The 112,451-nt window shown below is 71.0% G+C and carries 98 protein-coding genes, 1 tRNA gene, 1 other RNA gene and 2 pseudogenes (1 of these 102 cut by a window edge); 64 read left to right on the top strand and 38 right to left on the bottom strand.

Features of this window, described 5'->3' with window-relative positions:
* Positions 1–305, bottom strand: the 5' portion of a protein-coding gene (gene cofD / locus AB0B66_RS03360; RefSeq protein ID WP_360522184.1) for a 2-phospho-L-lactate transferase. It extends 658 nt beyond the left edge of the window; 305 of the gene's 963 nt are visible here — the first part of the coding sequence; the start codon lies at positions 303–305; the stop codon falls past the left edge of the window.
* Positions 306–363: 58 nt separating this feature from the next.
* On the opposite strand from cofD, the gene AB0B66_RS03365 reads away from it, so the two are divergent.
* Both AB0B66_RS03365 and AB0B66_RS03370 read left to right on the top strand, forming a co-directional pair.
* Positions 364–2,871 carry a bifunctional FO biosynthesis protein CofGH gene (locus AB0B66_RS03365; protein ID WP_360522187.1) on the top strand — a complete coding sequence of 836 codons (2,508 nt, stop codon included), beginning with the start codon at positions 364–366 and terminating at the stop codon, positions 2,869–2,871.
* 320 nt (positions 2,872–3,191) lie between these two features.
* The gene (locus tag AB0B66_RS03370) at positions 3,192–3,449 is read left to right on the top strand and encodes a WhiB family transcriptional regulator (RefSeq protein WP_120316911.1); all 258 of its coding nucleotides are present in this window, start codon (positions 3,192–3,194) and stop codon (positions 3,447–3,449) included.
* A 91-nt stretch (positions 3,450–3,540) separates the two neighbouring features.
* Here the strand turns inward: AB0B66_RS03370 and AB0B66_RS03375 are convergent, their stop codons facing one another.
* Positions 3,541–3,921 (bottom strand): metallopeptidase family protein, encoded by a 381-nt coding sequence (locus AB0B66_RS03375; protein ID WP_230686544.1) that lies wholly within the window; start codon positions 3,919–3,921, stop codon positions 3,541–3,543.
* Positions 3,922–4,107: 186 nt separating this feature from the next.
* On the opposite strand from AB0B66_RS03375, the gene AB0B66_RS03380 reads away from it, so the two are divergent.
* Positions 4,108–4,470: a DUF3499 domain-containing protein gene (locus AB0B66_RS03380; protein WP_360522190.1), complete on the top strand. Its 363-nt coding sequence runs from the start codon at positions 4,108–4,110 to the stop codon at positions 4,468–4,470.
* 301 nt (positions 4,471–4,771) lie between these two features.
* Here the strand turns inward: AB0B66_RS03380 and AB0B66_RS03385 are convergent, their stop codons facing one another.
* Positions 4,772–6,115, bottom strand: a complete 1,344-nt coding sequence (locus AB0B66_RS03385; RefSeq protein ID WP_360522193.1) for an FAD-dependent oxidoreductase — start codon at positions 6,113–6,115, stop codon at positions 4,772–4,774.
* The gene (locus AB0B66_RS03390; RefSeq protein ID WP_360522196.1) at positions 6,112–7,458 is read right to left on the bottom strand and encodes an aspartate aminotransferase family protein; all 1,347 of its coding nucleotides are present in this window, start codon (positions 7,456–7,458) and stop codon (positions 6,112–6,114) included. Before AB0B66_RS03390 ends, AB0B66_RS03385 begins: the two co-directional genes overlap by 4 nt.
* 268 nt (positions 7,459–7,726) lie before the next feature.
* On the opposite strand from AB0B66_RS03390, the gene AB0B66_RS03395 reads away from it, so the two are divergent.
* Positions 7,727–8,965 (top strand): spermidine/putrescine ABC transporter substrate-binding protein, encoded by a 1,239-nt coding sequence (locus AB0B66_RS03395; RefSeq protein WP_360522199.1) that lies wholly within the window; start codon positions 7,727–7,729, stop codon positions 8,963–8,965.
* A gap of 91 nt (positions 8,966–9,056) precedes the next feature.
* Here AB0B66_RS03395 and AB0B66_RS03400 read toward each other — a convergent pair whose 3' ends face one another.
* Positions 9,057–9,536 (bottom strand): Lrp/AsnC family transcriptional regulator, encoded by a 480-nt coding sequence (locus AB0B66_RS03400; RefSeq protein WP_360522928.1) that lies wholly within the window; start codon positions 9,534–9,536, stop codon positions 9,057–9,059.
* A 293-nt stretch (positions 9,537–9,829) separates the two neighbouring features.
* Here AB0B66_RS03400 and AB0B66_RS03405 point away from each other — a divergent pair, with 293 nt between their 5' ends.
* From AB0B66_RS03405 to AB0B66_RS03445, 9 genes are all read left to right on the top strand, one after another.
* The gene (locus tag AB0B66_RS03405; protein WP_360522202.1) at positions 9,830–11,314 is read left to right on the top strand and encodes a gamma-aminobutyraldehyde dehydrogenase; all 1,485 of its coding nucleotides are present in this window, start codon (positions 9,830–9,832) and stop codon (positions 11,312–11,314) included.
* 46 nt (positions 11,315–11,360) lie between these two features.
* Positions 11,361–12,596, top strand: coding sequence for a spermidine/putrescine ABC transporter substrate-binding protein (locus AB0B66_RS03410; RefSeq protein ID WP_360522205.1), 1,236 nt, complete (start codon positions 11,361–11,363; stop codon positions 12,594–12,596).
* 4 nt (positions 12,597–12,600) lie between these two features.
* On the top strand, positions 12,601–13,686 hold the full coding sequence (locus AB0B66_RS03415) for an ABC transporter ATP-binding protein (RefSeq protein WP_360522208.1): 1,086 nt from the start codon (positions 12,601–12,603) through the stop codon (positions 13,684–13,686).
* 1 nt (position 13,687) lies between these two features.
* Positions 13,688–14,611, top strand: a complete 924-nt coding sequence (locus AB0B66_RS03420) for an ABC transporter permease (protein ID WP_360522211.1) — start codon at positions 13,688–13,690, stop codon at positions 14,609–14,611.
* Positions 14,611–15,444, top strand: coding sequence for an ABC transporter permease (locus AB0B66_RS03425; protein WP_360522214.1), 834 nt, complete (start codon positions 14,611–14,613; stop codon positions 15,442–15,444). The genes AB0B66_RS03420 and AB0B66_RS03425 overlap by 1 nt, the downstream gene beginning before the upstream one ends.
* 152 nt (positions 15,445–15,596) lie before the next feature.
* Positions 15,597–17,009: an FAD-dependent oxidoreductase gene (locus tag AB0B66_RS03430; protein ID WP_360522217.1), complete on the top strand. Its 1,413-nt coding sequence runs from the start codon at positions 15,597–15,599 to the stop codon at positions 17,007–17,009.
* Positions 17,010–17,098: 89 nt separating this feature from the next.
* Entirely contained in the window at positions 17,099–18,361 is a 1,263-nt protein-coding gene (locus AB0B66_RS03435; RefSeq protein WP_360522220.1) for a saccharopine dehydrogenase C-terminal domain-containing protein, read from the top strand.
* Positions 18,362–18,445: 84 nt separating this feature from the next.
* A complete protein-coding gene (locus tag AB0B66_RS03440; protein WP_360522223.1) occupies positions 18,446–18,655 on the top strand; it encodes a type II toxin-antitoxin system VapB family antitoxin in 210 nt (69 codons plus the stop codon).
* A complete protein-coding gene (locus AB0B66_RS03445) occupies positions 18,652–19,104 on the top strand; it encodes a PIN domain nuclease (RefSeq protein WP_360522226.1) in 453 nt (150 codons plus the stop codon). The genes AB0B66_RS03440 and AB0B66_RS03445 overlap by 4 nt, the downstream gene beginning before the upstream one ends.
* Before the next feature lie 530 nt (positions 19,105–19,634).
* Here the strand turns inward: AB0B66_RS03445 and AB0B66_RS03450 are convergent.
* Positions 19,635–20,225 carry a 4'-phosphopantetheinyl transferase superfamily protein gene (locus AB0B66_RS03450; RefSeq protein WP_360522229.1) on the bottom strand — a complete coding sequence of 197 codons (591 nt, stop codon included), beginning with the start codon at positions 20,223–20,225 and terminating at the stop codon, positions 19,635–19,637.
* 236 nt (positions 20,226–20,461) lie between these two features.
* Between AB0B66_RS03450 and AB0B66_RS03455 the strand changes: the two genes are divergently transcribed.
* Positions 20,462–21,991 carry a TROVE domain-containing protein gene (locus AB0B66_RS03455; RefSeq protein ID WP_360522232.1) on the top strand — a complete coding sequence of 510 codons (1,530 nt, stop codon included), beginning with the start codon at positions 20,462–20,464 and terminating at the stop codon, positions 21,989–21,991.
* A gap of 156 nt (positions 21,992–22,147) precedes the next feature.
* On the opposite strand, the gene gabT is transcribed toward AB0B66_RS03455, so the two are convergent.
* A complete protein-coding gene (gene gabT, locus AB0B66_RS03460) occupies positions 22,148–23,425 on the bottom strand; it encodes a 4-aminobutyrate--2-oxoglutarate transaminase (protein ID WP_360522235.1) in 1,278 nt (425 codons plus the stop codon).
* Between the two features lie 2 nt (positions 23,426–23,427).
* Positions 23,428–24,858: a gamma-aminobutyraldehyde dehydrogenase gene (locus AB0B66_RS03465; protein WP_360522238.1), complete on the bottom strand. Its 1,431-nt coding sequence runs from the start codon at positions 24,856–24,858 to the stop codon at positions 23,428–23,430.
* An 83-nt stretch (positions 24,859–24,941) separates the two neighbouring features.
* Here AB0B66_RS03465 and AB0B66_RS03470 point away from each other — a divergent pair, with 83 nt between their 5' ends.
* The 10 genes from AB0B66_RS03470 to efeB all read left to right on the top strand — a co-directional run bounded on the left by AB0B66_RS03470 (position 24,942) and on the right by efeB (position 37,059).
* The gene (locus tag AB0B66_RS03470; RefSeq protein WP_360522241.1) at positions 24,942–26,375 is read left to right on the top strand and encodes an aldehyde dehydrogenase family protein; all 1,434 of its coding nucleotides are present in this window, start codon (positions 24,942–24,944) and stop codon (positions 26,373–26,375) included.
* A 258-nt stretch (positions 26,376–26,633) separates the two neighbouring features.
* Entirely contained in the window at positions 26,634–28,013 is a 1,380-nt protein-coding gene (locus AB0B66_RS03475; protein WP_360522244.1) for a phosphomannomutase/phosphoglucomutase, read from the top strand.
* Positions 28,014–28,108: 95 nt separating this feature from the next.
* Entirely contained in the window at positions 28,109–28,291 is a 183-nt protein-coding gene (locus AB0B66_RS03480; RefSeq protein ID WP_360522247.1) for a Trm112 family protein, read from the top strand.
* Positions 28,291–29,493, top strand: coding sequence for an SIS domain-containing protein (locus tag AB0B66_RS03485; protein WP_203689341.1), 1,203 nt, complete (start codon positions 28,291–28,293; stop codon positions 29,491–29,493). Before AB0B66_RS03480 ends, AB0B66_RS03485 begins: the two co-directional genes overlap by 1 nt.
* 102 nt (positions 29,494–29,595) lie before the next feature.
* The gene (locus tag AB0B66_RS03490) at positions 29,596–30,534 is read left to right on the top strand and encodes a cation diffusion facilitator family transporter (RefSeq protein ID WP_360522251.1); all 939 of its coding nucleotides are present in this window, start codon (positions 29,596–29,598) and stop codon (positions 30,532–30,534) included.
* Between the two features lie 2 nt (positions 30,535–30,536).
* Positions 30,537–31,700, top strand: a complete 1,164-nt coding sequence (manA, locus tag AB0B66_RS03495) for a mannose-6-phosphate isomerase, class I (RefSeq protein ID WP_360522254.1) — start codon at positions 30,537–30,539, stop codon at positions 31,698–31,700.
* A gap of 384 nt (positions 31,701–32,084) precedes the next feature.
* The gene (gene ahcY, locus AB0B66_RS03500) at positions 32,085–33,536 is read left to right on the top strand and encodes an adenosylhomocysteinase (protein ID WP_360522257.1); all 1,452 of its coding nucleotides are present in this window, start codon (positions 32,085–32,087) and stop codon (positions 33,534–33,536) included.
* A gap of 162 nt (positions 33,537–33,698) precedes the next feature.
* Positions 33,699–34,571, top strand: a complete 873-nt coding sequence (efeU, locus tag AB0B66_RS03505; protein ID WP_360522260.1) for an iron uptake transporter permease EfeU — start codon at positions 33,699–33,701, stop codon at positions 34,569–34,571.
* A 29-nt stretch (positions 34,572–34,600) separates the two neighbouring features.
* Positions 34,601–35,728, top strand: coding sequence for an iron uptake system protein EfeO (gene efeO, locus AB0B66_RS03510; protein ID WP_360522263.1), 1,128 nt, complete (start codon positions 34,601–34,603; stop codon positions 35,726–35,728).
* 71 nt (positions 35,729–35,799) lie between these two features.
* Entirely contained in the window at positions 35,800–37,059 is a 1,260-nt protein-coding gene (gene efeB / locus AB0B66_RS03515; protein WP_360522267.1) for an iron uptake transporter deferrochelatase/peroxidase subunit, read from the top strand.
* A gap of 206 nt (positions 37,060–37,265) precedes the next feature.
* On the opposite strand, the gene AB0B66_RS03520 is transcribed toward efeB, so the two are convergent.
* Positions 37,266–38,234 (bottom strand): RDD family protein, encoded by a 969-nt coding sequence (locus AB0B66_RS03520; protein WP_360522270.1) that lies wholly within the window; start codon positions 38,232–38,234, stop codon positions 37,266–37,268.
* Between the two features lie 81 nt (positions 38,235–38,315).
* Between AB0B66_RS03520 and AB0B66_RS03525 the strand changes: the two genes are divergently transcribed.
* Positions 38,316–39,335, top strand: a complete 1,020-nt coding sequence (locus AB0B66_RS03525; protein WP_360522273.1) for a stage II sporulation protein M — start codon at positions 38,316–38,318, stop codon at positions 39,333–39,335.
* Here AB0B66_RS03525 and AB0B66_RS03530 read toward each other — a convergent pair.
* Genes AB0B66_RS03530 through AB0B66_RS03550 form a run of 5 tightly spaced genes read right to left on the bottom strand, consistent with a single transcriptional unit; the run spans position 39,302 to position 44,236 of the window.
* Positions 39,302–40,615 (bottom strand): DUF58 domain-containing protein, encoded by a 1,314-nt coding sequence (locus AB0B66_RS03530; RefSeq protein ID WP_360522276.1) that lies wholly within the window; start codon positions 40,613–40,615, stop codon positions 39,302–39,304. The genes AB0B66_RS03525 and AB0B66_RS03530 overlap by 34 nt on opposite strands.
* A gap of 6 nt (positions 40,616–40,621) precedes the next feature.
* Complete coding sequence (locus tag AB0B66_RS03535; RefSeq protein WP_360522279.1) at positions 40,622–41,599, bottom strand: MoxR family ATPase; 978 nt, start codon at positions 41,597–41,599, stop codon at positions 40,622–40,624.
* A complete protein-coding gene (locus tag AB0B66_RS03540) occupies positions 41,596–42,819 on the bottom strand; it encodes a DUF4350 domain-containing protein (protein ID WP_360522282.1) in 1,224 nt (407 codons plus the stop codon). Before AB0B66_RS03540 ends, AB0B66_RS03535 begins: the two co-directional genes overlap by 4 nt.
* Positions 42,816–43,382: a DUF4129 domain-containing protein gene (locus AB0B66_RS03545; protein ID WP_360522285.1), complete on the bottom strand. Its 567-nt coding sequence runs from the start codon at positions 43,380–43,382 to the stop codon at positions 42,816–42,818. Before AB0B66_RS03545 ends, AB0B66_RS03540 begins: the two co-directional genes overlap by 4 nt.
* Entirely contained in the window at positions 43,382–44,236 is an 855-nt protein-coding gene (locus AB0B66_RS03550; RefSeq protein WP_360522288.1) for a hypothetical protein, read from the bottom strand. The genes AB0B66_RS03545 and AB0B66_RS03550 overlap by 1 nt, the downstream gene beginning before the upstream one ends.
* A gap of 239 nt (positions 44,237–44,475) precedes the next feature.
* Here AB0B66_RS03550 and mtrA point away from each other — a divergent pair, with 239 nt between their 5' ends.
* From mtrA to raiA, 5 genes and pseudogenes are all read left to right on the top strand, one after another.
* Positions 44,476–45,165, top strand: coding sequence for an MtrAB system response regulator MtrA (gene mtrA, locus AB0B66_RS03555; RefSeq protein WP_120316862.1), 690 nt, complete (start codon positions 44,476–44,478; stop codon positions 45,163–45,165).
* Between the two features lie 159 nt (positions 45,166–45,324).
* A pseudogene (gene mtrB / locus AB0B66_RS03560) lies at positions 45,325–46,926 on the top strand (MtrAB system histidine kinase MtrB); the annotation flags it as partial.
* Between the two features lie 106 nt (positions 46,927–47,032).
* Positions 47,033–48,925 (top strand): LpqB family beta-propeller domain-containing protein, encoded by a 1,893-nt coding sequence (locus AB0B66_RS03565; protein WP_360522291.1) that lies wholly within the window; start codon positions 47,033–47,035, stop codon positions 48,923–48,925.
* Between the two features lie 3 nt (positions 48,926–48,928).
* On the top strand, positions 48,929–49,657 hold the full coding sequence (locus AB0B66_RS03570) for a phosphoribosyltransferase family protein (RefSeq protein ID WP_360522294.1): 729 nt from the start codon (positions 48,929–48,931) through the stop codon (positions 49,655–49,657).
* 254 nt (positions 49,658–49,911) lie between these two features.
* The gene (raiA, locus tag AB0B66_RS03575) at positions 49,912–50,547 is read left to right on the top strand and encodes a ribosome-associated translation inhibitor RaiA (protein ID WP_120316859.1); all 636 of its coding nucleotides are present in this window, start codon (positions 49,912–49,914) and stop codon (positions 50,545–50,547) included.
* Between the two features lie 61 nt (positions 50,548–50,608).
* Here raiA and AB0B66_RS03580 read toward each other — a convergent pair whose 3' ends face one another.
* Genes AB0B66_RS03580 through AB0B66_RS03590 form a run of 3 tightly spaced genes read right to left on the bottom strand, consistent with a single transcriptional unit; the run spans position 50,609 to position 53,972 of the window.
* Complete coding sequence (locus tag AB0B66_RS03580) at positions 50,609–51,730, bottom strand: GNAT family N-acetyltransferase (protein ID WP_360522298.1); 1,122 nt, start codon at positions 51,728–51,730, stop codon at positions 50,609–50,611.
* Positions 51,727–52,308: a GNAT family N-acetyltransferase gene (locus AB0B66_RS03585; protein WP_360522301.1), complete on the bottom strand. Its 582-nt coding sequence runs from the start codon at positions 52,306–52,308 to the stop codon at positions 51,727–51,729. The genes AB0B66_RS03580 and AB0B66_RS03585 overlap by 4 nt, the downstream gene beginning before the upstream one ends.
* A gap of 50 nt (positions 52,309–52,358) precedes the next feature.
* The gene (locus AB0B66_RS03590) at positions 52,359–53,972 is read right to left on the bottom strand and encodes a BTAD domain-containing putative transcriptional regulator (RefSeq protein WP_360522304.1); all 1,614 of its coding nucleotides are present in this window, start codon (positions 53,970–53,972) and stop codon (positions 52,359–52,361) included.
* Between the two features lie 388 nt (positions 53,973–54,360).
* On the opposite strand from AB0B66_RS03590, the gene secA reads away from it, so the two are divergent.
* Positions 54,361–57,198 carry a preprotein translocase subunit SecA gene (gene secA, locus AB0B66_RS03595; protein WP_360522307.1) on the top strand — a complete coding sequence of 946 codons (2,838 nt, stop codon included), beginning with the start codon at positions 54,361–54,363 and terminating at the stop codon, positions 57,196–57,198.
* A gap of 111 nt (positions 57,199–57,309) precedes the next feature.
* Here secA and AB0B66_RS03600 read toward each other — a convergent pair whose 3' ends face one another.
* Positions 57,310–57,816: an Rv3235 family protein gene (locus AB0B66_RS03600; protein WP_360522310.1), complete on the bottom strand. Its 507-nt coding sequence runs from the start codon at positions 57,814–57,816 to the stop codon at positions 57,310–57,312.
* Positions 57,817–57,941: 125 nt separating this feature from the next.
* Positions 57,942–58,175 carry a helix-turn-helix domain-containing protein gene (locus AB0B66_RS03605; RefSeq protein ID WP_360522313.1) on the bottom strand — a complete coding sequence of 78 codons (234 nt, stop codon included), beginning with the start codon at positions 58,173–58,175 and terminating at the stop codon, positions 57,942–57,944.
* A 129-nt stretch (positions 58,176–58,304) separates the two neighbouring features.
* On the opposite strand from AB0B66_RS03605, the gene AB0B66_RS03610 reads away from it, so the two are divergent.
* Positions 58,305–58,808: a hypothetical protein gene (locus AB0B66_RS03610; protein WP_360522316.1), complete on the top strand. Its 504-nt coding sequence runs from the start codon at positions 58,305–58,307 to the stop codon at positions 58,806–58,808.
* Between the two features lie 7 nt (positions 58,809–58,815).
* Here AB0B66_RS03610 and AB0B66_RS03615 read toward each other — a convergent pair whose 3' ends face one another.
* The gene (locus AB0B66_RS03615) at positions 58,816–59,769 is read right to left on the bottom strand and encodes a hypothetical protein (protein ID WP_360522319.1); all 954 of its coding nucleotides are present in this window, start codon (positions 59,767–59,769) and stop codon (positions 58,816–58,818) included.
* Between the two features lie 380 nt (positions 59,770–60,149).
* Here AB0B66_RS03615 and pruA point away from each other — a divergent pair, with 380 nt between their 5' ends.
* The 3 genes from pruA (at position 60,150) to AB0B66_RS03630 (ending at position 63,656) form a co-directional block, all read left to right on the top strand.
* Complete coding sequence (pruA, locus tag AB0B66_RS03620) at positions 60,150–61,796, top strand: L-glutamate gamma-semialdehyde dehydrogenase (protein ID WP_360522322.1); 1,647 nt, start codon at positions 60,150–60,152, stop codon at positions 61,794–61,796.
* Between the two features lie 54 nt (positions 61,797–61,850).
* Entirely contained in the window at positions 61,851–62,651 is an 801-nt protein-coding gene (locus AB0B66_RS03625; RefSeq protein WP_360522325.1) for a tryptophan 2,3-dioxygenase family protein, read from the top strand.
* 489 nt (positions 62,652–63,140) lie between these two features.
* A complete protein-coding gene (locus AB0B66_RS03630; RefSeq protein WP_120316849.1) occupies positions 63,141–63,656 on the top strand; it encodes a PadR family transcriptional regulator in 516 nt (171 codons plus the stop codon).
* A 4-nt stretch (positions 63,657–63,660) separates the two neighbouring features.
* Here the strand turns inward: AB0B66_RS03630 and AB0B66_RS03635 are convergent, their stop codons facing one another.
* The 3 genes from AB0B66_RS03635 to AB0B66_RS03645 all read right to left on the bottom strand — a co-directional run bounded on the left by AB0B66_RS03635 (position 63,661) and on the right by AB0B66_RS03645 (position 67,316).
* On the bottom strand, positions 63,661–64,665 hold the full coding sequence (locus tag AB0B66_RS03635) for a BadF/BadG/BcrA/BcrD ATPase family protein (RefSeq protein WP_360522328.1): 1,005 nt from the start codon (positions 64,663–64,665) through the stop codon (positions 63,661–63,663).
* Between the two features lie 37 nt (positions 64,666–64,702).
* Positions 64,703–65,962 carry a 6-phospho-beta-glucosidase gene (locus tag AB0B66_RS03640; protein ID WP_360522331.1) on the bottom strand — a complete coding sequence of 420 codons (1,260 nt, stop codon included), beginning with the start codon at positions 65,960–65,962 and terminating at the stop codon, positions 64,703–64,705.
* 166 nt (positions 65,963–66,128) lie between these two features.
* The gene (locus AB0B66_RS03645) at positions 66,129–67,316 is read right to left on the bottom strand and encodes an ROK family protein (protein WP_360522334.1); all 1,188 of its coding nucleotides are present in this window, start codon (positions 67,314–67,316) and stop codon (positions 66,129–66,131) included.
* A 113-nt stretch (positions 67,317–67,429) separates the two neighbouring features.
* Between AB0B66_RS03645 and prfB the strand changes: the two genes are divergently transcribed.
* The 10 genes from prfB (at position 67,430) to AB0B66_RS03695 (ending at position 76,859) form a co-directional block, all read left to right on the top strand.
* Positions 67,430–68,545, top strand: a complete 1,116-nt coding sequence (gene prfB, locus AB0B66_RS03650; RefSeq protein ID WP_360522337.1) for a peptide chain release factor 2 — start codon at positions 67,430–67,432, stop codon at positions 68,543–68,545.
* Between the two features lie 222 nt (positions 68,546–68,767).
* On the top strand, positions 68,768–69,448 hold the full coding sequence (gene ftsE / locus AB0B66_RS03655) for a cell division ATP-binding protein FtsE (protein ID WP_203689272.1): 681 nt from the start codon (positions 68,768–68,770) through the stop codon (positions 69,446–69,448).
* A 63-nt stretch (positions 69,449–69,511) separates the two neighbouring features.
* Positions 69,512–70,387, top strand: coding sequence for a permease-like cell division protein FtsX (gene ftsX / locus AB0B66_RS03660; RefSeq protein ID WP_360522340.1), 876 nt, complete (start codon positions 69,512–69,514; stop codon positions 70,385–70,387).
* Between the two features lie 144 nt (positions 70,388–70,531).
* The gene (locus AB0B66_RS03665) at positions 70,532–71,776 is read left to right on the top strand and encodes a M23 family metallopeptidase (protein ID WP_360522343.1); all 1,245 of its coding nucleotides are present in this window, start codon (positions 70,532–70,534) and stop codon (positions 71,774–71,776) included.
* 85 nt (positions 71,777–71,861) lie between these two features.
* On the top strand, positions 71,862–72,338 hold the full coding sequence (smpB, locus tag AB0B66_RS03670) for an SsrA-binding protein SmpB (RefSeq protein ID WP_203689265.1): 477 nt from the start codon (positions 71,862–71,864) through the stop codon (positions 72,336–72,338).
* Positions 72,339–72,439: 101 nt separating this feature from the next.
* A complete protein-coding gene (locus tag AB0B66_RS03675; protein WP_360522347.1) occupies positions 72,440–73,252 on the top strand; it encodes a cellulose binding domain-containing protein in 813 nt (270 codons plus the stop codon).
* Between the two features lie 65 nt (positions 73,253–73,317).
* Positions 73,318–74,724 (top strand): SRPBCC domain-containing protein, encoded by a 1,407-nt coding sequence (locus AB0B66_RS03680; protein ID WP_360522350.1) that lies wholly within the window; start codon positions 73,318–73,320, stop codon positions 74,722–74,724.
* A gap of 89 nt (positions 74,725–74,813) precedes the next feature.
* On the top strand, positions 74,814–75,959 hold the full coding sequence (locus AB0B66_RS03685) for an SRPBCC domain-containing protein (RefSeq protein WP_360522353.1): 1,146 nt from the start codon (positions 74,814–74,816) through the stop codon (positions 75,957–75,959).
* Positions 75,960–76,045: 86 nt separating this feature from the next.
* Positions 76,046–76,421, top strand: a transfer-messenger RNA (tmRNA) gene (gene ssrA, locus AB0B66_RS03690).
* Between the two features lie 171 nt (positions 76,422–76,592).
* On the top strand, positions 76,593–76,859 hold the full coding sequence (locus AB0B66_RS03695) for a hypothetical protein (RefSeq protein WP_360522356.1): 267 nt from the start codon (positions 76,593–76,595) through the stop codon (positions 76,857–76,859).
* 25 nt (positions 76,860–76,884) lie between these two features.
* On the opposite strand, the gene AB0B66_RS03700 is transcribed toward AB0B66_RS03695, so the two are convergent.
* Positions 76,885–77,472: a nucleosidase gene (locus AB0B66_RS03700; protein WP_360522360.1), complete on the bottom strand. Its 588-nt coding sequence runs from the start codon at positions 77,470–77,472 to the stop codon at positions 76,885–76,887.
* 216 nt (positions 77,473–77,688) lie between these two features.
* Between AB0B66_RS03700 and AB0B66_RS03705 the strand changes: the two genes are divergently transcribed.
* From AB0B66_RS03705 to AB0B66_RS03715, 3 genes are all read left to right on the top strand, one after another.
* On the top strand, positions 77,689–78,243 hold the full coding sequence (locus tag AB0B66_RS03705; protein ID WP_360522363.1) for a YqgE/AlgH family protein: 555 nt from the start codon (positions 77,689–77,691) through the stop codon (positions 78,241–78,243).
* 176 nt (positions 78,244–78,419) lie between these two features.
* A tRNA-Ala gene (locus AB0B66_RS03710) sits at positions 78,420–78,495 on the top strand.
* Positions 78,496–78,641: 146 nt separating this feature from the next.
* The gene (locus AB0B66_RS03715) at positions 78,642–79,373 is read left to right on the top strand and encodes a DUF6193 family natural product biosynthesis protein (RefSeq protein ID WP_360522366.1); all 732 of its coding nucleotides are present in this window, start codon (positions 78,642–78,644) and stop codon (positions 79,371–79,373) included.
* An 86-nt stretch (positions 79,374–79,459) separates the two neighbouring features.
* Here AB0B66_RS03715 and AB0B66_RS03720 read toward each other — a convergent pair whose 3' ends face one another.
* The gene (locus AB0B66_RS03720; RefSeq protein WP_360522369.1) at positions 79,460–79,717 is read right to left on the bottom strand and encodes a Txe/YoeB family addiction module toxin; all 258 of its coding nucleotides are present in this window, start codon (positions 79,715–79,717) and stop codon (positions 79,460–79,462) included.
* Positions 79,714–79,965 carry a type II toxin-antitoxin system prevent-host-death family antitoxin gene (locus tag AB0B66_RS03725; protein ID WP_360522372.1) on the bottom strand — a complete coding sequence of 84 codons (252 nt, stop codon included), beginning with the start codon at positions 79,963–79,965 and terminating at the stop codon, positions 79,714–79,716. The genes AB0B66_RS03720 and AB0B66_RS03725 overlap by 4 nt, the downstream gene beginning before the upstream one ends.
* A gap of 121 nt (positions 79,966–80,086) precedes the next feature.
* On the opposite strand from AB0B66_RS03725, the gene AB0B66_RS03730 reads away from it, so the two are divergent.
* Entirely contained in the window at positions 80,087–83,212 is a 3,126-nt protein-coding gene (locus AB0B66_RS03730; protein WP_360522375.1) for a BTAD domain-containing putative transcriptional regulator, read from the top strand.
* 55 nt (positions 83,213–83,267) lie between these two features.
* Here the strand turns inward: AB0B66_RS03730 and AB0B66_RS03735 are convergent, their stop codons facing one another.
* The 3 genes from AB0B66_RS03735 to AB0B66_RS03745 form a co-directional block, all read right to left on the bottom strand.
* Positions 83,268–84,041, bottom strand: coding sequence for a hypothetical protein (locus tag AB0B66_RS03735; RefSeq protein ID WP_360522378.1), 774 nt, complete (start codon positions 84,039–84,041; stop codon positions 83,268–83,270).
* Positions 84,042–84,190: 149 nt separating this feature from the next.
* Positions 84,191–84,727 carry a hypothetical protein gene (locus AB0B66_RS03740; RefSeq protein ID WP_360522381.1) on the bottom strand — a complete coding sequence of 179 codons (537 nt, stop codon included), beginning with the start codon at positions 84,725–84,727 and terminating at the stop codon, positions 84,191–84,193.
* Positions 84,728–84,982: 255 nt separating this feature from the next.
* A complete protein-coding gene (locus AB0B66_RS03745) occupies positions 84,983–87,190 on the bottom strand; it encodes a germacradienol/geosmin synthase (protein ID WP_360522384.1) in 2,208 nt (735 codons plus the stop codon).
* Between the two features lie 157 nt (positions 87,191–87,347).
* Between AB0B66_RS03745 and AB0B66_RS03750 the strand changes: the two genes are divergently transcribed.
* Positions 87,348–88,076 carry a tyrosine-protein phosphatase gene (locus AB0B66_RS03750; protein WP_360522387.1) on the top strand — a complete coding sequence of 243 codons (729 nt, stop codon included), beginning with the start codon at positions 87,348–87,350 and terminating at the stop codon, positions 88,074–88,076.
* A gap of 135 nt (positions 88,077–88,211) precedes the next feature.
* Here the strand turns inward: AB0B66_RS03750 and lysS are convergent, their stop codons facing one another.
* Together lysS and AB0B66_RS03760 are read right to left on the bottom strand one after the other, a co-directional pair.
* On the bottom strand, positions 88,212–89,936 hold the full coding sequence (lysS, locus tag AB0B66_RS03755) for a lysine--tRNA ligase (RefSeq protein ID WP_360522390.1): 1,725 nt from the start codon (positions 89,934–89,936) through the stop codon (positions 88,212–88,214).
* A gap of 342 nt (positions 89,937–90,278) precedes the next feature.
* Positions 90,279–90,914: pseudogene (locus AB0B66_RS03760) on the bottom strand (ATP-binding protein); the annotation flags it as partial.
* A gap of 241 nt (positions 90,915–91,155) precedes the next feature.
* On the opposite strand from AB0B66_RS03760, the gene AB0B66_RS03765 reads away from it, so the two are divergent.
* Positions 91,156–91,953, top strand: coding sequence for an NUDIX hydrolase (locus tag AB0B66_RS03765; RefSeq protein WP_360522393.1), 798 nt, complete (start codon positions 91,156–91,158; stop codon positions 91,951–91,953).
* 110 nt (positions 91,954–92,063) lie between these two features.
* On the opposite strand, the gene fdhD is transcribed toward AB0B66_RS03765, so the two are convergent.
* Entirely contained in the window at positions 92,064–93,131 is a 1,068-nt protein-coding gene (gene fdhD, locus AB0B66_RS03770) for a formate dehydrogenase accessory sulfurtransferase FdhD (protein WP_360522396.1), read from the bottom strand.
* Positions 93,131–95,401, bottom strand: a complete 2,271-nt coding sequence (locus tag AB0B66_RS03775; protein ID WP_360522399.1) for an FdhF/YdeP family oxidoreductase — start codon at positions 95,399–95,401, stop codon at positions 93,131–93,133. Before AB0B66_RS03775 ends, fdhD begins: the two co-directional genes overlap by 1 nt.
* A 108-nt stretch (positions 95,402–95,509) precedes the next feature.
* On the opposite strand from AB0B66_RS03775, the gene AB0B66_RS03780 reads away from it, so the two are divergent.
* The 3 genes from AB0B66_RS03780 to AB0B66_RS03790 all read left to right on the top strand — a co-directional run bounded on the left by AB0B66_RS03780 (position 95,510) and on the right by AB0B66_RS03790 (position 98,760).
* Complete coding sequence (locus AB0B66_RS03780; protein WP_360522402.1) at positions 95,510–95,800, top strand: hypothetical protein; 291 nt, start codon at positions 95,510–95,512, stop codon at positions 95,798–95,800.
* 200 nt (positions 95,801–96,000) lie between these two features.
* Entirely contained in the window at positions 96,001–97,725 is a 1,725-nt protein-coding gene (ctaD, locus tag AB0B66_RS03785; protein ID WP_203689164.1) for a cytochrome c oxidase subunit I, read from the top strand.
* A 207-nt stretch (positions 97,726–97,932) separates the two neighbouring features.
* Positions 97,933–98,760: a DNA-formamidopyrimidine glycosylase family protein gene (locus tag AB0B66_RS03790; protein ID WP_360522405.1), complete on the top strand. Its 828-nt coding sequence runs from the start codon at positions 97,933–97,935 to the stop codon at positions 98,758–98,760.
* A 64-nt stretch (positions 98,761–98,824) separates the two neighbouring features.
* On the opposite strand, the gene AB0B66_RS03795 is transcribed toward AB0B66_RS03790, so the two are convergent.
* The 4 genes from AB0B66_RS03795 to AB0B66_RS03810 all read right to left on the bottom strand — a co-directional run bounded on the left by AB0B66_RS03795 (position 98,825) and on the right by AB0B66_RS03810 (position 104,029).
* A complete protein-coding gene (locus tag AB0B66_RS03795) occupies positions 98,825–100,141 on the bottom strand; it encodes an MFS transporter (RefSeq protein ID WP_360522408.1) in 1,317 nt (438 codons plus the stop codon).
* A gap of 155 nt (positions 100,142–100,296) precedes the next feature.
* The gene (locus tag AB0B66_RS03800) at positions 100,297–101,940 is read right to left on the bottom strand and encodes a glycosyl hydrolase family 18 protein (protein WP_360522411.1); all 1,644 of its coding nucleotides are present in this window, start codon (positions 101,938–101,940) and stop codon (positions 100,297–100,299) included.
* A 118-nt stretch (positions 101,941–102,058) separates the two neighbouring features.
* Entirely contained in the window at positions 102,059–102,634 is a 576-nt protein-coding gene (locus tag AB0B66_RS03805; RefSeq protein ID WP_360522414.1) for an isochorismatase family protein, read from the bottom strand.
* A gap of 93 nt (positions 102,635–102,727) precedes the next feature.
* Positions 102,728–104,029, bottom strand: coding sequence for a nicotinate phosphoribosyltransferase (locus tag AB0B66_RS03810; protein WP_360522417.1), 1,302 nt, complete (start codon positions 104,027–104,029; stop codon positions 102,728–102,730).
* A 153-nt stretch (positions 104,030–104,182) separates the two neighbouring features.
* Between AB0B66_RS03810 and clpS the strand changes: the two genes are divergently transcribed.
* The 5 genes from clpS (at position 104,183) to AB0B66_RS03835 (ending at position 107,223) form a co-directional block, all read left to right on the top strand.
* Positions 104,183–104,485 carry an ATP-dependent Clp protease adapter ClpS gene (gene clpS, locus AB0B66_RS03815; RefSeq protein WP_120316753.1) on the top strand — a complete coding sequence of 101 codons (303 nt, stop codon included), beginning with the start codon at positions 104,183–104,185 and terminating at the stop codon, positions 104,483–104,485.
* Between the two features lie 10 nt (positions 104,486–104,495).
* Complete coding sequence (locus AB0B66_RS03820) at positions 104,496–105,011, top strand: DUF2017 domain-containing protein (RefSeq protein WP_360522420.1); 516 nt, start codon at positions 104,496–104,498, stop codon at positions 105,009–105,011.
* Between the two features lie 184 nt (positions 105,012–105,195).
* On the top strand, positions 105,196–105,711 hold the full coding sequence (locus AB0B66_RS03825) for a M67 family metallopeptidase (protein WP_360522423.1): 516 nt from the start codon (positions 105,196–105,198) through the stop codon (positions 105,709–105,711).
* Between the two features lie 66 nt (positions 105,712–105,777).
* A complete protein-coding gene (locus AB0B66_RS03830) occupies positions 105,778–106,092 on the top strand; it encodes a MoaD/ThiS family protein (RefSeq protein WP_360522426.1) in 315 nt (104 codons plus the stop codon).
* Between the two features lie 165 nt (positions 106,093–106,257).
* Positions 106,258–107,223, top strand: a complete 966-nt coding sequence (locus AB0B66_RS03835) for a cysteine synthase (protein ID WP_360522429.1) — start codon at positions 106,258–106,260, stop codon at positions 107,221–107,223.
* A 120-nt stretch (positions 107,224–107,343) separates the two neighbouring features.
* Here the strand turns inward: AB0B66_RS03835 and AB0B66_RS03840 are convergent, their stop codons facing one another.
* Complete coding sequence (locus tag AB0B66_RS03840; protein ID WP_360522432.1) at positions 107,344–107,844, bottom strand: hypothetical protein; 501 nt, start codon at positions 107,842–107,844, stop codon at positions 107,344–107,346.
* 167 nt (positions 107,845–108,011) lie between these two features.
* On the opposite strand from AB0B66_RS03840, the gene murI reads away from it, so the two are divergent.
* From murI to AB0B66_RS03865, 5 genes are all read left to right on the top strand, one after another.
* A complete protein-coding gene (gene murI, locus AB0B66_RS03845) occupies positions 108,012–108,806 on the top strand; it encodes a glutamate racemase (protein ID WP_360522435.1) in 795 nt (264 codons plus the stop codon).
* Complete coding sequence (locus AB0B66_RS03850; RefSeq protein ID WP_203695014.1) at positions 108,803–109,549, top strand: MBL fold metallo-hydrolase; 747 nt, start codon at positions 108,803–108,805, stop codon at positions 109,547–109,549. The genes murI and AB0B66_RS03850 overlap by 4 nt, the downstream gene beginning before the upstream one ends.
* A gap of 17 nt (positions 109,550–109,566) precedes the next feature.
* Positions 109,567–110,343, top strand: a complete 777-nt coding sequence (rph, locus tag AB0B66_RS03855; RefSeq protein WP_360522438.1) for a ribonuclease PH — start codon at positions 109,567–109,569, stop codon at positions 110,341–110,343.
* The gene (rdgB, locus tag AB0B66_RS03860; protein ID WP_360522441.1) at positions 110,340–110,963 is read left to right on the top strand and encodes an RdgB/HAM1 family non-canonical purine NTP pyrophosphatase; all 624 of its coding nucleotides are present in this window, start codon (positions 110,340–110,342) and stop codon (positions 110,961–110,963) included. Before rph ends, rdgB begins: the two co-directional genes overlap by 4 nt.
* Positions 110,964–111,070: 107 nt before the next feature.
* Positions 111,071–112,285 carry an FAD-dependent oxidoreductase gene (locus AB0B66_RS03865; protein WP_360522444.1) on the top strand — a complete coding sequence of 405 codons (1,215 nt, stop codon included), beginning with the start codon at positions 111,071–111,073 and terminating at the stop codon, positions 112,283–112,285.
* The last annotated feature ends 166 nt before the right edge of the window (positions 112,286–112,451 follow it).

The following is a 112,451-nucleotide window of genomic DNA, read 5'->3' on the forward strand; positions in this document are numbered from 1 at the left end:
AGATGGGTGGCGATGTCGCGGTCGCCGAGGCCGAACCAGGTGGGCTCCGCGCCGTACTTGGCCAGCTCTTCCTTGACGGTCCAGGTCTCGCCGGCGCGGCCCCAGCCGCGTTCGGGGTCGATGCCGCCGCCGAGGGTGTACATGACGGAGTCGAGGTCGGGGGTGATGCGCAGCCCGTGCATCCACACGTCGTCGCCCACGTTGACGACGGCGGTCACCTCGTCGCCGGTGGTGCGGGCGTGGGCCCGCACTCCGGCGAGGAAACGCGCGCCGCCGATGCCACCTGCCAGCACCACGATCCGCATGGCGACATCCTCCCGCACCGCGGGAGGCCGACGGGGCCAGGGTCGTAGGCTGGCCTCCATGTCCAGCGAGGTCGTTGCCCAGCCGGTGGTCGGTTCCGCGGAGATCGGCCGTGCGCTCAAGCGTGCGGCGGCGGGGAGGGCATTGGACGCCGCGGAGGCTACTGCGCTGCTCAGCGCCTCGGGGGCGGCGTTCGACGAGCTGCTGGCGCTGGCTTCGGGGGTACGCGACGCGGGGTTGCGCGACGCCGGGCGGCCGGGCGTGATCACGTACTCGAAGAAGGTGTTCATCCCGCTGACCCGGCTGTGCCGTGACCGGTGCCACTACTGCACGTTCGCGACGGTGCCGCACCGGCTGCCCGCGGCCTACCTGGACCGGGACGAGGTGCTGGCGATCGCCCGGCAGGGCGCGGCGCTGGGCTGCAAGGAGGCGCTGTTCACGCTGGGTGACCGGCCGGAGGAGCGGTGGCCGGCGGCGCAGCAGTGGCTGACCGAGCGAGGGTACGCGTCCACGATCGACTACCTGCGGTCGGTGGCGATCGCGGTGCTGGAGGAGACCGGCCTGCTGCCGCACCTGAACCCGGGCGTCATGAGCTGGCCGGATCTGCAGCGGCTGCGGCCGGTGGCGCCGAGCATGGGCATGATGCTGGAGACGACCGCGACGCGGCTGTGGTCGGAGCCGGGCGGCCCGCACTACGGCTCGCCGGACAAGGAGCCCGCGGTGCGGCTGCGGGTGCTGGCCGACGCGGGCCGCGTGGGGGTGCCGTTCACCACGGGCATCCTGATCGGCATCGGGGAGACGCACGCCGAGCGGGTCGACGCGATCTTCGAGCTGCGCCGCAGCGCCCGGGAGTACGGGCACCTGCAGGAGATCATCGTGCAGAACTTCCGGGCCAAGCCGGACACGGCGATGCGCTCCACTCCCGACGCGTCGGTGCTCGACCTGGCTGCCACGGTCGCGGTGACGCGGCTGCTGATGGGGCCGGGCATGCGCATCCAGGCCCCGCCGAATCTCATCGACGCCTCGTTCGAGCTGCTGGTCAAGGCCGGGATCGACGACTGGGGCGGGGTGTCGCCGCTGACGCCCGACCACGTGAACCCGGAGCGGCCGTGGCCGCACCTGGACGAGCTGGCGGCGCTGACCGCCGCCGCAGGGTTCGAGCTGCGCGAGCGGCTCACGGTGTATCCGAACTATGTGCGCGGCGCCGAGCGGTGGCTCGACCCGCGGCTGCACCCGCACGTGCGGGCCCTGGCCGACGAGCACGGCATGGCCGTCGCGGACGCGCCGGTGACCGGCCGCCCGTGGCAGGAGCCCGAGGTCGAGGGCGGGGTCGGCCGCGTCGACCTGCACCGCGAGATCGACGCCGAGGGGCGCACCGGCGACCGGCGCGGCGACTTCGACACGGTGTACGGCGACTGGAACGCGGTCGGTGAGGCGGCGGCCGCTGGCGCGGGCCCCGCGGTCAGCGTGGGGGCGCTCGCGGCGGGGCTGCGGATCGCCCGGGAGAACCCGGCGGCGCTGCTGGAGCCCGTGCACGAGGAGGCGGCGCTGGCCCTGCTGCACGCCGACGGGGCGGCGCTGGACGAGCTGTGCGGCATCGCCGACGACGTACGCCGGGACACGGTCGGCGACGACGTCACCTATGTGGTCAACCGGAACATCAACTTCTCGAACGTGTGTTACGTGGGCTGCCGGTTCTGCGCGTTCGCGCAGCGTGAACGCGACGCCGACGCGTACCGGCTGAGTGTCGAGCAGGTCGCCGACCGGGCCGAGGAGGCCTGGCGCGACGGCGCGACCGAGATCTGCGTGCAGGGCGGCATCGACCCGCAGCTGCCCGTCTCGGTGTACCCGGACCTGGTCCGCGCCGTGAAGGAGCGGGTGCCGGGAATGCACGTGCACGCCTTCTCGCCGATGGAGATCGTCACCGCGGCCGCCAAAGCGGGCGTGTCCGTGGCGGACTGGCTGACCCGCCTGCGGGACGCGGGCCTGGACACCATTCCGGGCACCGCCGCGGAGATCCTCGACGACGAGGTGCGCTGGGTGCTGACCAAGGGCAAGCTGCCCACCTCGGCCTGGGTGGAGACCGTCGAGACGGCGCACCGGCTGGGCATCCGGTCCAGCTCCACGATGATGTACGGCCACGTCGACCATCCGAAACACTGGCTGGGCCACTTCCGGGTGCTGGCCGGGCTGCAGGACCGCACCGGTGGCTTCACCGAGTTCGTGGCGCTGCCGTTCGTGCATACCAACGCCCCGATCTACCTGGCCGGCATCTCGCGCGCGGGGGCGACCTGGCGCGAGAACCGGGTGGTGCACGCGATGGCCCGGTTGCTGCTGCACGGGCGTATCCCCAACATCCAGTGCTCCTGGGTGAAGCTGGGCGACGAGGGCACCGTGGCCATGCTCAACGGGGGCTGCAACGACCTCGGGGGCACTCTTATGGAAGAGACGATTTCCCGGATGGCCGGATCGGCGCACGGCTCGGCCCGTACGGTGGAACAGCTGCACGCCATCGCCGCGGCCGCCGGTCGGCCCGCCCGCCAGCGCACCACGAGTTACGTGCGCTAGCGGCTCACTCCTGTCCGAAGGTCGTCAGCACCCTGCCGTCAAGTTCGACACGCCAGCAGAATTTCGCCACGACACGCCCGACATGCCGTCACCGGTTTCGGGTCTGAATCGATAGGGCAGTGGCGGGACGGTGAAATACCGAACCGAACGGCCCTGCCGGGCGTGTACCAGAGTGAGCTTGACGGTGCACGTAGGACACGCGTGTAATTTTGCGTGGGGCTGGAGGTAGCGGCATCCACAAAACCGCCTATGTGGACAAACGCTCTCCAGGTGGGGGGTTGCGCCGGTCGTGACCGGCGCGCAATAAGGAGGCAGCGGAGATGGACGGTCGCCCCGTCGTGGCGGATCTGCTGGGCAACGCGCCCGAGTGGCAGGAGCACGCGCTGTGCTCCCAGACTGACCCGGAGGCGTTCTTCCCCGAGAAGGGTGGTTCTACCCGCGAGGCCAAGCGCATCTGCTCGCGCTGCGAGGTCAAGTCCGAGTGCCTGGAGTACGCGCTGTCGCATGACGAGCGCTTCGGCATCTGGGGCGGACTGTCCGAGCGCGAGCGGCGCAAGCTCAAGCGCCGCGCGATCTGAGACTTTCGAGCGCTGCCGGCCCGTGGGGGCGGTCCGGCAGCGCTCCGACAAGCAACACCGCCGCTCCGGCGAGCGCGTCCGGCCTGGTCGGCTACGCGAGATCGTCGGGGTTCAGGCCCAGCAGGTTGGCGACCTGCTCGACGATCACGTCACGCACCAACTCGCCCAGGTCGTCGCGATCTGAGGCCCGGAACTCCAGCGGACGCCGGTAGACCACGATCCGCGGCGGCACCCCGTGCCTGCCCGGCCGTCCCGGCAGCAGCCGCGCCAGCGGCACCCGCCCGTCCTCCAGCACGTCCGAGTCGTAGACGTTGAGGTCCGGGGGCACGTCTTCGACCGCGAACTCCACCCCGGCCAGCTCGGTCGCGAACCGCGCCTCGAGCGACTCCACCGTGTCCAGCACCAGCTCGTCGAAGACCTCGGCCTTCGTCCGGGCCAGGGGCACGCTGGCCGGCACCAGCCGACCGCGCATACCCCGGCCGTGGCGGTCGCGTCGGCGGCGGGCGGCGGTCGGGCGGCGGCGGGCGGGACTGGTCACCCGGCAAATGTATCCCCGAGCGCCAGTGCCGGTACCCGGTACGGGGCCGTGATCCTTCCCTCGGCGTGTCGCGGCGCAACCGGCGTGCCGGTGCGCGGCGGGGCGCTAACGTCACACGCCGTGAGGTCTCCACGGCGTTGCTCTCGTAACGGCTGCCCCCGGCAGGCGGTTGCAACGCTGACCTATGTCTATGCGGAGTCCACGGCGGTGGTCGGCCCACTCGCCGCGTACCAGGAGCCGCACACGTACGACCTGTGCGAACCCCACGCCCTGAGCCTGACCGCTCCCCGTGGCTGGGACCTCGTCCGCCACGACGGCGAGTTCGAGCCCCCACCGCCCACCACCGACGACCTGGTGGCCCTGGCCGAAGCGGTCCGCGAGGCAGCCCGCCCCGCCCCCCGCCAGCCCGCCCCGGAGCCGCCCCACAACGGCCCGCCCACCCCCGGCCGCCGCGGCCACCTCCGCGTCATCCCCCCGTCCTGAGCGGCGAAGGAAGGGCACCTTCCCATCGCTATTCGTAGAGGAAGGGCACCTTCTTAACGTCGGAAGGGGTGCTGGCAGGGCGTTCGTCGGGCGCGACTGCGGGTAGACGTCCACGGCGCGACCGACGTCCACGGCTCGGACGTGCCGGATGCCGAAGGCAGTGGGTCCGGCTTTGCCGCCATGATCGCTGCTTTGGGTCAAAAGGTGAGATCAGACCGTAGATCCTGACCCGAAACAGCGATCATGCGTAGCGCGGCGACGAGCGGAGCGTTAGGAAGGGCACCTTCTATTACGCGGAGCGTTAAGAAGGTGCCCTTCCTTCGAAGCGGTCGAGGGCGACGACGGCGCGGAGGGCGGCGTTGATGCCGAGCCAGCGCAGGGGTTCGGGTTCCCAGCGCGGGGAGCGGTGATTGACCCAGGGCAGGACGGTCAGCGAGGACTCGACGCCCGTGATCAGGTCGGCGAGGGTGCGGCCGGCCAGGTTGGTGGCGGCGACGCCGTCGCCGACGTAGCCGCCCGCCCAGGCCAGGCCGGTGGACCGGTCGAGGCCGACCGAGGGGTGCCAGTCCCGGGTGATGCCCAGCGGCCCGCCCCAGGCGTGGGTGATCTTCGCGTCGCCCAGGGCCGGGAACAGCTCGACCAGGGTGTTCCGGAGTGCGAGGTGTACGGACGGCTCGTTGTCGAAGGACGGGCGTATCGCCGAGCCGTAGTGGTATGGCGCGCCGCGCCCGCCGAAGGCGAGCCGGTCGTCGGCGGTGCGCTGGCCGTAGATGACCAGGCGGCGGTGGTCGGTGAAGGTCTCCCGCCGGTCGAGTCCCGCCTCGTCCCAGAAGGACTTCGGCAGCGGCTCGGTGGCGATCATCAGCGAGTAGATCGGCACCACGGCACGCCGTTGACCGGGCAGGCTCGCCGTGTAGCCCTCAGTGGCCCGGACGACCGTGTCGGCCCGCACCGTGCCGTGCTCGGTGCGCAGCGCGGCACGGTGCCCGCCGACCGCGTTGTGCGGCGCGCCCGCCATGATCTCCAGCACCCGGGTCCGCTCGTAGATCGCGACGCCGAGCCGCTCGACGGTCGCTGCCAGCCCGCGAACCAGCCGCAGTGGTTGCACCGCCGCGCAGTGCGGGGACCAGGTCGCCCCGTGCACCGCGGTCGCGCCGCACCGGTCGAGCGCCTCGGCCTGGTCGAGCAGCCGCAGCTCGAACCCATACGACGCGGCCAGCTCCGCCTCCGCCCGAGCCCCGCGCCACTGCGCCGCGGATCGGGCCAGCCCCAGCGTGCCGCCCTTGTCCCAGTGGCAGTCGATGCCTTCGGCGGCGGCGGCCCGGCCGACCTCGTCCACGGTGTCGATCATTGCCTGCTGGAACGCGATCGCCACGCCCCGCCCGTGCAGCTTCTCCAGCTTCGGCAGGGGTGTGGGCAGCAGCCCGGAGCACCAGCCGCCGTTGCGCCCGGATGCGCCGAACCCGGCCTGCTCGGCCTCCACGATCGCGATCCGCAGCCCGGGATCTGCCCGGCGCAGGTAGTACGCCGTCCACAGGCCGGTGTAGCCCGCGCCCACGATCGCCACGTCGACATCCAGATCGCCGGGCAGGCGCGGGCGGGGCGTGACGGCCCCGCCCGCGGTGTCGAACCACAGGGAGGTCACAGCAGGGACGAGGCCCGGGTCAGCACGTCGCGCAGGATCTGCTCGATCTCGTCGAACTGCTGCTGGGTCGCGGTCAGTGCCGGGGAGAGCTGGATAACCGGGTCGCCCCGGTCGTCGGCGCGGCAGTACAGGCCCGCGTCGAACAGCGCCGTGGACAGGAAACCGCGGATCAGCCGCTCGGACTCCTCGGCGTTGAACGTCTCCCGGGTGGCCTTGTCCTTGACCAGCTCGATGCCGTAGAAGTAGCCCTCGCCGCGCACGTCGCCGACGATCGGCAGGTCGTACAGCTTCTCCAGGGTGGCCCGGAACGCGGGCGCGTTCTGGCGGACGTGCCCGACCAGGTCTTCACGCTCGAACACGTCCAGGTTGGCCAGTGCGACCGCGCAGCTGACCGGGTGCCCGCCGAAGGTGATGCCGTGGGCGAACATCTGCCCGTCGGCCAGGAACGGCTCGATCAGCCGGTCACTGGCGATCATCGCGCCGAGTGGGGAGTATCCCGAGGTCATGCCCTTGGCGGTGGTGATGATGTCGGGCTGGTAGCCGTAGTACTGGGCGCCGAAGTACTCGCCGAGCCGGCCCCAGGAGCAGATGACCTCGTCGGACACGAGCAGCACGCCATAGCGGTCGCAGATCTCGCGTACCCGCTGGAAGTAGCCGGGCGGGGCGGGGAAGCAGCCGCCCGCGTTCTGCACCGGCTCCAGGAACACCGCGGCGACGGTCTCCGGGCCTTCGCGCTCGATCGCGCGGGCGATCTCCTCGGCCGCCCACACGCCGAACGCCTCGTAGTCGTCGCCGTGCTCGGGGGCGCGGTAGAAGTTCGTGTTCGGCACCTTGATGCCGCCGGGGACCAGCGGCTCGAACTCGGCCCGGAACGCGGGCACGCCGGTGATGGACAGCGCGCCCATCGAGGTGCCGTGGTAGGCGAGGTAGCGGCTGACGACCTTGTGGCGCAGCGGCTGGCCGACCTTCTTGAAGTAGGAGCGGGCGAGCTTCCACGCGCTCTCCACGGCCTCGGAGCCGCCGGTGGTGAAGAAGACGCGGTTCAGATCGCCGGGGGTCAGCTCGGCGATGCGGTCGGCGAGCTCGATGGCCTTCGGGTGGGCGTACGACCAGAGCGGGAAGTAGGCCAGCTCGTGCGCCTGCTTGGCGGCGGCGTCGGCGAGCTCGGCGCGGCCGTGGCCGGCGTTGACCGTGAACAGGCCGGCGAGGCCGTCGAGGTAGCGCTTGCCGTTGCTGTCCCAGACGTACGTGCCCTCGCCGCGGACGATCGTCGGCACGCTGCCCTCGCGGTAGGCGGCCATGCGGGTGAAGTGCATCCAGAGGTGGTCGGTTTCCTTGCCCATCGTGAGGCCTCACTCATCGGTACGTTGCGGCGTTGCCTACGGTTATCGCACACGTAGTCGAGATACAGCAACCCTCTCCGTAGTATTTTCGCGCGACGGCTACGGATTTCGTAGTACGTCGGCAACCGGGCCGACATCGTTGGGCGGTAACGGGCGGTTTGTGAGCTGCCGCACCTCAGCGGGCGGACGCCGGGTCGATTTAGGCACAATTGCGGGTCACCCCTTTACCCCTCCAGGCTCTCAGCCTGCCCAGCGAGAGGTGCCTAGATTGCGCGCTCGTCCTCTGTCGGCTCCGGCCCGCGCCCTGCTCGCGGCCACCACCGCGACCCCCTCGCGCCGGCGCGTGCTGCGCGGCGCCCTGGCCGGCGGCGCGCTCGCCGCGACCGGCGGGGTCATGGCCGCGTGCAGCCCCAGCGGCATGGCCCCCCAGGCGGGGGCGTCGACCCGGCCCGCGTGCAAGGCCACCGACGTCTCGGCGAGCGAGCGCAAGGTGTCGTTCGGCAACTGGGTGCAGTATCTGGACGTCGATGAGAACGACGAGAAGCGCCACCCGACGCTGGCCGCCTTCAAGGCGCGCACCGGCGTCGACGTGTCCTACACCGAGGACATCAACGACAACAACGAGTACTACGGCAAGATCCGCGCGCAGCTCGCGGCCTGCCAGACCATCGACCGGGACATCGTGGTGTTCTCCGACTGGATGGTCAACAAGTTCATCCGCAACGGCTTCGCGCAGGAGCTGGACCCGGCCAAGACGCCCAACTACCGGCGCAACCTGCTGCCCTCGCTCAAGGCCCGCCCGTACGACCAGGAGCTGCGCTTCGCGGTGCCGTGGCAGTCCGGGCTGACCGGCTTCGCGGTCAACACCCGCGTCGCCAAGGAGGTGCGCACCATCGACGAGCTGCTCACGCGCCCCGACCTCAAGGGCAAGGTGAGCGTGCCGATGGAGATGCCGGACACGATGGGCCTGCTCATCGCGTCGCTGGGCAAGAACCCGGCGGCGTTCACGCCCGAGGACTTCGACGCCGCGCTGGACAAGCTGCGCAAGGCCGTCGAGTCCGGGCAGATCCGCCGCTTCACCGGCAACGAGTACGTCCAGGACCTGGCCAAGGGCGACGTCGCCGCGGCCATCGCCTGGTCCGGCGACGCCCTGCAGCTGGGCCTCAACGACGAGAAGATCAAGTTTGTATCGCCGGACGAAGGCCTGCTGATCTGGTCCGACGCTGCCGTGATCCCGGTGACCGCGACGCACGCGAGCAACGCGATGGCGCTGCTCGACCACTACTACGACCCGAAGGTCGCCGCGGAGCTGGCCGCGTGGGTCAACTACGTCTGCCCCGTCGCCGGCGCGCAGGACGAGATGGTCAAGATCGACCCCGAACTGGCCGAGAACAAGCTGATCTTCCCCGACGACGCCATGCTCGCCGACGTGAAGGCGTTCGCCCCGCTCGGCGAGGCCGAGGAGAAGGAGTACCAGGCGAAGTTCTCCGCCGTCATGGGCGTCTGACGCACCCGGTTTGTCATAGACGATGGCCTATTACATCGAGTATTTGTAGATCAAACTCGATGTAATAGGCCATCGTCCATGTAAAGCGGGGCTAGGCGGTGCCCCAGGAGTAGGTCTGCTTGCGGAGTTTGAGGTAGACGAAGACCTCGGCGCCGATCACGCCGTCCACGGCGCGCACCTCGTGCAGGATCTCCAGCAGGTGGTCGTCGTTGCGGCAGACCGCCTCCAGCAGCAGGTCGTACGACCCGGCGGTGATCACCACGTAGTCGACCTCCTCGATCTCGGAGATCCGGTCGGCGATGCCGTCCAGGTCGCCCGTGGTCTTCACGCCGATCATCGCCTGCCGGCCCAGCCCCAGCTGGAGCGGGTCGGTGACCGCCACGATCTGCATGACGCCCGCGTCGATGAGCCGCTGTACCCGTTGTCTCACGGCCGCCTCGCTCAAGCCGACCGCGCGGCCGATGGTCGCGTACGGTCTGCGGCCGTCCTCCTGCAACTGCTCGATGATCTGCTTCGCGATGTCGTCGAGGAGCGCGTGGTTGGCGTGGTTGAGTTGAGGGTGTCGGCGGATGACAGCGCGTGGTGCGGCGGAGTCGGCGGGCGTCGGCAATGAGGCCTCCTGGGGCGTACGCAGAGGGGGATCGCGAGGGAGATGATCCGGCCCGAGCATCGTATCGCTACGAGGCAGACGATTCCGGCACTTGGTGGGCAGGCTTGTAACGGAAACGTCATCAACTCGCGATGTTGGCTGCCGGAATTCGTAGTCGCACCCCAGATTCGCCACGGAATCCCTTGTCATGTGGCGCACGTCATGTCACGATCGTCGCGCCACGGGTTGTTAACCATCTGACAGCGGGAGGCGATATGAACGGCTTTTCGCCGAATGTCATCGGTGAGCGTTTCGCCGATGGGACGTCGGGTGAGCGGTTCACCGTGGTCAACCCCGCCGACGGTAGCACCGTCGCCGAGTACGGACTCGCTGGTCAGGAAGATGTGGACGCCGCCGTCGCGGCTGCGCGGGCTGCTTTCCCGGGCTGGTCGGGCGCGACGCCCGGCGAACGCTCGGGCGCGCTGCACCGCCTGGCCGGGCTGCTGAGCGAGCGGGCCGCGGATTTCGTGGCCGCGGAGGTGGCGCAGACCGGCAAACCGGTGCGCCTGGCGACAGAGTTCGACGTGCCGGGGACCATCGACAACACCGCCTTCTTCGCCGGGGCAGCCCGTGACCTGCAGGGCAAGGCGGCGGGGGAGTACTCCGCCGACCACACCAGCTACGTGCGGCGCGAGGCGATCGGCGTGGTCGGCTCGATCTCGCCGTGGAACTACCCGCTGCAGATGGCGGCCTGGAAGATCCTGCCGGCCATCGCGGCGGGCAACACCATCGTGCTCAAGCCCGCTGAGCTGACCCCGCTGACCAGCGTGATGTTCGCGCGGGCCTGCCTGGACGCGGGCATCCCGGCCGGGGTCGTCAACGTGGTCACCGGGCGCGGCCCGGTGGCCGGGGCGGCGCTGGTCGCCCACCCCGAGGTGGACATGGTCAGCTTCACCGGCTCGACCGCGGTGGGCCGGGGCATCGGCGCGACGGCCGCGGGCGCGGTGAAGCGGGTGCACCTGGAGCTGGGCGGCAAGGCTCCGTTCCTGGTGTTCGACGACGCGGACGTGGAGGCCGCGGCGCAGGGCGCGGTGGCCGGTTCGCTGATCAACTCAGGGCAGGACTGCACCGCGGCGACCCGCGCGTACGTGCAGCGCCCGTTGTACGACCGGTTCGTGGCCCGGGTCGCGGAGCTGTTCGAGGGTGTGCGCGCCGGGGACCCGCTGGACCCGGCGACCGACATCGGCCCGCTGATCAGCCTTGCCCAGCGCGACCGGGTGGCGGGGTTCGTCGACCGTGCCCGCGCGGCGGGTGCCAAGATCGTGGCGGGTGGCCGGGTGCCCGAGGGTCTGGCGCACGGTGCCTACTACGCGCCCACCCTGGTCGTCGACGCCGCGCAGGACAGCGAGATCGTCCAGCAGGAGGTCTTCGGCCCGGTGCTGGTCGTGCTGCCGTTCGACGCCGATGATGAGGGTGTGGCGCTGGCCAACGACACGCCGTACGGCCTGGCGGCGAGCGTGTGGACGCGCGACGTGCACCGGTCGCTGCGGGGCACGCGTGAGTTGCGCGCCGGATGTGTGTGGGTCAACGACCACATCCCGATCATCAGCGAGATGCCACACGGGGGTTACCGTCGCTCCGGCTTCGGAAAGGACATGTCCACGTACTCGTTCGACGAGTACACCCAGATCAAGCACGTCATGTACGACACCACCGCGGTCGCCGCGAAGCCGTGGCACCGCACCGTCTTCAGTCAGTAAGTGATATCTGCGCCTGTACACCCCTCTGGCAGTGAAGGAACCTTCGATGGCTCGTCGCATACCACTCTCCCCGCAGGCTCAGGCAGTGCTGGCGGCCATGCCGTCGCGCCGGACCGTGTTGCGCGGGGCTCTCGCCGGAGGGGCGTTCGCGGTGGCCGGCGGTGCGCTGGCCGCCTGCGGCACCAAGGGCACCGGCAACGGCAACGCCGGCCCGTCGGCCGGCCCGCTGTGCACCGTCGCCGACGTGTCGGCCACCGAGCGCAAGATCGCCTTCTCGAACTGGCCCGCCTACATGGACGAGGACGAGAAGAACCCCGAGGTCCACCCGACGCTGGTCGCCTTCAAAGCCAAGACCGGCATCGACGTCACCTACACCGCCGACATCAACGACAACAACGAGTTCTACGGCAAGATCCGCACGCAGCTCGCCGCCTGCCAGCCGATCGACCGGGACCTCGTGGTGTTCACCGACTGGATGGCGGCGACGTTCATCCGCAACGGCTTCGCCGCCAAGTTCAACGCCGACAAGGTCGCCACGTTCAGCAAGAACCTGGCCCCGTCCCTGCGCAGCCGCCAGTTCGACCCGAACATGGAGTACGCCGCGCCGTGGCAGTCGGGCCTGACCGGCATCGGCGTGAACACCGCGGTGACCAAGGAGGTGCGCACGGTCGACGAGCTGCTGACCCGCCCCGACCTGAAGGGCAAGGTCACCTGCCTCACCGAGATGCACGACACGATGGGCTTCATGCTCCTGTCGATCGGCAAGGACCCGGGCAACTTCACCACCGCCGACTTCGACGCGGCGCTGGAGAAGCTGAAGGCCGCCGTGGCGTCGGGCCAGATCCGCCGCTTCACCGGCAACGACTACGTGCAGGACCTGGCCAAGGGCGACATCGCCGCCTGTATCGCGTGGTCCGGCGACGTGATCCAGCTCGGCTTCGAGAACGACAAGATCAAGCTGGTGACGCCGGACGAGGGCATGATGCTCTGGTCGGACAACATGCTGATCCCGATCACCTCGCCGCACGCGGCGAACGCGATGGCGTTGATCGACTACTACTACGATCCGAAGGTGGCCGCCGAGCTGGCCGCGTTCGTGAACTACGTCTGCCCGGTGGCGGGCGCGCAGGAGGAGATGGTCAAGATCGACCCGGACCTCGCGCAGAACCCGCTCATCTTCCCCGACGCCGCGATGCAGTCGAAGATCAAGATCTTCAAGCCGCTGACCGAGGCTGAGGAGAAGGAGTACCAGGGCAAGTTCCAGGCAGCGATCGGGGCGTGACAGGTTGACCGACCAGGACCTCTGCATCGAGAACGTCACCAAGACGTTCGGCGGCTTCACCGCCGTCGACGACCTCACCCTGACCATTCCGGACGGCTCGTTCTTCGCGCTGCTCGGGGCGTCGGGCTGCGGCAAGACCACCACGCTGCGCATGGTCGCCGGCCTGGAGGAGCCGAACGCCGGGCGGATCACGCTCGGCGGGCTGGACATCACCCGGATGCGCCCGTACAAACGGCCGGTCAACACGGTGTTCCAGAGCTACGCGCTGTTCCCGCACATGAGCGTCGAGGACAACGTGGCGTTCGGCCTGCGCCGCAAGGGCGAGAACCGGGCGGAGACCCGCCGCAAGGTCGCCGAGATGCTCGACCTGGTCCAGCTGGGCCAGTACGGGTCGCGCCGCCCGGCGCAGCTGTCCGGCGGGCAGCAGCAGCGGGTGGCGCTGGCCCGGGCCCTGGTCAACCAGCCCGAGGTGCTGCTGCTCGACGAGCCGCTCGGCGCGCTCGACCTCAAGTTGCGCCGCCAGATGCAGATCGAGCTCAAGCGCATCCAGACCGAGGTCGGCATCACCTTCGTGCACGTCACGCACGACCAGGAGGAGGCCATGACCATGGCCGACACGGTCGCGGTGATGCAGGCGGGGCGGATCGAGCAGCTGGGCGCGCCGGCCGAGATGTACGAGTTCCCGGCCTCGGCGTTCGTGGCCAACTTCCTCGGCCAGTCCAACCTGATCAAGGCGGAGGTCACCGGCCAGGCCGACGGCCACGTCACGGTCGACGCGCACGGCAACCGGCTGGCGGTGCCGGCGGGCCGGTGCCGGGTCACGTCGGGCACGGCTCTGCTGGGCGTACGCCCGGAGAAGCTGCACCTGGCCGACGGCCTGGACACGGTGCCCTCGGGCCACGCGGCGGTGCGGGGCGTCGTCACCGACGCGTCCTTCACCGGCGTCTCCACGCAGTACCTGGTCCGCGCCCCGTGGGGCAGCGAGCTGACGGTGTTCGTGCCCAACTCCGGCATCGCGAACCCGGCGCTGCCCGGGACCGAGGTGGCGGTGCACTGGTCGCCCGCCCACTCGTTCCTCGTGGGGAGCTGACGTGGCCGCCCTGCTGCCCACGGCGTCGGGCACCCCCGCCGCCGCCACCGAGATCCCGGTCGAACCCCCGGCCGGGATGCGGCGGCGCAAGTGGATCCCGTACGCCCTGCTGGCCCCCGGTCTGCTCTGGCTCGCGGTGTTCTTCGTCTACCCGGTGTTCCAGCTGGTCATGGCGAGCCTGTGGGACCCGAGCGGCTCGGTGGAGACCGGCTACACGTTCGCCTGGGCCTTCTCGAACTATGCCGACGCGTGGGAGATGTTCCACGTCCAGTTCCTGCGCTCACTCTGGTACGCGCTGATCACCACGGTGGTCTGCGTGCTGCTCGGCTACCCGCTGGCGTACGCCATCGCGATCAAGGGCGGGCGCTGGAAGAGCCTGATGCTGGTCGGCGTGATCGCGCCGTTCTTCACCAGCTACCTGGTGCGCACGTACTCGTGGAAGGCGATCCTGTCCGACAGCGGGCCGGTGGTCGACTTCCTGAAGTGGGCGCACCTGCTCGGACCGGACGGGCGGCTGCTGGCGACCGAGTTCGCGGTGATCGCGGGCTTGGTCTACAACTTCCTGCCGTTCATGGTGCTGCCGCTGTACGCCAGCCTCGACAAGCTGGACGTACGGCTGCTGGAGGCCGCGCGCGACCTCTACCACGGGCCGGTGCGCAGCTTCTTCCGCGTGACACTGCCGCTGTCCATGCCGGGCGTCATCGCGGGCACCCTGCTCACCTTCATCCCGGCCGCCGGTGACTACGTGAACGCGCAGCTGCTGGGCGGGCCGAACACGCAGATGATCGGCAGCGTGATCCAGTCGCGCTTCCTGATCGTCAACGACTACCCGATCGCGTCCGCGCTGTCGGTGATGCTCATGGCGACGATCCTGGTGCTGGTGACGATCTACGTCAGCACCGCGGGCACGGAGGAGGTGGTCTGATGCACGGGTTCTGGCGCCGGCTCGCCGAGAAGTGGGTGCTGCTGCTCGGGTTCGTGCTGCTGGCCTACCTGTTCGTGCCGATCGCCGTGGTCATGCTGCTGTCGTTCAACCAGCCCGCCAGCCGCAACACGACGTACGTGCTGGACCTGGAGACGTTCCAGTTCACCTGGAACAACTGGACCGACATCTGCGGTGCGGCCGGCATCTGCGACTCGCTGATGCGCAGCATCTACGTGGGCCTGTCGGCGACCGTGATCGCGACCATCCTGGGTACTTTGATCTCGTTTGCCCTGGTTCGCTACCGGTTCATCGGCCGGGGCAGCACCAACACGCTGATCTTCCTGCCGATGGCCACCCCGGAAATCGTCATGGGAACGTCGTTGTTGACCCTGTTCATAGGGCTGCAGATTCCGATGGGCTTCTTGACGATCCTCATCGCGCATGTCATGTTCTGCATATCGTTCGTGGTGGTCACCGTGAAGGCACGGCTGGCCGGGCTTGATCCGAGGCTGCAGGAGGCGGCGATGGACCTGTACGCGACGCCGTGGCAGGCGTTCCGTCTGGTCATCCTGCCGCTCGTGCTACCCGGCATCGTGGCCGCCGCCCTGCTGGCGTTCTCGCTGAGCTTCGACGACTTCATCATCACCAACTTCGTCACCGGCACCAGCGACTACACCACCTTCCCCATGTTCATCTGGGGCTCGAACCTGCGCGGCATCCCGCCGCAGGTCAACGCCATCGCCACCGCGATGTTCCTGATCTCGTTCGCGTTCGTCATCGCGGGCCAGCTGCGCACCCGTCGCCGCTCCGCCCGCCGCGCCGCGACGTCCTAGATCTCCTGACGGCCGCCGACCGGCCCCACGCCTGATTCGTGGGAGCCGCTCGGCGGTCGTTTGGCATTCCTGGACATTTCGTTTGTCTAGGGATTTATAGGGAAATGAAGCCGCAAACCGGCTTCCCGGTAGTAGAAGGAGGAGATCGGCTCATGCGGGCCAAAGGATCAAAACTGTGGGCGTCGGCGCTGTCAGACACGTCGCCGACGCCGTACTGGACGGACCGGCCCTCCCGGCCGGCACCCGTGCCCCCGCTGACCAGCGCGACCACCGCGCAGCTGGCAGTCATCGGGGGCGGCTACAGCGGCCTGTGGACGGCGCTGCTGGCCAAGGAGCGCGACCCGTCGACCGACGTGGTGGTGCTCGAATCGGGGGTGTGCGGCCACGCCGCCTCCGGACGCAACGGCGGATTCTGCTCCGCGAGCCTCACGCACGGGCTCGCCAACGGGGTGGACCGCTTCCCGGACGAGATCACCGAGCTGGAACGGCTCGGCCGGGAGAACCTCGACCAGATCGAGGACACGCTGGCCAGGTACGGCATCGACTGCGACTTCGAGCGCACCGGTGAGCTGGAGGTCGCCACCTCCGCGTACCAGCTGGACTGGCTGCACGAGTCGGCGGAGCTGACCCGGTCGATGGGTTACCGCGCCGAGGTGTTCGACGCCGAGCAGGTACGGGCCGAGGTCGACTCGCCCACGTACCTGGGCGGCTGGTGGGACCGCGACCGGGTGGCCATGGTCGACCCGGCGAAGCTGGCCTGGGGCCTGCGGCAGGCGTGCCTGACCCTGGGCGTGCGCATCTACGAGGGCACCCCGGTGCTCGGGGTGAGCAGCGGGCGCGACGGCCTGCTGCTGCGCACCCCGCACGGCGAGGTGCGCTCGGCCCGGGTCGCGCTGGCGACCAGCGCCTTCGGACCGCTCGTGCGCAAGCTCAAGCGCTACCTGATCCCGGTGTACGACTACGCCCTGATGACCGAGCCGCTGACCGCAGCCCAGCTCGGTGACCTGGGCTGGCGTAACCGGCAGGGGCTGGGCGATTCGGCGAACCAGTTCCACTACTACCGGCTCACCGCGGACAACCGGATCCTGTTCGGCGGCTACGACGCGATCTACCACTTCGGCAACCGGATCGCGCCGACCCTCGAACAGCGCCAGGACACCTTCACCCGGCTGGCCGAGCACTTCTTCACCACGTTCCCGCAGCTGGAGGGACTTCGGTTCACCCACAGCTGGGGCGGGGTGATCGACACCTGCACCCGCTTCTGCGCCTTCTTCGGCACCGCCTTCGGCGGCAGGCTGGCCTACGCGGCCGGCTACACCGGACTGGGCGTCGGCGCGACGCGTTTCGGCGCGCAGGTGATGCTCGACCACCTCGAAGGGGCGTCCACGGAGCGCACCAGGCTGGACTTCGTACGGTCCAAGCCCTGGCCGCTGCCGCCGGAGCCGCTGCGCTCGCTCGGCATCCAGCTGACCCGCTGGTCACTGGCGCGCGCCGACGAGCACCAGGGCCGCCGCAATCTGTGGTTGCGCACGCTGGACCACGCCGGGCTGGGCTTCGACTCCTGACGCTCCTGTCCCGCCGTCCCACCGGTGGGAAACACACCTGAATCAAGTCGTTTCGTGGCATTCGTCGCCACGATGTTGAAGGGATTTTTATGCGTATCCTGCTGGTCGGCGCTGGTGGCGTCGGCAGTGCAGCAGCCGCCATCGCCGCTCGCCGTGACTTCTTCCAGCTCATGGTGGTCGCCGACTACTCCCTGGAGCGCGCCCGGCGGGCCGTCTCCGGACTGGACGACCGGTTCGTCGCGGCGCGCCTGGACGCCTCCCGCGCCGTCGACGTCGCCGAACTGTGCCGCGAACACGAGATCACGCACGTGCTCAACGCGGTGGACCCCCGCTTCGTCATGCCGATCTTCGACGGGGCGTACGCGGCCGGGGCGGACTACCTCGACATGGCCATGTCGCTGTCCCACCCGCACCCCACCGATCCGTACGCCAAGACCGGCGTGATGCTCGGCGAGGAGCAGTTCGGCAAGGCCGTCGCCTGGGAGGCGGCCGACCGGCTCGCGCTCGTCGGCATCGGCGTCGAGCCCGGCCTGTCCGACATCTTCGCCCGGTACGCCGCCGACCACCTGTTCTCCGAGATCGACGAGATCGGCGTGCGGGACGGCTCCAACATCACCGTCGAGGGCTTCGACTTCGCCCCGTCGTTCTCCATCTGGACCACCATCGAGGAGTGCCTCAACCCGCCGATCATCTGGGAACGCGAGCGCGGCTGGTTCACCACGGCTCCGTTCAGCGAACCCGAGGTGTTCGACTTCCCCGAGGGCATCGGCCCGGTCGAGTGCGTCAACGTGGAGCACGAGGAGGTGCTGCTCATCCCGCGCTGGGTCGACGCGAAGCGGGTCACCTTCAAGTACGGCCTCGGCACCGAGTTCATCGAGATCCTGAAGACCGTGCACAAGCTCGGCCTCGACTCCACCAGGCCGGTCGCCATCGGCGGCGGCAAGTCGACGGTCATGGTCTCGCCGCGCGACGTGCTCGCCGCGCAGCTGCCCGACCCCGCCACGCTGGGCTCCCGGATGAAGGGCAAGACCTGCGCCGGCACCTGGGTCAAGGGCAAGGGCCTCGACGGCCGGGCCAAGGAGATGTACCTGTACCACGTCGTCGACAACGAATGGTCCATGCGCGAGTACGGCCACCAGGCGGTGGTGTGGCAGACCGCGGTGAACCCCGTCGTCGCGCTGGAGCTGCTGGCGCAGGGCGTGTGGAAGGGCGCCGGGGTGCTCGGCCCGGAGGCGCTCGACCCGGTGCCGTTCCTGGACCTGCTGACCGCGTACGGCTCGCCCTGGGGCATGCGTGACCAGCAGCCCTTTCGGGCGGTGACCCAGGCGGCCCGCGAACAGATCGCCGCCTGACGCGTTGTCCCCGCGTCCGCTCGGGTATATCTCCGAGATGAGTCGGGATATACCCGAGCGGGCGCGACGCTGCGGGAGCGTGTCATGGCGAAGACGCTGGTGGACATCGACGAGGAGGCGCTCGCACTCGTCATGGCGGAGCTGGGCACCTCGACCAAGGTGGAGACCGTCAACCGGGCGTTGCGGGAGATCGCCCAGCGCCGTCAGGCACGGGTGGCCCAGTTCGTGAAGGTCGCTTTGCTCACCGCGGATCGTCTCGCCGAGACCGACGTCGACCAGGCAGCCTGGCGGTGATCTACCTCGTCGACAAGTCGGCGTGGGAGCAGCTGCGTTACAGCGACGCCGCCCGTCAGACGATGATGACCCGGTTCCTGGAGGGCCAGATCGCCCTGTGCCCGGTGATCGTCGCGGAGATGTGCTTCTCCGCCCGCAACCACGCGGAACTCACCACCATGCGCGGGGAGTACGAGTCTGTCGTCTGGTTGGAGACCACCGATGCGGCCCAGCGGCGAATGATCGACGTGATGCGGCTGCTGGCGCAACGCGGGCACCACCGCAGCGTCGGCATTCCGGACCTGCTGGTCGCCGCCACCGCGGAAGCCCACGGGGCGACTGTCCTGCACTGCGACAGCGACTTCGAGCGGATCGCCGCCATCACCGGGCAGCCCCATGAATGGATCGTGACACGGGACAGCGGACACGGTGAGGCCAACCCTGTTGCAGGCAAGCCCGCGGGATCCTAAGGTGATCTTCGCGGCGCGCCCGGTGCGCTGGTGACGGATACACCATGGAGGCCTCGCGGCCTGTGAAGTGCTCCCGGAGACGGGACTCCGCCGCCACCTCGATCTCGGGCCGCGCCGGCACCACTGTCTGTGTGGGTTCACATCATCTTTGATGTGGGGCACATCAAAGATGATGTGAAATGCCGAGGGGATGCGTCCTCCGGTCGGAAATCCGTTGCCGCGGCGCACGGCTGGATCTAGGTTGGACCTACGTCTCCCGGTGCGCAGGCAGCGGATACTTCTTCCTCCATGGGTCGCGGGTTCGAGCCCCGCCCAGGCCTTCGGGTCCGGTAGCTCAGATGGCAGAGCAATGGCTACGCCGCCGCCGACCTTGATCTCGGGAGACGAACACGGCACGCCCGGTGCGCAGGTAACGGCTACTCCACTGCAAATGGGGAGGTCGCGGGTTCGAATCCCGCTCGCCGTCCGTCAGGACGGTGGTAGCTCAGCGGCCCAGAGCGCCAGGTCCCGGCGACGGGACCACCACGCCGTCACCGACTCGATCTCGGGCGTGCCGCGTTTTCTTCCTCGTTCCAGCAGGCGACCGAAATAGAAGCACCGAGCGCCGTTGCCGCGTCGCAGGCCAGGCCGAGCACCGTTCCCTGGTGACGCCAAGCCGCAACAGTCATGGTGGGCAGGCCGGGCAGTGTCGCCGTCAGCCTCGCGGTGAGGGGCAACGGCATGGGCCGGAGTAGGCCGCCGCCGCGCAGCCCGACGCCGAGAGCCTTGCCCACGGCTTCCTTCGCGGTCCACAGCAGCAGAAAGTCGTCAGGGTGGCGGGCGACCCAGTCTGCTTCCGGCGCGGAGAACCAGCGCCGGGCCAGTTCGGCTGCGGGCAGGTGGCGGATCGGCTCCACGTCCACGCCCAGTGGGCCGAGATCGGTGACGGCGACGGCCGCCAAGTTCGGGGTGTGGCTGATGGCCAGGTGCAGGCGGGGAGCGCCGATCACATAGGGCCGGCCCGCCGGCTCGCGGCCGATCTCGATCTGCGCGGGGTCGATGCCGAGCACCTGGCCGGTGGCGTGCCGGGCCAGGGCGGTGGCGTCCACGGCGGAGGCCAGCCAGATCCGGATGCCCGACATGAGGAACACGATGGCACGTGTGGGGCCCTCGACAAACCCTTTGCCCGCCAGGGGATCGCGCACCTACATTGATCTCCGCACCTCCCGGTGCGCAGGCCCACGGCTACTTCACTGGTATTGAAGACGGCGCAAGCCGATCTCTGTCCGTGGCCGCTTCGACCTCGGGAGGCGCGACTCCCCTCCCGTACTCCCGGATGGGTTTCGCGCGCCCGAAAACCCCTGGTGGAGGGGACATCATGGCCAAGTTCAACCTGTCGACGCTGGTGAAGCGTCCGGCCGGGGTGACCGCCGAGGGCGCGCCCGGGTTCGCCCGCGAGCCGAAGTTGGAGCTGTTCCTGCTGGCCGTGTCGAACATGGTCGGCGAGCAGACCTTCTACGAGAGCGCGGGCGACCGTGACACCCGGTTCCGTGAGCTGGTGGCGAAGGTCGCCGTGGCGGACCCGGAGTGGTTCGCGCGGTTCGTGCCGTGGCTGCGGCTCGGGGCCAACCTGCGCAGCGCCTCGGTGGTGGCCGCACTGGAGGGCGCGAAGGCCCAGGTCGCGGCCGGCATCCCCGGTTCGCGTGCGGTGGTGGACGCGGCGCTGCAGCGGGCCGACGAGCCCGGTGAGGCGCTGGCGTACTGGCTGTCGGTGCACGGCCGGGCGCTGCCCAAGCCGGTCAAGCGCGGCATCGCCGACGCGGCGGTGCGCCTCTACCACGAGCGCAGCCTGCTCAAGTACGACTCGGACGGCCGTGCGCTGCGCTTCGCTGACGTGCTGGAACTGACCCACCCGAGCCCGCGCGACGCGGCTCAGGGCGAGCTGTTCCAGCACGCGCTGGACCGCCGCCACCAGCGGGGCAACCCGATCCCGGAGGCGCTGCCGGTGCTGCGCGCCCGCGCGGAGCTGATGGCGCTGCCGGTCGAGCAGCGGGCTGCCGTGCTGGATGCTCAGACGCTGGCCGCGGCGGGGATGACGTGGGAGGCGCTCGCGGGCTGGCGGCAGGGGGCGCTGGACGCCGCGGCGTGGTCCGCGATGATCCCGTCGATGGGCTACCTGGCGCTGCTGCGCAACCTGCGCAACTTCGACCAAGCCGGGGTCGGCGACGAGGTCGCGGCCGTGGTGGCGGCGAAGCTGTCCGACCCGGACGAGGTGGACCGGTCGCGGGTGCTGCCGATGCGTTTCCTGTCGGCGTACAACGCGGCGCCGAGCCTGCGCTGGGCGTACCCGCTGGAGAAGGCGCTGCAGTTCGCGCTGGGCAACGTGCCCCGGCTCGGTGGCCGCACGCTGATCCTGATCGACACCTCGGGCTCGATGGACAGCCCGTTCAGCCGCGACGGCTCGCTGCGCTGCTGGGACGCGGCGACCATGTTCGGCCTGGCGGTGGCGGCACGGGCGGCCGACGCGACGGTGGTGTCGTTCTCGAACGACACCAAGCTGTTCGACCTGCGCCCGGGCGAGTCGGTGCTCAAGGCCGTACAGCGGTTCAAGGAAGGCGGCTGGTTCTTCGGCGGCGGCACCGCGACCGAGCACGCGGTCCGCAAGCACCACGCGGGCCACGACCGGGTGCTGATCCTCACCGACGAGCAGGCCCATTGGCACGGCAGCGCCGACGTGGCAGCCGCGGTACCGGCGCAGACCCCGGTCTACACCTGGAACCTCGCGGGCTACCGCCTTGGCCACACCCCGTCGGTCGCCAAGCGCCACACCTTCGGCGGCCTCACCGACGCCGCCTTCTCGATGATCGGCCTGATCGAGTCCGGCGAGTCCGCCACCTGGCCTTTCTGAAAGGAAGGGCACCTTCACATCGCTATGCGTTGTGCAAGGTGCCCTTCTTAACGCCGGCCGGGCTGGTGGTCAGGTTTGGCCTGGTCAGCTGCGTGTGGCGTTAATAAGGGCACCTTCTATAACGCGGAGCGTTAAGAAGGTGCCCTTCCTTTGTTCTCAGGTGGTGGTGGCGAAGGCCTGGTCGAGGATGGTGAGGCCGCGGTCGAGGTCTTCGTCGGAGATGACCAGGGGCGGGAGGAAACGGAAGACGTTTCCCCAGGTGCCGCAGGTCAGGGTGAGCAGGCCGGCGGCGTGGCAGGCCTTGTTGATCGCTCCGGTGAGGATCGGGTCGGGGTCCAGAGTGCCGGGTTTGACGAGTTCGATGGCGATCATCGCGCCCCGGCCGCGGACCTCGGCGATCTGCGGGTACTTGTCGGCCAGGGTGGACAGGCGGTCGGTGAGCACGGTGCCGATGCGGCGGGCCGCCGTGGTGAGGTCCAGGTCGCGCATGGTCTGGATGGAGGCCAGGGCGGCGGCGCAGGCGAGCGGGTTGCCGCCGTACGTGCCGCCGAGGCCGCCGACGTGCACCGCGTCCATGATCTCCGCCCGGCCGGTGACCGCCGCGAGGGGCAGGCCGCCCGCGATGCCCTTGGCCGTGGTGATCAGATCCGGGACGACCTGCTCGTGCGTGGAGGCGAACCAGTCGCCGGTACGGCAGAAGCCGGTCTGGATCTCGTCGGCGACGTACAGCGCCCCGTTCGCCGACGCCCAGGACGCCAGCGCGGGCAGGAACCCGGACGCGGGCACCACGAACCCGCCCTCGCCCTGGATCGGCTCGATCACGATCGCGGCCACGTTCTGCGCCCCGACCTGCGTCGTGATCATGTCGATGGCGCGGGCGGCGGCCTGCTCACCGGTGAGGCCGTCGCGCAGCGGGTACGACATCGGGGCTCGGTAGACCTCCGGCGCGAACGGCCCGAACCCGTGCTTGTACGGCATGTTCTTCGCGGTCAGCGCCATCGTCAGGTTCGTCCGGCCGTGGTAGCCGTGCTCGAACACGATCACCGCGGACCGCCCGGTGGCGTACCGGGCGATCTTCACGGCGTTCTCGACGGCCTCGGCGCCGGAGTTGAACAGCGCCGAGCGCTTCTCGAAGTCACCGGGCGTCAGCTCGTTGAGCTGCTCGCACACCGACACGTACGACTCGTACGGCGTCACCATGAAGCAGGTGTGGGTGAAGCGTTCGACCTGCTCGCGCACCGCGGCGACGACCGCGGGGGCGCTGTTGCCGACGTTGGTGACGGCGATGCCGGCCGCGAAGTCGATCCACTCCCGCCCGTCGACGTCGGTCAGCGTGCCGCCGCTCGCGTGGTCCACGTAGGAGGGCAGCACCGAGCCGACGCCGCGGGCCACCGCGCCCACGCGGCGGGCGTGGATCTCAGAGGACGTGCTCAAGGTCATTCTCCGATGTTGTGCATGACGTGCTTGACCCGGGTGTAGTCCTCCAGGCCGTACGCGGACAGGTCCTTGCCGTAGCCGGACTGCTTGAAGCCGCCGTGCGGCATCTCGGCGACCAGCGGGATGTGGGTGTTGATCCACACGCAGCCGAAGTCGAGGCGCTTGCTCAGCCGCATCGCCCGCCCGTGGTCGGCGGTCCACACGCTGGAGGCCAGCCCGTACCGGCAGTCGTTGGCGTAACGCAGCGCCTCCGCCTCGTCGGCGACCTTCTGCACCGTGATGACCGGCCCGAACACCTCGTCGGTGACGATCTCGTCGCCCTGGATCAAATCCGCGACCACGGTCGGCGCGAAGAAGTAGCCGCGCTCGCCGACGCGCTCGCCGCCGGTGGTGACCCGGGCGTGCGCGGGCAGCCGCTCGATGAAGCCGGCGACCTTGGCGAGCTGGTTGGCGTTGTTGAGCGGGCCGTAGAGCACGTCCTCGTCGTCGGCCGCGCCGGTCTTGAGGCTGCGGGCCTGCTCGGTGAGGGCCTCGACGAACGCGTCGTACGCCCCCTCGGTGACCAGCACCCGGGTGGCCGCGGTGCAGTCCTGGCCCGCGTTGAAGAACCCGGCGATCGCGATGCCCTCGGCGGCCGCGGCGATGTCGGCGTCGTCGAACACCATCACCGGGGCCTTGCCGCCCAGCTCCAGGTGGGTGCGCTTGAGCGCGGGCGCGGCCGACGCGGCGACCTCGGACCCGGCCCGGGTGGAGCCGGTGATGGAGACCATGGCCGGGGTCGGGTGCGCGACCAGGGCGCGGCCGGTGTCGCGGTCGCCGCAGACCACGTTGAGCACGCCCGGCGGCAGGAACTCGGCCGCGATCTCGGCCAGCAGCAGGGTCGACATCGGAGTGGTGTCCGACGGCTTGAGGACCACGGTGTTGCCCGCGGCGATCGCCGGCGCGAACTTCCACACCGCCATCATCAGCGGGTAGTTCCACGGCGTGACCTGCGCGCAGACGCCGATCGGCTCGCGGCGCACGTAGCTGGTCATGTTCGCCATGTACTCGCCGGCCGAGCGGCCCTCCAGCAGCCGGGCGGCACCGGCGAAGAAGCGGATCTGGTCGATCGCGGGCGGCAGCTCCTCGCTCGCGGTCAGGTGCAGCGGCTTGCCGGTGTTGCGGCTCTCCAGGGCGACCAGCTCGTCGGCCCGGGCCTCGACCGCGTCGGCGATCTTCAGCAAAGCCTTCTGGCGCTCGCTGGGCGTGGTGTCGCGCCAGGTCTCGAAGGCGGCGGCCGCCGCGGCCATGGCGTCCTCGACGTCCTGCTTGCCGGAGACCGGCGTCTGGGCGAGAACTTCCCCGGTGCACGGGTCGATGAGGTCGGCGTAGCCGCCGTCGACGGGAGCTACGTACTTTCCGTTGATGAAGTTGGCAAGTTTCTCTGTCATCGGTGGCATAGAGCTATCCTCGCGACGAAATCCGTGTCGAGCAAGGGTCTTGAGCAACTGTTTCCGTGCGTTAGGGTGGGCGTATGGCCGATCGGACCCCGTACTGGATCGCCGGTTCCCCGGAGACCAGTGATGATCTCGTTGATGTACGCCATCCCTACGACGGGCGCGTGGTCGGTCAGACCGCCAACGCTACGCCTGAGCAGGTCGAAAACGCGGTAGCGGCCGCAGCGGCGGTCGCGCCGGACGCGGCCCGGCTGCCGGCCGCGGCCCGTGCCGCCGCGCTCGACCACGTGAGCCGCCGGCTGGCCGAACGGGGCGACGAGGTCGCCGCGCTCATCAGCGCCGAAAACGGCAAGCCGCTCATGTGGGCCAAGGCCGAACTCGGCCGCGCGGTCTCCACGTTCCGCTGGGCCGCCGAGGAGGCGCGCCGCTTCTCCGGCGAGCTGATGCGGCTGGACACCGACCCCGCCGCGGCCGGGCGCATGGCTGTCGTGCGGCGTTTCCCCAAGGGCCCGGTGCTGGGCATCAGCCCGTTCAACTTTCCGCTGAACCTGGTCGCGCACAAGGTCGCTCCGGCGATCGCGGTCGGCGCGCCGATCATCGTCAAGCCCGCCCCGGCCACTCCGCTGTCCGCGCTGCTGCTCGGCGAACTGCTGGCCGAGACGGACCTGCCGGCGGGCATGTTCTCGGTGGTGCCGGTGCCCAACGAGCGCGCCGCCGCCCTGGTCGCCGACCCACGGCTGCCCGTGGTCTCGTTCACCGGGTCCGGGCCGGTCGGCGCGCAGATCCAGGCCGCGGTGCCGCACAAGCACGTGACGCTGGAACTGGGTGGCAACGCCGCCGCGGTGGTCTGCGGCGACTACGCCGACCTGGCCTGGGCGGCCCAGCGCATCGCCCTGTTCAGCAACTACCAGGCGGGGCAGAGCTGCATCGCGGTGCAGCGGGTGATCGTGCACCGCGACCAGGCCGCGGCGTTCGTGCCGAAGCTGGTCTCGGCGGTGCAGGCGCTGAAGACCGGCGACCCGGCCGCCGCCGACACGCAGGTCGGGCCGATGATCAGCGAGGCGGCCGCGGAGCGGGTGCAGAGCTGGGTGGACGAGGCCGTCGCGGCCGGTGCTCGTGTGCTCGTCGGCGGCACGCGCGATGGCGCCACCTACGCGCCCACCGTGCTGGCCGACGTGCCCGCCGACGCCAAGGTCGCCTGCGACGAGGTGTTCGGGCCGGTGCTCGTGGTCTCCACGGTGGACTCCGACGAGGCCGCGTTCGCCGCGGTCAACGACTCGGCGTTCGGCCTGCAGGCGGGTGTTTTCACGAGCAACCTGCAGACGGCGTTCGCGGCGCACGCGACGTTGCAGGTCGGGGGCGTGATCGTCGGTGACGTGCCGTCGTTCCGCGCCGACCAGATGCCGTACGGCGGCGTGAAGGGCTCCGGCACCGGCCGCGAGGGCCTGCGCAGCGCCATGGACGACTACACCGACCCCCGCGTCCTCGTCCTCACCGGGCTGCAACTCTGACGATCGCGCCACAACCGACAGTGATCGTGAAACGCGCCCCGGCGGCCTCGGCCCCGGGGCGCGTTTCGCGCCGTTGATCGTTCGACTTGCCAGGCACCTGGTCGAATCGTTGTTCAAGATACGCACGGCTGCCAGGCAAGTCCGTCGATCTTGGGTGGGCGGGGCGCAGTGTTCACGCGGTGTACGCGCGCGCCCGGACGGGGTACGTAACGTGCGGTGGTTAGGGTGAAGCAGATAGCTGAGGCTTAAGGAGATGTTGTGTCTGACCTGTCCCAGATCGTCAAGGCGTACGACGTTCGCGGCACCGTGCCGGACCAGCTGAACGAGCCGGTGGCCGGTGCGCTGGGCCGGGCGTTCGCGCAGACGCTGCGGGCGCTGGGGGAAGACCGCGGGACCGTCGTGGTCGCGCACGACATGCGCGACTCCGGTCCGTCGCTGGTCAAGGCCTTCACCGACGGCGTACGCGCCGAGGGGATCAACGTGATCAACGCGGGTCTCGGCTCGACCGACCTGCTGTACTACGCGTCCGGCATCCTCGACCTGCCCGGGGCGATGTTCACGGCGAGCCACAACCCGGCCCAGTACAACGGCATCAAGCTGTGCTTCGCCGGGGCCAAGCCGGTCGGGCAGGCCAGCGGCCTGGCCGCGATCCGCGAGCGGGCGCAGGAGCTGCTGGACACGCGGGCCGAGATGCCCGCTCCCGCGGGCGAGATCGAGACGCGCGAGATGCTGGCCGACTACGCGGCGCACCTGCGCCTGCTGGTTGACCTGCGCGGGATCCGGCCGCTGAAGGTGGTCGTCGACGCGGGCAACGGCATGGGCGGGTACACCGTGCCCGCGGTGCTGGGCGACGCGGTGCTCGACCCGCTGCCGCTGGAGATCGTGCCGCTGTACTTCGAGCTGGACGGCTCGTTCCCGAACCACGAGGCCAACCCGCTGGAGCCGGCCAACCTGGTGGACCTGCAGGCCGCGGTGCGCGAGCACGGGGCCGACCTGGGCCTGGCCTTCGACGGCGACGCCGACCGCTGCTTCGTGGTCGACGCCGACGGCGCGCCGGTCTCCCCGTCGGCGGTGACGGCGCTGGTCGCGACGCGGGAGCTGGCCAAGCACCCCGGGTCCACGATCATCCACAACCTGATCACCTCGGCGGCGGTGCCGGAGATCGTGCGTGAGCACGGCGGCACCCCGGTCCGTACGCGGGTGGGCCACTCCTTCATCAAGGCGGAGATGGCGACCACCGGCGCGGTCTTCGGTGGCGAGCACTCGGCGCACTACTACTTCCGCGACTTCTGGGGCGCCGACACCGGCATGCTGGCCGCGATGCACGTGCTGGCCGCGCTGGGCGAGCAGTCCGGACCGCTGTCGGAGCTGGGCGCGCAGTTCGAGCGGTACACCGCCTCGGGTGAGATCAACTCGGTGGTGGCGGACCAGGACGCGAAGCTGGCGCAGGTGCGCGCGCACTTCGCCGGCGAGAAACAGGACGAGCTGGACGGCCTGACCGTGACCTTCGCCGACGGCAGCTGGGTCAACCTGCGCGCCTCCAACACCGAACCGCTGCTGCGGCTCAACGTCGAGGCGGCGACGCCGGAGCGGATGTCGGAGCTGCGCGACGAGGTGCTGAAGCTGGTCCGTGGGTAGGCTGCTTCGCGGAACGTGGTGAGCACGCGACGCGCCCCCGGCGCGTCGCGGCGCGCCGCGTTCGGAGCTCAGCCGGCGATCTGAAGGAGCCTTACGTGTCGCTCGCCCCGCAACTGCTCGAAGTCCTCGCCTGCCCGGCGGAGGATCATGCGCCGCTGACCCACGACGCCGAGGCGCAGACGCTCACCTGCACCTCCTGCAGCCGGGTCTACCCGGTGCGGGACGGGCTGCCGGTGCTGCTGCTCGACGAGGTGCTCACCGCCCCGGCGGGTGAGTGATGGGCGGCCCGATCGACGGCGCCGCGGGTGTGCGCGGCAACCGCTTCTTCGACGAGGCCCTGCTGGACAACGCACCGGCGCTGGCCGCGCGCGACCCGGGCGGCATGCTCCGGGCGATCGCGTCGGCCGGCGCGCAGGTGCGCGAGGCCACCACGCTGACGGCCGAGACCGACCTGAGCCACCTGGCCGACGAGGGCCGGCCGCGGGCGGTCGTGGTGGTCGGCGCGGGCACTGCCGCGCGCACCGGTGACATCCTGACGACGATCGCGGGGCCGCGCTGCCTCGTGCCCGTGCTGACCCACCGCAGCGTGGAGGTGCCGGGCTGGATCGGCGCGGCCGACGTGGTGATCGCCGTGTCGGCGTCGGGCCGCTCGCCCGAGGCGCTGGCCGTGGCCGAGGTGGCGGGCCGCCGTGGCGCGCGGCTGGTCGCCATCGGCGCGCCGGGTTCGCCGCTGCAGTCGGTGGCCGAGCGCTACCGCGCCCCGTTCATCCCGGTGCCGCGGCGCGGCGCGGCGCGGGCCAACCTGTGGGGCCTGACCGTGCCGGTGCTGCTCACCGCACGTGCGCTGGGCCTGGTCAAGGTCAACGAGGCGGACCTCGCCGAGACGGCGGTGCGCCTGGACCAGGACGCCGACCGCTGTCGGCCGACCGCCGAGACGTTCGTCAACCTCTCCAAGACGCTGGCCCTGAACATGGCCGGTTCGGTGCCGGTCATCTGGGGCGACTCGCCGCTGGCGGCGGTGGCCGCGGTGCGGTACGGCGACATGCTCTCCGCCAACGCCCGCTACCCGGTCGTCACCGACGCGCTCGGCGAGGCCGGCCGGGGCCGGGTGGGTCTGCTCGACGGCGTGTTCGGCGCGCTCGCCGCGCTGGAACGGGACATCTTCGCTGATCCCGAGCTCGACGACGTGACGGCCGACCCCCCTCGTCTGCGGGTGGTGCTGCTGTGCGACGGTGGGCTCGCCGACGAGAACAGTGCGGCGCAGACGACGGACCGGCGAGCCGAGGTGGTGCAGGACATCGCGGCGAGGCGCGGGATCGAGGTGGACGTGCTCACCGCCGAAGGCGGATCGGCGCTGGAGCGGTTCGCCTCACTGGTCGCGGCGACGGACTTCGCCTCGGTCTACCTCGGCCTCGGGCATGGCCTGGATCCGATGGCGGTGCCGGCCGTCACGGAGCTGAAGGAGCAGTTGCGCAAGTGAGCGAGCGAAGGCTCAACAACAACGAGGTTTCGGCATGAGCGACCGTAGGGAGCGAATCAGCGGGCACATGGCCGCCGCGGACGAGCGTAGCGAGGTAGCGGCGTGAGTGCGGGAGGCGGCACCAAGGCGATCGTCGCCGCGCTGCTGGCGAACGTGGGTATCGCGATCACGAAGTTCATCGCGTGGGCCCTGTCCGGGTCGTCGTCGATGCTGGCGGAGGCGATCCACTCGGTCGCCGACTCGGGCAACCAGGTGCTGCTGCTGTTCGGCGGACGCCGCGCCCAGCGCCAGGCGACCCCGCTGCACCCGTTCGGCTTCGGCCGGGAGCGGTACATCTACGCGTTCATCGTGTCGATCGTCCTGTTCAGCGTGGGTGGCCTGTTCGCCCTGTATGAGGGGTACCACAAATACCACGAGGCCACGACCTCGCCGGACCGCGGCGCCATCACGAGCTGGCAATGGCTGCCGGTCACGGTGCTGATCGTCGCGATCATCCTGGAGTCGTTCTCTTTCCGCACCGCGATCGTCGAGTCCAACGCGGTGCGCGGCAACGCCACCTGGAAGGACTTCATCCGGCGGGCCAAGGCGCCGGAGCTGCCGGTGATCCTGCTGGAGGACCTTGGCGCGCTGGTGGGCCTGATCCTTGCCCTGTTCGGCGTCTCCATGACGCTGATCACCGGCAATGGTGTCTGGGATGCCGCCGGCACTACGATGATCGGTCTCCTGCTCGTCGTCATCGCCGTGGTGCTGGCGGTCGAGACCAAGAGCCTGCTGCTCGGCGAGTCGGCCACCGACGAGCACGTCAAGGCGATCGCCTCGGCGATCGAGAGCGGGCCCGAGGTGGAGCGCCTGATCCACATGCGCACCATGCACCTCGGCCCGGAGGAGCTGCTGGTCGCCGCGAAGATCGCCGTCAAGCACGACGAGACGGCCGACGACGTGGCCAGGGGTATCGACGCCACCGAGCGGCGGATTCGCGAGGCGGTGCCGATCGCCAAGCTGATCTACATCGAACCGGACATCTACCACCAGAAGGGCTGAGCGTGCGCCGACTCCACAACCGCATCCGGCCCTACGCGTGGGGCTCGCGTGACGTGATCGCGCGGGTGCAGGGCCGGCCCGTGCCCAGTGAGGGCCCCGAGGCCGAGCTGTGGGTCGGCGCACATCCCGACTGCTCCTCTCTGGTGGACGACGTTCCGCTGGTCGACGTGATCGCGTCGGCGCCGGGCGACCTGCTCGGTGCCGACGCGCTCGACCGCTTCGGGGTACGGCTGCCGTACCTGCTCAAGCTGCTGGCGGCGGAGCGCTCGCTGTCGTTGCAGGCGCACCCCGACGCACGGCAGGCGGCCGACGGCTACGCGGCCGAGGACGCGGCCGGCGTGCCGCGTGGGGCCGCCCACCGCAGCTACGTCGACGGCAACCACAAGCCCGAACTGCTCGTGGCGTACACCGAGTTCGAGGCGCTCTGCGGGTTCCGGCCCGCGGCCGAGTCGGCGGAGCTGGTCGACGCGCTCGGCGTCATGGCGCTCAAGCCGGTGGTCGGCGCGCTGGCCGTGGGCGACCTGCGGGAGGCGGTGCGGGCGCTGCTGAGCTGGCCTGCGGCCGCTCGCGCGGACCTGGTCGACCAGGCCGTGGCGGCGTCCGGCAACCTGCCCGACGGGCCGGCCGGCGGCGGTCCACGCGGCCTGGTGCGGCTGCTGGCCCACGACTACCCCGGCGACGTCGGGGTGCTGGTCGCGCTGCTGCTCAACCACGTGGTGCTGGCCCCGGGCCAGGGCATCTGGATGCCCGCGGGCAACCTGCACGGCTACCTGCGCGGGGCCGGGGTCGAGATCATGGCGGCCAGCGACAACGTGCTGCGCGGCGGGCTGACTCCCAAGCACGTGAACGTGCCGGAGCTGCTGCGCGTGCTGCGCTTCGAGCCGCTGCACTCACCGGTGCGCGATCCGGAGCCGGTCGCGCCGGGCGTGGACACCTGGTCGGTGCCGGTGGACGACTTCCGGCTGCACCGCATCCGGCTGGACGGCGGCGAGGCGGCGCTGGACCCGGCGGGCCCGCGTACCACGCTGTGTTTGGCGGGGGCGGTGACCGTCGCCGACGGCGCGGGATCGGCCCGGCTGACCGGCGGCGAGGCCGCGTTCGGGGCCGCGGGCGGCGGCAAGATGATCTTCTCGGGCACTGGAGAGGTGTTCCTGGGCTCGCTCTGAGCGGCGCCCCGTTCCACAACAGACGCAAGGCCTGGCCGGTTGAAAATGAACCCCATTTCTCAGCCGGGCAGGCCTTTTCGCGTACCCGGGGACCGGCGCGACACGGCGACGCGCGCGACTTGAGGGTTCTGCTTGACAGCCGAAGTGCGGAGTGTAGCCTTTTACTCACGCAGCGTTATCGGGATCATTTCAGTCCGAGCCACGCGCGGGGGAACCAAACCGGGGGGAGTGTGGCCCGGTCTTCGAGGCGGAGGGTCCGTCCGGAGACCGGGCCACACGTATGGCCCGGGGCCGACCCTCCGGCGGAGCCGGTTCCCGAACCCCGGGACGCGGAGAAGTAGGCTGTACCTCGCACTGGTCAGCCGACCGATTGGGAGTTCATCTATGGCCCGCACCCTTGCCCCCGGCGACTTCAAGGTCGCCGATCTGTCCCTCGCGGCGTTCGGCCGCAAGGAGATCCAGCTCGCCGAGCACGAGATGCCCGGCCTGATGGCGGTCCGCCGTGAGTACGCCGCCGCCCAGCCGCTGGCGGGGGCACGCATCGCCGGTTCGCTGCACATGACCGTGCAGACCGCGGTGCTGATCGAGACGCTGGTCGCGCTGGGCGCCGAGGTGCGCTGGGCCAGCTGCAACATCTTCTCCACCCAGGACCACGCCGCCGCCGCGATCGCGGTCGGCCCCGAGGGCTCCCCCGACGCGCCGGCCGGTGTGCCGGTCTTCGCCTGGAAGGGCGAGACGCTGGAGGAGTACTGGTGGTGCACCGAGCAGATCCTGCAGTGGCCCGGCGGCGAGGGCCCGAACATGATCCTCGACGACGGCGGTGACGCCACCCTGCTCGTGCACAAGGGCGTCGAGTTCGAGGCGGCCGGCGCGGTGCCGTCGCCCGAGACCGCCAACTCCGAGGAGTACGCGATCATCCTCGGCGTGCTGCAGCGCTCGCTGGTCGAGGACGCCAAGCGCTGGACCACCATCGCGGCCGGCATCAAGGGCGTCACCGAGGAGACCACCACCGGCGTGCACCGCCTCTACGAGATGCAGCAGACCGGTTCGCTGCTCTTCCCGGCGATCAACGTCAACGACTCGGTCACCAAGAGCAAGTTCGACAACAAGTACGGCTGCCGTCACTCGCTCATCGACGGCATCAACCGGGCCACCGACGTGCTGATCGGCGGCAAGGTCGCGGTCGTGGCCGGCTACGGCGACGTGGGCAAGGGCTGCGCCGAGTCGCTGCGCGGCCAGGGCGCCCGGGTCATCGTCACCGAGATCGACCCGATCTGCGCGCTGCAGGCGGCGATGGACGGCTACCAGGTCGCCACGATGGAGGACGTGGTCGCCACCGCGGACATCTTCATCACCGCGACCGGCTGCAAGGACGTCATCACCGGCGAGCAGATGAGCCGGATGAAGCACCAGGCCATCGTGGGCAACATCGGCCACTTCGACAACGAGATCGACATGGCCGGGCTGGGCAAGATCCCCGGTGTCGAGCGGATCAACGTCAAGCCGCAGGTGGACGAGTGGCGCTTCGCCGACGGCCACTCGATCATCGTGCTGTCCGAGGGTCGGCTGCTGAACCTGGGCAACGCCACCGGGCACCCGTCGTTCGTGATGAGCAACAGCTTCACCAACCAGGTCATCGCGCAGATCGAGCTGTTCACCAAGCTCGACCAGTACCCGGTGGGCGTCTACACGCTGTCCAAGCAGCTCGACGAGAAGGTGGCCCGGCTGCACCTGGACGCCCTCGGCGTCCGGCTGACCGAGCTGACCAAGTCGCAGGCCGACTACCTCGGCGTGGCTGTCGAGGGTCCCTACAAGGCGGACCACTACCGGTACTGATGTCGGTACTCCAGAAAGGGCGTCCCGCTGGGGCGCCCTTTTCCATGTTCTGGACCCGCTCCAATGAAACGACGGGGATCGACTTCTCAGCTGATGGACACCTACGCTAAGGTACGCCTCGCCTTAGTAAGGCAAGGCTGGTCTATCAACTGAGGTGGTGCCATGGATGCCAACGTCTTCCTCCCCACGTTCCTGATCGGGCTGCGGGAAGGCCTGGAGGCGACGCTCGTCGTCACCATCCTGGTGGCTTTCCTGGTCAAGACCGATCGCCGGGACCGGCTGCGCTTTGTCTGGCTCGGCGTGGCCGTGGCCGCGGCGCTGTCCGTGGGCTTCGCGGCGGTGCTGCAGTACACCAGCGCGCACCTGGAGTTCGAGCGGCAGGAGCTGTTCGAGGCGATCACCTCGATCCTCGCCGTGGTGTTCGTCACCTGGATGATTTTCTGGATGCGCCGGGCCGCCCGCTCCATCTCCGGTGAGCTGCGCGCCAAGCTCGACGCCGCCATCGCGCTCGGGCCGCTCGCCGTAGTCGTCACCGCCTTCCTCGCCGTCGCGCGCGAAGGCCTGGAGACGTCGCTGATCTTCTTCGCGACCGTGCAGGGCGCCACCTCGACCTGGTCGGTGGTCGCGATCCTGACCGGCATCGCCACCTCGATCGCGCTGGGCTTCCTGATGTACCGCAGCGCCCTGAAGATCAACCTGACGAAGTTCTTCACCTGGACCGGGGTGCTGCTGGTGCTGGTCGCCGCGGGCATCCTCAAGTACGGCGTGCACGACCTACTGGAGGCGGGCGTGCTGCCCGGCCTGAACACGCTGGCCTTCGACATCTCGACCGCCCTGCCGCCGACGACCTGGTACGCCGAGCTGCTGCGCGGCACGTTGAACTTCACCCCCGCGCCGACCGTGCTGGAGACCATCGCCTGGGTCGCGTACGCGGTGCCGGTGCTCGTGCTCTTCCTGCTGCCGCACCGTGCGGCGACGCCGCCGGCCGCCCCTGCTACCGCCCCCGCGCCGGTCGCCACCGGCGGCGATCGCTGAAACCACCCCTCGAAACACAGGAGCCACCCATGCGCAAGCTCTCCGTGCTCACGGCGACCGCCGTGCTCGGCCTGGGCATGTCCGCCTGCACCACCGACCCCGAGCCGGCCGCCCCCGGTGACACCACCGGCCCGATCGCGGTCAAGGCGACCGACTCGACCTGCGAGGTCGGCCGGGCCGAGACCGCCGCCGGCACGGTCACCTTCACCATCGCCAACGGCGGCGCCAAGGTCACCGAGTTCTACGTGTACGCGGCCGGCGACCGGGTGATGGGCGAGGTCGAGAACATCGCGCCCGGCCTGACCCGCGAGCTGAAGGTCGAACTGACCGCCGGCACGTACGAGACCGCCTGCAAGCCGGGCATGATCGGCAAGGGCATCCGGGGCGCGTTCAAGGTCACCGGTTCGGCCGCGCCGCTGACCGCCGATGCCAAGCTCGCCGAGGCCACCGCGAATTACCAGCGCTACATCCAGAGCCAGACCGCGGCGCTGCTGCCCAAGACCGAGGAGTTCGTCGCCGCGATCAAGGCCGGGGACGCCGAGAAGGCCAAGGCGCTGTTCCCGATCGCGCGCACCTACTGGGAGCGCATCGAGCCGGTGGCCGAGATCTTCGGCGACCTGGACCCGAAGATCGACGGCCGGGCCGAGGTGATCGAGGAAGGCATGGCCTTCACCGGTTTCCACCGCCTGGAGCAGGACCTGTGGGAGAAGAAGGACATCTCCAAGTCCGGCCCGATCGCCGACCAGCTGCTGGTCGACGTGAAGGAGATCGTGGCCAAGGCCAACGCGGAGAAGCTGTCCCCGCTGCAGCTGGCCAACGGCGCGAAGGAGCTGCTGGACGAGGTCGCCTCTGGCAAGATCACCGGCGAGGAGGACCGCTACTCGCACACCGACCTGTGGGACTTCGCCGCCAACGTCGAGGGCTCCAAGGCCGCCGTGCAGGCGCTGCGCCCGACCCTGGAGGAGCGCGCCCCGGAGCTGGTCACCGCCCTGGACACCGCGTTCGCCAACGTGGACACCGCGCTGGGCAAGCACCGCGCCGGTGACGGCTGGAAGCTGCACAACCAGCTCAACCAGGCCGAGCTGAAGGAGCTCAGCGACGTGATCAACGCGCTCGCCGAGCCGATCAGCAAGGTCGCCGCGGTCGTCGCCAAGTAATCACCCGTCCGCCGGTCCGGGAGCTCCTACGGCTCCCGGACCGGCGCCGGATCCCGGAAGAGGTGGAGCAGATGGTTTCGCGACGGGTGGCCCTGACCGCGGCCGGAGTCGGCATCGCGGGTGTGGCCGGCGCGGCCGCCGTGGGCGCCGCGATGATGGACGACGACCGGTCGCCCGCGGCGGCGTCGCCCGGCGACGCGGTGCCGTTCTACGGCGAGCACCAGGCGGGCATCGTCACGCCCGCGCAGGACCGGCTGCATTTCGCCGCCTTCGACGTGATCACCAAGGACCGCGCGAAGCTGGTCGAGATGCTGCGCGAGTGGACCGCCGCGGCGGCGCGGATGACCCAGGGCCGCGACGCGGGCCTGCTCGGCGCGGTCGGCGGCCAGGCCGAGGCCCCGCCGGACGACACCGGCGAAGCGCTCGGGCTTCCGGCCAGCGGCTTGACCCTCACCATCGGCTTCGGCCGCAGCCTGTTCCGCGACGCGGCAGGCGTGGACCGGTTCGGCATCGCCGACCGGATGCCCGCCGCGCTGGAGCCGCTGCCGCACTTCCCGGGCGACGCGCTGCGACCCGAGATCAGCGACGGCGACCTGTGCGTACAGGCCTGCGCCAACGACCCGCAGGTGGCGGTGCACGCGATCCGCAACCTGGCCCGGATCGGCTTCGGCACGGTCTCCATCCGCTACTCCCAGCTCGGCTTCGGGCGCACCTCCAGCACGTCGCGTGAGCAGGCCACCGCCCGCAACCTGATGGGCTTCAAGGACGGCACCCGCAACATGAAGCTGGAGGACACCGACCTGCTGCGCGAGCAGCTGTGGGCGCGGGCCTCCGACGGCGCGGCGTGGATGGCCGGCGGCAGCTACCTGGTCACCCGGCGCATCCGGATGACCGTCGAGACCTGGGACCGCACCCCGCTGGCCGAGCAGGAGGCGATCTTCGGCCGGGACAAGGGCGAGGGCGCGCCGCTCGGGCAGGCCAAGGAGTTCGACGAGCCGGACTTCGCGGCCAAGGGCGCCGACGGCGAGCCGGTCATCGCCAAGGTTGCCCACATCCGGCTGGCCCACCCCGACTTCAACAACGGGGCGCACCTGCTGCGGCGCGGGTACAACTTCGTCGACGGCTCCGACGGGCTGGGCCGCCTGGACGCGGGGCTGTTCTTCATCGCGTACCAGCGCGACCCGCGCAAGCAGTTCGTGCCCGTGCAGCGCAGCCTGGCCCGTGCCGACATCCTCAACGAGTACATCCGGCACGTCTCCAGCGGCCTGTGGGCCTGCCCGCCCGGCGTCACCGGCGACGGTGACCACTGGGGCCGGGCGCTTTTCGCCTGACCTGCCCGCAGCGGCGGGCAGGCACCAGGCACAGCAAGGTATCGCGGCGAGCGGTTACATCTTTTTTGATGTGGCAACATCAAAAAAGATGTAACCACTGACCCGGCTACTCTCGCCCGTCGGTGGACGTGCCGTCGGGTTGTGTCGACAGACCCGCCCATCAGGCCGGGGCGACCAGCCGGCAAGCAACCGTGGGTCCACACCGGTCAGGCCGGGGCGGCCGGGCGCAGTGATCGCGGGTCGGCCGCAGAGCCGGTCGGCTGGCCGGGGATGAGCGGCGTGGAGCCACCGGGCGGGGTTCCGCCGGGAACGGCGGCGGGCACCGGGGTGGGCACGGGCGCGAACAGCTCCGGCCACAGCATGGCGTGGCTGGCGCGGTCGCGGGCCAGGCGGCGGGCGGCGCGGCTGTGCCGCTCGCCGATCACGGCCGCGAGGTAGGCCCAGCCGGGGGTGTCCGCCGGGGGACCGGGCGTGACGCAGGCGGCGATCTCGCTGGCCAGGGCGTGCCCGAGCCGGGTGCGGTACGGCTCGCTCAGCCCGCGGCTGCGGGCCAGGAAGTGCCGGGCCGCGAGCGCCAGTTCGTCGTCGAGCCCGGTCAGGTCGAGGGTCGATGCCCAGCGGGCCAGCGGCGGCGGGGTCGTCGGGATCCAGCCCCAGCCCTCCGGGGTGCGGTCGTGGATGACGATGGTGCCCGCGACCACGTCGGCCAGGCGCTTGCCGCGCGGCGACCCGGTCAGCACCGCCAGGCTCACCGCCCAGTTCACGATCAGCAGCATGCCCGGCCACTCCAGCGTGGCCCCGACCAGCGCGCGGGTGAACGACTGGCGCAGCGTGATCGGTCCGCCGTCGTCCCGTACCACCCGCAGGCCCATCGCGAGCTTGCCCAGGGAGCGGCCGCGGGTCAGCACGAGCATCAGCGTCGGATAGCCCACGGCCGTCAGCACCACGGCGATGATGTACGACGCGTTGAGGCTGGCCGCGTCGGCGAGCCCGGTGAGGCCGAAGAAGGCGGTCAGCGCGATCGCCACTGCGAAGAACAGCACGACCTGCGCCACGATGTCGATCATGAGGGCGGGCACCCGCGAACCCGCGCGGGCCAGCCGGACCTCCAGGTGCACGGCCTCGCCGCTGACCAGCCCCGCCGTGCTCTCCACCGTGTCCTGCCCCTGCCGCATCGGCACAGTGAATCACAGGCCCGCGCGCCGCGACTGCCCCCGCTAGGCTGCACGGCGGACGACCGGGGAGAGGACGAACGGGTGGACCTGGACGCGTACGTGGCCGAGCACCGCGGCGAGTGGCGGCGCCTGGAGGCGCTGAGCCGTCGGCGCAAACCGACCGCGGCCGAGGCCGACGAGATGGTGCTGCTGTACCAGCGGGTCGCCACCCACCTGTCCGTGGTGCGCAGCCGCACGCCGGACCCGGCACTGGTGGCCGAGCTGTCCCGGCTGGTGCTGTCCGCCCGCGCGGCGATCACCGGGGCGCAGCCGGTGGACTGGCGGCGGGTGCCCCGGTTCCTGGCCCACGACCTGCCGCTCGCCTTCTACCAGGCCCGCCGCTGGTGGATCGCTTCCGCGGTGTGCTTCCTGCTGGTGGCGGCGGCGGTGGCGGCCTGGGTGATCGGTGACCCGACCCTGCCGAGGGCGTTCGGCATGTCCGAGGCGGACATCGACAGCCTGGTGAACCACGACTTCGAGAGCTACTACAGCGAGAACTTCGCGCCGAACTTCGGCCTGCTGGTGTGGACCAACAACGCCTGGATCGCCGCGCAGTGCCTGGCCGCCGGGGTGCTGCTGCTGCCGGTGGCGTTCATCCTGTGGCAGAACGCGCTGAGCATCGGCATGGTCGCCGGACTGATGATCGGCAACGGCCGCGGCGACCTCTTCTTCGGCCTTATCGCCCCGCACGGCCTGCTGGAGCTGACCGCGATCTTCGTGTCGGCCGGGGTCGGCCTGCGGGTCGGCTGGGCCTGGGTGGTGCCCGGACCGCTGCTGACCCGGGGGCAGTCGCTGGCCGCGGCCGCACGGCAGGGCATCACCGGCGCGGTCGGCCTGGTCGGCGTGCTCGCCGTGGCGGGCCTGCTGGAGGCGTTCGTGACGCCGTCGTTCCTGCCACTGATCGTGCGGGACGCGATCGGTGTGCTCGTGTGGAGCCTGTTCCTGGCGTACGTCTTCGTGCTGGGCCGCCGCGCCGAGCGCGCCGACCTCGTGCTCGCCGTCGACGGCCCGGACCGGGCCGCCGCCGTTCAGAGCCGGCCGGTGCTCTTCAAGGCGAGGTAGACGTCGGTGACCTGGCTCGCGAACGTGTCCGCCGGGAAGTCCAGCACCTCCACGCCGTACTTGGCCAGCGCGGTGCCGAGCTTCTCCCGCTCGGCCAGCGCCCGGGTGCCCGCCGCAGCGGCGTAGACCTCGTTCGCGCCGTGCAGCGGGGTGCCGGCCAGCGCGTTCAGGGCCGGGTCGTGCACGGCGGCGATGAGCACCTTGTGCCGCGCGGCCAGCCGCGGGAGCACCGGCAGCAGGCCTTCGCCGAGCGCGCCGGGCTCCAGCGCGGTGAACACCACCACCAGCGAACGTTTGCGCTCCCGGCGCAGCACCTCGCTGGTGATCAGCTCGAAGTCGGTCTCCACCATCGCCGGGTGCAGCGGGGCCACCGCGTTGATCAGGCGGGGCAGGGTGGCGCGGCCGTGCGCGCCGGCCACCACCGCGCGCACCCGGTGGTCGGCCGCGATGAGGTCGACCTGGTCGCCGGCCTCCTGCGCGACCGCTGCCAGCAGCAGCGCGGCGTCCATGGCGGCGTCGAGGCGGGGCTCGTCGCCGACCCGGACCGCGCTGGTGCGGCCGGTGTCCAGCACGCACACGATGCGCCGGGAGCGCTCGGGCCGCCAGGTGCGCACCATGACGTCGCGCCGCCGGGCCGTGGCCCGCCAGTCGATCGAGCGCACGTCGTCGCCCGGCACGTACTCGCGCAGCACGTCGAACTCGGTGCCCTGGCCGCGGCCCCGGATCGCGGTCGCGCCCTCGACGGTGCGCAGCCGGGCCAGCTTCTCCGGCAGGTGCTTGCGGGACGTGAACCGGGGGAGCACCCGCAGCGTCCACGGCGGCCGGTGGGCGGCCTGGCGCACGGCCAGCCCGAGCGGGCCGTGACTGCGCACGACGACCTGCTCGGCGGCGCGGTCGCCGCGGCGGGTGGGAGTCAGCGTGGTGGTCAGCGTCGCCGCCTCGCCCGCGGCCAGGACCAGCGGGTGGGCGTACGGCGCGGCCCCGGCCGAGGGCACCCAGGCGTCGCGCACCAGCAGCCGGGCGTCGACGCCGCTGCGGTTCGCCACCGTCAGCGCGGCGGCGACGTCCTCGCCGAGCCGCACCACAGCACCCGGGGTCTCCCGCCGCACGGTGATCCGGCGCGGGTCGGCGGCCATCGCCCAGTCGGCGAGCACGGCCGCCGCGACGAGCGCCAGCAGCACGCCGGACAGCGCCCACGGCGCGACGCCGTACAGCGCCGACAGCACGCCGACGACCGGCGCGCACAGCGCGGCCAGCAGGGCGGCACGAGCGGTGGGCACGCCGCCCTACCGCGGGGTGGGCACGGAGGCGAGCACGGCGTCGAGGACCGACTCGGCGGTGACCCCCTCCAGCTCCGCCTCGGGCGTCAGCCGCAGCCGGTGCCGCAGCGTGGGCCGGGCCATCACCTTCACGTCGTCCGGCGTCACGTGGTCGCGGCCGCCCAGCCAGGCCCACGCCTTCGCGGTGGCCAGCAGCGACGTCGCGCCACGGGGCGACGCGCCCAGCTCCACCGACGGGGTGGCCCGGGTGGCCCGGCAGACGTCCACGATGTATCCCAGCACCGGCTCGGTCACGGTGACCCGGCCGACCGCCTCCCGCGCCGCGGCCAGCTCGACCGGTCCGGCGACCGCCTTGATGCCGACCGCGCCGAGGTCGCGTGGGTCGAAGCCGGCGTGGTGCGCGCGCAGCACCCCCAGCTCCTCCTCGCGGGCGGGCAGCGGCACGGTCAGCTTCAGCAGGAAGCGGTCCACCTGCGCCTCGGGCAGCGGGTAGGTGCCCTCGTGCTCGATCGGGTTCTGCGTCGCGGCGACCAGGAACGGCTCGGGCAGTGCCCGGGTCACGCCGTCCGCGGAGACCTGGCGCTCCTCCATGACCTCCAGCAGCGACGACTGGGTCTTCGGCGGCGTCCGGTTGATCTCGTCGGCCAGCAGCAGGTTGGTGAAGACCGGGCCGGGCCGGAACTGGAACTCCGCGCTGCGCGGGTCGTAGATCACCGAGCCGGTCACGTCACCGGGCATCAGGTCCGGGGTGAACTGGATGCGCTTCATCTCCAGGTCCAGGGCCGCGCCGAGGCTGCGCACCAGCAGGGTCTTGGCGACCCCGGGCGGGCCCTCCAGCAGCACGTGCCCGCGGCACAGCAGGGCGATGACCAGCCCGGCGACGACGCCGTCCTGGCCGACCACCGCCTTGGCCACCTCCGCGCGCAGCCGGCCGAGCGCCTCGCGGGCGGGTTCGGCGTGCTCGGTCGTCAACGGCTCGGTCACCGGTGCTCTCCTTCTTCGACAGGTCGTGCGGTCACGTGTTCGACCAGGTCCCGCAGCTCCACAGCGCGGGTGTGCAGCTCTTCGTCGGTCTGCGGCGGCGGCCCGTAGAGGATCTCGCCGAGCCGGTGCGGGTGCTCGCCGGTGCGCGCCTGCAGCGCGGGCAGCAGCGTCTCGGACTCCACCGTGGCGGGCAGGCCCAACGCCACGGCCAGCCTGCGCCGGGCGGCGGCCCGCAGCGTCTCCAGCGCCGGGCCGCGAGCGCGGACCCGCCGGTAGAGCCGTCCCCGCCCGGCCGCGGTCTCGGCGGCCGGCACCTCGACCGGCAGCGCCTCCGGCACGGGCGGGCCCAGCCGCCGACCGCGTGCCAGGACGATCGTCAGCGTCGCCGCCAGCAGTGTCACCACCACCCAGAACAGCCAGTCGGGGAACGGGCTCGGGCCCTCCCGCCGCTCCGGCTGCTCGGTCTGCGGCCGGGGGCTCACCTCGGTCCGCGGCCTCGGCGGCGTCGGCGGGACCGCCTCCCGCTCGTGCAGGTCGAGCCAGACCAGGGTGCTCTTCGCGCTGAGCAGGTCGAGCGCGAGCCCGGTGTTGTCGTGCTCGGCGGCCCGGACCGCCCGGAACGGGTCGGCGCTGCCGACGAGCACGAACTCCACGCCGTACTCGAAGACCCGGACCACGCCGCCGTCGTAGCAGCTCTCGACCGTGGCGACCGAGTCCTCCCACCGCGCGTAGCGGGTCCGCACCACTGCGGCCGGACCGGCGTCGGTCAGCCGGCAGTCCGCGCCGCGGCCGGTCACGCCGGTCGCCCAGCGCCGCCGGACCGTCCCGAGCGTGTCGACGGCCTGCCCGGTCTCGCTGTCGTCCGGTTCCACCAGCACCACGCGGGTCCGGTCAGGCAGCCAGGACAGCCTGCTCAGCTGGCCCCGGTACGGGTAGCCGGGGGTGGGCACGAACAGCGTCGCGTCCCCGCCGGCGGCCTCCACCGCGTCGAAGGCCTCGTCGCTGCCGGTGACCCGGCGGATCGTCACGCCCCGGGCCCGCAGCTGCTCGGCCAGCCCGGCCGCGCTGTCCGGGCCGTCGCCGACCGGCGACAGGTACGCCGGGTCGGACGGCGACGGCTCCTCGACCCCGTGCGCGATCACCGAGAAGCCGAGCAGCGCCACGACCGGCAGGAACGGCAGCACCAGCCGCCAGCGGCGGCGTCGGGTCCGGGCCGTCATCGTCCACCTCGCACCAGTTCGTGCACGGTGGCCAGGTGGCCCCGCATCTGCTCGTCGTCCGCGGCGGTCGCCGGGCGCTGGGCGTACCAGATGCCGGAGAAGACACCCGTCGCGCTCTGCAGGGCAGGTCCCAGTTCCGGACGGGCCCCGCCGGCGGCGCGCGCCAGCTCGGTCACCGTCCAGCCGGGCACGTGCTCGACGACGCCCCGGTCGACGAGTTCGCGCACCATGGCCCGCAGCCGCTCGCGCACCGCCTCGGCCCAGCGGCCCTCAGCCGCGTAGCGGTCGGCCTGCGAGAGGTAGACCTCCGGCGCCAGCGCGGGCAGCTCTTCCACCCCGGTCTCGTCCTCGTCCGGATCGGGCCGGTCGTCGGCCGGCTCGGTGTACGACACCGCCTCGTCGGCGCGTTTGGCCCGGCGCATCCGCCAGCGTCTGGGCAGCCAGCCCGGGTAGGTGAACCACAGCACCGCGACGATGGCCGCGAGCAGCAGGAGCAGCAGCGCGGCCAGCCCGAACGGGACGACGTCGTCGAAGACCGCGACAAGTTCGTTCCACCCGCGCATCAGCGGGCCGCCAGCATCTCGGGGCCGGGCTCGCGGTGCCGGGCGGCTCCGGTCAGCCACAGGTCGAGGCCCTCCTGCCGGACCCGCGACTCGATCAGCAGCGCGGCGTCCAGGGCCGCCAGGCTGGCGTACGCCAGCGTGTTGGCCGCGACGATCAGCGGCACCAGCAGCCACTCCGCCGCCTCGGCGGACAGCGGCAGGTATCCCAGCCCGGCCAGCAGACCGAGGTAGAAGGCGAAGCGGATGAGCAGCCAGGAGGCGTAGCCGACGATCCGGACCGCGGCCCCGCGCATGCCCCCGCGGAAGGCCAGCCCGGCCCCGCGCTTGAGCGCTCCGAACGGCCCGCGCCGCTCGATCGTGACCGCGACCGCGGCCAGCCCGAACAGCGGGTATCCGAGCAGCCACACCGGGCCGAGGAACGCCCCGAGCGCCGACGGCACCGCCGCGACCAGGCCCACCAGCGCGATCGCCGTGCCCTGCCGGCGGCGGTCCTGCCACCGGCTCCGGGGGACCGGCTTGCCGGTGACGGCGGCGACCGCGGCCCGGCCCGCCGGACCGCCGAGCCAGGCGATGATCAGAGCCTCCAGGCCCGCCCCGGTGGCCAGCAGCACCCAGTAGCTGCCGCTGAGATCGGGTACGCCCTCGCTGAGGCGGATGTCCAGGCTCAGCCGTCCGGGCACCAGCACCGCCTGCTCCAGCGCGGCGAGCACCGCGGCGGTCACCAGCAGCGCTGCGGCGCGGCGGCGTACCAGCTCGGAAGCGGTGTCCAGCAGCTCGCCCAGGGTGAGCGGGCGCAGCGGCAGCGCTTCGTCACGCGGCAGCCGGCGCGCGGCCGAGGGCGCGGCGCGTTCCAATCGTCGCTCCGAGGGGTGTCGGCGGACCGTGGGGGAGTCCCCGCACGATGCGCGAGCGCGGCGGGGACGGACCATGTTCCGGGGGTGGCGGAGGCCGCCGCCATCCTGGCACGGCGTGGCCACATACGTGGCCCCTACCCTGGCCGATCGGACGAGATCGGTGAAGCGGGTTCGTGTCTCGGCGGGTGGGATGGGATATTGGACGGCATGAGCGAGCCGATGATGCCGAGGTTTACCGCATGAGGGCCCGTGTCCTGGTGGTGGACGACGATCCCGCGCTCGCCGAGATGCTCGGCATCGTGCTGCGCAGCGAGGGGTTCGTGCCGGCGTTCGTCGCCGACGGCGAGCGGGCCCTGGCCGCGTTCCGCGAGGCGCGCCCCGACGTGGTGCTGCTGGACCTGATGCTGCCCGGCATGAGCGGGCTGGACGTCTGCCGTGCCATCCGGGCCGAGTCCGGCGTGCCGATCGTGATGCTGACCGCCAAGAGCGACACCGTCGACGTGGTGCTGGGCCTGGAGTCCGGGGCCGACGACTACGTGGTCAAGCCGTTCAAGCCCAAGGAGCTGGTGGCCCGGGTGCGGGCCCGGCTGCGCCGGGGCGAGGACGTCACCCCCGAGCTGCTGACCATCGGGCCGCCGGACAACCAGATCATCATCGACGTGCCGGCGCACACGGTGACCCGCAACGGGGCCGAGGTGAAGCTGACCCCGCTGGAGTTCGACCTGCTGGTGGCGCTGGCCCGCAAGCCGCGCCAGGTGTTCACCCGCGAGGTGCTACTGGAGCAGGTGTGGGGCTACCGCCACTCCGCGGACACCCGCCTGGTGAACGTGCACGTGCAGCGGCTCCGGGCCAAGATCGAACCGGATCCCGAGCGCCCGGAGATCATCTTGACCGTTCGCGGCGTGGGCTACAAAGCCGGCACCAGCTAACCTTGTCCGACCGTGACCACCCCCACCCCCACCCCTGTTGAGCTGCCCGAACCCCGCGAGGCGGGGGTCGACGGGCAGCGTGCGGGCGTGCCCGGACGCGCCGCTCAGGCGAATGCCGCGCTCAAGCGGCTGGTGAAGAAGACGGCCCGGGTCCCCGCGCTGCGCCCCGCGGCGCGGCGGCTGGCCCCGGGCGTGCGCCAGGCCCGGCGGATCTGGCGGCGCTCGCTGCAGCTGCGCATGGTCACCATCACCCTGCTCTGCTCCAGCGTGCTGGTCGGCGGCTTCGGCTACCTGATCGCCGACAGCAGCACCAAGAGCCTGCTGCGCGGGGCGGAAGAGGACGCCGAGAGCCAGTTCCTCAAGGGTGTACAGGACGCGACCGAACAGCTCGGGACCATTCCGAGCGCGGAGAGCCCGGACATGCCGCGCCAGGTGACCGGACTGCTGGGCACCCTGGCTGGCCCCGGCCAGGGCAGCGTCGTGGTGTCGATGCAGTTCAGCAAGGAGCTCACCTCGAACGTGCCCGGTGGCAGCGAGGGGCTGTCCTGGCCGCAGGGCCCGAAGCTCACCCAGGTGATCACCCAGGAGCTGAAGGAGTCGGTCCGGAACACCCCTGACTACTACCACCAGTACGTCTCGGCGAATCTCGGCGATGCGGCCACCGGACACGGCAGGACCCGTACGTACCTCGTCTACGGCTCCCCGGTGCCCGCGCCGAAGCTGTCGGGCGGCTCGGTCGAGCTCTACTACCTCTTTCCGGTGGACACCGAGGTCGAGGTCGCCGGGGATATCCAGTCGACGGTGAGCTTCGTAGGCGTCGCGCTGGTGCTGCTGCTCGGCATGGTCACCGCACTGGTGACCCGGGCGACGGTCAGCCCGGTACGGGTGGCGGCCCGCACCGCCCAGCGGCTGTCCGCCGGCCTGCTCGACCAGCGGATGGTCGTCAAGGGCGAGGACGAGATGGCGCTGCTCGCCGACGCGTTCAACCAGATGGCAGCCAACCTGCAGCGCCAGATCGTGCGCCTGGAGGAGATGTCGCGCCTGCAGCGTCGGTTCACCTCGGACGTCTCGCACGAACTGCGCACCCCGCTGACCACCGTGCGGATGGCCGCCGACCTGCTCTACTCCCAGCGCGAGGACTTCGACCCGGCCTCGGCGCGCAGCGCCGAGCTGCTGCAGGCGGAGCTGGACCGGTTCGAGGAGCTGCTCACCGACCTGCTGGAGATCAGCCGGTTCGACGCCGGATTCGCGATGCTGGACTCCGAGCCGACCGACCTGGTCACCGTCGTGCGCCGGGTGACCGAGCGGCTGGAATCCGTGGCCGAGCGGGTCGGGGTGAGCCTGGAGCTGGTCTCGCCAGATCCCCCGATCATCGCCGAGATCGACCCGCGCCGGGTGGAGCGGATTCTGCGCAACCTGGTGGGCAACGCGGTCGACCACGGCGAGGGGCAGCCGGTGACGATCACTCTGGGCATGGACGCGCGTGCGGTCGCCATCACCGTGCGGGACCACGGGGTGGGCCTGAAGCCGGGCGAGGAGAAGCTGGTGTTCAACCGGTTCTGGCGGGCCGACCCATCCCGCGCCCGGCAGACCGGCGGCACGGGACTCGGGCTGTCGATCAGCCTTGAGGACGCCCGGCTGCACGGCGGCTGGCTGGAGGCGTGGGGCGCGCCGGGCAACGGCGCTCAGTTCCGGCTCACGCTGCCGGTCCGGGCCGGGGGCCGGCTGGCGGGCTCGCCGCTGCCGCTGATCCCGGTCGAGCCGGCGGTGGCGCGTCAGCGCGCGGAGCAGCCGGGAGTGCCGGCGTGACGCGGGCCAGGCCGGTCGTGCGGGTCGGGGCCGCCGATCGGCGTGACGAGGAGCGGATATGAGCAAGCGGACCGGACGAGCCCGCGCGGCGGGTAGAAGCTGGCTGGCGCGTGTACTGGTGGCGGCATTCGCCGGGCTCGCCGTCGCCGGCTGCGGCATCGGGATCGACAGCGGCGTGGTGCGCGACGGCGCCGGCCCGACGGCGGCTCCCGGGCAGGCGCCTTCGGGGAAGTCGGGTCCGCGGCCGCGCGACGTCAACGTGACGAACCCGAGCCAGCTCGTCAAGAACTTCCTCGAGTCGGCAGCCGGTGATCACGGCCTGCCCGCCTCCCACGAGGACATCATGAGCAACGTCGTGCGCAGCTACCTGGCTCCGAACCTGCGCGATGACTGGAAGCCCAGCGGTGACGGCGAACTGACCCTCGTCGACTGGGCCGAGGAGCCGACGGAGAACTCCATTGAGCACACCGTCGAGGTGAAGGTCCGTTACCTCGGCGTGCTCACCGTCGACGGCCGTATCGAACCGCGCAGCGGCCAGACGAAGCTCACGTTCAAGGTGGAGCAGGTCGGCTCGCTGGGTCTGTTCATCACCGGCCAGCCGTCCAGGCTGCCGAGCGAACTCCTCCTGTCGAGGGATGGTCTGAAGCGGTACTACGACCAGGTGCCGATCTACTTCTGGAACAAGGACGGCACCTCGCTGGTGCCGGATCTGCGCTACGTGCCGAAGGCACTGGAGCAGCGGGACAACCGGCTGCTCGACTGGCTGCTGAAAGGCCCGTCGCCCTGGCTCGCCCCCGCGATAAAGGTCAACGGTCTGCCGGGCGGCACCAGGCGCTTGAACAACATCGTCACGGACGACCAGAAGACGGTTGTCAGCCTCGCCGGTATCGCCGACATGGCCGAGGGTGACGTGCGGGACTCGCTCGCGGCCCAGCTCTACTGGACGCTGCTGCCCAAGGGTCAGTTGGAGTTGCGGGTCGAGTCTCGGGTCTATCCGACGTCGGGCAACTTCCTGGCGGCCAACCGGGCTGCGGGCACCGGCGAGATCCGGGAGCCGGGCCGGTACGCGGTGGAACGTGCCACCGGTGTGCTCCGGCGTATCAGCAGCCCGGATGACAAGGGCCAGCTGCCGCTGGCCGCCGAGTCCAACAACAGGGTGAAGTCGGCTGGTGTGGCCGCACGCGAAGCAGCGTTCGCGCTCGTGCGCGTCGACGCCAAGGGCCGGGAAGGGCTGTGGGTCGGCCGTCGCGACAGCGTGCTGCAAGAGGTCGATTTCGGCGACCTGAAGAACCCGTCGCTCGGCATGCCCTTCTGGCTGGACCGGTCTGCAGAGGTCGTGATGGTGCTCGGCAACGGTCGCCTGTGGGCCGTCAAGGTCGGGGATCGCAAGGCGGTCCAGGTCGACAGTTCCTCGGTGAAGGGGGCCATCACCGCTGTCGCCGTCGCGCCGGACGGCCGGCGGATCGCCCTGGTGAGTGGCAACAAGCTGCACATCGCCCCGCTGCTGCGGCAGGAGAACGCGCTGGGCTCGTTCGTGATCGGCGAACCGCGCGAGCTGTACACGAGCCTGCCCGCACTGCGCGGCGTCGGCTTCCTGCGGGAGGACACCCTCGTCGTGGCCAGCGCCGGACCGGACGTCAAGGTCCAGCTCGCCCACGTCTCCGTGGACGGCGTGATGGAAGACGTCATCACCACCAACGTCAAGGCCGAGGTCTCCAACCTGGTGGGGTACGTGGTGGACGCCCGGCAGCCGGCGCGGACGGGCAAAGTGCTCCTCGACGTCAACGGCGAGGCCAACCAGGCGTTCGAGGACGACACGCTGCTGCCTCTCAGCGGGGGTCTCGTGCTGCCCACGGCACCGGAGCCCACCGCCACGCCCTCGCCGGCCGCGTCGGGTTCGCCGGAACCCAAGCCGAAAGTCGTCGCATCGGCCGCCTGCTACGAGGGCTGAGCCGTGCCGGTCGGGGCGCTCTGGCAGGCACTGGCCGATCTGGTGCTGCCCACGTCCTGCGCCGGGTGTGGCGGGTCCGGGCTGGCGCTTCGCCATGAGGTCTGCGCCGACTGCGCCCGTGCGGTCGAGTCGCTGCGCGCGGCGCCGACCCGCCCCGATCCGGCCCCAGCGGGGCTGCCCGCCTGCGTGGCGCTGGGCGCGTACGACGGGCGGCTGCGGGAGCTGATCCTCGCGTTCAAGGAGCGCGGTCGGCACCGGCTGGCCCGGCCCCTGGGCGCGCTGCTGGCCGAGGCCGTCGCCGCGTCGGCCGCCCCGGATCGCCCGTTGCTGCTGCTGTACGTCCCCGACACGGCCGAGGCGGCCCGTGCCCGGCACGGTGACCACATGCGGGCGCTGGCCCGGTGCGCGGCTGAGCGGCTGCGGGAGGCGGGTCGGCGCGTGGAGCTGGCCGCGCCGCTGCGCACCCTGCCGAAGGCCGATTCGGCGCACCTGTCGTCGGCCGAGCGGGCGGCTGGTGCGTCGGGGGCGTTCACGTTGCGGCGTGGTCCGCTGGAGGACGCGAGGCGGGCAGTGCCCGGGTCCGTGACCGTGCTGCTGGACGACATCGTGACCACCGGGGCGACCCTGGCCGCCGCATCGTCGCTGCTCGCGGGGGTGGGCGTACGCGTAGACACGTGCGTGACGCTAGCCGCGACACGCCGGTACCTGCCGCACCGCGCAATATGGCCGTAATCTTCGGATAATGGCTTGATCGATGCTGGGTGACGGCTCCGTGACGCGCGGTACCGAAAGGGCGAATCTCGTCAAAACAGTCTTGGTACAAGGGATGACGAGTGGCTGACAAGAGGCTAGCGTCAGAAGCCAACCACCTGATGGAGGTCACCGCTCAGCGGTGAACGAGAGCGTCGGAAGGGGCTTACAGAAGTGCGCCCCGGACACCAGTTGCCGGGGTGTTCCGCACTCGGACAGACCGTGGGAGGTCAGGCGTGGACATCGAGGTCAAGGGTCGTAATGTCGAAGTTCCGGATCATTTCCGGGTTCATGTGGCCGACAAGCTGCAAAAAGTTGAGCGTTACGACCAGAAGATCATTGAATTCGACGTCGAGCTAATCCACGAGCGCAACCCGCGCCAAGCTGATTCCTGCCAGCACATCGAGATCACCTGTGTCACCCGCGGCCCCGTGATCCGCGCCACCGGTGCCGCCAGCGACTTCTACTCCGCACTCGACGAGGCCGTTGAGCGGCTCGACCGCCGCCTGCGCAAGGCCGCCGACCGCCGCCGGGTGCACCGCGGCCGTCGCGCCCCGGTCTCCGTCGCCGAGGCCACCGCGAACCTGGCCCTGTTCGAACCCCCCATGGGCGGCACCGCCACCGCCACGCTCGCGCGCTCCGCCAACGGCGCGGGCGGACCGATGGACGCCCTGGAGGACCAGGACCAGCCGTGGCACATCGTGCGGGAGAAGGAGTTCTCCGGTGAGCCGATGACAGTCGACGACGCCCTGTACCAGATGGAGCTGGTCGGGCACGACTTCTACCTGTTCCACGACAAGGACAGCGGACGGCCGTGCGTCGTCTACCGCCGCAAGGCGTACGACTACGGGCTGCTGACGCTGGCCTGGTGAACAGCCGATAGGCAGGTCTCGGCCTGTCCCGTCCGCCGGATGGGACAGGCCGATCTTCGTGTCAGCGGTGCTTCTCGGCGATCCGCACGTACTGGATGTCGTCGATGCGGGTGCCGTCGCGCCCCGGCAGCCGGGCTTTGAGCGTGCCCTCCAGCTCGAAACCGGACCGCTCCAGCACCCGCCGCGATGCCTCGTTGTAGGGGAACGTCCCGGCGACCACGCGCACCACGTCCGCCTGCTCCATCGCCCAGTCGCTGAGCAGCCGGGCCGCCGCGGTGGCGAACCCCCGGCCGCGGTGCTCCGGGCGCAGCGCGTAGCCGAGGATCGCCTGCTGCAGGAAGCGTTCGTGGTAGTACAGGCCGATCTCACCGGCGAACGCGCCGCTCTCGGCGTCCAGGATCACGCAGGTGGCCCGGGTGCCGGCCAGCCAGTCCGACTCGGCGGTGGCGCAGCGCTCGCGCACCCCGTCCAGGGTGGTCGGGCCGCCGACGTTGCTGCGGGCCACCTCGGGCAGCTCGGCCAGCGCGAAGTAGTCCTCGGCGTCGGCCGGGGCGATCCGGCGCAGCCGCACCCGCCCGTCGCTCAGCTCGCCGTCCGGGAACTCGGGCAGGCCGGGCGGCACCGGGCCGGGCGGGTCGCTCGCCAACCTGACGAAGACCACGTAGTCGCCGGGGGAGCCGTCGCGGCGGGGGGCCGTGCCGCGGCGTACGCCCTCGCGGGTGAAGCCCGCCGCCAGCGCGACCCGCTGGCTGGCCGCGTTCGCCGGCACCGTGAGCAGCTCCATGCGGTGCACGCCCAGCGTGCCGAACGCCCAGTCGGTGATGGCCCGGGTCACCGCGGTGGCCACACCCCGGCGGCGCGCCCACGGCGCGACCCAGTAGCCGACCTCGGCCTGGCGGCGGTCGGCCTGCAGGTGGCTCAGCCCGGCCCCGCCGAGCACCTCATCGGTGACCGGGTCCACCACCGCCCAGGTCGCCTCGCCCTGCTGCCAGGTCGCGGGCGACCCCTCGGTGATCCACCAACGCGCGTCCTTCGCCGTGTACGGGGCGGGCATCTGCGCCATGAAGTGCGCCGTCACCGGGTCGTCGCAGGCCTCGCGCAGCTGCGCGGCATCGCGCAGCCGCCACGGCCGCAGGCGCACCGTGCCGCCGTCCAGCGTGAACGGCTCCCGGGGCTCGCTCATGCCTTCTCCCCGTCGAGGTCCTCGCGGACCATGGCCGCGGTCCACGCGTCGCGGCGCTCGCCGCGGTGGGCGCAGCCGCTGCGCTGGAGACCCTCGTAGCGGAAGCCGGCCTTCTCGGCCACCCGGCGCGAGCCGTCGTTGCCGACGTACGCCTTCCACTCCACCCGGGCCAGGCCGAGCTCGCGGATGCCCCACTCGGCCACGGCGCGCAGCGCGGCGCTCATGTAGCCGTGGCCGCGGGCGTGCGGTGCGGTGAGGAAGCCGACGTCGGCGACCTGCGGGTCACCGGAGACGCGCAGGTCGATCTGGCCCACGTAGGCGTCGTCGGCGTCCGCGAGCACGAACGCGGCGCCCTGCCGGCGTTCCCACCAGCCGGGGGCGTAGCCGGTCACGAAACCGACCGCCTTCTCGTGGTCGTAGCCGAGCGGAACGGTGGTCCAGCGCAGCGTCTCCTCGTCGAGGCAGGCCGCCAGGACACCCGGCGTGTCGCCGAGCTGGGCGGGTCGCAGCGTCAGCGGGGCACCCTTGTCGGTGACGGTGCGCAGGACCGGTTGGGGGTTGTCGTACGGGTCGGTCATGGCCCCACCCTGGCATACGGGCCTGGGGTCCGGCATCGGAGATTCCCCGCTCAGGTCAGCGCGACCAGCACGTCCCGCTGCTCGTCGACGAGCTGCCGGGGCAGCAGCCGGTGGTCCACGAGCTGGTCGACGGCCAGCAGCGGGCCGGTGGTGGTGCGGTGGTCGACGATGCGCTGGGCCTGCTCCAGGCTGATCCCGGGTACGCGGGCCAGCACCTCGGCGGGCACGCCGTTCACGTCGACGAGGCCGCCGTCGTCGAAGGTGGGTGCCAGGTCGGGCCGGCCGATGTGCAGCCGCCGGGCGATGTCGGGATGCTGGGTCAGCAGGCGGCGCGCCTGCTCCCGGCGTACCCGCAGCTCGATGGCCTGCACCAGGGCGGCTGCGGGTTGGTGGCGCGGCTTGTCCAGGCCGAGGAAGAGGCCCTGCGCGACGCCGCCGACCCACATCACCAGCACCGCCATGAGCGAGATGTCGTCGCCGGTGGTGATCTGCTCGGAGCTGGGGTCCCCGGACATCCACGCGACCACGGCCAGGACCAGGTAGGCGACGGCGGACAGGCCGATCCGCCAGCTGCGCCGGTACGCGGCGAAGAATCCCATCACCGCGAAGGCGGCGAAGCCGCAGGTGAGCAGCGGCACCGCCGCACCCACCGCGGCGAGCACGATGCGCTTGGCCCCGGCCGAGTCCGACTCCGGGGCGCGCACCGGGACCGGGTACGGCGCCCACAGCGGCATGCCGTACGGCGTCCAGCCGCCGGCAGGCGGGCCGCCGTGGCCGGGCGGGACCGGCTGCGGATAGGGCGGCGGCGCTAAACCGGCGGGCGGCCCGGGACGTGGGCCGGGCACCGGCGCTGGGGCATGCGGGTGCCCCACGGGCGCGGTGTTGGGGTGCAGCAGCGCCGGGTCGCCCTGCAGGATGGACCGGTGCAGCTGCTGCAGCCGCTCGCCGGGTTCCACCCCGAACTCCTCGGCCAGCAGCGCGCGGGCGTCGCGGTACGCGGCCAGCGCCTCCGCCTGCCGGCCGCACCGGTAGAGCGCCAGGATCAGCAGGTGGCGCAGCCCTTCCCGGAGCGGGAATTCGGCCACCAGTTCCACCAGCCGGGTCGCCGCGTCCACGTGTCGGCCCAGTTCGAGTTCCAGCTCGACCATGGTCTCCAGGGCGGCGGCGCGGCTCTCCAGCAGCCGCTCGCGGGCCGCGTCGAAGGCCGGTCCGGTCAGGCCGCCCAGCGGCTCGGCCCGCCACAGCGCCACGGCGTCGCGCAGCACCGCGACGGCTTCGAGCAGCCGCCGCTCGGTGCGCAGCCCGTGCGCGCGGGACACCTGCCGGGCGAAGACGTCCGTGTCGAGGCTGCCCTCGGCCGCCGCCAGCACATAACCGGCCGGGGTCAGCGTGATCAGGCCGCCCGGGTTGCGGGGCGAGTGCTCGGGGTCCAGCGCGCGGCGCAGGCCCGCGACGTACTTCTGCACCACGTTCGGCCCGTTCTCGGGCGGTTCGGACTGCCAGACCGCGTCGATGATGGCGGCGGGGGCGACCGGCCGGTTGGCGTGCAGCACCAGCATCGCCAGCACCGCCCGCTGCTTACCGGGTCCCAGGTCGAGTTCCGTGCTGCCGTGCCACGCCCGCAGCGGGCCCAGCAGTTCGAAGCGCAGCGGTCGGTCGGTCACGGTCCCCCCTGTCGGCTGGCGCGGGCCACACCTGCCCGAGCGGCGTTGACCTGGACTGACGTGATCACGGCAGCCGGAGCGCAGCAGTCGGCAGCATAGCGGCAGCGCGGCGGCCGCAGGGGTGGCCACCATGGTCACCGTTGGCGGAGCGGCCCGGCCCGGAGTCAGGGGGTACGGGGGCGGCCGGCGCGGCGTGCCGACGCCGTGGCGGCCGTCTCCCCGGCGGCCGGATCCGGGCGCCCGCGAACGACCCCGAACGGCGCGACGACGGCCCGAAGGTTTGTAACTTCGTGCCCGATTCTGCCGGTTCGCTTCCCCGGGGGTGACGATTCGCCGTGCGATGCGCCTACGATGGGTCGGCAGACTGTCTAGGGAGCGATGAACACCCGTGTCGATTTTCGAGAAGATCCTCCGTGCCGGTGAGGGGCGGATGCTCCGCCGGCTCAAGGCCATCGCCGACGCCGTCAACTCCATCGAGGAGAACTACGTCGATCTGAGCGATGCCGAGCTGCGGGCACTGACCGACCAGTACCGTGAGCGTCTCGCCGACGGGGAGACCCTGGACGACCTGCTCCCCGAGGCGTTCGCCACGGTGCGCGAGGCCGCCAAGCGGGTGCTGCACAAGCGGCACTACGACGTGCAGATCATGGGCGGCGCGGCCCTGCACTTCGGCAACATCGCCGAGATGAAGACCGGTGAGGGCAAGACCCTGGTGTCGACCCTGCCGGCCTACCTCAACGCGCTGTCCGGCAAGGGCGTGCACGTCATCACGGTCAACGACTACCTGGCCCAGCGTGACGCCGAGTGGATGGGGCGCGTGCACCGCTTCCTCGGCCTGACCGTCGGGACGGTGCTGCCCAACCGCCCGGCCGACGAGCACCGCGCGGCCTACGACTGCGACATCACGTACGGCACGAACAACGAATTCGGCTTCGACTACCTGCGCGACAACATGGCCTGGTCGGCCGCGGACATGGTGCAGCGCGGCCACGGCTTCGCGATCGTCGACGAGGTCGACTCGATCCTCATCGACGAGGCCCGCACGCCGCTGATCATCTCCGGCCCGGCCGAGCAGTCGCAGCGGTGGTACGGCGAGTTTGCCGCGGTGGTGGCCCGGCTGGAGCGGGGCAAGGACGGTTCGGGCGACTACGAGGTCGACGAGTCCAAGCGCACCATCGCGGTGACCGAGCGGGGCGTCTCCCGGGTCGAGGACCGGCTGGGCATCGACAACCTGTACGAGTCGGTGAACACCCCGCTGGTCGGCTACCTGAACAACGCCATCAAGGCCAAGGAGCTGTTCAAGCGCGACAAGGACTACATCGTCTCCGACGGCGAGGTCCTGATCGTCGACGAGTTCACCGGCCGTATCCTGCACGGCCGCCGCTATAACGAGGGCATGCACCAGGCGATCGAGGCCAAGGAAGGCGTCGAGATCAAGCAGGAGAACCAGACCCTGGCGACGGTCACCCTGCAGAACTACTTCCGCATGTACGAGAAGCTGTCCGGCATGACCGGCACGGCGCAGACCGAGGCGGGCGAGTTCAACAAGGTCTACAACGTCGGCGTGGTGAGCATCCCGACGCACCGCCCGATGGTCCGCCAGGACAAGTCGGACGTCATCTACAAGACCGAGAAGGCGAAGTTCCAGGCGGTCGTCGAGGACATCGCCGAGCGCCACGCCACCGGCCAGCCGGTGCTGGTCGGCACGGTCTCGGTGGAGAACTCCGAGATCCTGTCGCAGCTGCTGCGCCGCAAGGGCATCCCGCACGCGGTCCTGAACGCGAAGTACCACGCCCGCGAGGCGGAGATCATCGCGCAGGCGGGCCGCAAGGGCGGTGTCACGGTGGCCACCAACATGGCGGGTCGTGGCACGGACATCCTGCTCGGCGGCAACCCCGAGTTCCTCGCCGCGGCGGAGCTGCGCCAGCGGGGGATCACCGAGGAGGAGAACGGCGACGACTACTACAAGGCGCTCGAGGAGATCCTCCCCACCTGGGAGGAGGCCTGCGCGGCCGAGGCCGAGGAGGTCACCGGCGCGGGCGGCCTCTATGTGCTGGGCACCGAGCGGCACGAGTCCCGCCGCATCGACAACCAGCTGCGCGGTCGCGCCGGTCGGCAGGGTGACCCGGGCGAGTCGCGGTTCTACCTGTCGTTGCAGGACGACCTGATGCGCCGGTTCCGCTCCGGTGCGGTCGAGGCGGTCATGGACCGCTTCAACATCCCGGACGACGTGCCGATCGAGTCGAAGATGGTGACCCGCCAGATCCGGGGCGCGCAGACGCAGATCGAGGCCCAGAACGCCGAGATCCGCAAGAACGTGCTCAAGTACGACGAGGTCATGAACAAGCAGCGCCAGGTGGTCTACGCCGAGCGCAAGCGCGTGCTCGACGGCGAGGACCTGCACGACCAGGTCGACTCGATGATCGACGACGTGGTCGCGGCGTACGTCACCGGCGGCACCGTCGGCACCGGCAAGGAGTACGCCGAGGACTGGGACCTCGACCAGCTGTGGACCAACCTCAAGCAGCTGTACCCGGTCACCATCACGCTGGAGGACCTGGAGGAGGAGACGGGCGCCGAGCGCACCACCTTCGACCACGAGTTCCTCGTCGAGCGGATGAAGCAGGACGCGCACGACGCGTACGACCGCCGCGAGCAGCAGCTCGGCCCGGAGGCGATGCGCGAGCTGGAGCGCCAGGTGCTGCTGGCCGTCATCGACCGCAAGTGGCGCGAGCACCTCTACGAGATGGACTACCTCCAGGAGGGTGTCGGCCTGCGCGCGTACGCCCAGCGTGACCCGCTGGTCGAGTACCAGCGCGAGGGCTTCGACATGTTCGCCCAGATGATGGAGGGCATCAAGGAGGAGGCCGTCGGCTTCCTGTTCAACCTGGAGGTCCAGGTCGAGCAGGCACCGGCCGAACCGTCCTCGCCGGGCGTGCCGCTGCCGGACGGCGAGTCGCACGTCGAGGTCCGGGCCAAGGGCCTGGGCCAGCGGCAGCAGCCGCAGCGTGTGCAGTACACCTCGCCGACGATCGACGGCGCGGCCGGCGCGGGCTCGCCGCAGGTGCAGCAGGCTCCGGCGCTGGGCATCGGCAACGGCGACGGCGGCCGCAAGCCGTCCCCGCGCAGCGGTGGCCGCGGCGCGGTGGCCGCCCCGGCCTCCCGCAACAGCCCCTGCCCCTGTGGCTCGGGCAAGAAGTACAAGCGCTGCCACGGCGCTGCCTGACCCACCGAACGCAGCACAGCGAAGAAGGACCGGCCCACGGGCCGGTCCTTCTTCGTATGGAGCCCGGAGCGGGCGGCGCGGATCGATGGGGTGCAGCCGCCCGCCCCGGGGTCAGAGGAGCACCAGGAGGGCGGTGCAGCGCCAGTTCGTGGTGTCGCGCTCCAGGCGGTACGCCACCGACCAGGTGGTGCGGCCGTCGCTGAGCACCGCGGCGACCTCGGCGACACCCGGGCGGGGCTCGCAGGTGCGCAGCTGGCGACGGCGGACGGGGCGGCGCGGGGAGCCGGCTGGCACGGACTGCCGGAGCGCGGCCAGCCGGCGCAGGCTGCGGGACAGCTCGTCGAGCACGGTGTTGGCCTCGGTGACGCGCAGCAGCGGGCGCAGCTGGCCGGGGGAGCGGAAGCCGTTGAACAGCTCCAGGCACAGGTTCAGGAAGCGCAGGGCCGCGGTGTGGCATTCGGGCGAGGCTCCGGCGACGGCCTCCGGCGGGATGACCTCGCTGGGTTCGGGCCGGGCCGGCCGGTAGGTGGTGGGGCGCAGCTCGTCGTCGAACGGCGGGTCGAGCGGGGGCGCGCGATGGATGCGGACGGATCCGGCCGGTACGGCGAGTGCCGTCATCGGGACCACCACCTCTGATCTTGAGTTTGCTTGAGTTTGCCTCCGTTTGACATTTGTAGCTTGTGCTTGAGGCATCGGTCAATGCCTATCTCGCGATCTTGGTGTGCGCGAGGGCCGCGCCGGGCTCAGTCCTCGCCGCCGGCCAGCGGGTTGTCCTTCACGTACTGCTGGGCCTCGTCGTAGAGCTGGGCGATGAACTCCTCCAGCCGGGACCGTTCCACGCGCCACTGGCCGCGCCCGCCCAACCGGATGGCGGGCAGCTCGCCCCGCCGGACCAGCGCGTAGATCTGCGCCGTGGAGGTGCTGAGCTCCTCGGCGACCTGCTCCAGGGTGAGGAACCGGGGCGACGGCTGGGTCATGGCGGTGGATCTCCTGAATCGGGGCTGATTCTTGCGGTTGCTTCAGTTTGCCACCGGATGGTGTGACGCGGGAGTCCGGTGCCGCCGTGCGAGACTGTGCGCAGGCGAACGGGGACGGAAGGATCCGACGTGGCGAACGATCTCGTGAGGGTGTACCTGCCGGCGACGGTGAAGCTGGTGGCGACGTTGCGTGACGCCGACGAGCTGCCCGGCGCGATCGCGCACGCGGTGACTCCGGCCCTGCGTGAGTGGTATGCCGAGGGCGACGAGGAGGAGCTGGAGTACGTCGCCTTCATGCGGGCCGCCCAGGACGCGCTGCGCCTGCTGCGTGACGACCCGTCCGCTCCCCGGCGGCGCGTGGTGGTCTCCGCCGACGTGCCCGCGAGTCAGGTGATCACCGAAAGCCGGGATCTCGGCACCAGCTCGGTCCGGCTTGACGGCGCCGTGCGCCGCGCCGCGATCGCCGCGTTCCACGTGGACGAGCCCGAGGCGGAGCCGGTGGTGGCCGAGGCCGCCGAGGTGGTCGAGCGGGCCGCGGGCGGCGACCCGGACGCGCAGTTCACCGTCGACTCCGCCGAGGATCTCGACCTGCTCTGGTACGCACCGGAGGAGCTCGACGAACTCCTCCGGTGAAAGGCACTCAGTCCCGGACGGCCTTCGGCAGGCTCCGGCCGTACGCGATGGTCGTGGTGAGCGCGCCGACGAACAGCACGACCAGCCCGGTGTTCAGGCGCGAGGCCGCGATGAAGGACAGGATCTCGCTGTCGGCGGAGATGTCCGCCTCGGCGAGCGAGAGCAGCTGGGCGACGCCCAGCCGGGTGCAGAACTCGGCGACGATCAGCAGCAGCCCGGCGGCCGCGCCCGCGGCCAGGTAGACCGGCCACTTGGCGGTGTCCCCGCTGCGCGCGGCCGCGCGCCGGATGCGCCAGTACGCGGCGAGCCCGGCGATCAGGCCCGCGATGATCGCGGTGGTGCCGGCCAGCAGCCCGTTCGCGGAGTAGCGCTCGGCCGCGGTGTCACCGCTGCCGAACGCGTTCAGCAGCGGAGTGGAGAACAGCGCCACCACGTTGAGGAAGATCAGCACCAGCAGCGCCGCGGACAGGCCCGCCGCCATGATGCGGGCCGGGCGGATCGCGCCGAGCGCCCCGCCGAGCGCCCCGGCCACCCCGACGGCGACGGCCACCACACCGACGGCGCGCGCCGACATGCCGTACGCGAGCAGGACGGCCCCGCTGGCCAGCGTGCCGGTCAGCAGGCCGGCGGCGGTGCCCACGGCCCAGCGGCCGACGCCGCGCTCGGCCCACGCCTTGCGGCGGCCCAGCGCGAGCGTGGACCACAGCCCGACCGCTGCCCCGGCGAGCAGATTGGCCTGGATGACCTGCGGCAGCAGGATCGCCGCCATGACCAGGCTCCAGTCGCCCGCCTCGCCGGTGAACGCGGTGCGGTAGAAGAGCAGCGTCACCAGGAGCCAGGCCAGGGCGGAGAAGGCCAGCCAGCCGGTCGTGGACGGCGCCCGCGGCGGGGTGGGCGCGGCGGGAGGCTCCGCGGTCTTGCGCGGTGACTCGGTGGACGTGGCGGTCGCGGGCTCGGTCATCGTGGTCTCCTGTTGGGCGACAGTGGGCCTGCCGACGGCGTGGTGCTCGCCGCGGCGGCCCCGTGTCGGAAGGGCCTGGACGGCTGGCTCGGGGCCACCGGTGGGACCGGTCCGGCCGACCGGCCCGCCGACGAGACGGCAGGCGTGGACGAGCGGGGTCCCATGCTCCGGCGACCTAGCCTAGCCAGGCCGGAGGGGTGGGTAGGCTGGAGCGGTAGGGCGGGCCCGGTGACCAGGACCGGAACGCGGTCGACCCGGTGGCCGCCGACCCGGTCATGGTCGAACGGATCACATGTCTGCCGCCGGGCCGGGCTGTGGCGGTACTTTGCGTGCAAGTATGCAAAGAACGTTGCCGTACCTTCCGACCGGAGGAGCCATCGATGGACGCCGTATCCGTGGTGCCCGAGCCGCACAACGAGCCGGTGCACACCTACGCACCGGGCAGCGCTGAGCGATCCCGTCTGCACAAACGTCTCGGGGAGCTCGCCTCGGAGCAGCTCGAACTGACGATGACCATCGACGGGCAGCAACGTATGGGTGGCGGCAACGCGATCCACGTCGTCCAGCCGCACAAGCACTCGCATGTGCTGGGAGTCACCCACAATGCCACCAACGCCGATGCGGTGGCGGCGGTGACGGCCGCGAAGAAAGCCGCCCCTCTTTGGCGTGATATGTCCTTCGACGACCGTGCCGCGATCTTCCTGAAGGCCGCCGATCTCCTCTCCGGCCCGTGGCGCGACACCCTCAACGGCGCCACCATGCTCGGCCAGTCGAAGACCGTCCAGCAGGCGGAGATCGACTCGGCCTGTGAGCTGATCGACTTCCTGCGCTTCAACGTGCACTTCGGCCGCAAGCTGCTGGCCGAGCAGCCGGTCTCCTCGCCCGGCGTGTGGAACCGCTTCGACCACCGCCCGCTGGAGGGCTTCGTCTACGCGGTCACCCCGTTCAACTTCACCGCCATCGCGGGCAACCTGCCGGCGACCCCGGCCCTGATGGGCAACACGGTGGTCTGGAAGCCGGCGCACACCCAGCAGTTCTCGGCGCACTTCCTGATGCGGCTGTTCGAGGAGGCGGGCCTGCCCCCGGGCGTCATCAACATGGTGACCGGCGACGGCCTGGCCGTCTCCGAGGTGGCCCTGGCCGACCCGGACCTGGCCGGCATCCACTTCACCGGCTCCACCCGCGTCTTCCAGCACCTGTGGAAGCAGATCGGCGACAACATCGCCGGCTACCGCTCCTACCCGCGCATCGTCGGCGAGACCGGCGGCAAGGACTTCATCGTCGCGCACCCGTCGGCCGACCCGGCCGCACTGGTCACCGCGATGGTCCGGGGCGCGTTCGAGTACCAGGGCCAGAAGTGCTCCGCCGCGTCGCGGGCGTACGTGCCGCGCTCGCTGTGGGAGTCCGGTGTGCGCGACCAGCTCGTCGCCGACACCGAGTCGCTGACGTACGGCGACGTGACCGACTTCCGCAACTTCGGCGGCGCGGTGATCGACGAGCGCTCGTTCGCCCGGCTGTCCGCGGCGCTGGAGAAGGCCAAGGCGTCGGAGTCCTGCGACATCATCGCGGGTGGCGAAGCCGACGACAGCACCGGCTACTTCGTGCAGCCGACCGTGATCGTCTGCACCGATCCGACCAACGAGGTGTTCACCACCGAGTACTTCGGGCCGATCCTGGCCGTCTACGTCTACGACGACGCGGACTTCGCCTCGGTCGTCAAGCAGATGGAGAGCGTCGCCCCGTACGCGCTGACCGGCGCGATCTTCGCGCAGGACCGGCGGGCGCTGGAGTGGCTGTCGCACGAGCTGCGCTTCGCCGCGGGCAACTTCTACCTCAACGACAAGCCGACCGGCGCGGTCGTCGGCCAGCAGCCCTTCGGCGGCGGCCGGGCCTCGGGCACCAACGACAAGGCGGGCTCCTGGCACAACCTGATCCGCTGGATGTCCCCGCGGACGATCAAGGAGACGTTCGTCCCGCCGACCGACCACCGCTACCCGCACATGGACACCGACCACCCGCGTCCGTGACCCGTTGATCGGGAAAGGGGCTGTATCCAGGCGATACAGCCCCTTCTTTCATATATGTCCGAGTACCGTGGCTGCGTGCAGAGCTTCGGGGAGCAGGGCGGACGCCTGACCTACGGCGCCTACCTGCGTGTGCCCGAGCTGCTGTCCCAGCAGGTGCCCAAGTCCGCCCCCGCCGCCCACGACGAGCTGCTGTTCATCACCATCCACCAGGCGTACGAGCTGTGGTTCCAGCTGCTGCTGCATGAGCTGGCCGACGCCCGGGACCGGATGCTGGCGGGGGAGAGCTACCTGCCGCGGGTGCGCCTGGAGCGCTGCCACGCGGTCGAGGTGCTGCTCGTCGGTCAGGTCGACGTCATCGACACGATGACCCCGCAAGACTTCCTCGCCTTCCGCACCCTGCTCGCGCCCGCCTCCGGGTTCCAGTCCGCCCAGTTCCGCGAGATCGAGTTCATCTCCGGCCTCAAGGACCCGGGCTTCCTGGAGCGGCTGCGCGGACTGTCCCCGGCCGAGCAGGAGCGGCTGCGCCGCCGGCTGGCCGAGCCGACGCTCTGGGACGGCTACCTGGCGCTGCTCGCCGCGCACGGCTTCGCGGTCGGCTCCGATGGCGAGGTGCTGGCCGCCCTGGTCGCCATCGCGCGCGACCGGGAGCGGCACGGCGCGCTCTGGGACCTGGCCGAGGCGCTGATCGCCCACGACCAGGCGTGGTCGCTGTGGCGAGCCCGGCACGTGCTGATGGCCGAGCGCCAGATCGGCAGCAAGCCCGGCACCGGCGGCTCCGCGGGCAGTCCTTACCTGCGCTCGCGCCTGGACACCCGCTTCTACCCCGCTCTCTGGGCGCTGCGCGCGGCCCTCTGACCGCCCGCCCGCCGCCGGGGCATGGTCCAAGATCGTCCGATTTGCCCGGCAACTGGGCGAATAGCTGATCAAGATACGCACGACTGCCGGGCAAGTTGGACGATCTTGAGGATGTGGTCGGGGCCGGTCGCCGGATGTGGAGATCGTCGTTTCGGGTCAGGAAGTGGGGTGTGGGCCGAGGTTCTGACCGGAAACGGCGATCTTCGCCAAGGATCTTGTGGGCCGGGCTGTGGATATGTCGGGTTTGGGGTGATGGTGGAGGGGCTGGGCAAGATCGAGTAGGTGTGGGTGGGGGCGAAAAGGGGCGACACGCCGAGGGGAGAGATATCGGGCGGTTTGTGTTATCCCGTCAGGCGGGACTTCGGAGGCAGGAAACGGACATATTCCTGTCTGATCAGACAGTCGGAAAGGGACTGTCCGGCGGGGAATGTGCACTGTGGATGGGCCGATATCCTGGACAGAAGGCTGGGAAAGTGGCAGCGTTGAGTCATGGCAGAGGTAGGAATCAACGCTACTGCGGCGGCCGTGCTCGGCCTGCTGCACGATGGACCCATGACCGGTGGCCAGCTGATGGCCGCGGCCGAGCGCCGGCTCAGCCCGTACTGGTCGATGACCCGGTCCCAGGTCTACCGCGAACTGCCGGTCCTCGCCGAGCTCGGTTACGTCAAGCTCGGCAAGCCCGGCCCGCGGGCGAGCCAGCCCTACGCGATCACCGCGTCGGGCAAGCGCGCCTTCGCCCGCTGGCTGAACGAGGAGCCCGGCCGCGAGCTGGTGCGCAACCCGTACGCACTGCGTGTCGCGTTCGGATCCACGCACGCGACCAACCAGTTCGACTCGCTGCTCAACAGCGCCAACTCGCACCACACCGAGGCCCTCGCGGAAGCTCGCGAGCAGGCCAAGGAGGCCAAGAAGGAAGGCGACGACTTCACCGCGGCAGGGCTGGAGTTCGCCGTCGCCTACCACAAGGCCGCGCTGAACTGGCTGAAGACCGCAATCGCCAAGTAGCGCCTCAGCGCTGGGCGAGGTGCGGTCGCCCCTCTTCCAGCGCGGACCGCAACGCGGCAGCGGCGGCCGGCGCCGCCCCGAGCGCGTCCAGTGCGAAAAGGCCCGCTCCCACCACCGGTGGCTGTGCGAGCACGGTCAACCGGGCCTTCGACGAGTGGGCCTTCACCCCGGCGTCCACGGCATCCTGCAGCAGCGAGTGCCGGGCGCGCAGCACGCCACCGCCCAGGACCACGGCGTACGGTTCCTCCCTCAGCCCGAGCCGGTCCGCGGCAACCGTCACCAATGAAGTGATCTCGGTCGCCTGACGCGCCACCACGCGCCGGGCGACCTCGTCACCCTGCCCGGCGACGGCGAACAGCACCTCGCTCAGCTCGATCATGCGGTCCTGGCTGAGGCTGCCCAGGTGCAGGCCGGTGATCACATCGTTGACGGAGGCCTGCCCGAAGTGGGCGGCCACCGCCCCGGCCAGCGCCGTGGCCGGCCCGCGACCGTCCTCGGCCCGCGCCGCGTGCCACATCGCCAGCGAGGCCAGGTGCAACCCGCCGCCCCAGTCGCCGGAGATCGGCCCGAGCGCCGGGAACCGGGCGGTGCGCCCGTCGGCGCTGCGCCCCACGCAGTTGATCCCCGCCCCGCACACCACCGCGATCGCGTCCGGACTGTCGGTGCCCGCGCGCAGCAGCGCGAACGTGTCGTTGTCCAGCCGGTACGACTCCGCCCACCCGGTCACCGCGACCGCCTTGGCCGCCGCCTCGACCTCCTCGGGCAGGTCGAGACCGGACAGGTAGACCTCGGCGCGGGTGATGGGCACGGACGGGGGCATCTCGGCCACCCGCAGCGTCGCGCCGACCAGCCGGTCCAGCAGCGCGACGGCGGTGTCCAGGCCGATGACCTGCGGGCACGAGCCCGGCCCGCGGACGTAGCCGTGCACCCGGCCGTCCGAATCGGCGAGCACCACGTCGGTTTTGGAGTTCCCGCCGTCGACGGCCAGGAACAGTTCCGGAGTGTTCATGCCTGCTCCTGGCTGCGCACGTGGGCGGTCCGGGCGCTCATCGGGCCCACGCCAGGTGGTCGGCGTTGGCGGCGAGCAGGCCCTGGGTGAGGGCCTCGGCGTACTCGTGCTGGCCGACCAGCGGGTGCGCGAGCAGCGCGGCGTAGACGCGGTCGCGGCCGCCGTGGACCGCGGCGCGCACGGCCAGCTCCTCGTACGCGGCGACGCCGGCGATGAGGCCGGACAGCTCGGGGCCGACCGGCGGGGCCGGGACCGGGGTCGCGCCGTCGCGGTCCACCCGGGCGCTGACCTCGATGACCGCGTCGTCGGGCAGGAACGGCAGGTGGCCGCCGTTGCGCAGGTTCACGGCGTGCACCGCGCCATCGCCGGTGAGCAGCGAGGTGATCAGGCCGACGGCCGCCTCGGAGTAGAACGCCCCGCCCCGCTGGGACAGCAGGTCCGGTTTGGTGGTCAGGGCCGGGTCGGCGTACATCTTCAGCAGGTCGGTCTCCATCTCGGCGACCTTCTGCCCGCGGGTCGGTGCGCCGCGCTCTTCGCGCACGACCTCGTCGTGGGCGTAGAAGTAGCGCAGGTAGTACGACGGCACGTTGCCGAGCAGCCGCAGCAGCGACGGCGGCAGTTGCACCGGCCGGGCCAGCTCGTCCAGGTGACCCGCGAGCAGCTCGGGCAGCCGGTCGACGCCGTCGACGTAGGCGGCGCGCTCCCAGGTGAGGTGGTTGAGGCCGACGTGGTCCAGGGTGACCGCGCCCGGCTCGACGCCCAGCAGCTTGGCGAACCGGCGCTGGAAGCCGATGGCCACATTGCACAGGCCGACGGCCTTGTGCCCGGCGTCCAGCAGGGCCCGGGTGACGATGCCGACCGGGTTGGTGAAGTCGACGATCCACGCGCCGGGCGCGGCGAGCCGGGCCGCGCGCTCGGCCACGTCCAGCACGACCGGCACCGTGCGCAGCGCCTTGGCCAGGCCGCCCGCGCCGGTGGTCTCCTGCCCGACGCAGCCGCATTCCAGCGGGAAGGTCTCGTCGCTGATCCGGGCGGCCTGCCCGCCGACGCGCAGCTGCACGACGACCACGGCGGCGTCGGTCAGGCCCGCGTCGAGGTCGGTGGTCCAGGTCAGCGTGCCGGGGTGGCCGTGGTGGGCCATCAGGCGGCGGGCGTACGGGCCGATGACGTCCAGCCGCGGCCCGGCCGGGTCGATCAGGCACAGCTCGGTGACGTCGAGGCTGCCGGCCAGCCGGGCGAACCCGTCGACCAGCTCGGGGGTGTAGGTGGACCCTCCACCCACGACTGCGATCTTCATTGACGCTCTCTCTGTCATGCGGAGCCCGCTACTGAGTCATGCGGAGCCCGCTCCGCGGCCTTAATCGGTCGTCCGGCCTACGCTGCGCTACGGCCGTACACCGAGCGGCCGCTCCGACGGGCTCCTTGGTGTCTCTGACGGGCTCCTTGTATGAGGGGTGGGTTGATCAGCGAGCCGGGATCGGCCGGGCGTTCAGGGAGTCGACCAGGGATTCGCGCACCGAGCGCAGGCCCGAGTCCATGGCGCCGAGCAGCACCGCGTCGTCGGTCAGCGCGGTGACCTCGACCGGGGTGCGCAGCGGGGTGTTGCGGTGGAAGGCCTCGGTGACCAGGTCGCGCAGCCGTGCGCCGCCGGCCTGGGCGACCTCGCCGGCCAGCACCACCAGCGGCGGGTCGAGCAGTGAGGCGACCACGGCCAGCACGACGGCGATCCGGTCGGCCAGCGCGCCGAGGAAGGCGGCCGCGGCGGGGGAGTCCGCGCGGGCTGCGTCGGCGACCATCTCCTCGGCGGTGGCTCCGGTGAAGCCGTGCGCCGCGCCCAGCGCCGCGACGGCCGGGCCGCCGGCCAGGCTCTGCAGGTCGCGGGGTTGGCCGGGGGCGGCCAGGCCGAGCGGCACGTAGCCGATCTCGCCGGCCCCGCCGGTGGCCCCGCGCAGCAGCGAGGTGCCGAGGTCGATCGCGCAGCCCAGGCCCGCGCCGAGCCAGAGCAGGGCGAAGCTGCCGCTGCCCGCGGCCGCGCCGCGGTGGCGCTCGGCGATCGCGGCCAGGTTCACGTCGTTGTCGGCGTCCACGGTCAGGTCCAGCGCGGCGGCCAGCTCGGTGACCAGCCCCGGGCGGCCCCAGCCGGTGACGTCGATGTGCCGGATCGTGCCGGTCCCCGGGTCGTACGAGCCGGGCACGCCCAGCTGCAGGTGGGTGACGCGGTCGCGGCCGGCGCGGGCGCACAGGTCGGCGGCGATCGCGCGGACGGTGCCGACCGGGTCGCCGTCGGCCGGGTCGCTCGGGTACGCCGCGCGGGCCAGCACCGCCCCGCCGAGATCGCACAGCGCCGCCTCGAACGGGGCGTGTAACGTCTCGCTCACGTCCCGTACCGAGATCGCCAGCACCGTCGCGGCGGCCGGGTTGACCGCGTACACCTCCGCGTTGGGGCCGGGCCCGCCGCTGGTGTGGCCCACGACGACCGCCAGCCCGGCCTCGGTGAGCGTGCGCAGCACGTCGGAGGTGGTCGGCTTGGACAGCCCGGTCAGTTCCCGCAGCTCCCCACGGGTGAGCGTGCCCCGGTCGATGAGCAGCGCCATGGTCGCGCTCTCGTTCATGGCCCGGAGCAGCTTGGACGAACCGGCGAGCCGTGCCACGTGCCCTCCTCGTAATAGGAAAGTAGATTTACTATTGTCGGCGACCGTGGCCGCTGTCAAGTCGCGGGTGCGCCCCGGAAAACCGTGCGGCGGGTGCCATTAGTCTTGTGGATGTGACTGCCGACTACGCCGATCAGCTCAAGAACCTTGACGCGACCATGCGCAACATCGAGTCCGTGCTCGACATCAACCGGCTGCGCCGGGACAAGGAGCGGCTCGAGGAGGCGGCCTCGGCCCCGGACCTGTGGGACGACCAGGCCAAGGCGCAGGAGGTCACCTCACAGCTGGCGTACGCCACCGGTGAGATCAACAAGCTGACGAAGCTGCGCGGGCGGATCGACGACGTCGCGGTGCTGATGGAACTGGCCGAGGCCGAGGACGACGCGTCCTCCATGGCCGAGGTCGGCACCGAGCTGACCTCCCTGGCGAAGGCGGTCGAGGAGCTGGAGGTGCGCACCCTGCTCTCCGGGGAGTACGACTCCCGTGAGGCGCTGGTCGCCATCCGGGCCGGCGCGGGCGGTGTGGACGCGGCGGACTTCGCCGAGATGCTGCTGCGCATGTACCTGCGCTGGGCCGAGCGCCACGGCTACGCCACCGAGGTCTACGACACCTCGTACGCCGAGGAGGCGGGGCTGAAGTCGGCTACGTTCGCAGTGAAGGCGCCGTACGCGTACGGCACGCTGTCGGTCGAGTCGGGCACCCACCGCCTGGTCCGGATCAGCCCGTTCGACAACCAGGGCCGCCGCCAGACCAGCTTCGCCGGGGTCGAGGTGCTGCCGGTGGTGGAGCAGACGGACCACATCGACATCCCCGAGAACGAGATGAAGGTCGACGTCTACCGCTCCAGCGGCCCCGGCGGGCAGAGCGTCAACACCACCGACTCGGCGGTGCGCATCACGCACATCCCGACCGGCATCGTGGTGACCTGCCAGAACGAGAAGTCCCAGCTGCAGAACAAGGCCTCGGCGCTGCGCGTGCTGCAGGCCCGTCTGCTGGAGCGCAAGCGTCAGGAGGAGCGGGCCAAGATGGAGGGCCTGAAGACCGACGCGGCGGGCTCCTGGGGCGACCAGATGCGCTCGTACGTGCTGCACCCGTACCAGATGGTCAAGGATCTGCGCACCGAGTTCGAGACGGGCAATCCGTCCGCGGTCTTCGACGGTGAGATCGACAACTTCGTCGAGGCCGGCATCCGCTGGCGCAAGCAGAACGAGCTGGAAGCCGCTGCCTGATCGGCTGAGTGAGCCTCGCTCCGCCCGGCTGTCCACGCAGCCGGGCGGAGTTTTTTCATGTATGGACATCGCTGGCGTTTCGCCCGCGCGGGTGACCCGACTACTGTCGGTGACAGTTGATCACGGCTAGATCACGGAATTTTCCGGGAACATTCACGGCAATACCGTCATCTCAACCCCTGCGGGCTTGGCGAAACGGCGACACCGCGTAGACTCTCCGCCGTGATTCGACTTGAGCACGTGACTAAGACCTACCCGAAGGCGTCCCGGCCCTCACTGGACGACGTGTCGGTCTCGATCGAGAAGGGTGACTTCGTCTTCTTCATCGGTCCGTCCGGCTCCGGCAAATCAAGCATCGTCAAGCTGATGCTGCACGAGATCAAGCCCAACAAGGGCAAGGTCTTCGTGAACGGCAAGGAGATCAGCTCCATGCGGTCGTGGAAGATCCCCAGCTTCCGCCGCTCGATCGGCTGTGTCTTCCAGGACTTCCGGCTGCTGCCGAACAAGACGGCCTACGAGAACGTCGCGTTCGCGCTCGAGGTCATCGGCAAGTCCAAGGCGGTCGCCCGCCGCGTGGTGCCCGAGGTGCTGGAGCTGGTCGGCCTCGGCGGCAAGGAGCACCGCTACCCGCACGAGCTCTCCGGTGGCGAGCAGCAGCGTGTCGCGGTGGCGCGCGCGTTCGTGAACCGGCCGCTGATCCTGCTGGCCGACGAGCCCACCGGTAACCTCGACCCGGACACCTCCATCGAGATCATGCGCCTGCTGGACCGGATCAACCGGACCGGCACGACCGTCGTGATGGTCACCCACGACTCGAACATCGTCAACCAGATGCGCCGCCGCGTCATCGAGATCGAGGGCGGCCGGATCGTCCGCGACCAGGCCCGTGGTGTGTACGGCTGAGCCGTCACCCCCTGAGCCCCTGTCCCTGACGACCTGACCGTCTCCCCCGGAGGATTTCCCCCGATGCGTGCGAAGTATGTCCTGGCTGAAATGCTGGTCGGGCTGTGGCGCAACGTCACGATGACCATCGCCATGATCATTACGATGATCGTGTCGCTCTCCATGCTCGGCGCCAGCCTGCTGATGTACATGCAGGTCGACGAGATGAAGGGCCACTACTACGAGCAGGTCGAGGTCTCCATCTACCTGGAGAAGACCATCGACGACACGCAGCGGTCCGAGATCAAGTCGAAGCTCGACAGCGACCCCCTGGTCAAGAGCGTGCTCTGGGAGACCAAGGAGATGGCGTACGAGAACTTCAAGCAGCAGTTCCGTGACGCCCCCGACCTGGTCAACGCGATCGGCGCGGACGAGCTGCCCGAGTCGTTCCGGGTCGCGCTGAAGGACCCGCAGAAGTTCGACCAGATCAACGCCACCTACGCCGGCCTGGCGGGCGTGGACACGGTTGTCGACCAGCAGAAGCTGCTGCAGAAGATCTTCGACATCCTCGGCTCGATCCAGAACCTGTCGCTGGTCGTCGCCGGCTTCATGGGGCTGGCCGCCCTGTTGCTGGTCGCCAACACCATCCAGGTCGCCGCGTACAGCAAGCGGCGTGAGGTCGCGGTCATGAAGCTGGTCGGCGCGTCGAACTGGTTCATCCAGGCGCCGTTCGTGCTCGAGGCGGTCTTCGCCGCGCTGCTGGGCTCGATCCTGGCCTGGGTGATGCTGGTCGTCGGCAAGATCGTGCTGATCGACGGCAAGCTGGCCGCACTGACCGACCTGCTGCTACCGGTGAGCTGGGGCAACGTCAACCTGATGCTGCCGATCCTGGCGGGCATCGGCTCGGTGGTCAGCGCCGTCACCGCCTGGGTCACCCTGCGCTTCTACATCCGCGTCTAGTCGTTCCGACGCACGTCGACGGCCCGCTCCCGGCTTCGGGGCGGGCCGTCACCTTTTCTGCGCCACTCCTGTTGAATGTCGGTTTTGCCGCGTATCAGGGCATATGTCGGCAGTAGGGTGATCGGGACAGGCGAGGGAGGTCCCGTGCGCTGGCGACGACTGGTACAGGTGGTGTTCGTCCTGCTGACCGCTGTGGCGGTCGGCCTGCCGGCACATGCCGCCCCCGACGACCTCAAGAAGGACAAGAAGCGCGTCGACGCCGAGCTGGCCCGGACCGGGGCCCTGCTGGAGGCGCTGTCGGCGAAGGCGCGCACCGCCGCGACGGAACTCGCCGAGGCCAACGCGGCCATGCCCGCAGCCCAGGAGCGCATCGCCACGACCCGGGCGGCCGTGGTGGTGGCCGAGACCAAGGCCGCGTCCGCCCAGCGGCGCGCCGACCAGGCCACCGCCGCCTGGGCCGTCACCGACCAGGCCTACCAGGCGTCGGTCCGGCAGGTCCAGGAGGGCCGGGACCGGTTCGCCCGGTTCGCCGTGGCCACCCTGCACGGTTCCAACCTCACCGAATTCAACGTGCTCATGGCCGCGACCCGGCCGCAGGAGTTCCTCGACCGCGGCAACTTCATCAGCCAGATCGGCCGCATCCGCCGCGATGCGATCGACGACTACGTCGCCGCGCGCCGGGCCGCCAAGCAGATCACCAGCGACGCCGAGCTGAAGCGCCGGGAGGCCGCCGACGCGGCCCGCATCGCCCGTGCCGCGCTGCTGGCCGCCGAGAAGGCCCGCCAGGACGCCGAGCAGGCCCGCCGCGACCTCGACGCGCTCGCCGCCCGGCAGAAGAAGGCGATCGAGACGACCAAGGCGGAGAAGGCCGAGGCCCAGCGGCACTACCAGGAGGTCAAGGAGCAGAGCGAGCGCATCGCCGACGAGCTGCGGGTCTGGGAGGGGCAGTACGGCAAGCTCGTGCCGATCCTGCGCCCCGGGGCGAAGTTCCTGATGCCGACGAAGGGCTGGAAGTCCAGTGACTTCGGCAACCGCTACGACCCGTACTACGGCGTCTGGCAGCTGCACGCCGGCGTCGACATCGCCGCGGGCGGCGGCCAGCCCATCTTCGCGGCGGCGGGCGGCACGGTCAGCAGCGCCGGCTGGCTCGGCGGGTACGGCAACTACACCTGCATCACCCACGGCAAGACCGGCGGCAAGGTCATCTCCACCTGCTACGCCCACCAGTCCAAGATCCTGGTGAAGGTCGGCGACAAGATCCGCGGCGGCCAGCTCATCGGCAAGGTCGGCACCACCGGCGCCTCCACCGGCTTCCACCTCCACTTCGAGGTCCGCCAGAACGGCAACCCCATCCAACCCTTGAACTGGCTCCCCGGCTGCCTCTGTTGAGGGTGGGGAGCTATCTCGATCGCGGTTCGGTCTTGCTGATCGGTAGCATTGTCGGGTTGCCGTGATCGAGGAGAGGAGGGCCGTCATGCCGCGGGAGAAGGGGCGCAAGGTCATCGCGTCGAACCGCAAGGCTTACCACGACTACACCATCCTCGAGACGTTCGAGGCGGGCATCGCCCTGATGGGCACCGAGGTGAAGTCGCTGCGGGCCGGGCGGGCGTCGCTGGTCGACGCGTTCGGCCAGGAGCGCGACGGCGAGCTCTACCTGCACGCGCTGCACATCCCCGAGTACGCCATGGGCACGTGGACCAACCACGCGCCGCGGCGCACCCGCAAGCTGCTGCTCAAGCAGAAGGAGATCGTGCACCTGATCACCAAGACCCGCGAGGGCGGCCTGACCATGGTGCCGCTGTCCATGTACTTCAAGGACGGCTGGGCCAAGGTCGAGATCGGGCTGGCGCGGGGCAAGAAGACCTACGACAAGCGCCAGGACATCGCCAAGCGTGATTCCGACCGGGAGATCAGCCGCGAGCTCGGCCGCCGTGCCAAGGGCATGAGGTAGGCCTGACACCAGGGCCGACGGACGGTTCCGTGCACGGCCGCCTCGGCACGGTCGGATGGCCGATCGCGCGGCCGTGCGCGGAGACGGTAGCCTCGCGGGTCGTGAGCAAGCATCGGCTGCACGAGGACGACGAGACCACCATGCTGCCCCGCGTCGTCGCGGGGCCCGTGGCCGACGAGCCCGACCCGGCCGTTCACGTGCGGCAATCGGCCGTGGCGGAGCCCGACCTGGCGGATCGCGATCTGCCGCCGCCGGCGGAGTCCTCCCCGCGAAGGTCCGGGCGGCAGCCGTTGGTGATCGGCGTGGCGACCATGTGCCTGCTCGTGTCGGGCGCGGCGGCCTGGGCGCTGGCCAAGCCGGCACCGCAGCCGTCGCTGGTGCTGCCCACCGCCGGGCCGAGCGCCACCGGCGCGGGCTTCACCGACGGCTTCGGCGTGATGACGCCCAGCCCCGAGGCTTCATCCGGGGCGGCGCCTGTCCGGCCGACCGCCTCCGCCTCCGCGGCGGCCACCACCTCCCCTGCGGTGAGCCCCGCTCCGGGCAGCAGCGGACCCCGCCCGCCGAGCCCGCCCGCGGCCCCTCCGCCGCCACCGCCGCCGCCTGCCGGTGGCACCGCGAGCGCGACGTACCACGTGGACAGCTGGGGCGGCGGCTACGTCATCTCCGTGCAGGTGCGCAACACGGGCGGCACCCCGCTGGCCTGGACGGTGCGGATCCAGCTGCCGCCGGGCGCCTCCGTCGACGGGGACTGGGAAGCCGACCGGTCGGGTCAGGACGGTGCGTGGGTCTTCACCCCCGAACGCGGCGACCTCGCTCCCGGAGCGTCGTTGACCTTCGGTTTCATCGGTCGCCGCGGACCGGGCCCCTTCCCGGTCACCTGCACGGTCAACGGGGTCGCCTGCCAGGCTGGCTGAGCGATGGCTTAACTCCGCCCTAAAGCACACGGCAGGTAGGCGAAACCGGCTCTAATATTCGGCGCGTGACCGTGCTGCGACTCGATGTGGAGCTCCCTTACCCGGTGGAGCTGGTGTGGCAGGCGCTGACCGATCGTCGGCTGCTCGGCGAGTGGTTCCTGCAGACCGACCTGATGCCGGTGGCGGGCGGGGTGTACCGCGCCTTCCCCGGCACCGATCTGCCGGGCTTCACGGCGCCGTTCGACGTTGACGTGGTCGAGGTGGTGGGCCCGACCCGGCTGGTGCTGCGCTGGCGTGGCGAGCAACTGCACGCCGACGTGGTCTGGGAGCTGTCCACCGCCACCGGAGGCAGCCGGCTGCGGGTCAGCCAGACCGGCTTCCTCGGCATCGGCGGCCAGGTGCGCCGGGCCGAACTGCAGCGGGCGTACGCGACGATGTTCGAGCAGCGGCTGCCCGCCCTGCTGGCCCGGCAGGAGCAGGCGGCGTTGCCGGCCCGCCGTCGGCGCAGCGTGGACATCTACGATGCCGCCGACATGCCGCGCCGCCCGCCGGCCACGGCATCCGCGCCCACGGCGGACGAGCCCGCCCCGCAGTCCGCCGGATCGACGGCGGACAGCCCCGCGGCGGCACCGGATCCGGGCGGCCTTCCCTCGACGACCGCTGCACCCGAAAACCGCTCCACGGCGATCCGCGACCCGCGTACGCCACCCACGGTTGACGGCGGCCCAGGCGTCGAGACCGGCGACCGTGAGCGGAGCACCCGGCTCGCCGCGGACCCTGATCCCACCGCGGCGGACGACGAGGACGAGCCCGCGTCGCGTTCCAGGCGCGCGCTGAGCCGGGTGTTCCACATGCCGGCGGATCGGCGGCTGCGGCTGCTGTCGGTGGCCGGCGCGATGGTGCTCATCATGCTGGCGGCCACCGCGGTGGCGACGCTGGTGCTGCGCTCGCCCGGCCCGGGGGCTGATCCGCTCGCCGGCGACCGGAGCCCTTGGTCGGGGGTGCAGGCGGGAGAGTCCAGGACGCTTCCGCCGACAGCCGGCCCGGCGAGCCCGACCGCCTCGCCGAGCGCGACGGCCGTCACCTCCCCGCAGGCCTCCCCGTCGCCCGCGGTGTCCCTGCCGGACAGTCCGGGTGCCACGGAGGTCGGCGGGGTGGCTCCGGCCGTCTCATACCGGACACTCGAAACCTGGAGCGGCGGCTACATCGGAGAGATCACCATCCGCCCGGCCGCGGCCGTCGACGGCTGGTCGGCCGTCATCATGCTTCCGGCGAAGGCCCAGGTGACCAGCGCGTGGGACCGGATCGACTTCCGGCAGAACGGAGTCAAGGTGACGTTCACGCCGCAGGCCGTGCACCAAGAGCTGCCTGCCGGGGAGGACTTCGTCTTCGCCTTCCAGGTCGGCGACCCGTCCGGTGCGACGCGGCCCCGGAGCTGCAAGGTCGAGGACGTGAGCTGCACGGAGCTGTAGACGCCGCTGTCCGGTGACGGACACCTGTGACGTGACCGTGGTCGATTCCGGGGATGCCGCGAGCCGTGGGGCGACCCTATAGTCGGACCGTGACCGAGCTGCGACTCGATGTCGATCTCTCCCATCCCCGGGCGCGAGTCTGGCGGGCACTCACCGAGCAGCGGCTGCTGCGCGAGTGGTTCGTGCCCACCGACCTCACGCCGAACGCAGGGGAGACCTTCCGTGCCTTCCCGCCGCCGGGCCTCGCCGGGCTCACGACACCGTTCGATCTGGATGTCGTGGAGGTGGCGGCGCAGGAACGGCTTGGCATGCACTGGCGCGACGACCACACGCATACCGAGGTCACCTGGTCGCTGGCGGACAACGAGGCGGGCTGCCGGTTGACCGTGCTGCAGTCGGGGTTCTTCGGGGTGGACGGCACCCAGCGGCGGCGTGAGCTGCGCCGGTCGTACCAGTTCATGTTCGGCGACCAGCTGCCCGCTGCCCTGGACCGGCTCGCCTCCGGCGAGGTGGACCTGGGCGGGGTGCGGGCCGACCTGCACACCGCGATCCCGCGGCGGAGGGAGACGGCCCCGCTCGAACCGGCGCGGGTGCCGCCGCCCTCGGGTGGTTCGAAGCGGTTGCGGCTGCTGTCCCTGGCCGGTGCGGTGGTGCTGGTGGTGCTGATCAGCACCGCGGTCGCGGTGGTGATCGGGGGCGGCCCCGGCGGCGCGCCCGACGTCGACACCGAGCCGGTGTACGGGCTGGGCTCAGGTGTGCAGCCGGGTGCCGTCGCGACGGATCCCGCGGCAGCCGTCTCCGGCACCCCGCTGCCGGGCGTCGCCGGGGAGACGCCGCAGCCGGGGACGTCCGGGTCACCGGGTGCGACGCCCGTCGCCGAGGCGACCGCCACACCGGCGGGCCCGCCGCTGACCGCGAACTACCGCACGATCGCGCTGCTCGGCCTCGGTGGCTTCGACACCGAGGTGACGGTCCGCAACCCGGGCACGACCCCCCGGGAGGGCTGGACGGTCGTGCTGACCATGCCGGCCGACCGGGCGGTGGAGAACCGGTCCACCTCGGCGGTGAACTTCACGCAGGAGGGCGCGAAGGTGACGGTGACCCCGGTCGGCGCGGCCCGTACGGTGAGCGCGGGCGGATCGGTGACGTTCATCATCCGCTTCCCCGCGCTGCTGGCCCTCGGCCAGGCGGTCACCGCCTGCACCGTGGACGGGACCGCCTGCACGGGGAGTTGACCGATACCGGAATGACTTTGGTCGCCCCGGGCGTTATTGTTGACGAACGCGGTGATCGTCACCGTGCGTGCGTGCGCGCATGACCAGGGGGTGACAGGTTTCGACATCGTACGTTGCGGCAGGAGAAGCGAGCCGAGGAAGCCGACGTCGTCTCGGTAATCGTCGTCGGAAAACTATAAGCGCCAAGACTAACGTCAAGCGCGACTTCGCTCTCGCCGCCTGAGGCGAGTAGCAAGTCTGTCGGTCCGGGAGTGCCTACGGCCCGTGTACCGGCATCAGTAAGTAGGCTGGCCGATTCAGTCCCGTCGCGGGGCTGCTGAGGCGAGATCAATCGCGACTGGGCCCGTCACACCGTCTCGCTCATGTGATCGGTGGGGTCGAGTAGAGGCATAGTGAGCTGCGCTCGGAGAAGCCCTGTTAATGCGGCGATGGACCCGGGTTCGATTCCCGGCACCTCCACCAGACATGAACGGCCCCGGTCCACCAGGACCGGGGCCGTTCGCCGCATATGCCCCGCTACCTGCTCGAACGACCGGCTGAACGGCCGTTCAAACCTGGGCAAAGGTATGGACTTCGGGCCGCACCCGCGTGACCATCGAACGCAAGGACGTTTCTGCGGTCCGGGGGTGAGGTATGGCCACCGATTCACTGGACGAGCTGTCGAACGCGATGCTCGGCCCCTCCGGCCGGCTCGGCGACGTGATCGCGGACGCGCCGCGGCTGACCCACAGCGTGCGCGCGCTGGAATCCGATCGTCGCGCGCTGCTCGACGCCGTGATGTCCACCGCGGCCGACCGGCACGCCGAGGAACAGCTCGCCCAGCGACTCACGGCCTACCGCCAGCGCACGGCCGACGTGCTGCACCAGGCGTACGGCGTCGACCTCGGCGGAGAAACCTGACCGGGCAGCGAGTCGGTCGCCGGGTTCAGCGCACCCCGGCGGTGTTCTGCCAGTCGTTCAGCCAGCCCGCGAGCAGACGCGCGCACCGGTCGACGGACTCGGCCCAGCCGGTGACCGCCTCGCCGTCGGCCTCGTCGCTGACCTGTTTGACCATCCGCACCGGCACGCCGCATGCGGCAGCCGCCGCGGCGACGGCATAGCCCTCCATGTCGACCAGGTCCGCATGCTCGGCCAGTGCCGCCCGCAGCGCCGGGTCGGAGACGAACACGTCGCCGGTGGCCAGCACCGGCCCGGTGCCCGGCAGTTCCAGCGGACCGCCGAAGTCGCGGCCGGTCACCGCGCGGATCGTCGCGGTGTCGAAGTCGTGCTGCACCACCCGGCTGATCTCATGGATGCCGGCCAGGCCCGGCCGCAGCGCGCCGGCGGTGCCCAGGTTGACGATCTCGCTGGGCAGCACGCCCGTGGCCAGCGCGCGCGACACCGCGATTGCGGCGCAGACCTTGCCCACCCCGGTCAGCAGCACCGGAAGCGCGGTGTCCAGATGCGCCGCCTCCTCGGGCAGCGCGACGACGATCAGCGGCCGGTCGGGGGTCACGGTGCCGGTAAGAGTCACCCGGGAAGTCTAGGCGGCGTGTCGAGCAGCTCTCATGTAACCCGGAGGGCGCAGGTCAGAAGCACCCTTGTCACCGAGTCGGGCAAGTTTGGCGCACAAGCCGTGCGGAGACCCTGACCGTGCCGCCTCCGGACGGATAGGGTGCCAGTCATGGCGTCGGGAGAGCCGCACACCACGCGGCACGACAATGCGGGAAAGGGCACAGGGCGGCACGCAGTGGAGTCACTGACCGGGCACCTGTTGGTTGCCATGCCCTCGCTCCGGGACCCGAACTTCGAACGTACGGTCGTCTTCGTCCTGGCCCACGAGGCCGACGGGGCACTCGGGGTGGTGTTGAACCGGCCCACCGAAGCGCTGGTCGGCGACATCCTGCCCGGCTGGGAATCGCTGCTGCGTGAGCCGGGGGTGCTCTTTGAGGGCGGCCCGGTCGGCACGGACTCCGCGATCTGCGTGGCCCGTGCCCGAGCGGGTGTGGCGGGGTTCGTCGGCTTCAGCCGGGTCATGGGGCAGATCGGCACGGTGGACCTCAGCCGCGACCCCGCGCGGGTCGGCCAGCGGCTGGAGTGCGTCCGCGTTTACCACGGTTATGCCGGCTGGGGTGCCGGGCAGCTGGAGCAGGAGATCGAGGAGAACGCCTGGCTGGTGTTCGAGGCCCTGCCCAGCGATCCGTTCCGCACCCAGCCCGAGGAGTTGTGGCCGCTGGTGCTGCGCCGCCAGGGCGGCATGACGGCGGCGGTGGCCAACTTCCCCCCGGACGTCTCCCTCAACTGACCAGCGGCGGTGCTCCGGCCGATCATGAATGTGCATTCGTGGTCGACCGTTGGGTGTGGCGTGCACCGCCTGGTCAACTCGCGGGGATACCCGTTTTTGCGCGGGGGGCGGGGCCGTGTAATATTTCGCAGGTGCCCGGGCGGCGGAAACGTCAAACGGGGACTTACCAGGAACAAGGGGCCGTGGCGCAGCTGGTAGCGCACCACACTGGCAGTGTGGGGGTCAGGGGTTCGAGTCCCCTCGGCTCCACCAAAGAAACGCCCAGGTCAGAAGACCTGGGCGTTTCGCTTTGTCTGGGCAGTGATCTTTGTCGTGCCACAGCCGTGCCACTTCTCTTCGCCTTCGGCCAACCGGGGGAGGGGTAAGCGACGGCAGGCGAGCTACGGCAGACTGCCAGCGTGAACGCATCCTCCGAGCTGTATGCCGACGTGGCGGCACACGGGAGCCTCGCGGCCGCGCTTCAGGCGGTCGCCACCGCTTCCGGGGTATCCGTGGCCGTTGTGGCTGACGAGCGGCAGTCGCTGTTCAACGCGACTATCGCCAGCGCCGCGCCGCATCGTCGGCCGCTCGGTGTCAGCGCGGGAGCCGCAAAGCGCGTCTGGAGCGTCAGCGGATGGAGTCAGGGCATCTCGACGATCTCCGGAAGCACGACCGACCTGGCCGAGGTCGTCAAGGCTGCACTGGCCTGGAGCGATGGCGCGACTTTGCGCGAGATTCAGCGTGCAGCTCCGTTCGTCGAGGTGACGGCTCGTGGCGAAGCTGCTGAGTCGGGGCCGGAGCACGTCGTGACGGGGGAGTGGGAGTGGCTCCTGCGGGACGCGGATGAGGCGGACTGGCCGGATTACCGGGCGCTCATCACGGCTGCCCATGCGGAGCCGCGGTTGCGGCGGCTCTACCCGTACACGAGCCATTGGGAGCTTCGCTTCTCAACCACCACCGGCTTCCCCTTCTCGCCCGACGTCGTGTGCCTCAGCGTGTCGAGGAGTTCGATGTTCAGAGTTCGCGGGAACTGGACGGGTCCGTTCGTCGCTGAGGTGGCCACGGCCGAGGAGGCGGTGCGGATCGCGGGCGATCTGCTCCCGTCGGGCCTCAGTGCTGCGGTGGCGGGGGCTTACCCGTACGAGGAATGACTGTTCGACGGGTCGCCGGCATGTCTGGACGGCAGGATTCGGCCCACAAGCATGATCGGCTGGTTCGTCCGCCACTCGGGGTGGCGTCACTGGTAGTGGTAGCGGCATTGTGCAATGCGGATCTCGTCGTCAACGATCTTGTAAACGAGTCGATGCTCGTCGTTGATCCGCCGTGACCAATACCCTTGGAAGCCGTGTTTCAGGGGTTCGGGCTTGCCGATGCCCTCGTTGCCGTTACGGGCGATGTCCTGGATGAGCTGGTTGATGCGTCTGAGGAGCTTCCGGTCCTGGGCCTGCCACCACACGTAGTCTTCCCATGCGTTCTCGTCCCAGACCAGCTTCATTCGGCGAGATCCCGTACCGCGCCGCCACCGCTTTCCAGCCGGTCGATGGCCGACAGCAGCCGCCGCGCGTTCTCGGGGCTGCGCAGCAGGTATGCGGTCTCCTTGAGGGACTGGTAGTCATCCAGCGAGACGATGACCACGGGTTCGTGTCCGGCGCGGGTTACGACGACCTCCTCGCGGTCTTCCACGACCGAGGTGAGCACTTCGGCGTACCGCGCACGGGATTCGGAGTACGTCATGGTTCTCACGGGTGCCCCCTGTACAAGAAATGGTACGTACAACAAACTGTACGTCGATCGGCTGACGTCGGCAACAGCAGTCCGAAATCGCGGCATAGATCAACAGCCGGAAATGCGGCAAGATTGCCCGGTGCGTATCGGGATGCTCGGGTCGTTCGAAGTCCAGACCGGTGACGGGACCGCCGTGGAGGTGCCCGGCGCGCGGCTGCGCGCGCTGCTGGCGGCGCTCGCGCTCGAACCCGGCCGGATCGTCGCCCGCGCGCGGCTGGTCGACTGGGTCTGGGGCGAGGAGCCGCCGGCCGACGCGGTGAACGCCCTGCAGGTCCTGGTCTCCCGGCTGCGCAAGGTGCTGCCGGACGGGGTGGTCGAGGCGAAGCCCGGCGGTTACCAGCTGACCGTCGACCCGGATGCCGTGGACGTGAGCCGGTTCGAGCGCCTCGTCGCCGCGGCCCGCACCGCCGCCGACGACCCGGAGCGGGTGGAGCTGCTGCGCTCGGCGCTGGCCCTGTGGCGCGGGGCGCCCATGGACGGCATCGCCCTGCAGGGCAGCAGGACGTTCGACGCCGCGGTCTCGGGGCTGGCCGAGCGCCACCTCGCCGTGCTCGGGGACCGGGTGGACCTGGAGGTCCGCCTCGGGCGCGGTGCGGGCCTGGTGTCCGAGCTGACCGACCTGGTGGCGCGATACCCGCTGCGGGAGGGCCTGGTCGCGGCGTTGATGCGCGCGCTGGCCGAGGCGGGCCGGGGCGCGGAGGCGCTGACGGCTTACCAGCAGTTGTCCGAGCGGCTCGCCGACGAGCTGGGGGTGGACCCGTCGGCCGAGCTGTCGGCGCTGCACACCGCGCTGCTGCGCGGCGAGATCGGCGGCCGGGCGGAGAACCGCAGGACGAACCTGCGCGCCGAGCTGACCACGTTCGTCGGCAAGGAGGACGAGGTCGCGGAGGTGGCCGCGCTGGCGGCCAGGCACCGGCTGGTCACCTTGACCGGGGCGGGCGGTTCCGGCAAGACGCGGCTGGCCACGGAGACCGCCCGGACGATGCTCGGTGATCTGCCGGACGGGGCCTGGTTGGTGGAGCTGGCCCCGCTGCGGGCGGGCAGCGAGCCGGCGCAGGCCACGCTGACCGCGCTGGGGCTGCGTGACCAGTCCATCGGCGGGGGATCGGGTGGCGACGCGATGGACCGGCTCGTCGCCGCGCTCCGGGAGCGCGTGATGCTGCTGGTCCTGGACAACTGCGAGCACATGATCGAGGAGGTCTCCGCGTTCGCGGACCGGCTGCTGGGGGAGTGCCGGCGGTTGCGGATCGTGGCCACCAGCCGGGAGCCGCTCGGCATCACGGGCGAGGCGCTGTGGCAGGTCGAGCCGCTCGCGCTGCCCGCGGCGGACGCGAGCCCGGCGCAGGCCGGCTCCTCGCCCGCGGTGCGGCTGCTACGGGACCGGGCCGAGGCGGTACGCCGCAACGTCGGCTCCGACGAGCAGACCCTGGCCACCATGGTCCGGATCTGCCGGGCGCTGGACGGGATGCCGCTGGCGATCGAACTGGCCGCGGCCCGGCTGCGCACGATGTCGGTGGACCAGCTCGCCGACCGCCTCGACGACCGATTCCTCCTGCTGACCGGTGGCAGCCGCACCGCGCTGGCCCGGCACCGGACGCTGCGCGCGGTGGTGGACTGGAGCTGGGACCTGCTGAGCGAGGACGAGCGTGACCTGCTGCGGCGGCTGTCGGTGTTCTCCGGCGGGGTGAGCCTGGAGGCGGCCGAGCGGGTCTGCGCGGACGGGGAGCAGGCGCTCGACCTGCTGACCGCGCTGACGGAGAAGTCGCTGCTGCTCTCCGACGGTGACGGCGCGCCGCGCTACCGGATGCTCAACACCATCCGGGAGTACGCGGCGCAGCGGCTCGCCGAGGCCGGGCAGGACGAGCCGGCCCGCCGGGCACACCTCGCGTACGTCACCGAGCTGGCCGAGACGGCCGATCCGCACCTGCGCCGGGCTGAGCAGCTGGACTGGCTGGCCACGCTGGAGGCCGAGCACGACAACATCGGCGCGGCCCTGCGCTGGGCGATCGAGCAGGGCTGGGCCCAGGAGGCGATGCGGCTGGTCGGGGCCGCGGGCTGGTACTGGTTCCTGAGCGGGCACCGGGCCGAGGGCACCGAGCTGGGCATCGCGGCGGCCGCCCTGGAGGGCGAGGTGTCCGACGAGGCGCGGGCGTTGGCGTACACCATCGTGACGTTGTTCGTGACCTCCGGCGCCGCCGGCGATCAATATCAGGCCCAGGAGTGGATCGAGAAGGCGCACCGGTTCACCGTGCGCAGCGGGTCCCGGCATCCCATCCTCGGGTTCGCCGCGCCGCTGGAGCGGATGCTGCGGGAGCCGACGGACTTCCTGCCCGCGTTCGAGCCGCTGATCGCCGGCGACGACCCCTGGGTGCGCGCGCAGGCCAGGCTCACCCGCGGGCGGTTCCGGCTCGTGCTCGGCAGTGACGAGACCGACGTCGACACCGACATCGAGATCGCGCTGGCCGAGTTCCGGGCGCTGGGCGACCGGTGGGGGGCCTCGTCGGCGCTGGTCTTCCTGGCCGACCGGCTCGCCGCGCGCGGTGAGTTCACCCGTGCGGGGGTGCACTACGAGGAGGCGGTCCGGGCGCTGACCGAGCTGGGCGCGACCGAGGAGGTCGTCGGCGTACGGCTGAAGCAGGCCCAGCAGTACTGGCTGCTCGGCGACGAACGGGCCAGTGCGGCCGCGATGGCCCAGGCGCAGCGGTGCGCCGACGGGATCACCTGGCCGGACACGCTGGCCGAGCTGACCTTCGCGCAGGCGCAGCTGGCCCGGTGGCGCGGCGAACCGGACCAGGCACGCGAACACCTGACGACGATCCGCACGAAGTTCGACGTCGAGCGGGGCGGCCTCTACGTGATGACCCGGGACCTGCACGGCTACCTCGTCGACGACCTCGACCAGGCCCGCGCGCACCGGGCCGACGCGTTCCAGGCCGCGGTGCAGCTGGGCCACCGGCCGATGCTGGCGCAGGTGCTGATCGGGATCGCGGATCTCGCGCTGCGCCAGGGACATCCCGAGCAGGCCGTACGCCTGCTGGCGGCGAGCGACGGCGTGCGCGGCACGCAGGACCGCTCGTTGCCCGACGCCGCCCGGATCATCGAGGACACGCGCCACCGCCTCGGCGACAGCGTGTTCGCCGAGGCGGTCCGTGAAGGGCGGCAGCGGGACTGGCGCGAGCTGGCCGAGGCCACGCTCGCCGCGTGACCGTGACCGTGACCGTGACCGTGACCGTGACGCGCTCGCCGTCGACCGGCCGACGTCAGCCTGCGAGCCGGACCGCTCGGTGCGGCGAGTCGTGGCCCGCCCCGGCGCGGCGGACGACGATGTCGCCGCCGTGGCAACGGGCGCGCAGGTCGACGGCCCGGTCGAGCTGCCCGGGGCTGGGGGCGTTCAGCTGGTTGCGCACCTGGCCCGTGGAGGTGCGCGCGTCGAGCCGGACGGCGATGCCCTCGGCGACGCCGACCTCCACCTTGCCGATGGCGGCATAGAGGTCGGCCGGGCCGCCGCCGAGCTCGCCGACGCGGATGTCGCCGCCGATGCTCCTGACCGAAGCGCTGCCCTTGATGCTGCGTATCCGGACGTCGCCGTTGGCGTCGACGTCGGACCGGCCGGTCACGTGGTCCACGACGACCTTGCCGCCGGTGGTCTTCAACCGCACCTCCGCGGCCTGCCCCACCCGGAGGTCTCCGATCGCGGTCTTCAGCCGGCACGAGCCGACCACGCCCTGCACGACGCACTCGCCCTGCGTGGTGTCACCGCGTACGTCGGATCCGGTCGGCAGCCGCACCAGCACCTTCACCGAGCCGTGCCGCTTGGTGAACACCGCGCGCAGCTTCGGGTGCCTGACCAGCAGCCGTCCGTCGGCGAAGGTGATTTCCACGTGTTCGGCGGCGTCGACGTCCAACTGCCGGGTCGGGTCGATCGGCTCGACCTGGACCACGGTGTCGGCGCGGTCGTCGGCGACGAAGCGGATGTCTCCGAGGATGATGTCGACCGTCGCCGAGATCGGCGCGGGAGTGTCGAAGGTCGGCATGGCGGTGCTCTCCTGAGGTCTGCGGGTCGGTGGGCTGCTGCTCGGCACCCACGGTCACCCGCGGTCCTGTCACCGCGCCGACTCCGCGCTGTCGTGGTGGGGCCGTGGCGGCGGTTCGGGCTGCGGCCGCCACGACCCCGGCGCGGGTGTCAGTGCGAGATGGTCAGGTTCACCCGCGACACGATGCTCTTCACCGAGCCGCGCCCGGCGAGGCAGTTGATCAGGTCGACCCCGGAGCCGACGAACACCTGGTTGACGTTGCTACCGAGGAACAGACCGGCGGTGACGGTGCCGTTGAAGGTCACCACCAGGTTCGTGCCGGACAGCGACGCGGTGCGGATGGCGTTGACCGTGGTGGTCTGGCCGGTGTTCCAGGTGATCGTGAAGTTCACGTTCAGCGTGCCGAGCACCATGGTGCAGTCGTCGAGCATGGTGATCGTCTTGGTCTCGAACCCGGAGACCAGGTTGGGCCAGCGCGGGGCGCGGCACGGTTTGTAGTTCGTGGTGCGCGACACCACGGTGGGCTGGTTCACCAGCGTCAGCGGAGGGCTGAACGTGATGGTGTTGGTGCTGCTGGGCGAGGTGCACTGCACGTCGAGCACCGCGGCGTTCGCCGGTGCGGCGGCGAACAGGGTGCCGCCGAGCACCAGCATCGCGGTGAGCGCGACACGGACGAGTCGGACCACCAGGGGCCTCCGATCTAGGGGACGGGAACGGTCGCCGATAGTCACGCTTCGACGACCACCGATACACTAAGCGTGGCCATAGATCGATAGACTGTCAGATATCGATATGCTGCGATGGCTTGAAACAATCTATTAACGTCGATATATTGTGTGCTTCGGGCGCAGCTCACTCGCTCGCCGGTGGGGCCGAGCGCACCGTGGCGCCGGCTCCGGAGCACTCCGGGGTCGGCGCCACGAGTGTGCGCGGGGTGTGGCTCAGCTCGCGCCGGGTGCGCCCAGCAGCGCGAGCACCCGTACCGCCGAGGTGCCCAGCCCCGACGGCAGCGGCAGGATCGCCGGAGCGTGCTCGGACATGCCCGGGCTGCGCTGCGACATGCTGGCGGGGGAGTAGCGCACGCACTCCTCGTGCCAGCGCAGGATGCCCGACATCCAGTCCTTGAGCTGGTCGGCGTACACCGTCAGCCGCCGCTTGACCTCCTCGTCCAGCCCGAGCTGGTCGCACATGGCGGGCAGCTCCACCGACACGATGTGCTCGAACTGCCGCATGCGCTCGGCCATCAGGCGCGCCACCAGGTCACGGGCCTCGAAGCGGTCGCACCCGAGGAAACGTTCGAGCACGAACACCAGGTTGTGGACCTCGCCCTCGTACTCGATCTCCTTCTGGTACGAGAACAGGTCGTTGGTGAAGCACGCGTAGTCCTGCGCCGCGTGCTCCAGCTGCTGGATCACCCGGTTCTCGTAGACCTCGTCGGGCACCAGCCCGTCGTGCGCCAGCCGGCACAGGCTCATGGTCATGTCCGAGCCGAACGTCGCCCGGCGCATCTCCACGTAGTCCACCGGGTCGGGCACCCGGTTCTGGATCTGGTTGGCCAGCTCCCATACCCAGGACGCGGTCATGTCCTCGACCGACTGGCGGAAGCGCGCCCGCGCGCCGGGCGCCATCGGCCCGGCGGTGCGCCGCCACAGGTCCGCCAGCCCGCGTTCCAGCGGGGTCAGCGGCTCCGGTGCCGACCCGCCGTCCAGCGGCATGAACAGCGCCAGCCTGGCGTTGGCGGCCTTCGCCCCGAGGAAGTCCCGGGTGCGGCCGAACTGCAGCGGGAACAGGTCGTCGCCGTAGGTGCCCCAGGTGAGCCAGTTGGACGAGACCTCCAGCTCCTCCGGCGTCGCGTCGGCATGGATCATCGCCGCGCAGTGCGGGAAGTCGAACCCGGCCAGCGCCTGCTCGGTCCACAGCCCGTGCACGCCGGTGCCCGGCACCGGGTCGAGCATGCCCATCTCGCGGCCCCAGGCCACCGTCTGCCGCCGGGCCCGCGCCAGGTGCGGGCTGGTCCGCGGGCGGTACGGCATGTGCAGCGCCGGGATCGGCAGGTGACCCGGCTGCCGCCCGAGCGGCACGTGGACGTACTGCCCGAACAGCGTCGGCAGCCCCGGGGCCAGCACCGCGGCCGGACCCTCGGCGCGCGGCGTGATCTTCGTGTAACGGCTGGACCGGGCGTGCCACTCGTGCCCACCCGCCTGCCAGTCCTGCAGCCCCTTCGCGTACAGGGCCACCGCGAGCTGCTCCGGCGGCGTGACCGCGTGCTCGGCGTACAGCACCGGCAGCTCGGTCAGCGCGGTGTGCTCGAACTGGTGCAGGCGCGAGGTGAGCAGCTCGCCGACCAGGTCGCCGGCGCGCTGGGTGGGCACGTCGAGGAACCTCTCCAGCACCAGCACCGCGTTGGAGTTCTCGCCCTCCTCGGCGACCTCCCGCTGGTACGAGAACAGGTCGTTGCGCAGGTGCACCGCGTCGGCGAAGGTGTCCCGCAGCACCTGCAGCGGCCGCAGGCCGGCCAGCCGGTCGGGCACCTCGGCCCCGCAGGCGTACTCGACCAGGTTCGCCGACCAGGGCGCGCCGCCGACCCGCCGCCGCATCTCGATGTACTCGATCGGGTTGGCGATGCGGTGCCGGTTGATGTTGTCCAGCTCCCACATCGACTCGACCATCAGGTTGTGCGTGCTGGCGACGAAGCGCCGCCGCCACCCGTCGGACATGTGCGGGATGGTGCGGGCCCACAGGTCCGCCAGCCCCGCCTCGGCCGGGTTGAGCGGTTCCGGCGGCGTCTGGCCCGGCTCGGTCATGAACAGTTCCAGCCGGTCCAGGTACTCCTGCGCCCCAGCGAGGTCGCGGTCGTACTTGAACGACTCGAGGAAGTGGTCGTCGAAGAAGAAGACCCATACGTACCAGTCGGTGACCAGGTCCAGCGCCGCCTCGTCGCAGTCCGGGTGGGTGTACGCGCACATCAGCGCGTAGTCGTGCTTGTTCAGCTTCTCCAGGTCCCACACCGGTTCGCCGGACGGGCCGGGGGCGTCGAGCATCCCCATCTGCTTGGCCCAGGCGTTCGAGTGGTCCCGGGCGTGCCGCTCGTGCGGGTTCAGCCGCGCCGGGTGGGGGAGGTAGAAGTCGGGCAGGACGAACGCTTGCATCACCGTCTCCTGACGTGTTCCTGGCGATGACGTGCAGGTGCCGGCCGCGGCTGCCACGACTCTATAGGGATACGTCCGTTTTGAGTAGATGGTGAATTCGGTCGCTCGGGCGAAACGGAGAGGTCCGTCCGCAGAGATTTAAGTAGGGTGATCGGACGTGAAGAGACACATCGCGTTCACCCATCTGCGCAACTTCCGCGACCTCGGTGGATACACCGGACACGAGGGGAGGGCCGTGCGCTGGGGGCGGCTCTACCGGTCCGACGCGCTGTCCAAGATGGACGACGAGGACTGGGCGCGGTTCCTCGAACTGGGCGTCGGGACCGTGATCGACCTGCGGTACCCGTTCGAGATCGCCCGGCGCGGGCGGGTGCGCCAGCACGATGGGCTGGCTTACCACAACCTCAGCGTGGAGCACCGGCCGTACCGGCAGGCGGAACTGGGCCCGGAGGTGGCGGTCGGGCCGTTCCTCGCGGGCAAGTACGCCGAGGTCGCGCAGGACGGGGTGGTGGAGCTGCGGCAGGCGCTCGATGTGATCGTTGAGGCCGAGGACGCGCCCGTGGTGTTCCACTGCGCCTCCGGCAAGGACCGCACCGGCGTGCTCGCCGCCCTGGTGCTGACCCTGCTGGACGTGTCCGACGAGGTCATCGCCGAGGACTTCGCGCTGACCGAGTTGGCCACGCCGGGGCTGGTCGCGGACATCACCGCGCAGATGGGCGTTCCGCCGGTGTGGCCCGGTTACGGTCGCGCCCCGACCGAGGTGATGACGCTGTTCCTCGCCTGGGCTCGTGAGCAGCACGGCTCCCTGCGCGGCTACGCCGAGCAGCGCCTCGGCATCGACGACGCCTACATCACCCGCCTGCGCGCCAACCTCCTGGAGCCCTGACACGCGTTCCGCCGCCCCGTCTTCTGATCGACGTTGGCCTATCTCATCGAATTCAAGTCGCGTAAATTCGACGAGATAGGCCAACGTCTATGAAAATCGGGGTGGTGAGTGGGCGTCCCCGGTCCGTGTGGCGGGTCAGGGGGTGAGGAGTTTGCGGACCTGGTCGGGGCCTACGGCGAGGAGCAGGGTGGGCAGGCGCGGGCCGGTGTCGCGGCCGACGAGCAGGTGGTAGAGCAGGGCGAAGAACTCGCGCTGGGCGACCTTGAGCTCGGGCGTCGGCTTGACGTCCATGGGCAGGCCGAGGCGGGTCTTCGGGACGCCGTACACCAGGGTGGTCAGGCCCTCCAGGGACCAGTGGTCGTCCAGGCCGGCCAGCAGCAGGCGCAGCGACTCGCGCTGGTCGTCGTCGAGCTTGCCCAGCAGGGTCGCGTCGGGCTCGGCGAGCACACGGGTGCGCTGCTCGGCGGGCACCTGGGTGGTGATCCAGTGCTGGGCGCGGTCCAGGCGCGGGCGGGTCTCGTCGAGTGAGGCGACCGGGTCGGCCGGGTCCAGGTCGTGCAGGATGCGCAGGGTCTGCTCCGGGTCGCCGGTGGTGATGTCCACGATCGAGGCCAGCGTGCGGTACGGCAGCGGGTGCGGCGTCACCGGCAGCGGGCCCGCGGCGGTGCCGACGGCCCGGCTGTGCGCGGCGGTGTCGGCGGCGTTCGCGGCGCCCTCGGCGACCTTGCGGCCCAGGGTGTCCCACTCGTCGTAGAGGCGCTGGATCTCCTGGTCGAACGCGATCTTGAACGCCTGGTTCGGGCGGCGGCGCGCGTAGAGCCAGCGCAGCAGCGGCGGCTCCATGATCTGCAGCGCGTCGGCCGGGGTCGGCACGCCGCCCTTCGAGCTGCTCATCTTCGCCATGCCGGAGATGCCGACGAAGGCGTACATCGGGCCGATCGGCTGCTGGCCGCCGAACACCTCGCCGACGATCTGCCCGCCGACCTGGAACGAGGAGCCGGGGGAGGAGTGGTCCACGCCCGACGGCTCGAAGACGACGCCCTCGTACGCCCAGCGCATCGGCCAGTCGACCTTCCACACCAGCTTGCCGCGGCGGTGCTCGGACAGCAGCACCGTCTCGGTGTGCCCGCACTGGCAGGTGTAGGACAGCTCGGTCGTCTCGTCGTCGTAGGCCACGACCGTCGTCAGGTCCCGGTCGCAGACCGAGCAGTACGGCTTGTACGGGAAGTAGCCCGTCGCGCCGGTGCCGTCGTCCTCGGCGGCCGCGCCGGAGCCCTCGGCGGCCTCCTGCGCCGCGGCGGCCTCGTCCTCGTCGAGCTTGCCCTGCTGCGGCGCGCCCGAGCCGGTCCGGCCCTTGGTGCGGTAACGGTCCAGCACCGCGTCGATCTTGCCGCGCTCGCGCATGGCCAGCAGGACCTGCTCCGTGTACGCGCCCGAGGTGTACATCTCGGTCTGGCTGATGCCGCGGTACTCCACGCCCAGCTGCGCCAGCGACTCGATCATCGAGGCCTTGAAGTGCTCCGCCCAGTTCGGGTACGCGCTGCCCGCCGGGGCCGGCACCGAGGTCAACGGCTTGCCGATGTGCTGGGCCCAGGACTCGTCGATGCCCGCCGGCACCTTGCGGTAGCGGTCGTAGTCGTCCCAGCTGATGATGTGCACGACCTCGTGCCCGCGGCGGCGGATCTCGTCGGCGACCAGGTGCGGGGTCATCACCTCGCGCAGGTTGCCCAGGTGGATCGGGCCCGACGGGCTCAGGCCGGACGCGCAGACGATCGGTTTGCCCGGAGCGCGACGCTCTGCCTCGGCGATGACCTCGTCAGCGAAGCGGGAGACCCAGTCGGCCTCCGGGTTTGCGGCCACGATCGGCACGTCCTTCCAAGAGAAAGCGAACTGGCCCCATTCTCCCGGATCGGCCCAGCGAGTTTTCCGACGCCCCTACCCACCCGTGATCGGCGGCCCGTACCCGGCCGCGTCCGCCAAGGGCCGCCGAACCGGCGCGCGGCAAGCCAAGGTCGTCGGCCTGCCCGCGCGGCACGCCAAGATCGTCGGACTTGCCGGGCACCTGTGCGTATCTTGACCGCCCATTCGCCCACCTGCCAGGCAAGTCGAACGACCTTGGTGCGCTCCGCGCCCCGTACGCGCGCTCGCGCCACGCGATCGCGCGCTTCGCGCGGGCAGGGCGGGCCAGGTCAGGGCGGGTCAGTTGACCAGGGCGTGGGCGGGCAGGACCACAGAGGCGGCGATGCCGCGGTCGCCCGCGGGCTCCAGTTCGACGCGCATCTCGTGGCGCTGGGCGAGGCGGCTGACCACCTCGATGCCCATCTGGCGGCACGTGGCGGCGGTGATCGGGCTCGGGTGGGCCAGCCGGTGGTTCAGCTCGCGCAGCCGCTCCGCGCCGATGCCGATGCCCCGGTCCTCGATGAGCAGCACCGCCCGGTCGGCCACCCGGCGCGCCTCGACCAGCACCGTGCTGTCCGGCGGGGAGAACGCGGCGGCGTTGTCGAACAGCTCCGCCAGCAGGTGCACCAGGTCGTTCACGGCCGGGGCGACCACGGCCAGGCTCTCGTCGATCACGCCGAACTCGATCCGGCGGTAGTCCTCGACCTCGGACCGGGCCCCGTGCAGCACGTCGACCAGGCTGACCGGCTCCCGCCGGATCCGGGCGGACTCGCCCCCGGCGAGCACCAGCAGGCTTTCGTCGTTGCGGCGCATCCGGATGGCGAGGAAGTCGAGTTCGAAGACGTCCTTCATGCGGTCGGCGTCCGGTTCCACCTGCTCCATGCGGTCCAGGCAGCTGATCAGCCGGTCGACCATCGCCTGCGAGCGCCGGGAGAGGTGGAACAGCATGTTGATCGTCTCTTCCTCCCCCGCGGTGGGGTCGGCTGAGCTCACCATGATGACCACTTTCCTGTGACCCGGGGTTACGGCCAATCACATATACCAGTGCAGCGCGTGCTTGGCGAGACTCAATCACGTTTCTTGCGGTCCCCGGACGGGCGGCGGAATCGGGCTTCCGGTCGACAAAGGCGTCACGGGCAGCGACGCTGGAGACATGGTTGCCGTGCCCGACCGTCATCGTGTGCGTGCCGTGCTCCTCGACGGCGACGACATGATCCTGTTCGAACGGACCCGCCCCGGCGTGCCGCGGCGCTACTGGGCGACGCCCGGCGGCGGCGTGGACCGCGGCGACGCGAACCTGCTGGCCGCGCTCTACCGGGAACTCGACGAGGAGCTGTGCGCGGTGGTGACCCCGCCGGTGCCGTTGACCTTCGTCGACACGCGGCGCGAGGACGGCCTCTGGCAGCGCCAGCACCTGTTCGCGTGCAACCTCGTCTCGATGGACGTCGCGGGCCGCTACGGCGCCGAGTTCGGCGACCCCGCCAAGGGCACGTACGACGTGGTGCGGGTGCCGTTCACGGCCGAGGCCATCGGGGACCTGAACATGCAGCCCGAAGGGGTGGCGGCCTACCTGATGACGGCGGTCGACCAGGTGTGGCAGGCCGCCCAGGACGGCCGGGCGAGCTACAGCGTGTCCTTCGCGTCCGGCACCCCGGCGGAGTCCCTGCGCCAGGCGCTGCACGAGGCGTACGGGCTGGACCCGGCAGAGGTCTTCACCGGCACCGCTGAGGACCTGATGGCCGCCGCCGACGTGCGCGCCACCGTGTGGATCAACCCCGACGCCGGCGACCCCCGGTATGGCTGCGAACTCAGCGCCGGCGACTCCCTCGCCCGCGCCACGGGCGTCAGCGAACTGGAACTCGCCACCCACCTGTGCCGCCTGACCGCCACCACCGCCCTGGTCACCGACACCCCCCTCCACAGCTGGCTCATCACCCCCGACGGCGACTACCACCACTCCCACGCCCTCCGCCCCTGACGAAGGAAGGGCACCTTCACATCGCCATACGTAGAGGAAGGGCACCTTCTTAACATCGAACGTGCCGTGAGCTGCGGTTGTGCGGCGACAGCGGTGCGGGGCGGGGTGAGTCAGGTGGTGACGCGCTGCGGGCCCGCGTACACGTTCATGGTCTGGCCGCGCAGGAAGCCGACCAGCGTCATGCCCGCCTCGGCGGCCAGGTCGACGGCGAGCGTGCTCGGCGCGGACACCGCCGCCAGCACGCTGATCCCGGCCATCCACGCCTTCTGGGTCAGCTCGAAACTGGCCCGGCCGGACACCAGCAGCACGTGCCCGGCCAGCGGCAGCCGCCCGGCCCGCAGCCGCATGCCGATGAGCTTGTCGACCGCGTTGTGGCGGCCCACGTCCTCGCGTATCCCGATCAGCTCGCCGTCGGGCGTGAACAGGCCCGCCGCGTGCAGCCCGCCGGTGCGCTCGAAGGTGCGCTGGGCGGCCCGGAGCCGGTCGGGGAGCAGGGCCAGGACACGGGCGTCGACGGTGACCGGGTCGGCGGCCACGTCGTGCGGGGAGCGGGTGCGGATGGCGTCGATGCTGGCCTTGCCGCATACGCCGCACGAGGACGTGGTGTAGAAGTTGCGCTCCGTCCCCGCGGCGGGGGGCGGCACGTGGTCGGCGAGCACGACGTCGACGACGTTGTACGTGTTCGCGGGTGTGGGCTCCTCGTCGGGTTCCTCGATCACGGCCGGACCGCCGGCCCGGACCGTCGCCGCGCCGTCGGCGCCGATCGCCGCCGAGCTGCCGGCCGCCCGCGAGCCGCCCGTGCGCGGCCCGGCGGCACGTGGGTCCGCCGCCCGCAGCCCCGCCGCAGCTCCCGCTCCGCCGATGTTAAGAAGGTGCCCTTCCTCTACGGATTTGGTTTGGAAGGTGCCCTTGCTTTCGCCCGCGCCGGCGCAGAGTTGGGCGGTGAGGATGTCGGTGGGGGCGGTGATGACGCCTTCGGTGAGGAGGAAGCCGAGGGCCAGGTCGAGTTCGTCGCCGGGGGTGCGCATGGTGACGGCGAGCGGCGGGCGGGGGCCGCGGCGGTGGCCGACGCGGATCTCCAGGGGTTCCTCGGCGGCCAGGGTGTCCTGGCGGCGTACGGGGGCCGACCCGCCGAGGTCGATCCGGGTCACCTGCCTGCGGTCGCTGGCCCGGCCCATCAGACGGGCCGCAGCCGGACGATGATCTGCTTCGAGGTCGGCGTGTTCGATCCGGCCGCCGTGGAGTCCAGCGGCACCAGCACGTTCGCCTCGGGGAAGTAGGCGGCGGCGCAGCCGCGCACCGTCGGGTACGCGATGACGCGGAACGACGGCGCGCGCCGCTCCCCGTCGGCCCACTCCGAGATCAGGTCGACCGTCGAGCCGTCGGCGATGCCGAGTTCGGCCAGGTCGTCGGGGTTGACGAAGACCACCCGCCGGCCGGCCTTGACGCCGCGGTAACGGTCGTCGAGGCCGTAGATGGTGGTGTTGTACTGGTCGTGGCTGCGCAGGGTCTGCAGCAGCAGGCGGCCCGGGGGCACGGTCAGCACTTCGAGCGGGCTGACGGTGAACCGCGCCCTGCCGTCCGGGGTGGGGAAGCTGCGGCTGTCGCGGGGCGGGTGCGGCAGGGTGAACCCGGCCGGGGTGCCCACCTTCGCCTCGAAGCCGTCGAAGCCGGGCACGGTCTGCTCGATCAGCGCCCGGATCGCCCGGTAGTCCCGCGCGTACGACTCCCACGGGATCGTCGACTCCGGCAGCACCGCGCGGGCCAGCCCGCACACGATGGCGACCTCGGAGAGCAGCATGGGCGAGGCCGGGTCGAGGCGGCCGCGCGAGGCGTGCACGTTCGACATCGAGTCCTCGACGGTGACGAACTGGTCCCCGGCGGCCTGGGTGTCCCGCTCGGTACGGCCCAGCGTGGGCATGATCAGCACGGTCTGCTCGTCGGCGGTGACCACGTGCGAGCGGTTGAGCTTGGTGGACACGTGCACGGTCAGCGTGCAGCGGCGCAGCGCCGCCTCGGTGACGTCGGTGTCGGGGCTGGCCGCGGCGAAGTTGCCGCCGACCGCGACGAACACCTTCGCGTGGCCGTCGCGCATGGCCCGGATCGCCTCGACGGTGTCGTGCCCGCGTCCGGTCGGCATGGCGACACCGAGCCGCTCACCCAGCTTGCCGAGCCACGTCGGCGGCTCGTGCCAGATGCCCATGGTCCGGTCACCCTGCACGTTGGAGTGACCGCGCACCGGGCACAGGCCCGCGCCCGGCTTGCCGATCATGCCGCGCAGCAGTTGCACGTTGACGACTTCCCGGATCGTCGCGACGGCGTCGCGCCCCTGGGTGAGCCCCATGGCCCAGCAGACCACGGTCGCCTCGGACGCGGCGAACAGCCGCGCCGCGGCCTCGATCTCGTCGGCGCTCAGCCCGGTCGCGCGGGCCACCAGGTCCGCGTCCACCTCACGCACGGCGGCGGCATAAGCCTCGAACCCCGAGGTGTACGCCGTGACGAACGCCTCATCGACGGCTCCCCACGCGACCAGCTTCGCCCCGATCGCCTGGAACAGTGCCAGGTCACCGCCGACCCGGATCGGCAGGTGCAGGTCGGCCAGCGCGGTGCCGGAGCCGACGAGGCCGGAGACCTTCTGCGGGTTCTTGAACCGCATCATCCCGGCCTCGGGCAGCGGATTGATCGAGATGATCTTCGCGCCGCGCTGCTTGGCCTTCTCCAGCGCGGCGAGCATGCGGGGGTGGTTGGTGCCGGGGTTCTGGCCGACCACCGCGATGAGCTTCGCCTCGTGGATGTCGTCGAGGGTGACCGAGCCCTTGCCCATGCCGATGGTCGCGCCCAGCGCCACGCCCGACGACTCGTGGCACATGTTGCTGCAGTCGGGCAGGTTGTTGGTCCCGTACGCCCGCGCGAACAGCTGGTAGAGGAACGCGGCCTCGTTCGAGGTGCGCCCGGAGGTGTAGAACAGCGCCTGGTCCGGCTCGATCGCCTTGAGGTGCTCGGCGGCCAGCGCGAACGACTGCTCCCAGCCGAGCGGCCGGAAGTGCGTCGCGCCCGGGTGCTTGACCATCGGGGTGGTCAGCCGGCCCTGCTGGCCCAGCCAGTAGTCGCTGCGTCCGACCAGCTCGGCGATCGGGTGCGCGGCGAAGAACTCCGGGGTGATCCGGCGCAGGGTGGCCTCCTCGGCCACGGCCTTGGCGCCGTTCTCGCAGAACTCGGCGGTCGCGCGGTGCTTGGGGGCCGGCTCCGGCCAGGCGCAGCCGGGGCAGTCGAACCCCTCGGCCTGGTTCACCTTGAGCAGGGTGAGCGCGGTGCGGCGTACGCCCATCTGGTTGACGGCGGCCGCCAGGCCGTGCCCCACCCCGGGCAGACCCGCCGCGGCGGCCTTGGGGCCGCGCACAGTGAGATTCCGGTCACCGACATCGTCGCGTGGGGGCTTCTTCGCCATACCTCAAACGATCTCACGTCCGCGGTGCGTCGCCGAGTGTGGTGCAGGTCTAACCTGAGTCGTTCGCCGGTACCCCGACCGGCGACGTCCCTGCTGGGGAGGATGATCATGAAGGATTGGATCGCCGGCCTGCTGGCCGTGCTGGGCACCCTGCTCGTCCTGGCCGGAGCAACGGTCACCGTGGTCAAGACGCTCACCCCCGACCCGGCCGGCGCCGCGGCCGGCACGGACCCGCTGGGCGGGACCGCCACCACCAACGGCAACAGGTTCTCGCGCTGGCTGCACCGCATCAACGCGGCCGACCGGCTCATCGGCTGGGGCGTGATCCTGCTCGCCCTGGGCGCCGTCGCGGCCGGTGCGATCGAGTTCAACCTCGGCGCGTCGGCCGGAACACGCTGAGCTGCGCACTGTCCAATACGAATGGCCCGGCCTGAGAATGCCGGGCCATTCGTATAGATGGCTCGGCGCGCCTGGGCACCCCGTGCTCCGAGGCCGCCTGCGAAGGATTATTCTGCCTCCGAGGTACGCCTCGAATGATCAATCCGGGTGACGGCGCGAGAGTGGGGCGCGGCAGCCGGGCCAGCTACAGGAGGCCAGACGTGACCACCGTCGCACCGCAGCCGATCGCGACCCGGCCCTACCCCGTGCGCAAGCAGGTCAAGGGTTCCGCGATCGCGCGCCTGCTGCGCACCACGGATGCGAAGCAGATCGGGATCATGTACATGGTCACCGCCTTCGTGTTCTTCCTGATCGGCGGCCTGATGGCGCTGCTCATGCGCGCCGAGCTGGCCGCGCCGGGCATGCAGTACCTCTCCCCGGAGCAGTACAACCAGCTGTTCACGATGCACGGCACGATCATGCTGCTGTTCTTCGCGACGCCGATCGTGTTCGCGTTCGCGAACTTCGTGGTGCCGATCCAGATCGGCGCGCCGGACGTGTCGTTCCCGCGGCTGAACTCCTTCGCCTACTGGCTCTACCTGTTCGGCGCGAGCCTGGCGACCGCCGGGTTCATCACGCCGGGTGGCGCCGCCGACTTCGGCTGGTTCGCGTACGCGCCGCTGAACGACGCGATCAACTCGCCCGGCATCGGCGCGGACATGTGGATCGCCGGTCTGGTGCTGTCGGGTCTGGGCACCATCCTCGGGGCGGTCAACATGATCACGACGATCCTGACCCTGCGCGCGCCCGGCATGACGATGTTCCGTATGTCGATCATGACCTGGAACATCCTGGTCACCAGCCTGCTCGTCATCATGGTCTTCCCGCTGCTGGCCGCCGCGCTGCTGGCCCTGCTGGCCGACCGCCGCCTCGGCGCGCACGTGTTCGACCCCGCCACCGGCGGCCCCATGCTGTGGCAGCACCTCTTCTGGTTCTTCGGTCACCCTGAGGTGTACATCGTCGCGCTGCCGTTCTTCGGCATCATCTCCGAGGTCATCCCGGTCTTCAGTCGCAAGCCGATCTTCGGTTACACCGGTCTGGTCGCCGCGACCCTGCTGATCGCCGCCCTGTCGATGAGCGTGTGGGCGCACCACATGTTCGCCACCGGCCAGGTGCTGCTGCCGTTCTTCTCGTTCCTCAGCTTCCTGATCGCCGTGCCCACCGGTATGAAGTTCTTCAACTGGATCGGCACCATGTGGCGAGGGCAGATAACGTTCGAGACACCGATGCTGTTCGCCATCGGCTTCCTCGCGATCTTCCTCTTCGGCGGCCTGTCGGGCGTGCTGCTGGCCAGCCCGCCGATCGACTTCCACGTCTCGGACTCGTACTTCGTCGTCGCGCACTTCCACTACGTGCTCTTCGGCACCATCGTGTTCGCGGTGTACTCCGGCGTGTACTTCTGGTTCCCGAAGATGTTCGGCCGGATGCTCGACGAGAAGCTCGGCAAGGTGCACTTCTGGCTGACCGTGATCGGCTTCAACTGGACCTTCCTGGTGCAGCACTGGCTGGGCGCCGAGGGCATGCCCCGCCGGTACGCCGACTACCTGCCGAGCGACGGCTTCACCTTCCTGAACGCCTTCTCCACCGTCGGCGCGTTCATCCTCGGCGCCTCCACGCTGCCGTTCCTCTACAACGTGTGGAAGTCGTACCGCACCGGCCCGCTGGTGACCGTCGACGACCCGTGGGGCCACGGCAACTCCCTGGAGTGGGCGACCAGCTGCCCGCCGCCGCTGCGCAACTTCGACCGCATGCCCCGCATCCGCTCGGAGCGCCCCGCCTTCGACGCCAAGTTCCCCCACCTGGCGGTCAGCACGGGCACCAAGGCCCCGGTCATCGAGGCCCCCAGCTACTCCCACGGCCGCCACGGCGGCGACCACGAGGTCTAGCCCCCCACCGCCCACCCCGGGGCCCGGTCCGCACCAAGCGGCCGGGCCCCGGCTTTTTCGCGTTGATCATGAACTTAAGGGCGTGTTCGACGGCGTGTCGCTCCCTTAACTTCATGATCACCGCTGTGGCCGGGCAGGGCGGGCGTTCGAGACTGCGGCAGGGCGGCGGATGGAGTTGCCGAGGGACGGTTGGGGCAGGATGGAGCCATGCCGGAAGGGGACACCGTCTGGAACACCGCCAAGCTGCTGCGCGACGGGCTGGAGGGCGCGGAGCTGACCGGGTCGGACTTCCGCGTGCCGCACCTGGCCACCGTCGATCTGACCGGCTACCGGGTGGCCGACTCGCTGAGCCGGGGCAAGCACCTGCTGCTGCGCGTGGTCTCGCCCCAGCACCGCGAGCTGACGCTGCACTCGCACCTGCGCATGGAGGGCGCCTGGCGGGTGTACGCCCCCGATGAGCGCTGGACCGCCCGCCCCGCGTTTCTGATCCGGGTCGTGCTGCGCACCGCGAAGTCCGTCGCCGTCGGTTACCACCTGCACGATCTCAAACTCGTGCCGACCGCGCGGGAGCCGGAGCTGGTCGGCCACCTCGGCCCGGACCTGCTCGGGCCCGACTGGAACCCGGAGGAGGCGATACGGCGGCTGTCGGCCGACCTCGCCCGCCCCATCAGCGATGCGCTGCTCGACCAGCGCAACCTCGCCGGGATCGGCAACCTCTACCGGTGCGAGCTGCTGTTCCTGCGCGGCGTGTGGCCGTGGACGCCGGTCGGCGACGTGCCGGACCTGCCGGGCATGGTGACCCTCGGGCAGCGGCTGCTGGCGGCCAACCGGGGTCGCTGGACCCAGTCCACCACCGGCTCCCTGCACCGCGGCGAGACGAGCTACGTGTACGGCCGCCGCGCCCAGCCCTGCCGCCGCTGCAACGGCCCGATCAGCAAGCGGGACGGCGACGGCGAGCGGATCACCTACTGGTGCCCCCGCTGCCAGCCCGAACCCGCCAACCTTGTTAGGAAGGGCACCTTCCACAACGCATAGCGATGTGAAGGTGCCCTTCCTTCGCGCGGGGCGCGGTGCCCTCCGCCGGGGAGGGGGCTGGTGGTCAGCGGTGGGCGGCGGCGGCGTGGGTGGGGTCGGTGGCGGGGTCTGCGGCGGGGATGGTGGAGCCCGCGCCGGAGATGGCCGCGTCGGCGATGAGTGCGCCGTCCCAGTCGGCGGCCGGGGTCGCGGGCACCGGTTCGGCAGGGCGGGAGCCGGCGCCGGCCAGTCGCCAGAAGGGGAGGGCGATGAGGGCCAGGAGCAGGCCGGCGCTGCCGGTGGCGGCGAAGGCCCAGGCGGGGCCGTACGCGTCGATGATGGTGCCGGCGAACGGCGCGCCCGCGGCGACGCCGACGGTCAGCGCGGTGCCGTGCAGGCCCATCGCCTCACCCCGGGCTCCGGCGGGCACCCACTGGCTCATCGTGTCGATGGTGGCCGACAGCGACGGCGCGCACAGGACTCCGGCCGGGATCAGCGCCAGCAGCAGCCACCACCAGCCGCCGCCGACCAGGCCGAGCGGGATGGTCAGCGCGCTCATGAGGCCCGCCAGCAGCAGCGGCGAGATGCTGCGGTGCAGCGCGCCGTAGACGAAGCCGCCGATCAGGGAGTATCCGCACCAGACGGCGATGACCAGGCCGATCCAGGTCTCCTGACCGCTGCCCTTGAGCGTGGCGATGAGCGTCAGGTCGGTGGCGGTGAGCACGAACGTCAGCACCGCGGTGATCGACAGCAGCGCGAACAGGCGCGGGCGCAGCCACTGCCGGCGCGGCACCGCGGCCTCCGGGGCGGCCTGCTCGGCCGCGGAGCGGGTGGGCGGGTTGAGGGCGATCAGGGCCAGGCCCGCGCCGACCACGCCGATGCCGACGGCGTACATGGTGGGGCGGCTGCCGAAGGCGGTCACCGCGGCGACGGCGGCGGCCGGGGCGAGCATGTAGGACAGCTCGACGGCCATGGAGTCCAGGGCGAAGCCGGGGCGGCGCTGGTCGGCGGGGATGAGCGCGGCGATGCACTGCCGGACGAGGCTGAACACGGGCAGGCCGAGCACGCCCGCGACCAGCGCGCCGACCAGCAGGGTGTGATAGTCGAGCTGGGGCGCGATGCTCCAGAACAGCGCCTGGGCGGCGGTGGTGACGATCAGCACGGGGCGCAGGCCGTGCCGGTCGAGCAGCCGCCCGGCGAGCGGGGAGCCGATCGCGGAGCCGAGGGTGGAGGCGGTGCCGACGAGACCGGCCTGGGCGTAGCCGAGGTGCATGGTGTTGACCACGTGCAGGGTCAGCACGATGCCGGCCGCGATGACCGGGACACGAGCCACCAGCCCCACCAGCATCAGTGCGCGTACGCCGGGGAGTCCGAGGATCTTGCGGTAAGGCTCGATGGTCACTTTGGTCTTTACCTCCGCGCCCATCCTGCCCGAGCCCCCCGACACCGCGTCAGTGATTAACGGCTGCGTATGGGGTTATCTCCGTCACCACCGGAACGCAAAGGCGGCGGCCCGCCGGAACCCGGAGGTTCCGACGGGCCGCTGGTCTCGCTGGATCAGGCGAGGCCGTTCTTGATCGCGGTGATCAGCTCACCGTTGGAGGTGTCGCCGAACAGCTCCCAGAAGAAGGCGCCGGCCAGGCTCTGGTTCTTGGCCCACGTCATCTTGCCCTGGATCGTCGCCGGGGTGTCGTAGCTCCACCACTGCCCGCCGCTGAAGCAGTAGGCGGTGCCGCCGACGGTGCCGTTGGCCGGGCACGAGGTCTTCAGCTTGTGGTAGTCCTCGTTGCCGGCCTCGTAGGTGCCCGGGGCCGCGCCGGTGGCCGAGCCGCCGGGGGCGGCCTGGGTGACGCCGGTCCAGCCACGGCCGTAGAAGCCGATGCCGATGAGCAGCTTGCTGGCCGGCACGCCCTTGGCCTTCAGCTTCGCGATGGCCGCCTCGGTGCAGAAGCCCGCCTGCGGGATGCCCGCGTAGCAGTTCAGCGGCGAGTGCGGGGCCGTGGGGCCCTGCGCCGCGAACGCGCCGAAGAAGTCGTACGTCATCGGCAGGTACCAGTCGACGTACTGCGCGGCGGCGGCGTAGTCGGTGGCGTCGATCTTGCCGCCGTTGCTGCCGTCCGCGGTGATCGCGGAGGTGATCAGGTTGTTCGCGCCGAAGCGGTTGCGCAGCGCCTGCATCAGGTTGCGGTACGCGAGCGGTCCGCTGCTGTCACAGGTCAGGCCGCAGGCGTTCGGGTACTCCCAGTCGATGTCGATGCCGTCGAACACGTCCGCCCAGCGCGGGTCCTCGACCAGGTTGTAGCAGGAGTTGGCGAACGCGGTCGGGTTGGCCGCGGCCTGGCCGAAGCCGCCGGACCAGGTCCAGCCGCCGAACGACCACACGATCTTCAGGTTCGGGTACAGCTTCTTGAGCTTGCGCAGCTGGTTGAAGTTGCCGCGCAGCGCGCCCGCGTCCCAGGTGTCGGCGACGCCGTCCACGCTCTCGGCCGCCGAGTAGGCCCGGTCGTAGTCGGTGTACGAGTCACCGATCACGCACTGCCCGTTGGTCACGTTGCCGAACGCGTAGTTGATGTGCGTCAGCTTCGCGGCCGAACCGCTGCTCACGATGTTCTTCACGTGGTAGTTGCGCTGGTACTGCGCCCAGTTCGTGTAGTAGCCGATGACCTTCTTGCCCGGGGTCGGGTTGGTCGGGCTGCTCGACGGGCTCGGCGGGGTGCTCGGCGACGAGCTCGGCGAGGTGCTGGGCCGGGCCGACGGGGAGCTGCTGGGGCTGGTGCCGGGTGTGGTCGGCACGACCGACGGGCTGGTGCCGGTGGCGCAGTTCGCGCCGTTGATGGTGCAGGCGGTCGGCTGGCCGGAGCCCGCCGTCACGAAGCCGAACGAGGCGGAGCCGCCGGCCGGGATGGTGGCGTTCCAGGTGCCGGTCGCGGTGCGGGTCTGGCCCGTGCCGGTCAGGTTGGCGTCCCAGAAGGAGCTGACGGTCGTGCCCGAGGGCAGCGTGAACACGAGGGTCCACGTGGCCGCCGCGCCGGTGCCGTTGGTGATGGTGTACTTGCCCTCGGCGCCGCTGCCCCAGTTGGAGGTCTGGGTGTAGGAGGCGGTGACGGTGCCTGCCGCGTTCGCCATGGTGACGGCCCCGATGGAACCGGCGACGACCATGGCTGCGGTGGCGGCTATCAGGCGGGCCCGTGTTCTGAGCATGGCTCTCCCTTAATGATTGACACCTATCCCCCCGATGCGGCCAAACATTAAGTTAACTTTCCTTAAAATGGAAGAGCGTTTACCTAAAACGTCCCTTAAGGGGCACTGAGCTGCGGTTTCATGCCGCGTTGGTGATCTCCACACCGGACTCGCGAAGCTCGGTCAGCGCGACCTCCGTCGATTCGGGAGCGACGCCCGCGGTCAGGTCGAGCAGCACGGTGGTCGCGAAGCCCTCGCGGGCCGCGTCCAGCGCGGTCGCCCGTACACAGTGGTCGGTGGCGATGCCGACCACGTCCACCTCGGTCACGTCGCGCTCGCGCAGCCAGGCGGTCAGCCCCACGCCGTTGCTTTGCCCCTCGAACCCTGAGTAGGCCGCGGCGTACTCACCCTTGAGGAAGATCGCCTCGATCCGCTCGGTGTCCAGCGCGGGGTGGAACTGCTCGCCGACGGTGTCCGCGACGCAGTGCACCGGCCAGCTGCTGGAGTAGTCCGGCGGGTTGCCGAAGTGGCCGCCCGGGTCCTGGTGGTGGTCCTTGGTCGCGACGATGTGGTCCCAGCGGCGGGGCGACGCGCCCGCGTCGGCGGCCAGGTGCGCCGAGACCCCGGCCGCCACCGCCGCGCCGCCCGTCACCGGCAGCGAGCCGCCCTCGCAGAAGTCGTTCTGCACGTCCACGATGATCAATGCGCGGGCCATGGCCGCCTCCCCGGACAGTCAACGGTGGTGCCTGTCCACCGCTGCCCATGCTGCTCCGGTCGGCGCTGTCCCGCAACGCTCAGGTGACCGGGCTCATGCTCCAGGGCCGGTGGTGGTCACGGTCACGTGCACCGCGGGGTCGCCGGCGGACAGCTTCAGGCCCTCCCAGGGGATCGTGATCAGACAGTCGCGCAGGTGGGCGCGGCTGTCGGCCAGGGTCGGCAGGTCCGCGACTAGCTCGCCGCCACGCACGAACGGGCGCTGCAGCAGCCGGTCGCCGGGCTGGGCCGGAGGCGTGGCCTGCTGTGCGAGCACGATCTCCTCGACCGCGGTGCCGGTCGGCTTGTGCCGACGGTACGCCGTCTTGCGCCCGCCGATCGTCGCCTTGTTCTCGGACCGCTTGACCACCGGGCGGCCGTCCACTTCGACCAGCTTGTAGACCAGGCCCGCGGTCGGCGCGCCCGAGCCGACAACCACCGCCGTGCCCGCGCCGTACACGTCGACCGGCTCGGCGGCCAGGGCGGCGATGGCGTATTCGTCCAGGTCGCCGCTGACGACGATCTTCACGTCCGGCGCGCCCAGCTCGTCGAGCAGCGCCCGCGACTGCGCGGCCAGCACCGACAGGTCGCCGGAGTCGATGCGCACGGCGCGCAGGCCGGGCCCGGCCACCGCGATCGCGTTGCGGATGCCCTGACTGATGTCGTACGTGTCGACGAGCAGCGTGGTCTGCTCGCCCAGCGCCGCGACCTGCGAGGCGAAGGCGGCCTTCTCGTCGTCGTGCAGCAGCGTGAAGGCGTGCGCGGCGGTGCCCGCGGTCGGGATGCCGTAGCGCAGGCCCGCGGCCAGGTTCGACGTCGACGCGAAGCCGGCCAGGTACGCGGCGCGGGCGGAGGCCACCGCGGCCTCCTCGTGCGCCCGGCGCGAGCCCATCTCGATCAGCGGGCGGCCCCGGGCCGCGGTGACCATGCGGGCCGCGGCCGCGGCGATCGCGCAGTCGTGGTTGAGCACCGACAGGATCAGCGTCTCCAGCACCACGCACTCGGCGAACGTGCCGCTCACGGTCATGATCGGGGATCCGGGGAAGAACAGCTCGCCCTCGGCGTACCCGTCGAGGTCGCCCTGGAAGCGGTAGTCGGCCAGCCAGGCCGCGGTCTGCTCGTCGACGACGCCCCGGTCGCGCAGGAAAGCGACCTCGTCCGGGTGAAATCTGAACGCGGCGAGCAGCTCCAGCAGGCGGCCGGTGCCGGCGACCACGCCGTAACGCCGGCCCACCGGCAGCCGCCGCGCGAACACCTCGAAGACGCTGCGGCGATGCGCCGTGCCGTCGCGCAGCGCTGCGCTGATCATGGTCAGCTCGTAGTGGTCCGTCAGCAGACTCGGCGCACCGGCAAACATCCTCACACCCTATGGCCTCGCCCGATCTTGTGCCGGTGTCCCCCGTGAGCTGTGGCGTGTGGCCTGGCCGCGAGCACTTCCCGCAAGATCGCCGAAGTGCTCCGCAGGACGGCACTTCCGCGTGCCTGTGTGTTGCCCGAATCAACTCGTAGGATGGGGGACGTGACCGCCGCCCCACAGACAGTTCCGGTTGATAAACCGGACATAGACGAAGCGTCGGAATTCGCCCGACCCTGGGTCACCATCGTGCACAACGATCCGGTGAACCTGATGAGCTACGTGACCTGGGTTTTCCAGCAGCTCTTCGGTTACAGCAGGGACAAGGCCGAACTGCTGATGCTCGACGTGCACCAGAAGGGCCGTGCCGTCGTGTCGGCGGGCGCCCGCGAGCGCATGGAGCACGACGCCAGCAGGCTGCACACGTACGGCCTGTGGGCCACGGTCGACAGACAGTGAGCGAGCGCGCATGACGATCTTCCGCAGAGTCGGCGCGGAATGCGTGGCGGACTTTCGCGAGGACGAGGTACGGGTGCTGCGCAAGGTCGCCGAAGAAGTCGTCGGTCTGCTGACCGACGGCTTCGATCGCGAGGACCCCGTGGTCGAGCGGCTCTTCCCCGACGTGTACCCCGAGGACGTGAAGAACTCCGCCGAGTTCCGGCGCTTCACCGAGGGCGACCTGAAGACCGCCAAGATCGACCAGGCCGGCGCGGTGCTGGCCGGGCTGCCCGAGGCCGGCAAGGGCGAGGTGCGCCTCGACCCGGAGTCCGCCGAGGCGTGGCTGCGCGCGATCAACGACGCCCGGCTCGCGCTCGGCATCCGGCTGGAGCTGACCGACGACACGGTCGTGGAGTACGAGCTGGAGGAGGCGCTGGAGCAGGACGCCGGCTCGGCCCGGGTGTTCCAGCTCAGCGTGTACTCGTACCTCGGCTACCTCCAGGAATCCCTCCTCGAGGCGATCATCGGGGCGGACTTTCGCAGGTAGCGAGTCTGGTTGGGTTCGGCCGCCGACCGCACCCGCCAGGAGCGGAAGTCCGCGTAGCGGGCGAGCGCCCGGCGGGTAAGGGAGGCTGAGAGGCCGAACCCCGCGCCCGCGGAGGCGGGCGCCATGTGATGGCGCAAGTCACAAGGGTGTTCGCGGGTGGGTGGGGATCGGTAGGCTGGTCGCCGTGCTGACCATCCACAGGGAGATCATCGAGGCGATCGTCGCCCACGCCCGCCGGGACCACCCGGACGAGGCCTGCGGCGTGGTGGCCGGTCCCGTGGGTTCGGACGCTCCACAGCGGCACATCCCGATGGAGAACGCCGAGCGTTCGACCACGTTCTACCGCTTCGACTCGACGGAGCAGCTGCGCGTGTGGCGGGAGATGGACGACCTCGACGAGGAGCCGGTGGTGATCTACCACTCGCACACGGCGACGGAGCCGTACCCCTCGCGGACCGACATCTCCTACGCGGGCGAACCGAACGCCCACTACCTTCTCGTCTCGACCCGCGACGCGCAGACGGCGGAGATCCGCTCGTTCCGCATCGTGGACGGGCAGGTGTCCGAAGAGCCGGTCCAGCTCGTTGGTGAGAGTATGGACGCCATGCGGAGCTACGAGGAGAGCGGCGACCCGCACGCCGTGCAGTCGTTCATGTTCGGGCAGAGCCCGGCGGCGGTGGACTACGAGTGTCAGCACTGAGCTGACCCGACGCCAGTCCCGACCGACCGTCCATACGACTATTTCTTCTTACAGGAGTTCTCTGCCATGGCCATCGACGTTCGCATCCCCACGATCCTGCGCTCCTACACCGGCGGCGCCAAGGCCGTCGCCAGCGCCGGGGACAACCTCGCCGAGCTGCTCACCAACCTCGACGGCGCGTACCCGGGCCTGCGCGGCCGGCTGATCACGCCCGAGGGCGGGCTGCACCGTTTCGTGAACATCTACGTCAACGACGAGGACGTGCGCTTCCTCGGCTCGCTCGACGCCAAGATCAGTGACGGCGACACGGTCACCATCCTGCCGGCCGTCGCCGGTGGCGCGTTCGGCCTCGCCGCCGCGGCCGCCGTCCTCGGCCGCTGACCTTTCCCGCCGCGACGATCTCGCGCACACCGTGGGCATACGCGCCGGTGGCTCGTTCTCGCAGGTCCGCCGTCCCGGCGGGCCTGCCGGACGATCCACCGGCGTCGTCCGTCCGGCAGGTATGTGTGAGGTCGTGGCAGGCGGCTCGCGCGAACGGAGCTGATCATGGCACGTTTTGACTCACTGCTCGACGTCTGCGGGGACACGCCGCTGATCGGGCTGCCCCGATTGAGCCCGGCTGTGCCCGAGGGCGCGCCGCCGGTGCGGCTGTGGGCCAAGCTGGAGGACCGCAACCCGACCGGCAGCGTCAAGGACCGGGCGGCCATGTACATGGTGCGCGCCGCCGAGGCCGACGGGCGGCTGCGCCCCGGCGCGACGATCCTGGAGCCGACCAGCGGCAACACCGGGATCTCGCTGGCCATGGTCGCCAAGCTGCGGGGCTACCGGCTGGTCTGCGTGATGCCGGAGAACGTCTCCACCGAGCGCATCCAGCTGCTGCGCATGTACGGCGCGGAGATCATCTTCTCGCCGGCGGCAGGCGGCTCGAACCAGGCGGTGGCGACCGCCAAGCAGATCGCGGCCGAGCACCCCGACTGGATCATGCTGTACCAGTACGGCAACGAGGCCAACGCCCGCGCCCACTATGAGACGACCGGCCCCGAGCTGCTGCGCGACCTGCCCACGCTGACCCACTTCGTGGCCGGCCTGGGCACCACCGGCACGCTCATGGGCACCGGCCGCTACCTGCGGGAGAAGAACCCCGACATCCAGATCATCGCGGCGGAGCCCCGCTACGGCGAGCTGGTGTACGGCCTGCGCAACATCGACGAGGGCTACGTGCCCGAGCTGTACGACGCCTCGGTCCTGACCCGGCGCTTCTCCGTCGGCACTCGCGACGCCGTGCTGCGCACCCGCCAGCTCGTCGAGGTCGAAGGCCTGTTCGTCGGCTTCTCCACCGGCGCCGTCGCGCACGCCGCGCTCGCCGTCGCCCACGACGCCGCCAAGAACGGCCGCCCTGCGGACGTGGCCTTCCTGGTCGCCGACGCCGGCTGGAAATACCTCTCCACCGGCGCCTACACCGGCACCCTCAACGACGCCGAATCCGCCCTCGAAGGCCAACTCTGGGCCTGACCCCGCCTTCTCGCGCGTTGATCATGACCTTATGGCACGGGTCAGCGGCGTGTCGGTGACACAACTTCATGATCGAAGAGCCCGGCCGGGTAACCGGCCGGGCTCTTTCGGTGTGGCGGATCAGATCAGGGTGGTGTAGGCGAGGGTGATGTTGGCCAGGAGGAGGACGGTGGAGACGGTGAAGAGGATGAGGGGGAGGCGGTAGCGGTGGATCGCGGCGAAGCCCGCGGCGATCGCGGCCACGCCGAGCACCCCGATCGTGAGGGCGGCGGGGGCGTACCAGGTGGGCACGTCGAGGTTCATGGCCATGGCGACGGCCAGGCGGCCGCCGGGAATGAGGCCGAGGAAGCCCAGGGCGGCGGCCCAGGCGCACAGGCCGAGCAGGCGGCCGGTACGCGGGGCGGGGTCGTCCTCGCCGGGCAGCCGGAACCGCGACGTCACGGCGGTGCGCACACGGCCTGGTGTGCGAGTGCCGTCCTGGTCGTCGGGCGCGGTGCGGGCCGACGGCATCCCGGCGTGCTCGTCACTGGCCGTGCCTGCGGGGTTGCCGGCGGTGCCGGCCGGGATCGCGGTGGCGAGGACGCCGTCGGCGTCGCGCTCGGAGTTCGACTCAGTACGCACTGTGCTCGCCAATCCTCTGCCTGACCTGCCCGTTGATCGGGCCGTGCACTGAGTGCAACGGTTTCCGGCGACCGTGCGTAACGGCAGGCTGATTACCGTGTCACGTTCGCGACATCTCGGAACGGACCGTTCCCCGGAAGGGGGGTTGGCCAAGTAGGCTGCGCAGCGTGACGGACGCGCCGATCGGCATCTTCGACTCGGGGGTCGGGGGGCTGACGGTCGCCCGGGCCATCCTCGACCAGTTGCCTCATGAACGGGTCGTCTACATGGCCGACACGGCCCACGTGCCGTACGGGCCCAAACCGATCGCCGACGTGCGCTCGTATGCCCTGGCCTGCCTGGACAGCCTCGTCGAGCGCGGCGCGAAGATGCTGGTCATCGCCTGCAACACCGCCTCCGCCGCCTGCCTGCACGACGCTCGCGAGCGTTACCGGGTGCCCGTGGTGGAGGTCATCCGCCCCGCGGTGCGACGTGCCGTCGCCGCCACGCGCAACGGCAGGGTCGGAGTCATCGGCACCACGGCTACGATCAACTCAGGGGCGTATCAGGACTCGTTCGCCGCAGCGCCGCACCTCGCGGTGACCGCTGCGGCCTGCCCGCAGTTCGTCGGGCTGGTGGAGCGGGGAGTGACGTCCGGCCGGGCGCTGCTCGGTCTGGCCAGCGCATACCTGGAGCCGCTACAGCGGGCCCAGGTGGACACGCTGGTGCTGGGTTGCACGCACTATCCGCTGCTCACCGGTGTGATCAGCCTCGTGATGGGGGATCAGGTGACCCTGGTGTCGAGCGCGGACGAGACGGCACGCGACGTTTATCGTGTCCTCGTGGAGCGCGACCTGGTGCGCCCGGACGACGCCCCGGCTCCTGCGCACGAGCTGCTGTGCACCGGCGACCAGGAGATCTTCGACCGGCTGGCGAAGCGGTTCCTCGGATCCGCGCTGGACCCTGCGGGAGCGCGGGCATGAGATTGACCGTTTTGGGCTGCGCGGGCAGCTTTCCCGGGCCGGAGTCGGCCTGTTCGGCGTACCTGGTGGAGGCGGACGGGTTCCGGCTGCTGCTCGACTTCGGCACCGGCTCGCTGTCGGCGCTGCAGCGCTACGCGAGCCTGAAGTCGGTCGACGCGATCCTGCTCAGCCACCTGCACTGCGACCACATGCTGGACGCCTGCTCGTACGTCGTGGTGCGCCGGTACGCCCCGGACGGGCCGTACCCGCCGATCCCGGTGTACGCGCCGGCGGGTGCGCCGGAGCGCATCGCGACCGCGTACAGCCTGGACGAGGGTCCGCTGGACGACGTCTACACGTTCTACGCGCTGCAGCCGGGCAGCTTCCCGATCGGACCGTTCCAGGTCAGCGTGGACCGGGTGAACCACCCGGTGGAGACGTACGGGGTGCGCCTGGAGCACGAGGGACGGGTGCTGGCGTACTCGGGCGACACCGCGGGCTGCGACGCGCTGCTGCGGCTGGCCCAGGGCGCCGACCTGTTCCTGTGCGAGGCGAGCTACCTCGACGGCGTCGACAACCCGCCGGACCTGCACCTGACCGGTGGCGAGGCGGGCGAGATCGCCACCAAGGCGGGGGTGCGCCGGCTGCTGCTGACGCATCTGGTGACCGCGTGGGGCTCGGAGGCGGAGACGCTGAACAACGCCGCCGCCACGTTCGCCGGACCCGTCGAGATCGTCCGCCCCGGTGCCCGGTACGAAGTTTGACCCCATAGGGTGGGCGCATGACCAGACCTGACGGCCGTGTAGCCGACCAGCTCCGCCCGGTCACGCTGACGCGGAACTGGAGTATGCATCCTGAGGGCTCCGTGCTGGTGGAGTTCGGCAACACGCGGGTGCTGTGCACCGCGAGCGTCACTGAGGGCGTGCCGCGCTGGCGCAAGGGCACCGGCCAGGGCTGGGTCACCGCCGAGTACGCGATGCTGCCGCGCGCCACGACGACCCGGTCTGACCGGGAGAGCGTCAAGGGCAAGGTCGGCGGGCGCACCCACGAGATCTCCCGCCTGATCGGCCGCGCGCTGCGCGCCTGCATCAACCTCAAGGCGCTGGGCGAGAACTCGATCGTCATCGACTGCGACGTGCTGCAGGCTGACGGCGGCACCCGCACCGCCGCGATCACCGGCTCGTACGTGGCCCTGCACGACGCGGTGAGCTGGCTGGCCGCCAAGAACATGCTGACCCGCAAGCAGACCGTGGAGACCACGCTGCACCGCTCGGTCGCGGCGGTCAGCGTCGGCATCATCGGCGGTGAGCCGCGGCTGGACCTGTGCTACGAAGAGGACGTGACGGCCGTCGTCGACATGAACGTGGTCTGCACCGGCACCGGCGACTTCGTCGAGGTGCAGGGCACGGGCGAGGACGGCGTCTTCGACCGCAAGCAGCTCAACGCCCTGCTCGACCTGGGCGTGGCGGGCTGCGAGACGCTGACCACGCTGCAGCGCCAGACGCTGGGCCTGCCCACGCTGGACGCGGCCGGCCTGCTGGAGGTGTTCCGCCGGTGAAGCTCCTGCTCGCCACGCGCAACGTGAAGAAGCTCGACGAGCTGCGCCGCATCCTGGCAAGCTCGCCGGAGCTGCTGAAGGTCGAGCTGGTCGGGCTCGACGACGTCCCGCCGTACGTCGAGGTCCCCGAGACCGGGCTGACCTTCGCGGAGAACGCGCTGATCAAGGCGCGCGAGGGGGCCAAGCACACCGGCCTGCCGACGGTCGCCGACGACTCGGGCCTGGCCGTGGACGCGCTCAGCGGCATGCCCGGGGTGTTCAGCGCCCGCTGGTCCGGCAAGCACGGCGACGACCGGGCCAACCTGGACCTGGTGCTGGCGCAGATCGGCGACGTGCCCGACGAGCACCGCGGCGCGGCGTTCGTCTGCGCCGCCGCCCTGGTGCTGCCCGGCGCCGGCTCCTCCCCGAACGGCCGCGAACACCTGGTCAGCGGCAAAATGGCAGGCCGCCTCCTGCGCGCCCCGCGGGGCGAGGGCGGCTTCGGCTACGACCCGATCTTCGTAGCCGACGGCAACACCCGCACCAACGCCGAACTCGAACCCGCCGAGAAGGACGCCATCAGCCACCGCGGCAAAGCCTTCCGCGCCCTCGCCGCCGTCATCGCCAAAAACCTCTCCTAGCTTGCCCTTCGGGCGACGATCTGGCGTGGGCTGTGGGTACGACACACTCGTAACGGACATATCCCCAACAGTTCGTGCAAGATCGTCGCGATCATGAGGAGCGGGGCGTGGCGGAGCGGGAGTTCAGGGCGCGGGTCTGTGTGGTGGGGAGCGGGCCGGCGGGGTTGATGCTGGCGTTCCTGCTGGCACGGCAGGGGATCGAGGTCGTGCTGCTGGAGAAGCATGCGGACTTCTTCCGGGACTTCCGCGGGGACACGATTCATCCATCCACGCTGGACGTGTTGGATGAGCTGGGGCTCGGTGAGGCGATCGCCGCGCTGCCGGGGCGGCGGGAGCCGGGGGTGGCCGTGTCGTTCGACGACGGCACGTACCGGGTCGGCGACTTCACCCGGCTGCCGAAGCCGCACAACTACCTGCTGATCCTGCCGCAGTGGGACTTCCTGGACCTGCTCGCCGCCGAGGCCGCGAAGCTGCCCGGGTTCACGCTGCTGCGCTCGACCGAGGCGGTGGACGTGCTGCGGGACCCGAGCGGGCGGGTCACCGGGGTCGCCGCGGTCGGCCCGGACGGGGTCACGGTGCGGGTGCACGCGGAGCTGACGGTGGCCTGCGACGGCCGTGCCTCGGTGATCCGGGAGAAGCTGGGGTTGGTGCCGGTGGACTTCGGCGCGCCGATGGACGTGCTGTGGTTCCGGATGTCGCGGGAGCCCGGGGATCCGGAAGGGCTGCTCGGGCGAGTCGGGCCGGGTGCGATCCTCATCATGATCGACCGGCACGACTACTACCAGTGCGGGTACGTCATCCCGAAGGGCGGCTACGCGCGGCTGCAGGCCGAAGGGCTGGACGGCTTCCGGCGCCGGGTGGCCGGGCTCGCGCCGATGGTCGCGCAGCGGGTCGGCGAGATCCGCTCGTGGGACGAGCTGCACCTGCTCACGGTGCAGGTCAACCGGCTGGAGACGTGGCACGTGCCCGGCGCGCTGTGCATCGGCGACGCCGCCCATGCGATGAGCCCGGTGGGCGGGGTCGGGGTGAATCTCGCGGTGCAGGACGCGGTCGCGACGGCCCGGCTGCTCGGGCCAAAACTGAAGACGGGCCGGCTGCGTACCGAGGATCTCGATCTGGTTCGCAAGCGCCGGATGTTCCCGACCCGGGTCACCCAGCGGGCCCAGCGGATCGCCCAGAGCCGCCTGGTCGGCGCGGTGCTTCGCGCCGACGCCACGATCAAGGCCCCCGGCGCGCTGAAACTCTTCCAGCGCTTCCCGATTCTGCAGACCATCCCGGCCCGCCTGGTCGGCCGCGGCATCCGCCCCGAACGCATCTCCTGAGGGGCGCGGTGGCTCCGCCGCCCCGCGGATCGCGGTGCGGCGAGGATCGCGGTGGGCGAGGATCGCGGTGCGGGCGAGGATCGCGGTGCGGGCGAGGATCGCGGTGCGGGCGAGGATCGCGGTGCGGGCGAGGATCGCGGTGCGGGCGAGGATCGCGGTGCGGGCG

Origin of the sequence: Catellatospora sp. NPDC049111 (assembly GCF_040648615.1) — a bacterium.
Taxonomy (GTDB): domain Bacteria; phylum Actinomycetota; class Actinomycetes; order Mycobacteriales; family Micromonosporaceae; genus Catellatospora; species Catellatospora aurea.

Excerpts from the sequence above, each read along its gene's own strand:
- AB0B66_RS03365 (WP_360522187.1), top strand. The coding sequence starts at position 364 with ATGTCCAGCGAGGTCGTTGCCCAGCCGGTGGTCGGTTCCGCGGAGATC.
- AB0B66_RS03370 (WP_120316911.1), top strand. The coding sequence starts at position 3,192 with ATGGACGGTCGCCCCGTCGTGGCGGATCTGCTGGGCAACGCGCCCGAG.
- AB0B66_RS03375 (WP_230686544.1), bottom strand. The coding sequence starts at position 3,921 with ATGCGCGGTCGGCTGGTGCCGGCCAGCGTGCCCCTGGCCCGGACGAAG.
- AB0B66_RS03390 (WP_360522196.1), bottom strand. The coding sequence starts at position 7,458 with ATGGGCAAGGAAACCGACCACCTCTGGATGCACTTCACCCGCATGGCC.
- AB0B66_RS03405 (WP_360522202.1), top strand. The coding sequence starts at position 9,830 with ATGAACGGCTTTTCGCCGAATGTCATCGGTGAGCGTTTCGCCGATGGG.
- AB0B66_RS03410 (WP_360522205.1), top strand. The coding sequence starts at position 11,361 with ATGGCTCGTCGCATACCACTCTCCCCGCAGGCTCAGGCAGTGCTGGCG.
- AB0B66_RS03425 (WP_360522214.1), top strand. The coding sequence starts at position 14,611 with ATGCACGGGTTCTGGCGCCGGCTCGCCGAGAAGTGGGTGCTGCTGCTC.
- AB0B66_RS03430 (WP_360522217.1), top strand. The coding sequence starts at position 15,597 with ATGCGGGCCAAAGGATCAAAACTGTGGGCGTCGGCGCTGTCAGACACG.
- AB0B66_RS03435 (WP_360522220.1), top strand. The coding sequence starts at position 17,099 with ATGCGTATCCTGCTGGTCGGCGCTGGTGGCGTCGGCAGTGCAGCAGCC.
- AB0B66_RS03440 (WP_360522223.1), top strand. The coding sequence starts at position 18,446 with ATGGCGAAGACGCTGGTGGACATCGACGAGGAGGCGCTCGCACTCGTC.
- AB0B66_RS03450 (WP_360522229.1), bottom strand. The coding sequence starts at position 20,225 with ATGTCGGGCATCCGGATCTGGCTGGCCTCCGCCGTGGACGCCACCGCC.
- AB0B66_RS03455 (WP_360522232.1), top strand. The coding sequence starts at position 20,462 with ATGGCCAAGTTCAACCTGTCGACGCTGGTGAAGCGTCCGGCCGGGGTG.
- AB0B66_RS03465 (WP_360522238.1), bottom strand. The coding sequence starts at position 24,858 with ATGACAGAGAAACTTGCCAACTTCATCAACGGAAAGTACGTAGCTCCC.
- AB0B66_RS03470 (WP_360522241.1), top strand. The coding sequence starts at position 24,942 with ATGGCCGATCGGACCCCGTACTGGATCGCCGGTTCCCCGGAGACCAGT.
- AB0B66_RS03485 (WP_203689341.1), top strand. The coding sequence starts at position 28,291 with ATGGGCGGCCCGATCGACGGCGCCGCGGGTGTGCGCGGCAACCGCTTC.
- ahcY (WP_360522257.1), top strand. The coding sequence starts at position 32,085 with ATGGCCCGCACCCTTGCCCCCGGCGACTTCAAGGTCGCCGATCTGTCC.
- efeU (WP_360522260.1), top strand. The coding sequence starts at position 33,699 with ATGGATGCCAACGTCTTCCTCCCCACGTTCCTGATCGGGCTGCGGGAA.
- efeO (WP_360522263.1), top strand. The coding sequence starts at position 34,601 with ATGCGCAAGCTCTCCGTGCTCACGGCGACCGCCGTGCTCGGCCTGGGC.
- efeB (WP_360522267.1), top strand. The coding sequence starts at position 35,800 with ATGGTTTCGCGACGGGTGGCCCTGACCGCGGCCGGAGTCGGCATCGCG.
- AB0B66_RS03520 (WP_360522270.1), bottom strand. The coding sequence starts at position 38,234 with ATGCGGCAGGGGCAGGACACGGTGGAGAGCACGGCGGGGCTGGTCAGC.
- AB0B66_RS03540 (WP_360522282.1), bottom strand. The coding sequence starts at position 42,819 with ATGACGGCCCGGACCCGACGCCGCCGCTGGCGGCTGGTGCTGCCGTTC.
- AB0B66_RS03545 (WP_360522285.1), bottom strand. The coding sequence starts at position 43,382 with ATGCGCGGGTGGAACGAACTTGTCGCGGTCTTCGACGACGTCGTCCCG.
- mtrA (WP_120316862.1), top strand. The coding sequence starts at position 44,476 with ATGAGGGCCCGTGTCCTGGTGGTGGACGACGATCCCGCGCTCGCCGAG.
- AB0B66_RS03565 (WP_360522291.1), top strand. The coding sequence starts at position 47,033 with ATGAGCAAGCGGACCGGACGAGCCCGCGCGGCGGGTAGAAGCTGGCTG.
- AB0B66_RS03580 (WP_360522298.1), bottom strand. The coding sequence starts at position 51,730 with ATGAGCGAGCCCCGGGAGCCGTTCACGCTGGACGGCGGCACGGTGCGC.
- AB0B66_RS03585 (WP_360522301.1), bottom strand. The coding sequence starts at position 52,308 with ATGACCGACCCGTACGACAACCCCCAACCGGTCCTGCGCACCGTCACC.
- AB0B66_RS03600 (WP_360522310.1), bottom strand. The coding sequence starts at position 57,816 with ATGACGGCACTCGCCGTACCGGCCGGATCCGTCCGCATCCATCGCGCG.
- AB0B66_RS03605 (WP_360522313.1), bottom strand. The coding sequence starts at position 58,175 with ATGACCCAGCCGTCGCCCCGGTTCCTCACCCTGGAGCAGGTCGCCGAG.
- AB0B66_RS03615 (WP_360522319.1), bottom strand. The coding sequence starts at position 59,769 with ATGACCGAGCCCGCGACCGCCACGTCCACCGAGTCACCGCGCAAGACC.
- pruA (WP_360522322.1), top strand. The coding sequence starts at position 60,150 with ATGGACGCCGTATCCGTGGTGCCCGAGCCGCACAACGAGCCGGTGCAC.
- AB0B66_RS03625 (WP_360522325.1), top strand. The coding sequence starts at position 61,851 with ATGTCCGAGTACCGTGGCTGCGTGCAGAGCTTCGGGGAGCAGGGCGGA.
- AB0B66_RS03630 (WP_120316849.1), top strand. The coding sequence starts at position 63,141 with ATGGCAGAGGTAGGAATCAACGCTACTGCGGCGGCCGTGCTCGGCCTG.
- AB0B66_RS03635 (WP_360522328.1), bottom strand. The coding sequence starts at position 64,665 with ATGAACACTCCGGAACTGTTCCTGGCCGTCGACGGCGGGAACTCCAAA.
- AB0B66_RS03640 (WP_360522331.1), bottom strand. The coding sequence starts at position 65,962 with ATGAAGATCGCAGTCGTGGGTGGAGGGTCCACCTACACCCCCGAGCTG.
- ftsX (WP_360522340.1), top strand. The coding sequence starts at position 69,512 with ATGCGTGCGAAGTATGTCCTGGCTGAAATGCTGGTCGGGCTGTGGCGC.
- smpB (WP_203689265.1), top strand. The coding sequence starts at position 71,862 with ATGCCGCGGGAGAAGGGGCGCAAGGTCATCGCGTCGAACCGCAAGGCT.
- AB0B66_RS03695 (WP_360522356.1), top strand. The coding sequence starts at position 76,593 with ATGGCCACCGATTCACTGGACGAGCTGTCGAACGCGATGCTCGGCCCC.
- AB0B66_RS03720 (WP_360522369.1), bottom strand. The coding sequence starts at position 79,717 with ATGAAGCTGGTCTGGGACGAGAACGCATGGGAAGACTACGTGTGGTGG.
- AB0B66_RS03735 (WP_360522378.1), bottom strand. The coding sequence starts at position 84,041 with ATGCCGACCTTCGACACTCCCGCGCCGATCTCGGCGACGGTCGACATC.
- AB0B66_RS03745 (WP_360522384.1), bottom strand. The coding sequence starts at position 87,190 with ATGCAAGCGTTCGTCCTGCCCGACTTCTACCTCCCCCACCCGGCGCGG.
- fdhD (WP_360522396.1), bottom strand. The coding sequence starts at position 93,131 with ATGGGCCGGGCCAGCGACCGCAGGCAGGTGACCCGGATCGACCTCGGC.
- AB0B66_RS03775 (WP_360522399.1), bottom strand. The coding sequence starts at position 95,401 with ATGGCGAAGAAGCCCCCACGCGACGATGTCGGTGACCGGAATCTCACT.
- AB0B66_RS03780 (WP_360522402.1), top strand. The coding sequence starts at position 95,510 with ATGAAGGATTGGATCGCCGGCCTGCTGGCCGTGCTGGGCACCCTGCTC.
- AB0B66_RS03790 (WP_360522405.1), top strand. The coding sequence starts at position 97,933 with ATGCCGGAAGGGGACACCGTCTGGAACACCGCCAAGCTGCTGCGCGAC.
- AB0B66_RS03800 (WP_360522411.1), bottom strand. The coding sequence starts at position 101,940 with ATGCTCAGAACACGGGCCCGCCTGATAGCCGCCACCGCAGCCATGGTC.
- AB0B66_RS03805 (WP_360522414.1), bottom strand. The coding sequence starts at position 102,634 with ATGGCCCGCGCATTGATCATCGTGGACGTGCAGAACGACTTCTGCGAG.
- AB0B66_RS03810 (WP_360522417.1), bottom strand. The coding sequence starts at position 104,029 with ATGTTTGCCGGTGCGCCGAGTCTGCTGACGGACCACTACGAGCTGACC.
- clpS (WP_120316753.1), top strand. The coding sequence starts at position 104,183 with ATGGGGGACGTGACCGCCGCCCCACAGACAGTTCCGGTTGATAAACCG.
- AB0B66_RS03820 (WP_360522420.1), top strand. The coding sequence starts at position 104,496 with ATGACGATCTTCCGCAGAGTCGGCGCGGAATGCGTGGCGGACTTTCGC.
- AB0B66_RS03830 (WP_360522426.1), top strand. The coding sequence starts at position 105,778 with ATGGCCATCGACGTTCGCATCCCCACGATCCTGCGCTCCTACACCGGC.
- AB0B66_RS03835 (WP_360522429.1), top strand. The coding sequence starts at position 106,258 with ATGGCACGTTTTGACTCACTGCTCGACGTCTGCGGGGACACGCCGCTG.
- AB0B66_RS03850 (WP_203695014.1), top strand. The coding sequence starts at position 108,803 with ATGAGATTGACCGTTTTGGGCTGCGCGGGCAGCTTTCCCGGGCCGGAG.
- rph (WP_360522438.1), top strand. The coding sequence starts at position 109,567 with ATGACCAGACCTGACGGCCGTGTAGCCGACCAGCTCCGCCCGGTCACG.